At 61.8% G+C, this 112,136-nt stretch carries 110 protein-coding genes, 2 tRNA genes, 2 pseudogenes and 3 riboswitches (2 of these 117 cut by a window edge); of the genes and pseudogenes, 47 read left to right on the top strand and 67 right to left on the bottom strand.

From position 1 onward, the window contains the following. Nucleotides 1-459: the 5' portion of a helix-turn-helix domain-containing protein gene (locus tag MHM97_RS02470; protein WP_239319088.1), read on the bottom strand. The gene continues 156 nt to the left of window position 1, outside the view; 459 of the gene's 615 nt are visible here — the first part of the coding sequence; it begins with the start codon at nt 457-459; its stop codon lies off the left edge, out of view. Nucleotides 460-707: 248 nt separating this feature from the next. Here MHM97_RS02470 and MHM97_RS02465 point away from each other — a divergent pair, with 248 nt between their 5' ends. The 11 genes from MHM97_RS02465 (at nt 708) to nrdF (ending at nt 13,462) form a co-directional block, all read left to right on the top strand. After that, nucleotides 708-1,751 (top strand): ABC transporter permease, encoded by a 1,044-nt coding sequence (locus tag MHM97_RS02465; protein WP_239319087.1) that lies wholly within the window; start codon nt 708-710, stop codon nt 1,749-1,751. Between the two features lie 9 nt (nt 1,752-1,760). After that, a complete protein-coding gene (locus MHM97_RS02460) occupies nt 1,761-2,666 on the top strand; it encodes an ABC transporter permease (protein ID WP_005622798.1) in 906 nt (301 codons plus the stop codon). After that, complete coding sequence (locus MHM97_RS02455) at nt 2,663-3,502, top strand: ABC transporter ATP-binding protein (protein WP_239319086.1); 840 nt, start codon at nt 2,663-2,665, stop codon at nt 3,500-3,502. Before MHM97_RS02460 ends, MHM97_RS02455 begins: the two co-directional genes overlap by 4 nt. Further along, nucleotides 3,499-4,248: an ABC transporter ATP-binding protein gene (locus MHM97_RS02450; RefSeq protein ID WP_239319085.1), complete on the top strand. Its 750-nt coding sequence runs from the start codon at nt 3,499-3,501 to the stop codon at nt 4,246-4,248. The genes MHM97_RS02455 and MHM97_RS02450 overlap by 4 nt, the downstream gene beginning before the upstream one ends. 3 nt (nt 4,249-4,251) lie before the next feature. Further along, nucleotides 4,252-4,740, top strand: a complete 489-nt coding sequence (locus MHM97_RS02445) for a GAF domain-containing protein (RefSeq protein ID WP_239319084.1) — start codon at nt 4,252-4,254, stop codon at nt 4,738-4,740. 186 nt (nt 4,741-4,926) lie between these two features. After that, entirely contained in the window at nt 4,927-7,683 is a 2,757-nt protein-coding gene (locus tag MHM97_RS02440; RefSeq protein ID WP_239319083.1) for a methyl-accepting chemotaxis protein, read from the top strand. Nucleotides 7,684-7,687: 4 nt separating this feature from the next. Beyond that, complete coding sequence (locus MHM97_RS02435) at nt 7,688-9,217, top strand: chemotaxis protein CheW (RefSeq protein ID WP_239319082.1); 1,530 nt, start codon at nt 7,688-7,690, stop codon at nt 9,215-9,217. A gap of 93 nt (nt 9,218-9,310) precedes the next feature. Continuing rightward, nucleotides 9,311-9,503, top strand: a riboswitch (cobalamin riboswitch). A 114-nt stretch (nt 9,504-9,617) separates the two neighbouring features. Further along, a complete protein-coding gene (gene nrdH, locus MHM97_RS02430; protein WP_239319080.1) occupies nt 9,618-9,839 on the top strand; it encodes a glutaredoxin-like protein NrdH in 222 nt (73 codons plus the stop codon). 9 nt (nt 9,840-9,848) lie between these two features. Further along, entirely contained in the window at nt 9,849-10,271 is a 423-nt protein-coding gene (gene nrdI, locus MHM97_RS02425) for a class Ib ribonucleoside-diphosphate reductase assembly flavoprotein NrdI (RefSeq protein ID WP_239319079.1), read from the top strand. After that, the gene (nrdE, locus tag MHM97_RS02420; RefSeq protein ID WP_239319078.1) at nt 10,253-12,385 is read left to right on the top strand and encodes a class 1b ribonucleoside-diphosphate reductase subunit alpha; all 2,133 of its coding nucleotides are present in this window, start codon (nt 10,253-10,255) and stop codon (nt 12,383-12,385) included. Before nrdI ends, nrdE begins: the two co-directional genes overlap by 19 nt. A 99-nt stretch (nt 12,386-12,484) precedes the next feature. Then, nucleotides 12,485-13,462 carry a class 1b ribonucleoside-diphosphate reductase subunit beta gene (gene nrdF, locus MHM97_RS02415; RefSeq protein ID WP_239319077.1) on the top strand — a complete coding sequence of 326 codons (978 nt, stop codon included), beginning with the start codon at nt 12,485-12,487 and terminating at the stop codon, nt 13,460-13,462. A 215-nt stretch (nt 13,463-13,677) separates the two neighbouring features. Here the strand turns inward: nrdF and MHM97_RS02410 are convergent, their stop codons facing one another. Beyond that, complete coding sequence (locus MHM97_RS02410; protein ID WP_239319076.1) at nt 13,678-15,291, bottom strand: ankyrin repeat domain-containing protein; 1,614 nt, start codon at nt 15,289-15,291, stop codon at nt 13,678-13,680. 157 nt (nt 15,292-15,448) lie between these two features. Continuing rightward, nucleotides 15,449-17,074, bottom strand: a complete 1,626-nt coding sequence (locus tag MHM97_RS02405) for a GMC family oxidoreductase (RefSeq protein ID WP_239319075.1) — start codon at nt 17,072-17,074, stop codon at nt 15,449-15,451. 469 nt (nt 17,075-17,543) lie between these two features. Between MHM97_RS02405 and MHM97_RS02400 the strand changes: the two genes are divergently transcribed. Next, entirely contained in the window at nt 17,544-18,665 is a 1,122-nt protein-coding gene (locus tag MHM97_RS02400; protein WP_239319073.1) for a Gfo/Idh/MocA family protein, read from the top strand. A 203-nt stretch (nt 18,666-18,868) separates the two neighbouring features. On the opposite strand, the gene MHM97_RS02395 is transcribed toward MHM97_RS02400, so the two are convergent. From MHM97_RS02395 to MHM97_RS02370, 6 genes are read right to left on the bottom strand one after another with little or no spacing between them, the layout of a single operon-like run. Next, the gene (locus MHM97_RS02395) at nt 18,869-19,642 is read right to left on the bottom strand and encodes a LamB/YcsF family protein (protein WP_239319071.1); all 774 of its coding nucleotides are present in this window, start codon (nt 19,640-19,642) and stop codon (nt 18,869-18,871) included. Between the two features lie 9 nt (nt 19,643-19,651). Continuing rightward, on the bottom strand, nt 19,652-20,668 hold the full coding sequence (locus MHM97_RS02390) for a biotin-dependent carboxyltransferase family protein (RefSeq protein ID WP_239319069.1): 1,017 nt from the start codon (nt 20,666-20,668) through the stop codon (nt 19,652-19,654). Then, the gene (locus MHM97_RS02385) at nt 20,665-21,417 is read right to left on the bottom strand and encodes a 5-oxoprolinase subunit B family protein (RefSeq protein ID WP_239319067.1); all 753 of its coding nucleotides are present in this window, start codon (nt 21,415-21,417) and stop codon (nt 20,665-20,667) included. Before MHM97_RS02385 ends, MHM97_RS02390 begins: the two co-directional genes overlap by 4 nt. A gap of 5 nt (nt 21,418-21,422) precedes the next feature. Next, nucleotides 21,423-22,718, bottom strand: coding sequence for a TRAP transporter large permease (locus MHM97_RS02380; RefSeq protein WP_239319065.1), 1,296 nt, complete (start codon nt 22,716-22,718; stop codon nt 21,423-21,425). 9 nt (nt 22,719-22,727) lie between these two features. Then, entirely contained in the window at nt 22,728-23,276 is a 549-nt protein-coding gene (locus MHM97_RS02375) for a TRAP transporter small permease (RefSeq protein ID WP_239319060.1), read from the bottom strand. Nucleotides 23,277-23,335: 59 nt separating this feature from the next. After that, nucleotides 23,336-24,307 (bottom strand): TRAP transporter substrate-binding protein, encoded by a 972-nt coding sequence (locus MHM97_RS02370; protein ID WP_239319059.1) that lies wholly within the window; start codon nt 24,305-24,307, stop codon nt 23,336-23,338. Nucleotides 24,308-24,508: 201 nt separating this feature from the next. Here MHM97_RS02370 and MHM97_RS02365 point away from each other — a divergent pair, with 201 nt between their 5' ends. Beyond that, on the top strand, nt 24,509-25,030 hold the full coding sequence (locus tag MHM97_RS02365; protein WP_239319058.1) for a winged helix DNA-binding protein: 522 nt from the start codon (nt 24,509-24,511) through the stop codon (nt 25,028-25,030). A gap of 45 nt (nt 25,031-25,075) precedes the next feature. Here the strand turns inward: MHM97_RS02365 and MHM97_RS02360 are convergent, their stop codons facing one another. From MHM97_RS02360 to MHM97_RS02335, 6 genes are all read right to left on the bottom strand, one after another. After that, nucleotides 25,076-25,729 carry an energy-coupling factor ABC transporter ATP-binding protein gene (locus MHM97_RS02360; RefSeq protein ID WP_239319057.1) on the bottom strand — a complete coding sequence of 218 codons (654 nt, stop codon included), beginning with the start codon at nt 25,727-25,729 and terminating at the stop codon, nt 25,076-25,078. Further along, nucleotides 25,716-26,510, bottom strand: a complete 795-nt coding sequence (cbiQ, locus tag MHM97_RS02355; protein WP_239319056.1) for a cobalt ECF transporter T component CbiQ — start codon at nt 26,508-26,510, stop codon at nt 25,716-25,718. Before cbiQ ends, MHM97_RS02360 begins: the two co-directional genes overlap by 14 nt. A gap of 3 nt (nt 26,511-26,513) precedes the next feature. After that, a complete protein-coding gene (locus MHM97_RS02350) occupies nt 26,514-27,122 on the bottom strand; it encodes a cobalt ABC transporter permease (RefSeq protein ID WP_239319055.1) in 609 nt (202 codons plus the stop codon). Continuing rightward, the gene (cbiM, locus tag MHM97_RS02345; RefSeq protein ID WP_239319054.1) at nt 27,122-27,736 is read right to left on the bottom strand and encodes a cobalt transporter CbiM; all 615 of its coding nucleotides are present in this window, start codon (nt 27,734-27,736) and stop codon (nt 27,122-27,124) included. Before cbiM ends, MHM97_RS02350 begins: the two co-directional genes overlap by 1 nt. A 3-nt stretch (nt 27,737-27,739) precedes the next feature. Beyond that, the gene (locus MHM97_RS02340) at nt 27,740-28,528 is read right to left on the bottom strand and encodes a DUF4198 domain-containing protein (RefSeq protein ID WP_239319051.1); all 789 of its coding nucleotides are present in this window, start codon (nt 28,526-28,528) and stop codon (nt 27,740-27,742) included. 129 nt (nt 28,529-28,657) lie between these two features. Beyond that, nucleotides 28,658-28,874: riboswitch (cobalamin riboswitch) on the bottom strand. A gap of 220 nt (nt 28,875-29,094) precedes the next feature. Continuing rightward, a complete protein-coding gene (locus MHM97_RS02335; protein ID WP_239319050.1) occupies nt 29,095-29,520 on the bottom strand; it encodes an RrF2 family transcriptional regulator in 426 nt (141 codons plus the stop codon). Nucleotides 29,521-29,672: 152 nt separating this feature from the next. On the opposite strand from MHM97_RS02335, the gene hmpA reads away from it, so the two are divergent. Further along, nucleotides 29,673-30,854, top strand: coding sequence for an NO-inducible flavohemoprotein (hmpA, locus tag MHM97_RS02330; protein ID WP_239319048.1), 1,182 nt, complete (start codon nt 29,673-29,675; stop codon nt 30,852-30,854). 68 nt (nt 30,855-30,922) lie between these two features. On the opposite strand, the gene MHM97_RS02325 is transcribed toward hmpA, so the two are convergent. Beyond that, nucleotides 30,923-32,122 carry an NnrS family protein gene (locus MHM97_RS02325; RefSeq protein WP_239319046.1) on the bottom strand — a complete coding sequence of 400 codons (1,200 nt, stop codon included), beginning with the start codon at nt 32,120-32,122 and terminating at the stop codon, nt 30,923-30,925. Nucleotides 32,123-32,199: 77 nt separating this feature from the next. After that, nucleotides 32,200-32,628, bottom strand: a complete 429-nt coding sequence (locus MHM97_RS02320; protein WP_239319045.1) for a pseudoazurin — start codon at nt 32,626-32,628, stop codon at nt 32,200-32,202. A 99-nt stretch (nt 32,629-32,727) separates the two neighbouring features. Here MHM97_RS02320 and MHM97_RS02315 point away from each other — a divergent pair, with 99 nt between their 5' ends. Then, nucleotides 32,728-33,423 (top strand): Crp/Fnr family transcriptional regulator, encoded by a 696-nt coding sequence (locus MHM97_RS02315; RefSeq protein WP_239319044.1) that lies wholly within the window; start codon nt 32,728-32,730, stop codon nt 33,421-33,423. On the opposite strand, the gene MHM97_RS02310 is transcribed toward MHM97_RS02315, so the two are convergent. Then, nucleotides 33,414-33,650 carry a DUF1858 domain-containing protein gene (locus MHM97_RS02310; protein WP_239319042.1) on the bottom strand — a complete coding sequence of 79 codons (237 nt, stop codon included), beginning with the start codon at nt 33,648-33,650 and terminating at the stop codon, nt 33,414-33,416. The two genes, MHM97_RS02315 and MHM97_RS02310, sit on opposite strands and share 10 nt — an antisense overlap. Nucleotides 33,651-33,760: 110 nt before the next feature. Between MHM97_RS02310 and MHM97_RS02305 the strand changes: the two genes are divergently transcribed. The 10 genes from MHM97_RS02305 (at nt 33,761) to MHM97_RS02260 (ending at nt 43,087) form a co-directional block, all read left to right on the top strand. Continuing rightward, a complete protein-coding gene (locus MHM97_RS02305; RefSeq protein ID WP_239319040.1) occupies nt 33,761-34,213 on the top strand; it encodes a c-type cytochrome in 453 nt (150 codons plus the stop codon). A gap of 12 nt (nt 34,214-34,225) precedes the next feature. Continuing rightward, complete coding sequence (locus MHM97_RS02300) at nt 34,226-35,569, top strand: cbb3-type cytochrome c oxidase subunit I (RefSeq protein ID WP_239319039.1); 1,344 nt, start codon at nt 34,226-34,228, stop codon at nt 35,567-35,569. A 3-nt stretch (nt 35,570-35,572) separates the two neighbouring features. Continuing rightward, nucleotides 35,573-36,367 (top strand): CbbQ/NirQ/NorQ/GpvN family protein, encoded by a 795-nt coding sequence (locus MHM97_RS02295; RefSeq protein WP_239319038.1) that lies wholly within the window; start codon nt 35,573-35,575, stop codon nt 36,365-36,367. A gap of 5 nt (nt 36,368-36,372) precedes the next feature. Further along, nucleotides 36,373-38,250, top strand: coding sequence for a nitric oxide reductase activation protein NorD (locus MHM97_RS02290; protein WP_239319037.1), 1,878 nt, complete (start codon nt 36,373-36,375; stop codon nt 38,248-38,250). 1 nt (nt 38,251) lies between these two features. Further along, nucleotides 38,252-38,425, top strand: a complete 174-nt coding sequence (locus MHM97_RS02285) for a hypothetical protein (protein ID WP_239319036.1) — start codon at nt 38,252-38,254, stop codon at nt 38,423-38,425. Further along, the gene (locus MHM97_RS02280) at nt 38,422-38,640 is read left to right on the top strand and encodes an NnrT protein (protein ID WP_239319035.1); all 219 of its coding nucleotides are present in this window, start codon (nt 38,422-38,424) and stop codon (nt 38,638-38,640) included. The genes MHM97_RS02285 and MHM97_RS02280 overlap by 4 nt, the downstream gene beginning before the upstream one ends. After that, on the top strand, nt 38,637-39,329 hold the full coding sequence (locus MHM97_RS02275; RefSeq protein ID WP_239319034.1) for an NnrU family protein: 693 nt from the start codon (nt 38,637-38,639) through the stop codon (nt 39,327-39,329). Before MHM97_RS02280 ends, MHM97_RS02275 begins: the two co-directional genes overlap by 4 nt. A gap of 50 nt (nt 39,330-39,379) precedes the next feature. Continuing rightward, nucleotides 39,380-40,735, top strand: a complete 1,356-nt coding sequence (hemN, locus tag MHM97_RS02270) for an oxygen-independent coproporphyrinogen III oxidase (protein ID WP_239319033.1) — start codon at nt 39,380-39,382, stop codon at nt 40,733-40,735. Between the two features lie 304 nt (nt 40,736-41,039). Continuing rightward, entirely contained in the window at nt 41,040-42,188 is a 1,149-nt protein-coding gene (nirK, locus tag MHM97_RS02265; protein WP_239319032.1) for a copper-containing nitrite reductase, read from the top strand. A 92-nt stretch (nt 42,189-42,280) separates the two neighbouring features. Beyond that, a complete protein-coding gene (locus tag MHM97_RS02260; RefSeq protein ID WP_239319030.1) occupies nt 42,281-43,087 on the top strand; it encodes a formylglycine-generating enzyme family protein in 807 nt (268 codons plus the stop codon). A 129-nt stretch (nt 43,088-43,216) separates the two neighbouring features. Here MHM97_RS02260 and yidD read toward each other — a convergent pair whose 3' ends face one another. The 3 genes from yidD to rpmH form a co-directional block, all read right to left on the bottom strand. After that, a complete protein-coding gene (gene yidD, locus MHM97_RS02255; RefSeq protein ID WP_239319028.1) occupies nt 43,217-43,471 on the bottom strand; it encodes a membrane protein insertion efficiency factor YidD in 255 nt (84 codons plus the stop codon). A 166-nt stretch (nt 43,472-43,637) separates the two neighbouring features. Continuing rightward, entirely contained in the window at nt 43,638-44,105 is a 468-nt protein-coding gene (rnpA, locus tag MHM97_RS02250) for a ribonuclease P protein component (protein ID WP_239319026.1), read from the bottom strand. A 32-nt stretch (nt 44,106-44,137) separates the two neighbouring features. After that, complete coding sequence (gene rpmH / locus MHM97_RS02245) at nt 44,138-44,272, bottom strand: 50S ribosomal protein L34 (RefSeq protein ID WP_005980833.1); 135 nt, start codon at nt 44,270-44,272, stop codon at nt 44,138-44,140. 406 nt (nt 44,273-44,678) lie between these two features. Here rpmH and MHM97_RS02240 point away from each other — a divergent pair, with 406 nt between their 5' ends. The 4 genes from MHM97_RS02240 to MHM97_RS02225 all read left to right on the top strand — a co-directional run bounded on the left by MHM97_RS02240 (nt 44,679) and on the right by MHM97_RS02225 (nt 48,623). Further along, on the top strand, nt 44,679-45,416 hold the full coding sequence (locus MHM97_RS02240; RefSeq protein WP_239319017.1) for a TVP38/TMEM64 family protein: 738 nt from the start codon (nt 44,679-44,681) through the stop codon (nt 45,414-45,416). Between the two features lie 3 nt (nt 45,417-45,419). Next, nucleotides 45,420-46,835, top strand: coding sequence for a dihydrolipoyl dehydrogenase family protein (locus MHM97_RS02235; RefSeq protein ID WP_239319016.1), 1,416 nt, complete (start codon nt 45,420-45,422; stop codon nt 46,833-46,835). Between the two features lie 28 nt (nt 46,836-46,863). Beyond that, nucleotides 46,864-48,249 carry a sensor histidine kinase gene (locus MHM97_RS02230; protein ID WP_239319012.1) on the top strand — a complete coding sequence of 462 codons (1,386 nt, stop codon included), beginning with the start codon at nt 46,864-46,866 and terminating at the stop codon, nt 48,247-48,249. Nucleotides 48,250-48,546: 297 nt separating this feature from the next. Further along, nucleotides 48,547-48,623, top strand: a tRNA-Arg gene (locus tag MHM97_RS02225). Nucleotides 48,624-49,641: 1,018 nt separating this feature from the next. Here the strand turns inward: MHM97_RS02225 and MHM97_RS02220 are convergent. The 13 genes from MHM97_RS02220 to MHM97_RS02160 all read right to left on the bottom strand — a co-directional run bounded on the left by MHM97_RS02220 (nt 49,642) and on the right by MHM97_RS02160 (nt 64,361). Further along, nucleotides 49,642-51,048 (bottom strand): sulfatase family protein, encoded by a 1,407-nt coding sequence (locus MHM97_RS02220; protein WP_239319010.1) that lies wholly within the window; start codon nt 51,046-51,048, stop codon nt 49,642-49,644. Nucleotides 51,049-51,058: 10 nt separating this feature from the next. Then, nucleotides 51,059-51,994 carry a carbohydrate kinase family protein gene (locus MHM97_RS02215; protein ID WP_239319009.1) on the bottom strand — a complete coding sequence of 312 codons (936 nt, stop codon included), beginning with the start codon at nt 51,992-51,994 and terminating at the stop codon, nt 51,059-51,061. Next, entirely contained in the window at nt 51,994-53,010 is a 1,017-nt protein-coding gene (locus tag MHM97_RS02210) for an SIS domain-containing protein (RefSeq protein ID WP_239319008.1), read from the bottom strand. Before MHM97_RS02210 ends, MHM97_RS02215 begins: the two co-directional genes overlap by 1 nt. An 8-nt stretch (nt 53,011-53,018) precedes the next feature. Continuing rightward, nucleotides 53,019-54,026 (bottom strand): ABC transporter ATP-binding protein, encoded by a 1,008-nt coding sequence (locus MHM97_RS02205; RefSeq protein ID WP_239319007.1) that lies wholly within the window; start codon nt 54,024-54,026, stop codon nt 53,019-53,021. 3 nt (nt 54,027-54,029) lie between these two features. Continuing rightward, entirely contained in the window at nt 54,030-54,860 is an 831-nt protein-coding gene (locus tag MHM97_RS02200; protein WP_239319006.1) for a carbohydrate ABC transporter permease, read from the bottom strand. Beyond that, nucleotides 54,857-55,804 (bottom strand): carbohydrate ABC transporter permease, encoded by a 948-nt coding sequence (locus tag MHM97_RS02195; protein WP_239319004.1) that lies wholly within the window; start codon nt 55,802-55,804, stop codon nt 54,857-54,859. The genes MHM97_RS02200 and MHM97_RS02195 overlap by 4 nt, the downstream gene beginning before the upstream one ends. A gap of 63 nt (nt 55,805-55,867) precedes the next feature. Further along, on the bottom strand, nt 55,868-57,133 hold the full coding sequence (locus tag MHM97_RS02190) for an ABC transporter substrate-binding protein (protein WP_239319003.1): 1,266 nt from the start codon (nt 57,131-57,133) through the stop codon (nt 55,868-55,870). A gap of 43 nt (nt 57,134-57,176) precedes the next feature. Further along, a complete protein-coding gene (locus MHM97_RS02185) occupies nt 57,177-58,721 on the bottom strand; it encodes a hypothetical protein (RefSeq protein WP_239319002.1) in 1,545 nt (514 codons plus the stop codon). After that, complete coding sequence (locus MHM97_RS02180; RefSeq protein ID WP_239319001.1) at nt 58,718-59,986, bottom strand: Gfo/Idh/MocA family protein; 1,269 nt, start codon at nt 59,984-59,986, stop codon at nt 58,718-58,720. The genes MHM97_RS02185 and MHM97_RS02180 overlap by 4 nt, the downstream gene beginning before the upstream one ends. A gap of 77 nt (nt 59,987-60,063) precedes the next feature. Then, nucleotides 60,064-61,155 carry a GntR family transcriptional regulator gene (locus MHM97_RS02175; protein ID WP_239319000.1) on the bottom strand — a complete coding sequence of 364 codons (1,092 nt, stop codon included), beginning with the start codon at nt 61,153-61,155 and terminating at the stop codon, nt 60,064-60,066. 528 nt (nt 61,156-61,683) lie between these two features. Beyond that, nucleotides 61,684-62,319 (bottom strand): NAD(P)-binding oxidoreductase, encoded by a 636-nt coding sequence (locus MHM97_RS02170; protein WP_239318998.1) that lies wholly within the window; start codon nt 62,317-62,319, stop codon nt 61,684-61,686. 150 nt (nt 62,320-62,469) lie between these two features. Further along, complete coding sequence (locus MHM97_RS02165) at nt 62,470-63,375, bottom strand: DMT family transporter (RefSeq protein ID WP_239318996.1); 906 nt, start codon at nt 63,373-63,375, stop codon at nt 62,470-62,472. Nucleotides 63,376-63,386: 11 nt separating this feature from the next. Further along, nucleotides 63,387-64,361 carry a threonine dehydratase gene (locus MHM97_RS02160; RefSeq protein WP_239318995.1) on the bottom strand — a complete coding sequence of 325 codons (975 nt, stop codon included), beginning with the start codon at nt 64,359-64,361 and terminating at the stop codon, nt 63,387-63,389. A 131-nt stretch (nt 64,362-64,492) separates the two neighbouring features. On the opposite strand from MHM97_RS02160, the gene MHM97_RS02155 reads away from it, so the two are divergent. The 3 genes from MHM97_RS02155 to MHM97_RS02145 all read left to right on the top strand — a co-directional run bounded on the left by MHM97_RS02155 (nt 64,493) and on the right by MHM97_RS02145 (nt 67,499). Then, nucleotides 64,493-65,329 carry a helix-turn-helix domain-containing protein gene (locus MHM97_RS02155; protein WP_239318994.1) on the top strand — a complete coding sequence of 279 codons (837 nt, stop codon included), beginning with the start codon at nt 64,493-64,495 and terminating at the stop codon, nt 65,327-65,329. An 801-nt stretch (nt 65,330-66,130) separates the two neighbouring features. Next, nucleotides 66,131-67,036, top strand: coding sequence for an alpha/beta hydrolase family protein (locus tag MHM97_RS02150; protein WP_239318993.1), 906 nt, complete (start codon nt 66,131-66,133; stop codon nt 67,034-67,036). A 76-nt stretch (nt 67,037-67,112) separates the two neighbouring features. Next, nucleotides 67,113-67,499 carry a RidA family protein gene (locus tag MHM97_RS02145; RefSeq protein ID WP_239318992.1) on the top strand — a complete coding sequence of 129 codons (387 nt, stop codon included), beginning with the start codon at nt 67,113-67,115 and terminating at the stop codon, nt 67,497-67,499. 815 nt (nt 67,500-68,314) lie between these two features. On the opposite strand, the gene MHM97_RS02140 is transcribed toward MHM97_RS02145, so the two are convergent. Continuing rightward, nucleotides 68,315-68,752 (bottom strand): VOC family protein, encoded by a 438-nt coding sequence (locus MHM97_RS02140; protein WP_239318991.1) that lies wholly within the window; start codon nt 68,750-68,752, stop codon nt 68,315-68,317. Nucleotides 68,753-68,856: 104 nt separating this feature from the next. Here MHM97_RS02140 and MHM97_RS02135 point away from each other — a divergent pair, with 104 nt between their 5' ends. Then, on the top strand, nt 68,857-69,561 hold the full coding sequence (locus tag MHM97_RS02135; protein ID WP_239318989.1) for a helix-turn-helix transcriptional regulator: 705 nt from the start codon (nt 68,857-68,859) through the stop codon (nt 69,559-69,561). Between the two features lie 8 nt (nt 69,562-69,569). Further along, a pseudogene (locus MHM97_RS02130) lies at nt 69,570-69,701 on the top strand (IS3 family transposase); the annotation flags it as partial. Between the two features lie 106 nt (nt 69,702-69,807). On the opposite strand, the gene MHM97_RS02125 reads toward MHM97_RS02130, so the two are convergent. The 3 genes from MHM97_RS02125 to MHM97_RS02115 all read right to left on the bottom strand — a co-directional run bounded on the left by MHM97_RS02125 (nt 69,808) and on the right by MHM97_RS02115 (nt 71,670). Beyond that, nucleotides 69,808-70,359: a fasciclin domain-containing protein gene (locus MHM97_RS02125; RefSeq protein WP_239318987.1), complete on the bottom strand. Its 552-nt coding sequence runs from the start codon at nt 70,357-70,359 to the stop codon at nt 69,808-69,810. A 121-nt stretch (nt 70,360-70,480) separates the two neighbouring features. Further along, complete coding sequence (locus MHM97_RS02120) at nt 70,481-71,164, bottom strand: anti-sigma factor (protein WP_239318985.1); 684 nt, start codon at nt 71,162-71,164, stop codon at nt 70,481-70,483. Next, entirely contained in the window at nt 71,161-71,670 is a 510-nt protein-coding gene (locus MHM97_RS02115; protein ID WP_239319217.1) for a sigma-70 family RNA polymerase sigma factor, read from the bottom strand. The genes MHM97_RS02120 and MHM97_RS02115 overlap by 4 nt, the downstream gene beginning before the upstream one ends. A 133-nt stretch (nt 71,671-71,803) precedes the next feature. Between MHM97_RS02115 and MHM97_RS02110 the strand changes: the two are divergent. Further along, a pseudogene (locus MHM97_RS02110) lies at nt 71,804-72,128 on the top strand (IS3 family transposase); the annotation flags it as partial. A gap of 145 nt (nt 72,129-72,273) precedes the next feature. On the opposite strand, the gene MHM97_RS02105 reads toward MHM97_RS02110, so the two are convergent. From MHM97_RS02105 to ychF, 3 genes are all read right to left on the bottom strand, one after another. Beyond that, a tRNA-Ser gene (locus MHM97_RS02105) sits at nt 72,274-72,363 on the bottom strand. A gap of 367 nt (nt 72,364-72,730) precedes the next feature. After that, the gene (locus MHM97_RS02100; RefSeq protein ID WP_239318983.1) at nt 72,731-73,654 is read right to left on the bottom strand and encodes a nucleoside hydrolase; all 924 of its coding nucleotides are present in this window, start codon (nt 73,652-73,654) and stop codon (nt 72,731-72,733) included. Nucleotides 73,655-73,810: 156 nt separating this feature from the next. Further along, nucleotides 73,811-74,908 (bottom strand): redox-regulated ATPase YchF, encoded by a 1,098-nt coding sequence (gene ychF / locus MHM97_RS02095; protein ID WP_239318981.1) that lies wholly within the window; start codon nt 74,906-74,908, stop codon nt 73,811-73,813. A 186-nt stretch (nt 74,909-75,094) separates the two neighbouring features. Between ychF and MHM97_RS02090 the strand changes: the two genes are divergently transcribed. Together MHM97_RS02090 and trpA are read left to right on the top strand one after the other, a co-directional pair. Further along, nucleotides 75,095-75,607: an acyloxyacyl hydrolase gene (locus MHM97_RS02090; protein WP_239318978.1), complete on the top strand. Its 513-nt coding sequence runs from the start codon at nt 75,095-75,097 to the stop codon at nt 75,605-75,607. 99 nt (nt 75,608-75,706) lie between these two features. Further along, entirely contained in the window at nt 75,707-76,510 is an 804-nt protein-coding gene (trpA, locus tag MHM97_RS02085; RefSeq protein WP_110364892.1) for a tryptophan synthase subunit alpha, read from the top strand. Nucleotides 76,511-76,513: 3 nt separating this feature from the next. Here trpA and MHM97_RS02080 read toward each other — a convergent pair whose 3' ends face one another. Further along, a complete protein-coding gene (locus MHM97_RS02080) occupies nt 76,514-77,902 on the bottom strand; it encodes an ATP-binding protein (RefSeq protein WP_239318976.1) in 1,389 nt (462 codons plus the stop codon). 472 nt (nt 77,903-78,374) lie between these two features. Here MHM97_RS02080 and MHM97_RS02075 point away from each other — a divergent pair, with 472 nt between their 5' ends. Next, nucleotides 78,375-79,538: an alpha-hydroxy acid oxidase gene (locus MHM97_RS02075; protein ID WP_239318975.1), complete on the top strand. Its 1,164-nt coding sequence runs from the start codon at nt 78,375-78,377 to the stop codon at nt 79,536-79,538. A gap of 39 nt (nt 79,539-79,577) precedes the next feature. Here MHM97_RS02075 and MHM97_RS02070 read toward each other — a convergent pair whose 3' ends face one another. After that, nucleotides 79,578-80,738, bottom strand: a complete 1,161-nt coding sequence (locus MHM97_RS02070; RefSeq protein ID WP_239318974.1) for an MFS transporter — start codon at nt 80,736-80,738, stop codon at nt 79,578-79,580. Between the two features lie 19 nt (nt 80,739-80,757). Between MHM97_RS02070 and MHM97_RS02065 the strand changes: the two genes are divergently transcribed. Both MHM97_RS02065 and MHM97_RS02060 read left to right on the top strand, forming a co-directional pair. Next, a complete protein-coding gene (locus MHM97_RS02065) occupies nt 80,758-81,459 on the top strand; it encodes a hypothetical protein (protein ID WP_239318973.1) in 702 nt (233 codons plus the stop codon). A gap of 106 nt (nt 81,460-81,565) precedes the next feature. After that, nucleotides 81,566-82,207, top strand: coding sequence for a 50S ribosomal protein L25/general stress protein Ctc (locus tag MHM97_RS02060; protein WP_239318972.1), 642 nt, complete (start codon nt 81,566-81,568; stop codon nt 82,205-82,207). A gap of 130 nt (nt 82,208-82,337) precedes the next feature. Here the strand turns inward: MHM97_RS02060 and MHM97_RS02055 are convergent, their stop codons facing one another. Continuing rightward, nucleotides 82,338-82,823, bottom strand: coding sequence for a hypothetical protein (locus MHM97_RS02055; protein WP_239318971.1), 486 nt, complete (start codon nt 82,821-82,823; stop codon nt 82,338-82,340). Nucleotides 82,824-83,014: 191 nt separating this feature from the next. On the opposite strand from MHM97_RS02055, the gene pth reads away from it, so the two are divergent. From pth to MHM97_RS02040, 3 genes are all read left to right on the top strand, one after another. Then, nucleotides 83,015-83,740, top strand: coding sequence for an aminoacyl-tRNA hydrolase (pth, locus tag MHM97_RS02050; protein ID WP_239318970.1), 726 nt, complete (start codon nt 83,015-83,017; stop codon nt 83,738-83,740). A gap of 222 nt (nt 83,741-83,962) precedes the next feature. Further along, entirely contained in the window at nt 83,963-84,343 is a 381-nt protein-coding gene (locus tag MHM97_RS02045; protein ID WP_239319215.1) for a DUF2237 family protein, read from the top strand. A gap of 185 nt (nt 84,344-84,528) precedes the next feature. Then, nucleotides 84,529-84,852 carry an antibiotic biosynthesis monooxygenase family protein gene (locus MHM97_RS02040; RefSeq protein ID WP_239318969.1) on the top strand — a complete coding sequence of 108 codons (324 nt, stop codon included), beginning with the start codon at nt 84,529-84,531 and terminating at the stop codon, nt 84,850-84,852. Between the two features lie 57 nt (nt 84,853-84,909). Here MHM97_RS02040 and amt read toward each other — a convergent pair whose 3' ends face one another. The 7 genes from amt to MHM97_RS02005 all read right to left on the bottom strand — a co-directional run bounded on the left by amt (nt 84,910) and on the right by MHM97_RS02005 (nt 91,993). Further along, complete coding sequence (amt, locus tag MHM97_RS02035; protein WP_239318968.1) at nt 84,910-87,345, bottom strand: ammonium transporter; 2,436 nt, start codon at nt 87,343-87,345, stop codon at nt 84,910-84,912. Between the two features lie 189 nt (nt 87,346-87,534). Next, nucleotides 87,535-88,794: a tryptophan synthase subunit beta gene (trpB, locus tag MHM97_RS02030; RefSeq protein ID WP_239318967.1), complete on the bottom strand. Its 1,260-nt coding sequence runs from the start codon at nt 88,792-88,794 to the stop codon at nt 87,535-87,537. Nucleotides 88,795-89,041: 247 nt separating this feature from the next. Beyond that, nucleotides 89,042-89,887 carry a LysR family transcriptional regulator gene (locus tag MHM97_RS02025; protein WP_239318966.1) on the bottom strand — a complete coding sequence of 282 codons (846 nt, stop codon included), beginning with the start codon at nt 89,885-89,887 and terminating at the stop codon, nt 89,042-89,044. A gap of 273 nt (nt 89,888-90,160) precedes the next feature. Next, entirely contained in the window at nt 90,161-90,808 is a 648-nt protein-coding gene (locus MHM97_RS02020) for a phosphoribosylanthranilate isomerase (protein ID WP_239318964.1), read from the bottom strand. Between the two features lies 1 nt (nt 90,809). After that, nucleotides 90,810-91,160 carry a lipopolysaccharide assembly protein LapA domain-containing protein gene (locus MHM97_RS02015; protein WP_239318962.1) on the bottom strand — a complete coding sequence of 117 codons (351 nt, stop codon included), beginning with the start codon at nt 91,158-91,160 and terminating at the stop codon, nt 90,810-90,812. After that, entirely contained in the window at nt 91,161-91,448 is a 288-nt protein-coding gene (ihfB, locus tag MHM97_RS02010; protein ID WP_239318961.1) for an integration host factor subunit beta, read from the bottom strand. It lies immediately after the preceding gene. Nucleotides 91,449-91,717: 269 nt separating this feature from the next. After that, nucleotides 91,718-91,993, bottom strand: coding sequence for a hypothetical protein (locus tag MHM97_RS02005; RefSeq protein WP_239318959.1), 276 nt, complete (start codon nt 91,991-91,993; stop codon nt 91,718-91,720). Nucleotides 91,994-92,259: 266 nt separating this feature from the next. Between MHM97_RS02005 and MHM97_RS02000 the strand changes: the two genes are divergently transcribed. Further along, nucleotides 92,260-93,195, top strand: a complete 936-nt coding sequence (locus MHM97_RS02000) for a glutaminase (RefSeq protein ID WP_239318957.1) — start codon at nt 92,260-92,262, stop codon at nt 93,193-93,195. A 114-nt stretch (nt 93,196-93,309) separates the two neighbouring features. Beyond that, nucleotides 93,310-93,969: a metal-binding protein ZinT gene (locus MHM97_RS01995; RefSeq protein ID WP_239318955.1), complete on the top strand. Its 660-nt coding sequence runs from the start codon at nt 93,310-93,312 to the stop codon at nt 93,967-93,969. A gap of 115 nt (nt 93,970-94,084) precedes the next feature. On the opposite strand, the gene rpsA is transcribed toward MHM97_RS01995, so the two are convergent. The 11 genes from rpsA to ybeY form a co-directional block, all read right to left on the bottom strand. Beyond that, nucleotides 94,085-95,761, bottom strand: coding sequence for a 30S ribosomal protein S1 (gene rpsA, locus MHM97_RS01990; protein WP_239318954.1), 1,677 nt, complete (start codon nt 95,759-95,761; stop codon nt 94,085-94,087). Between the two features lie 753 nt (nt 95,762-96,514). Then, nucleotides 96,515-97,144: a nitroreductase family protein gene (locus MHM97_RS01985; protein WP_239318952.1), complete on the bottom strand. Its 630-nt coding sequence runs from the start codon at nt 97,142-97,144 to the stop codon at nt 96,515-96,517. Nucleotides 97,145-97,335: 191 nt separating this feature from the next. Next, nucleotides 97,336-97,947, bottom strand: a complete 612-nt coding sequence (cmk, locus tag MHM97_RS01980) for a (d)CMP kinase (protein ID WP_239318949.1) — start codon at nt 97,945-97,947, stop codon at nt 97,336-97,338. Between the two features lie 93 nt (nt 97,948-98,040). Continuing rightward, nucleotides 98,041-99,393 (bottom strand): 3-phosphoshikimate 1-carboxyvinyltransferase, encoded by a 1,353-nt coding sequence (gene aroA / locus MHM97_RS01975; protein ID WP_239318948.1) that lies wholly within the window; start codon nt 99,391-99,393, stop codon nt 98,041-98,043. 258 nt (nt 99,394-99,651) lie between these two features. After that, complete coding sequence (gene trmB, locus MHM97_RS01970; protein ID WP_239318947.1) at nt 99,652-100,422, bottom strand: tRNA (guanine(46)-N(7))-methyltransferase TrmB; 771 nt, start codon at nt 100,420-100,422, stop codon at nt 99,652-99,654. A 120-nt stretch (nt 100,423-100,542) separates the two neighbouring features. Then, on the bottom strand, nt 100,543-100,926 hold the full coding sequence (locus MHM97_RS01965) for a hypothetical protein (protein ID WP_239318945.1): 384 nt from the start codon (nt 100,924-100,926) through the stop codon (nt 100,543-100,545). Between the two features lie 66 nt (nt 100,927-100,992). Next, nucleotides 100,993-101,655 (bottom strand): hypothetical protein, encoded by a 663-nt coding sequence (locus MHM97_RS01960; protein WP_239318943.1) that lies wholly within the window; start codon nt 101,653-101,655, stop codon nt 100,993-100,995. 185 nt (nt 101,656-101,840) lie between these two features. Beyond that, nucleotides 101,841-103,022, bottom strand: coding sequence for a methionine adenosyltransferase (gene metK, locus MHM97_RS01955; protein ID WP_239318941.1), 1,182 nt, complete (start codon nt 103,020-103,022; stop codon nt 101,841-101,843). A gap of 8 nt (nt 103,023-103,030) precedes the next feature. After that, a riboswitch (SAM-SAH riboswitch) is annotated at nt 103,031-103,080 on the bottom strand. Between the two features lie 53 nt (nt 103,081-103,133). Continuing rightward, nucleotides 103,134-104,666, bottom strand: coding sequence for an apolipoprotein N-acyltransferase (gene lnt / locus MHM97_RS01950; RefSeq protein WP_239318940.1), 1,533 nt, complete (start codon nt 104,664-104,666; stop codon nt 103,134-103,136). Further along, nucleotides 104,663-105,565 carry a hemolysin family protein gene (locus MHM97_RS01945; protein WP_239318939.1) on the bottom strand — a complete coding sequence of 301 codons (903 nt, stop codon included), beginning with the start codon at nt 105,563-105,565 and terminating at the stop codon, nt 104,663-104,665. The genes lnt and MHM97_RS01945 overlap by 4 nt, the downstream gene beginning before the upstream one ends. Before the next feature lie 22 nt (nt 105,566-105,587). Then, nucleotides 105,588-106,100, bottom strand: a complete 513-nt coding sequence (ybeY, locus tag MHM97_RS01940) for an rRNA maturation RNase YbeY (RefSeq protein ID WP_239318938.1) — start codon at nt 106,098-106,100, stop codon at nt 105,588-105,590. Between the two features lie 77 nt (nt 106,101-106,177). Here ybeY and MHM97_RS01935 point away from each other — a divergent pair, with 77 nt between their 5' ends. Then, entirely contained in the window at nt 106,178-106,657 is a 480-nt protein-coding gene (locus MHM97_RS01935; protein WP_239318936.1) for a GNAT family N-acetyltransferase, read from the top strand. Nucleotides 106,658-106,750: 93 nt separating this feature from the next. On the opposite strand, the gene MHM97_RS01930 is transcribed toward MHM97_RS01935, so the two are convergent. The 4 genes from MHM97_RS01930 to miaB form a co-directional block, all read right to left on the bottom strand. Further along, nucleotides 106,751-107,767, bottom strand: coding sequence for a PhoH family protein (locus tag MHM97_RS01930; protein ID WP_239318935.1), 1,017 nt, complete (start codon nt 107,765-107,767; stop codon nt 106,751-106,753). A gap of 220 nt (nt 107,768-107,987) precedes the next feature. After that, nucleotides 107,988-108,293, bottom strand: coding sequence for a hypothetical protein (locus MHM97_RS01925; RefSeq protein ID WP_239318934.1), 306 nt, complete (start codon nt 108,291-108,293; stop codon nt 107,988-107,990). Nucleotides 108,294-108,304: 11 nt separating this feature from the next. After that, on the bottom strand, nt 108,305-108,871 hold the full coding sequence (locus MHM97_RS01920) for an OmpA family protein (RefSeq protein WP_239319213.1): 567 nt from the start codon (nt 108,869-108,871) through the stop codon (nt 108,305-108,307). 354 nt (nt 108,872-109,225) lie between these two features. Beyond that, nucleotides 109,226-110,548: a tRNA (N6-isopentenyl adenosine(37)-C2)-methylthiotransferase MiaB gene (miaB, locus tag MHM97_RS01915; protein WP_239318933.1), complete on the bottom strand. Its 1,323-nt coding sequence runs from the start codon at nt 110,546-110,548 to the stop codon at nt 109,226-109,228. A gap of 162 nt (nt 110,549-110,710) precedes the next feature. On the opposite strand from miaB, the gene MHM97_RS01910 reads away from it, so the two are divergent. Then, complete coding sequence (locus tag MHM97_RS01910) at nt 110,711-111,580, top strand: hypothetical protein (protein ID WP_239318932.1); 870 nt, start codon at nt 110,711-110,713, stop codon at nt 111,578-111,580. An 87-nt stretch (nt 111,581-111,667) separates the two neighbouring features. Here the strand turns inward: MHM97_RS01910 and MHM97_RS01905 are convergent, their stop codons facing one another. Beyond that, nucleotides 111,668-112,136 carry the 3' portion of a phytanoyl-CoA dioxygenase family protein gene (locus MHM97_RS01905; protein ID WP_239318931.1) on the bottom strand. It continues 329 nt past the right edge of the window, so the window shows 469 of its 798 coding nt (coding positions 330-798); its start codon lies beyond the right edge, outside the window; it ends in the stop codon at nt 111,668-111,670.

The raw sequence follows: 112,136 nt of genomic DNA, 5'->3' as shown, positions 1-112,136 counted from the left end.
GGTCATGGCGAAGGACTGGCCGTCCAGCGTTTGCTGGATTTCCCCCTCAAGGACAAAGATGATCTCTTCGCCCTCATGGCTCACGGTTTCCGATACATAGCCAGACGGGATGTGCAGGATATAGGACGACATCTCAGAGCCGGGAAAGTCCGCGCCCAGCGCCTCGTAGCGCAGAGAGGAATCATCCAGTGCAAACAGCGGACGTGTTCCCGCACGGGTCAAACCATCCGAAGGCTTCGATGCCGAAATGAAATAATCCAGCCCAACATCCAGCGCCGCTGAAATCTGCGCCAACGTCCCAAGCGAAGGTGTTGCGTTGTCGCGCTCAACCTGACTGAGGTACCCCACAGACACACCGGATTTGTCGCAGAGCGCCTGCAAGGTCAGTTTCAATTGCTTGCGGCGCTTGCGAATCGCTGGGCCGACATTGGGCTCTTGTGGTGGTTTTTCACGCGGCATTTTTGTTCTTCACACTTTGGGTTGGACCCTGCGTCTGTAGCATCAGACAGGGTCACATTCCTGGATGTTGTCTCGCTCACGCTACAAAAAAAATTTTTGTCAGGCAAAAATTTTTTTGCACATTTCGAAAATTGTTTTATGCCTGCTGCACCAACCACCGCGTCAGGGGCCTCTCTGGCGCAGAGTTTTCACGATGCCAGATCTCCCGGCTGCCGGGGGCTTTGGGAGGAAAAAAGGGGACCAGACCCTTGAGTACAGCCGCGCCTTCACACGCCGGGCTGAGGAAAACCGCCAGCGCATTTGGTGGCTTTGTCATCGTCACGTTCCTGACGTTTGTCGGATTGATGGCGATCACTTTCTTCATCGGCCGCGTGATCCCGATTGACCCGGTTCTGGCCGTGGTCGGAGATCGCGCCACGCAAGAACAATACGACGCCGCCCGCATCGCCATGGGGCTGGATCAGCCATTGGTGGTGCAGTTCATCACCTATGTGGGCGATGTGTTTCAGGGTGATCTCGGCCATTCGGTGTCCACCAACCGCCCCGTCGCAGAGGATCTGGCGCGTGTCTTCCCGGCAACGCTGGAGATGGCAACGCTTGGGATCATCATCGGCGTCGGCTTGGGCGTTCCGCTGGGTGTCTGGGCCGCTGCAAGGCAAGGCACATGGGTAGATCAGTTGATCCGCGTCTTTGCACTGCTGGGTTACTCTGTTCCTGCCTTCTGGCTTGGTCTTGTGGGGCTGGTCGTATTTTACGCGGGCCTTGGCTGGGTCGGTGGTCCGGGACGTGTCGATATCTTCTACGAGGGTCTGGTCGAGCCGCACACCGGCCTGCTGCTGGTCGATGCCCTCATTGCAGGCGACATGGATGTGTTCTGGAGCGCATTGGATCACCTGATCCTGCCCGCAACCATCCTTGGGTTCTTCTCGCTTGCCTATATCGCGCGCATGACCCGCAGCTTCATGCTGGATCAGCTCGGCCAAGAGTACATCACCACCGCCCGCGTCAAAGGCGTGTCGGAATGGCGGGTGATCTGGACCCACGGCTTCCGCCCCATTCGCGTGCCTCTGATCACGGTGATCGGCCTTTCCTATGCCGCCTTGCTCGAAGGTTCGGTGATGATCGAGACGGTCTTTAGCTGGCCGGGCATCGGCAACTATCTGACCGTGGCGCTGCTCAATGCCGATATGAACGCCGTCCTTGGCGCAACTTTGGTGATCGGCTCGGTCTTCATTCTCATCAACAAGCTGTCGGATGTGCTCTACCGCATTCTCGACCCGCGCAGCCGATAGGAGGGTGCCATGACAACGATGACAAACTGGTTGCTCGACGATTCTCCCAGCTCCCGCCTGCAGGCCTCCTTGGGTCACAGCTACCGCGTGACACGGATGCTGATGCGCAATCCGCTCGCTGTGGTCGGGGCGCTGATCCTCTTGGTGTTGATCTTGGCGGCGATCTTTGCGCCGTGGATCGCACCTCACAGCCCGCTGGGGCAAAACCTCGGTCAACGCCTGCTGCCCCCCTCTGCCGCGCATTGGATGGGCACCGATGAGCTGGGCCGCGACATCTTTAGCCGCGTCATTTACGGCGCGCGCATCACTCTGTTGATCGTGGCGCTGGTGGCAGTGATCTCCGCACCGCTTGGACTGCTCATCGGTGCGGTATCCGGCTATTTCGGTGGCTGGACGGACAAGATCATCATGGGTGTGACGGATGTGTTCCTGTCGATGCCAAAGCTGATCCTCGCGCTGGCCTTTGTGGCAGCGCTTGGGCCGGGGATTGAAAACGCGATCATCGCCATTGCCATCACATCCTGGCCTGCCTATGCGCGGATCGCACGGGCCGAAACACTGACCTTCCGCAACTCGGAATTCATCTCGGCCATGCGCCTGCTTGGCGCATCGCACACGCGGATCATCACTGGCCATGTGCTGCCACTGTGTACCTCGTCGATGATCGTGCGGGTGACGCTGGATATGGCCGGTATCATCCTGACCGCAGCCGGTCTGGGCTTTCTCGGCCTTGGCGCACAGCCGCCACTGCCCGAATGGGGCGCGATGATCTCGCGCGGTCGGGCCTTCATCCTCGATCAGTGGTGGGTCGCTACCATGCCGGGCTTTGCCATCATCATCGTCTCGCTCGGCTTCTGTTTCCTCGGTGACGGCCTGCGCGATGTGCTGGACCCCAAACAGGGAGGCAAATCATGAGCGATACGCCACTTTTGGAACTGGAAAACCTGCGCGTGAGCTTCCCCACGCCACAGGGGCGCGTCGAAGTGGTCAAGGGCCTGTCCTTCACCTTGGGTCGCGAACGCCTGGGCATCGTCGGCGAAAGCGGGTCGGGCAAATCCATGACGGGCCGCGCGATCCTGCGCTTGGTGCGTAAACCGGGACGCCAGCAGGCTGATCGCATGATCTTCGATGGCATCGACCTGCAAGGGTTGTCGGAACGCAAGATGCGCGACCTGCGCGGCGCGCGGATCTCGATGATCATGCAAGACCCGAAATTCTCGCTCAATCCGGTGATGACCGTCGGCGCGCAGATCGCCGAGGCGCTCAAGACCCACGAGAACCTTGCCCGCAGCGAGGTCAAATCCCGGGTGCTGGAGATGCTGCATTCCGTGCGCATCAACGATCCCGAACGGGTGGTGAACCTCTATCCGCATGAGGTTTCGGGCGGTATGGGCCAGCGCATCATGATCGCCATGATGCTGATCCCGCGCCCGGATCTGCTGATCGCGGATGAGCCGACCTCAGCGCTGGATGTCTCTGTGCAGGCGCAGGTTCTGGACCTCATCGACGAGCTGGTGCGCGACAAGGGCATGGGGCTGATCCTGATCTCGCATGACCTCAATCTGGTGGCGCGCTACTGCGACCGCATCCTCGTGATGCACGCGGGCGAAGTTGTCGAAAGCTGCGCTGCAGAGGACCTGCACAAAGCGACGCACCCCTATACCCAAGGCCTGCTGGCGGCGGTGCCGCGGATGGAAGAAACACGCGAGGAACTCCCCGTCCTCGACCGCAGCGCATGGAGCGGCACATGAGCGCGATCATTTTGAAAAATCTCGACATTTCCTATGGCCACACCAAGGTGGTTGAGGGCGTCAACATCGAGGTCGCCGAGGGCGAGAGCTTTGCTCTGGTCGGTGAAAGCGGCTCTGGCAAATCCACGATCCTCAAGGCCATCGCTGGCCTTGCGCCCGACTGGAACGGCGAGATCTCGGTGCTGGGACAGCCCCGCGGGCGCACGGTGGATCAGGGCTTTGCCACCCGCTGCCAGATGGTGTTTCAGGACCCTTATGGATCGCTGCATCCGCGCAAATCCGTGGACACGGTGCTGAGCGAGCCGCTCAAGATCCATGGGCTGGGCAATCGCGATGCCCGCGTGATTGAGATGCTCGCTGCCGTGGGCCTCGATCAGCGGTTTCGCTTTCGCTACCCCCACCAGCTTTCGGGCGGGCAGCGCCAACGGGTCGCCATCGCGCGCGCGCTCATGCTCGAACCCAAGGTGATGCTGTTGGATGAGCCCACATCGGCGCTGGATGTCTCGGTACAGGCGGAGATCCTGAACCTTTTGAAGAAACTGCGCCGTGAGCAGGGGCTGACCTATCTGATGGTCACCCACAATCTGCCTGTCGTCAGCTTCATGTGCGATCGCATGGCTGTGATGAACAAGGGCCGTATCGTCGAGATCGCGCCCGCAACAGCGCTCCACGATGGCAGTTTCACCGACCCATACACGCAATCCCTTTACGCCGCATCGGGCGGCAATCCAGACCGCAAGGACTAAGACATGACGGACACAAACACGGCGCGCCAAGATTTTGAAAAAGCGCTGTCAGAGGCCACTACCGAAGAGCAGGCTTATGACGCGCTTTGCGCGCTGACCAAGGCCACGGTGGGGGCAAAGCTGTTCACTGTGATGACCGCTGACATGGACGCCATGCTCGCCCGTCGCGTTTACACGGATGATGCGGAAAATTACCCCACAACAGGCACCAAGGAAATCGAGATGAACCGCTGGTTCGAGCAGGTTCATGGCCGTCACGAGACCTTTGTCTCCAACACTCTGGCCGACATCGACACCGTGTTCCCAGACGCGGAACTGATCGGCAAACTGGGCTGCGGATCGGTCATCAACCTGCCGGTGATCCTTGGCGGCAAGATGGTGGCCACGGTCAACATCCTGCACGAAGAGGGTTTTTACACGCCCGAGCGTGTCGCACAGGCGCATGAGGTCCTTCGCTTGCCCTCCATGGCCGTTGTTGCCGCAACAACCTGAGGCTGTCGCCCACGGGAGCAGCGGCGCGCGCAGCTGCTGCTCCCATACATTGGTCAATCTGCGGAATTTCACGATGTGACCACGCATGGCTTTACGGCTTCTTAAACGCGAACATGCAGTAATCCCGGCACGACAACTTGATGCCTCGGCGCTGAAACGGGCGCTCAGAAACAGGGATGCTGACATATGGTCAAAAAATTCGTCGAAATCGACCTGAAAGGCGCTGGCGAAGCCCTGATGAACCACTCGATCATCCTCAAGGTTCAACCGGAAACGCTTGAGGTTGTCGCCGCGAGCGACACCGCGCACGACGAATTTGCCCGCCTGCGCACTTCGGAACCCAGCACATTGACGGATCTGGTGGTCGATCAGGGATGTCTGCGCCGAGATATTGCGGCGACCGCCTCCGGCGCAGGCAGCGCCTCATTCAGGGTACGCCTGGAGGACACACCAACCTCTCCGCAATTCTTCGGCATCATGCAGAAATCACATGATGACCATGTCTTCCTGACCGGGGGCGTGGTTGAGCCGGACGAGGCGATACAGGGCTATGTCGCGGCGATCGACCGCGCCCAGGCCATCGTGGAATATGACATCGACGGCACCATCATGCGGGCAAACGAGAATTTCTGCGCCCTGACCGGTTTCAAGAAGGGCGACCTGATCGGGGCCCACCACAGCATTCTGTGGCCGAAACTACAGGACAAGCCGGAGCCGTACCTGACCTTCTGGGGCGATCTGTGCAAGGGCCATGGCGTCGAAGGCGAGTACCAGCGCGTTGGTCGCAAGGGCAACCAGATCTGGGTGCGCGCGGCCTTCAATCCGATTTTTGACCGCGAAGGCAACGTGGTCCGGATTATCGAATACGCCATGGACGTGACCGCCAGCAAACGTCAGTCTGCGGAAAGCGCCGGCAAGATCGAGGCCCTGAGCCGCAGCAGCGCGGTGATCGAATTCGATCTTGATGGCACAATACTGGAGGCCAACGCGAATTTTCTCGACCTGACCGGCTATACCCGCGACGAGATCATCGGCCGCCATCATCGCCTGTTCTGCGACCCTGCCACCGTAAAAAGCGCGGGCTACAGCAATTTCTGGAGCAAACTGGCCAGTGGTGAGCACGCCCGCGGCGAATACCGCCGCCTGTGCAAAGATGGCTCTCCGGTCTGGATTCAGGCCACCTACAACCCGGTCTACGGACCTGATGGGGAATTGCTGAAGATCGTCAAATTCGCCACTGACGTAAGCGCCGAACATCAGCAACGCGCCGAGATGGAAGCCCGCCTGAATGCCGCCAACCGCAGTCAGGCGGTGATTGAATTCGACCTCGACGGGACTGTGCTGTGGGCCAATGACATCTTCCTCGACCTGACCGGCTATGCAAGCGACGAGATTGTCGGCCTGCACCATCGCGTCTTCTGCACCGAAGAACATGTGGCCAGCCGGGACTATGCAAGTTTCTGGCGCAAACTGAGCGCCGGGGAATTTGCAAGTGGCGTCTATCAGCGCCGGCGCAAGGACGGTAGCGACCTGTGGATCCAGGCCACCTACAACCCGGTGTTTGACCTCGATGGCAACCCTATCAAAGTGGTCAAATTCGCCAACGATCTGACAGAGTCCAAAAAACAATCCGTCGAATTCGAGGCGAAGCTGAACGCCGTCAGCCGCAGTCAGGCGGTGATCGAATTTGATCTCCAGGGCACGATCCTGAGTGCCAACGAGAACTTTTTGTCCCTGATGGGGTATGATACCGACGAGGTGGTCGGTCAACGCCATGCCATGTTCTGCGAGCCGGACTATGCGGAAAGCGAAGCCTATCGCGACTTCTGGGCGCAACTGCGGCGCGGCAACTTTGCCGCGGGCGAATACCGCCGCATCGGCCGCGATGGCAAAGAGGTCTGGATTCAAGCCACCTATAATCCGATCTTCGACCTGCGCGGCGAACCGGTGAAAGTGGTCAAATACGCCAGCGACGTCACCGAGACCAAAAAACAGGCCGTGGATGCCAACAACAAGATCCAGGCCATGGATCGCAGCCAGGCGGTGGTCCAGTTCGACCTAGATGGCAACGTGATCTCGGCGAACGAAAACTTCCTCAGCGTCATGGGCTATTCTCTGCGCGAAATTCTCGGTCAGCACCATTCGATGTTCTGCACCCCGGATTATCTGAAATCCCAGCAGTACCGGGATTTCTGGCTGGCACTCAACCGCGGGGAATATCAGTCCGGACGGTATCACAGGGTCGGCAAGTTCAGCCGCGACGTTCATATCCAGGCCACCTACGCACCGCTCATGGACCTGCACGGGCAGCCGGTCGGTGTGATCGAATACGCCACCGATGTGACCGAACAGGTGGCGCGCGAACACCGTATCCGCGAAAAGGCGGAGGAAATGACCCGCGTTGTAGACTCGCTGAGCGAAGCAATCTCGGACATTTCCTTTGCCACCAGCGAGGCCCGCACCAAAGCCGGCGAGACCGAGCAGAACGCGAACCAGGGGTTCGAGGCGCTGAACCACACGATCGAAACGATCGAGTTGATGCAGCGCTCTTCGGGCGAGATCTCGGAGATCGTCAAGGTGATCGGCGAAATCGCGAACCAGACCAATCTCCTGGCGTTCAACGCGGCCATCGAGGCGGCCCGGGCCGGGGAGCACGGCGTCGGCTTCTCCGTCGTCGCCGAGGAAGTCCGAAAACTGGCCGAGCGGAGTTCCGAAGCCGCCCATAAGATCTCGCGCCTGATCACCGAGTCCGAAGTCCGTGTCGATCAGGGGACCACCCGCTCGGTCGCGGCGCGGGATGCCTTTTCTCGGATCGTTGAAAGTGTCGCCCTGACGGGCCAGTCGGTCGATCAGATTTCCTCGGCGGCGGAAAACCAGCTTGCGGCGTCGAAACAGGTCGTCGATCTGATCAGCCAATTGTCCGGCGACAACCGGGCGGCCTGAACCGATGTCAGACCGCGCAGCTGAACCGGACACCTGCGCCGACCCCGCGGACCAGCTGGTCGGCGTGGTCGAGATCGGAGGCATGCTGTTCGCAATCCCGATCCACCAAGTGCGCGAGGTCATTCCTGCGCCGGAGCGGTTTCAGCGCCTCCCCGGCCAACACCCGGATCTCCTCGGGGCGGTCCTGTTGCGTGGCAAGGCGATCCCGGTGCAAAGCCTGCACCAAAGGCTGGGCGCCGAAGCCAGCCAGCACGCAGGCATCACGCCGGAAGACACGGCACAGGGGGCCACTCCGGCCGACGGTGTCATCGTCGTCATCCGCGCCGAAGGACGAGTCGCCGGACTGCTTGTGGATTCGGTGCGCTGCCTGCTGCAACTGGGGGACACCTGGCATCAGAACCTCCCCGACAATGAAGACGTTCTGATCAGCGGCGGTTACATCTGCGAAACCAACGGGCATTTCTCGATGCTGTCGGTTCCCGAGTTGCTGAATGTGCCACAAGCACCGTCGGACGAGATCTCCGAAACGGCGCGCCAGCGGGCCCGCATCAAGCGCCTGCCCTATATCCGCTTCCGCGTGGGCGGGCGGAATTTCCTGATCGCCATGTCGGATATCGCCTCCACGGTTCCCACCAGTCCGCTCAGCCCCTGGCCGATAAGCGGCAGTTCCTGCCTGGGTCTGATTCAGCGCCACGGCATGGAAATGCCGATGCTGGACACGCTGGAAAACCTCGGGTTCGCCAGTACGGGAGAGAGACCGGAGGCGGCGGCAGGCATCATTATTGAATTTCCCGACGATCATGCGCTGGCCTTTCATGTCGACCAGGTTGTCAGTGTCATGAACATTGAGGCAGGCGCGGTCTATGATTTTCCGCCCAGTGTCACCTCACGCCGGGAGCTGTTCAGCGGTGTGCATATTGACGAACAGGATGAGCAGTGTCTGGTGATCGACGTGGCCGCTTGCCGTCAGGACCCGGACCTGTTGCAACTGGCCGAAACATCACATCGCCTCAAGACCACGCCTCAGATCGCGGTCAAAGATGCCCAGGGCAAACCCTCGGACCACCCTGTCGGCACGGAACCGGCGTATGATGAAAACCGTCTCGCCGCGCTGCGTTCTGCGTCGGGGCGCTATCTTACGGTGTCCGCAGGTGGGGACTTTGCCGTCCCGATCGAAGCCGTCAGCGAGATCATGCGGCTGCCGAACAGCATCTCAGGGGCAGACTACGACGGCCACCTCGCCAACCTCTCCTATCAAAGCCGCCTGATGCCGGTTTATGACTGCGCGCGCCGCCGCGGGCACGGCGATGGCCAGTTCGGATCGGAGTCCGGCATAATGATCCTGGAAAAGGACGGTCATCACTACGGTCTCGCGGTGGAGGCCATGAAATCGATCGACATCGGACGCCTCAAGGGGTTTCGCCAGGCCGGTGGCGCTGCCAGCACCTGCCCGTCCGAGCAATTGGTCGAACTGGGGTTCGGAACCGCAAAACGTTTGGTTGCCGTTGACGATCCGACCAGCCTGCTGCCGTGACCCCCTCGGAGACTGCGCGCGACACGTGATTCATCCACAGGAAATGCCCCCCTGTGTGAATAACCATATATTGACAGTTCCCTAACAAAAGACGCAATATGCGGGTGCTTTGGTGCCTGCGGGGTGACTCGCGGGTGAAGAGGGAAGTCGGTGGAAATCCGGCGCTGCCCCCGCAACTGTAAGCGGCAAGCCTATCCTGGACCACTGATGCATGACCGGCATTGGGAAGGGGGACCGGGCGTCTGAGCCGCAAAGTCAGGAGACCTGCCAAAGCAACTGAACGACGACCGAGGCGGAGGGCCCGGACGCGTGGTTCGGTGCTTTGGTCAGCGCCGGGTTCTCGTGTCCGTTTTCGCCTGACCAGACATACGAGCAGATACCACCTGAGGGGACCTTGCAGATGAGCATCACTGTCTATTCTAAACCGGCCTGCGTGCAATGCACCGCCACCACCCGCGCGCTGGAGGCCAAGGGGATCTCTTTTGATCTCGTCGACCTGACCGAGGATGCCGCCGCCATGGAGATGGTCCAGGGGTTGGGGTATCGTCAGGCTCCTGTCGTTGTCGCAGGCGACGATCACTGGGCAGGATTCCGTCCCGACCTGATCGGCCAGCTGGCCTAAGGCACCAGAGTGGCCGGGCTTGTCTACTACTCCTCCCGTTCGGGCAATACGGCCCGTTTGATGGAGCAACTGGGGCTGGAGGCTCTGCGGCTGCCGCAGACAGAGCCTTTCCCGGACGTAGATGCGCCCTATGTTTTGGTCACGCCCACCTTTGCCGATGGCGAAGGGCGTGGCGCGGTGCCGAAACCGGTCATCAAATTTCTGAACAACGCGCGCAATCGTGCCCTTCTGCGGGGCGTGATTGCCGGGGGCAACCGCAACTTTGGCACCACCTTCGCCCTCGCCGGGGATGTGATCGCCAAAAAATGCAATGTCCCCGTCCTCTACCGCTTTGAGTTGGCGGGAACCGAAACAGACATCGCCCGCATCCGCGCGGGCCTCGCCCGGTTCTGGGCGGCACAGGAGCAGCAGACATGCTTGACGCAAGCGTAACCGCCGACCTCGACTATCACGCGCTGAATGCGATGTTGAATCTCTACGATGACGAGGGCAACATCCAGTTCGAGGCTGACCGCATGGCGGCCCGGCAATATTTTCTTCAGCATGTGAACCAGAACACCGTCTTCTTCCACTCGCTGGACGAGAAGCTGCGCTACCTGGTTGAGGAAGGTTATTACGAACCCGAAGTGCTGGATCAATACTCGCTCAATTTCCAGCGCAAGATCTGGGATGCGGCCTATGGCAAGAAATTCCGCTTCCCGTCTTTCCTCGGCGCGTTCAAATATTACACGTCTTACACGCTGAAAACCCGTGACGGTCAGCGCTACCTGGAGCGTTACGAGGACCGCGTGGTCATGAATGCGCTGACCCTGGCACGCGGGGATGAAAAACTCGCGATGAAGCTGATGTCGGAGATCATCGAAGGCCGCTTCCAGCCCGCAACACCGACCTTCCTCAATGCGGGAAAAAAGGCGCGCGGCGAGTTTGTGTCCTGCTTCCTGTTGCGTCTTGAGGACAACATGGAGTCGATCGGGCGCGGCATCAACTCCGCCCTGCAACTGTCGAAACGCGGCGGTGGCGTGGCCTTGATGCTGACCAACATTCGCGAGCATGGCGCCCCGATCAAGGGCATCGAGAACCAGTCTTCGGGCGTCATCCCGGTGATGAAGCTTCTTGAGGACAGTTTTTCTTATGCCAACCAGCTGGGCGCGCGTCAGGGTGCTGGCGCGGTTTATCTGAACGCGCATCACCCGGATATTCTGCGTTTCCTGGATACCAAGCGCGAAAACGCAGATGAGAAGATCCGCATCAAGACGCTGTCGCTGGGCGTGGTAATCCCCGATATCACCTTCCAACTCGCCAAGAAAAACGAGGACATGTATCTGTTCTCGCCGCATGACGTGGAAAAGGTCTACGGTCAGGCCTTCTCGGAAATCTCGGTCACCGAGAAATATCACGAGATGGTGGACAATCCGCAGATCCGCAAGAAGAAGATCAACGCGCGGGCGTTCTTCCAGACCATTGCCGAGATCCAGTTTGAATCCGGCTATCCCTACATCATGTTTGAAGACACGGTGAATGCCGCAAACCCGATCGCGGGCCGCATTGCCATGTCAAACCTCTGCTCCGAAATCCTGCAGGTGAACGAGGCCTCCGCGTTCAACGACGATTTGTCTTATGCGCAGATGGGCACGGATATTTCCTGTAACCTCGGCTCCATGAACATCGCGCGTGCGATGGATGGTGGCGATCTGGCCAGCACCGTGGGCACCGCAATCCGCGCGCTCAATGCGGTGTCGGAAATGTCGAGCATCGATTCTGTGCCTTCCATCCGCAAGGGCAACGAGGAAGGCCACGCTATTGGTCTCGGTCAGATGAACCTGCATGGATACCTCGCCCGCGAGCGCATCCATTACGGCAGCGCAGAGGGTGTGGATTTCACCAATATCTACTTCTGCACCGTGCTGTATCATGCGCTCAGCGCCTCTAACGCATTGGCAAAAGAGAAGAAGGCAAAGTTCAAAGGCTTTGAAGACTCCGCCTATGCCGATGGCAGCTTCTTTGAGAAATATGTCGGTCAGGACTGGCTGCCGGAAACCGACCGGGTCAAAGAGCTGTTTGAGGCCGCAGGCATCGAGATCCCGACCCGCAAGGACTGGGAAGCGCTGCGCGACAAGGTGATGAAGCACGGGCTTTATAACCGCAATCTGCAGGCGGTCCCGCCCACTGGCTCGATCAGCTATATCAACTATGCCACCTCTTCGATCCACCCGATCACCGCCAAGATCGAGATCCGCAAGGAAGGCAAGATCGGTCGCGTCTACTATCCCGCGCCCTATATGACCAACGACAACCTCGAGTATTACCGCGATGCCTATGACATCGGTCCCGAGGCGATCATCGACACGTATGCGGCGGCAACGCAGCACGTCGATCAGGGGCTGTCGCTGACCCTGTTCTTCCCGGCGGAGGCCTCGACCCGAGACATCAACCGCGCGCAGATCTACGCGTGGAAGAAAGGGATCAAGACGATTTACTACATCCGCCTGCGCCAACAGGCGCTGGAAGGCACCGAGGTCGAGGGCTGCGTGTCCTGTTCGCTGTAAATCGGGAGGGGGCGCTGCCCCCGGCCACATCCGTGGCCTCCCCCGAGGTATTTTGGAAAAGATGAAGGGGCCCGCCCCCAAGCTGCTGAGATTGAGTGTATGAAAGACATGACCCAAGCCCGCGCCGTCCCGAAAGCGATCAACTGGAACCGGCTGCAGGACGACAAGGATCTGGAGATCTGGAACCGTCTGACGGTGAACTTCTGGTTGCCGGAGAAGGTGCCGCTGTCCAACGACATTCAGTCCTGGTCGCAGCTGACCCCGGATGAGCAGACCCTGACCATTCGGGTGTTCACCGGTCTGACGCTGCTGGACACGATCCAGAATGCCGTGGGTGCGCCGACGCTGATGCAGGATGCGATCACCCCGCATGAGGAGGCGGTGCTTAGCAATATCGCCTTTATGGAGGCAGTGCATGCGCGGTCCTATTCCTCGGTGTTCTCGACCCTGTGTCAAACCACTGAGGTGGATGAGGCCTTCCGCTGGTCGGCGGAGAATGAGCATCTGCAGGCCAAATCCCGGCTGATCCTTGACGAGTACGATGCCACCGCCTCGCCGCTGCGCAAAAAGATCGCCAGCGTGTTCCTCGAGAGTTTCCTGTTCTATTCGGGCTTTTACCTGCCAATGCACTGGTCAAGCCGCGCACGCCTGACCAACACGGCCGACCTGATCCGCCTGATCATCCGCGATGAAGCCATCCACGGCTATTACATCGGCTATAAGTTCCAGCGCGGCATGGAGCGGTTGAGCGAGGCGGAGCGCAAGGAGCTGAAGGATTTTGCCTTTGGTTTGCTGTTTGACCTTTATGACATTGAGGCGCGCTATACAGAGCAGCTCTATGATGGGTTGGGGCTCACCGAGGATGTGAAGAACTTCCTGCACTACAACGCCAACAAGGCTCTGCAGAACCTTGGGTTTGAGGCGCTGTTCCCGGAAGAAACCTGTCGTGTAAACCCGGCGATCATGGCGGCGCTGTCGCCCGGATCGGATGAAAACCACGACTTCTTCTCCGGGTCCGGGTCGAGCTATGTGATCGGCAAGGCGGTTGCGACCGAGGACGAAGACTGGGATTTCTGATAGACTGAGGCCGCCCGCGAACCGTCGCGGGCGGCTTTGTTTCAGCCGCATGTGGCGGTCGGGGCGTTGATCCGGTGCGGCGCTGATCCGTCAGCGGTATCGCCCTCATCCGCGAAGCCGGGGCCGCAACAGCACAGGTAAATGTGGCACGACGGCCGCTGCGCCTTGCAATTGCGACAGTGGCGGGGGCGGCGCGGGTGCTCACTGCCCCGCTGCTACGCTCCCTCCTGCAGCAGAACCAGTGTCACGTCTTCGGAAAACTGCCGCGGTCGGCCTTCCATGATCACGGTGTGAGGGTCGGTCCGATCCCGCCGCACCGCAGGCATGCCGTATGCCAGCAGGACCTCTGCGCAGCCGCACCAGTCCCCGCCCTCAACCGGACGATTGAGGGAAGCCCAGCAGAGCGTACCTGACACGTCATCCCCGAAACCATGCTCGGCACGCCAGGACGCCCCCCGATCCAGCAGAAATCTGGTGAGCTCCCTGTCGCCCCGGAACACAGCTTGGTTGAGCGCACTTGCCGACCAGTCCCCGCCGGTCGCTTCGATCGGCCAGCCGAGGTCAACCATCACCCGCACCGCAGCGGTTGCCCCGGCGGCGGCCAGTTCCGGCAAGAGGCGCAGATCACGCTCCTGCAACCGGGCAAACAGATCCGGGGCGTCGTCCAGCATCGCGCGCGCCGCATCCAGATCAGCTGCCGCACAGGCAGCAAGGAACTGATCCGTCTCTGACAGCTCCGCAGTGCCGCCAAGCAAGGTCGCCACTTCGGCGAGCCCGTGACGCAGGGCAAACGCCGCAAGTGTCATCCCCTCCTCATTCGTGGTGTCGGGGTCGACACCTGCATCAAGCAAAGCCTGAAAATGCGACAGCGAACGGCGGCGGCGAATGGCGTGAAAATACAGACCAGAATGCGACAACTCGGGCGCTCCGGCGGCATGAGACAGCAACATTTCAAAGGTACCGAGGTCATCAAAATCCAGACAGCGAAACAACGCGTTTGTCCCCGACACCTGCGCGCCCGCCGCCAGCAGCAGTGCGGTGCAGTTGGGCCGATCCAGCGAATGATAGAGCGATTCATTGTCATTCGGATCGGCTCCGGCAGCCAGCAGCAGTCGCGTGGCATCCGCGTCAAAACTCACCCCAGCCGCCCCGTAAAGCGCCGTCAGAGGCGCGGTCGCATCCGGAAATTCGACAGACGCCGGTGGCCAGCGGCTTGCGATGGACTGGTTCGGATTTGCGCCTTCGGCAAGCAGCAGCCGGATCACGTCGAGGATCCCGGCGCGCCTGTCTGCATCCGCCAACAGACCGGAGTGACAGGCTGCAACCAGGGGCGGCAGGGACAATGGCCCGCCCGCCGCATGGATCCAGCCCCGGTCGCGGAGGATCGCCGCGCGCACGGCCTCGACGTCGCCAACTGCGCAGGCGGTTGTCGGGCAGCCCGCCTCGATCTCCGGGTATTGCGTCAACAATCGTTCGGCGAGAGCCGGTCGGGACCTGTTCATGCCACCAACAACCTCGCCGGCGTAGACAAAGCCCAGGAAAGCACGCCGCAGCGCTGACACATCACCGGATCTGAGCCGGGCCGCCTCGACAAAGGCTTTCAGGTCTCCCCAGGACGCAAAGCCATATTCACGCGCCAGGCAGGATTGCGCGTCATGCAACCGGTAGCCGGCTGCCGCAACCTCTGCCTGCGACAGGCCCCTGGCCGCGGGCAGGGATTGGCGCAGGCGCTGCAAGGCTGCGATGTCTTGCGCGCGATAACGGGCGTGCAGCTCCTTGGCCTGTCGGCGAAGCTGAAACAGATCGGGTTTTTCGGGAAGCAGGTTCATATTGACCTCCGTGCAACTGGCGCCGACGACCCGCAATCCGGCAGCACAAAGGTTCATGAAACATGGGCGTTTCGCGTCAAGTGGGCTCTGCCCTTCCCGCGGGTCCGGATGCAGCTTGAACCGCACGGCGGGACAGTAGTCAGCCAATCAGAGACTGTCAAACCCGCAGCTTGGCGTCCGCCGCAATCAGATCTGCGGCCTTCTCGGCAATCATGACAACCGGCGACGCGGTATTGCCAGAGACAATACGCGGCATGATCGATGCATCCACCACACGAAGGCCGTGCAGCCCATGGACCCGGAGTTCCGGATCCACCACCGCCCCCGGATCGGTGCCCATCTTGCAGGTGCCAACCGGGTGAAAGATGGTTGTCGCGATGTCGCCGACGGCACTCAGGATATCCGCGGTGCTATGGCAATGCGACCCGGGCAGGATTTCCTGCGGCGCGTAGCCGGAGAGCGCCTGCGCCGTCATGATGTTTCGCACCTGTTTGATCGAAGCCAGCGCAACCGCCCGATCGCTTTCGGCCGACAGGTAGTTCAGGCGGATTTCCGGCTGTTGTGACAGATCGGTGCTCTGGATGTGGGTTGATCCAACGCTTTCCGGCCGCAGATTGCACACCGAAACCGTGATCGCAGGGAACGGGTGCAAAGGATCCCCCAGCTTGTCGGTTGACAGAGGCTGCACATGATACTCCAGATCCGGGGTCTCAATATCCGGGCGGGATTTGGTGAACATGCCGAACTGGCTCGGCGCCATGGACATTGGTCCACTGCGGGTCAGGCCGTATTGCAAGGCGATCCGGGCCTTACCAAAGAAACTGTTCGCCATCGTATTCAGGGTTTGGGCATTCTCCACCTTGTAGACCGTGCGGATCTGCAAGTGATCCTGTAAATTCTTGCCCACCCCGGGCAAGGCATGCGCGACAGAGAGGCCCTGGTTCGCCAGCACGTCCGGACAGCCGATCCCCGACAACTCCAGCAGTTTGGGCGAATTGATTGCGCCTGCGGCCAGCAGCACCTCGGCCCGCGCAGCGGCGTGATGGGTCTGCCCCCGCCGCTGGTAGATCACGCCCGTGACACGACGGCCCTCCAGAACCAGCCGTGCGGCATGTGCTTCGGTCACGACATGCAGGTTCGGACGTTTCATCGCAGGGCGCAGGAACGCCTTGGCCGTGTTCCAGCGCACCCCGTTGTGCTGGTTCACTTCGAAGAACCCCGACCCTTCGTTGTTTCCATCGTTGAAATCCGCGCGCGGCAGGATGCCAAATTCAGCGGCGCCGCGCTGCACCGCGTCGAGGATGTCCCATTTCAGACGCTGGCGCGCGACCTTCCACTCGCCGCCAGCGCGATGCATATCGCTGTCGCCCGCGTGATGATCCTCGGATTTCAGAAAATAGGGCAACACGTCCTCCCAGCCCCAGCCGGGATTGCCAAGCTGTCGCCACAGGTCATAGTCAGCCGCCTGCCCGCGCATGTAGATCATGCCGTTGACCGAACTGCATCCCCCCAGCAATTTGCCCCGCGGATAGGTAAGGCTGCGTCCATTGAGCCCCGGTTCCCGGGCTGTCTTCATCATCCAGTCCGTGCGGGGGTTGCCGATACAGTAGAGATACCCCACCGGAATATGCACCCAGTGATAGGCGTCGTTCTTGCCCGCCTCAAGAAGCAGCACCCGCCTCTTCGGGTCAGCACTCAGCCGGTTTGCCAAGACGCAGCCCGCGGTGCCGCCCCCGACAATGATATAGTCGTAGGTATCATGCGACGAGGAAGACTGCGGCATATTCATCTGACCTTTGCAAAACCAACGTGCCGCGTGGGGCACGACTGCGGGACCGCTTGTGCAGACCGGCACGGGCATGTCCCGCACGCGGCCCAGGATGGGCTCTGTTCAAGTAGTGCGCGAGCACGGCGCTCTCTGCAAGAGGGCGCGCCCTGTTGTCGATGAAGCCCCCAATGTAGCGCCCCGGATGTCGCGTACTGCCGATACGCGGAGCGCGCGGCGTCGCGTCCCTGACGCGAGATGCAAACGTTTACACAGGCGTTATTCTCTGCTTAGGTGCCGACTTAAACATTTCCATCGCCCCCCCATCCAAGATTGGGCAAGTTGGTGCGGGCCTGCCCCCAAGGGCCTTTCCTTTGGCTGCGGCGCAACGGGCGGGTCGACATTTTCACACATCTGGGCGCACTCGGATATACGCAAGTCGAGGGCTTTGCCGGAACGCGACAACACTGAGGAGGACGCTTGGCCGATGACCAAACCTGAAAAACGACTGAAACTTGGCATGGTGGGCGGCGGTCAAGGCGCCTTTATCGGCGGTGTGCACCGTATCGCGGCCCGGATTGATGGCAAATGGGATCTGGTGGCGGGGGCCTTGTCTTCCGACGCCAGCCGCGCGGCCGCGTCCGCGGCAGAGCTCGGGATCGCGGGCGAACGCAGCTATACCTCTTTCGAGGAGATGGCCCGCGCCGAAGCCGCCCGCGCGGATGGGATCGACGCAGTCGCGATCGTCACGCCCAACCACCTGCATACAGCGCCTGCGATCGCCTTTCTTGACGCGGGTATTCACGTGATTTGCGACAAGCCCCTCGCCGCAACACAGGCGCAGGCAGAGGCCCTGAGCCAGGCCGCACGGGCATCGGATGCGCATTTCATCCTGACCCATAATTATACCGGCTACCCGTTGATCCGCCTCGCGCGTCGCATGGTTGCCCGGGGCGACCTCGGGACGCTCAGGGTGGTTCAGGTCGAATATGCCCAGGACTGGCTGGCCGAAGACACGCAGACCAAGCAGGCCGACTGGCGCACCGACCCCACCCGTGCAGGCGCAGGTTCGATCGGCGACATCGGCACCCATGCCTATAACCTCATGTCCTTTGTGACCGGGTTGAAATCACAGGCGCTTCTGGCAGAGTTGCACAGTTTCGTCGCTGACCGGGCCGTGGATGACAACGCCCACATCCTGTTGCGCCTGCAAGGGGGCGCTCGCGGCACTATCTGGGCCAGCCAGGTGGCGATCGGCAACGAGAACGGCTTGCGCTTGCGCCTGTACGGCGACAAGGGCGGGCTGGAATGGGCGCAAGAGGATCCCAACCGGATGTGGTTCACCCGCTTTGGCGACGCGCCGCAGCTGCTCACACGGGGTGCGGGCGAGGCCACCGAAGCCACGCGCGTCCCACCGGGTCATCCGGAGGGCTATCTCGAAGGGTTTGCCACCCTCTACGGCGACGCCGCCGAGCTGATCTCCGGCCGCGATACCGGTGCCCTCTTGCCCGGTCTGCAGGATGGATTGGATGGGATGTGGTTTATCGCCGCCTGCCTTGAAAGCTCCCGCGCTGGGGGCAGATGGGTGGCGCATCCCGAGGCCAGCTGACGCTTGCCCGACCAAAGACAGGGCGGGTGGCCACTACGGGTGATTTCACGCCACCCGGTCGCTCAGAGTCGCACGGCAGGGAGCGCAGTGTACTGAGGGGGCAACTGCCCCCCTCTTGAGGGCATTGCGCCCCGCCTATTAGCAGGAATGCGCGTTTTCCGCAGTGCCCTCAGTTCGATGGTCGGCGAATGCCGCCGCAGCGCCTAGAGCACGGCACCGTCAAATTGGCGCAACTCAACACCATCTTCCTGCAACGCCTGACGCACCGCAGCCGCAATCGAGACAGCGGTGGGCGTGTCACCATGCAGGCAGATCGTGTCAATCCGAGTCTCGATGCGCTTGCCGCTCTCGGTGATGATGGCCCCCTCGCGGACCATATCGACCATGCGCTGACCGGCGCGGGCGGGATCATGGATCACGGCGCCGGGCTGGCTGCGGTCGACCAGGGTTGCATCATCATTGTAGGCCCGATCGGCAAAGATCTCGCAGGCCGCCGCACAGCCAAGATCCTCGACCGCTTTCTGCTGGGCGGTGCCTGCCAGCACCATGATGATGATGTCGGGCGCAACCGACAATGCGGCCTCGTAGCAACAGCGCGCCATCTCGATGTTCTCAGAGGCCATATTGGCCAGCGCACCGTGCAGCTTCAGGTGGCGCACCTCGCCACCGGCGGCGCGCGCCATGCCCTGGGCCGCCCCGAGCTGGTAGCGCACCATATTGGCCAGCGACGGAAATGGCACCTGCATGCGTTGACGCCCAAAACCGTGCAGATCCGCAAAGCCGGGATGCGCGCCGATCCCGGTGCCCTTGGCGGTCGCGCGTTGCATCGTCGCCGCCATCACGTCCCAGTCACCGGCATGGAAACCACAAGCGATATTGGCCGATGTGACAATGTCCAGCAGTGCCGCATCGTCCCCCAGTGTCCAGGCTCCGAAGCTTTCGCCCATATCCGCGTTCAAATCGACGGTTCGTGTCATGTCAGCTCCTTACAGCACGTCTTCGTCACCGGCGATCGCGCCGCTGATCAGTTGGTATGATAGCAGATCCGGCATAGTCCTCGGGTCACGGATCAGAGGAAACCGCTGGCGCGCAAGCCCCGCGCGACGTTCCGCGTCCTCGCGCTCGGCGGTCAGCGCCTCCTCCAGAGACACGAACTGAAACCGCAGCGGCGCTCCGGCGGCGGCCTGGGCCAGCACCGGCAAGTCACAGGGCAGAACCGTTCCGATCCGCGGATAGCCGCCGGTCGTCTGACACTCGGCCATCAGCACAAACGGCGTGCCGTCGCCGGTGATCTGGATGTCTCCGGGCACGATCACCTCGGAGAGCACGGTGCGCCCTCCCTCCAGCTCAATGCCCCGGCCCTCGCACTCCAGCGGCACGCCCATCCGATTGCCCCGGGCACTGCGGCGAAACGCAGTCGCCTCGAAGCGCGCCAACTCCGCCGCCGGGAAAAGTTCGGTTTGCAGGCTAGGCACCACACGGACAGAACCGCCGTCAAAGCGATCCGGGCGCGGCAATCCAAACCCGGTGTGCGTCCCCTCGTCCGGCCCGATGTTCAGGACATCGCCCGCGGCCAGCAGGGCACCGATACCGGCACTCAGATGGGCCGATCCCGCCCCGAGACGGGGCGTCGACGCAATCCCGCCGCCGACATGCAGATATCCGTAGCTGCCCGAGGTGGCCGCCCCGATGCTAAGGCGCGCCCCGGCGGGCAACAGGTGACTGGCGTTCCACGCCACCGCAGTGCCATCGATGGATGCCCGCATCGGGGCTCCGGTCAGGGCGATCCGCAGATCCTCCTGCGCCTCGAACTCGCCCCCCATTGCAGCCATTTCCAGCGCCGCACACTCCGCCGATTGTCCAAGCAGCGCCGCGCCCTCTGCCAACGCCAGACGGTCCATGGCGCCGCCACGGGACAAACCGTATTCGAGCCAACCCGAGCGGCCCGCATCCTGTACCGTCATCCCGGGCCCGGCTTGCAGGATGGTGAGTGTCCGGCTCATTCCAAAGCCTCCGCACTGGCGCCGCCCAAGGGGTCGCGGCGCAGGGCCTCTAGCTGCTCGGCCTCGATCGCCGCGAACTGGACCTCATCGCCGGGGCGCAACAGGAACGGCTCGTCCGCCTCTGGTCGAAACAACCGGACCGCCGTCTGTCCCACATGCATCCAGCCGGTTGGTGTCGACACCGAGAACAGAACCAGCTGCCGGATGGCAACCGCCAGCGCCCCTTCGGGAATGCGCGAGGTCAGCTGGCTTTGGCGCGGGATGTCCCAGGCTTCGGGCAGCTCGCCAAGATAGGGCTGTCCCGGCGCAAAACCGATGGTCTGCACTCGGACCCGCGCCCCGGTGAGGGAGGCAACCGCCTCCTCCTCGCTGAGACCCGCCGCCGCCGCAGCCTGTGGCAATTGCGGCGCAAGCTCGGTGCCAAAAACCGCGGGAATACGCCACAAGCGCCGCTTGCCCGGCAGATCTGCGGCATACCAGTCCCGCGTCCGCAACAGCTGCTCCAGCCGGCGGCGCAATGCGGCGTGATCGAGGTGGACCGTGTCGAAACGCAGATAGGTCGACACCAGCGAGGTCGAGACCTCCTCGATCCCCTCCCAGCTTTCGGTGGCCAGGCCCGCGCGGAATGCCAGCGCCGCGCGATTGGCTGCCTCGTTCAGACGCGCGCCAAAACTGACCAGCATGCCATCGACGCCAACGGTCCTGATCTTGGGAAAGCGCTCCTGCATATCGCTGCCTGTCTCTGCCATCCGGGTCACATCTGCTCCGGCAGGTAGGTGACGATGGATGGGAACACCACGATCAACACCAGTGCGAGGATCATCAGGAAGAAGAACGGCAGCGCCGCCCGCGCCACGGTCAGGATGTCGCGCCCGGTCAGCGATTGCAGGACAAACAGGTTGAAGCCCACCGGCGGCGTGATCTGCGACATCTCCACCACGATCACCAGGAAGATCCCGAACCATAGCGGATCAATACCGGCTTCCAGAACCATCGGCATGATCACGGAGGCGGTGAGCACCACCACCGAAATCCCATCCAGGAAGCAGCCCATGATGATGAAGAATACGGTGAGGGCCGCCAGCAGCGTGAAGGTCGACAGCCCCTGTGCGCCGATCCATTCAGCGAGGCTGCGCGGAATGCCGGTGAACCCCATGGCCACGGTCAGGAACGAGGCGCCCGCCAGGATGAAGGCGATCATGCAGGAGGTCACCGTCGCCCCCATCAACCCGGAAACGAAGCTTTCCCGGTTCAGCGAGCCCGACACCCAGGACAGGCCCAGCGCCAGCACCACGCCTACAGCCGCGGCATCGGTGGGGGATGCGATCCCCGCATAGATCGACCCGATCACGCCACCGATCAGCAAGAGCACAGGCAGCAGGCGGCGGGCGCGCATCAGCCGCTCGGTCAGGCTGGTCCGCATGTCTTCGATCGGCAGCTGGTCGCGGTTCAGCAATGCCCAGATCACCACATAGCCGACAAACAGGCCCACCAGCAGAACCCCCGGCAGGACACCTGCCACAAACAGCCGGGCGATCGACTGTTCAGTGGCAACGCCATAGACGATCAGGATGATCGACGGCGGGATCAGCAGACCCAGCGTGGCGGAGCCTGCAAGCGTGCCAATGACCAGTTTCTCCGGATAGCCCCGACGAGACAGCTCCGGGATCGACAGTTTGCCGATGGTGGCCGCGGTTGCTGCCGAGGATCCGGACACCGCCGCGAAGATCCCGCAGGCAAAGACGTTCACATGCAACAGCTGCCCGGGCAAGCGGTTCATCCACGGTGACAGGCCGGTGAACATGTCCTCGGACAGACGGGATCGGAACAGGATTTCCCCCATCCAGATAAACAGCGGCAACGCGGCCAGGGCCCAGGAATTGCTGTGCCCCCACATTGTCGTGGCCATCACCAGCCCCAGCGGGGCTTCGGTGAACAGGGCCATGGCGGCGATACCGACGCCCAGGAGCGAAAAGGCCACCCAGAGACCGGAGCCGAGAAACAGGAACAGCAGCAATAGCAGAATGATGGAAAGCGCGGTGATCGACATCGGAACCCCCTATTCGCCCAAGAGATTTTCGCCTTTTCCCTCCCAGGAGGGAAAAGCACCGCGCAGGACGCAGACCAATTCGTCGGCCAGCGCCAGCGTGAGGATGGCAAGACCCAGTGCGACCGGGCTCTGCGGCAACCACAACGGGACCGAGACCATGCCAGCGCTGCGATCACCGAATTCCAGCGATTCCAGCAGCAGCAACCCCATGTACCAGGTGGCATAGCCGCTCATTACAAGGGCAAGGCCAATCACCACGATTTCAAACAGCCGACGCAGGCGCGGCGACAAGGTGTTGGTCAGCAAGGTCACCCGGATGTGGCCTCCTGCGCGCAAAGCATAGGCCAGCGCCAGAAAACTCGATGCTGCGAGGAAAAAACCGGTGAAATCCGAATAGGAGGGAATGGTGAGCCCCACTCCGACACCCCAGATCGCCGCAGACACCTTGTCCGCGAGGTTCAGGATCACCTGCGCAAAAACCAGCGCCACGATGGCAACGATGAAGAAAGCTGCCAGCCCCCCCGCCGCACGATAAATCAAATCAAGCACAGGCCGCATGGTGCCCTCCCCCTGTCCTGCCTGCGGGCGCGCCTTGTGCACGCCCGCAGATCGTTGGTTTATTGCCGGTAGGCGTTCAGAAGCGAGGCGCCCGCCTCACCAGCGTCGGCTTTCCAGCTTTCCAGCATTTCCTCACCAATGCCGCGCAGCCCCTCGATCAGAGCGTCGGACGGGGCGGAGACGGTGATGCCGTTTTCCTTCAGGACGGCCACTTTCTCTGCCGTTTCGGCCTGGCTCATCTCCCAGCCGCGGGCCTCGGCCGCCGCTGCCGCGTCCAGGACGGCTGTGCGGGTATCTTCATCGAGACGGCGGAAGGCCCGTTTGTTGACCACCACGATATTCTTCGGAATCCACGCCTGAATGTCGGTGTAATGGGTCAGGAAGTCCCAGGCCTTGGAGTTCACGCCGGTCGAAGGCGACGTGATCATCGCCTCGACACGTCCGGTGCTGAAGGCCTGCGGAATATCGGGCACTTCCACCTGTGTCGGGGCGGCGCCCGCGAGGTTGGCAAATTGTTCAAGCGTCGCATTGTAGGTGCGGAACTTCAGCCCCGCGAGATCCTCGACACTGGTGATTTCCTTGGTGGTGTACAGCCCTTGCGGCGGCCACGGCACCGCGTAAAGCGCCATCAGCCCCTGCTCATCCAGCAGCTCATCGATGACATCCTTCTGCGCCGCCCAGAGGCGCTCTGCCTCTTCATAGCTGGTGGCCAGGAACGGCAGCGAGTCCGCCCCAAAGGCAGGGTTGTCATTGGCCAGCAGGGACAGGAAGAATTCCCCGATCGGGACCTGGCCGCTGCGCACGGCCTTGCTGATTTCGGGATGCTTGAAGAGCGAGCCCGCCGAATGGACCTTGATTTCCAGTTCGCCGTCCGTCGCCTCTGCGACATCGCTGGCGAATTCCGTGATGTTGACGGTGTGGAACGTGGCATCCGGATAGGGTGTCGGCATGTCCCATGTGGCGGCCTGAGCCGAAATTGCAGCGCCAGCAAAAGCCGCAAGAGCGCCGCCAAGAATACGAGTGATCTGCATGTTGTCCTCCCAATGCGATTATTGAATTATTGATGGCATTACGTTTGCATTTTGTCAACGTTTCGCAAGTGTAATCGCATTGAGGCGTCAACCTGGGCTCTGTTTTTGCCTCTCGGGCTGCTTGATCTCATTGGAATGATGTAGTTTTATACAAAGACGCCAGCGAAACGCTGACGTTTTGTGCATTTGGAAGGGGCCACCGTGACCAGCAACACTCAGGACGGGCGCCGAATCGTGTCCTCACGCCACCTCGCCGAAGGAGAAGGATGGGAACTGTCCGAGCTGGAATTCGGCATGATCGTTGCCTACAACGCCTTTTCGCGCTGGATGACCCGCTGCATGGCCGCCGCCGGTCAGGCGGACCTCAGCCCGCTGGACATCCTGATCCTTCACAATGTGAACCACCGCGGCAAGGACAAGCGCCTGTCCGACATCTGTTTCCTCCTCAATATCGAGGACAGCCACACGGTGAATTACGGCCTGCGCAAATTGCTGAAGGCGGGGTTTCTGACGTCCGAGAAGCGCGGCAAGGAAGTGTTCTATCGCACCTCCACCGAAGGCGCGGCCCTGTGCGACACCTACCGCGACGTCCGGCGGCAATGCCTGCTGGACGGGCTGGCGGGGGCAGAACTCTCGGGCAGCGAATTGCGCGACCTTGCCCGAAGCCTGCGCGCCCTGTCGGGCCAGTACGATCAGGCCAGCCGGGCCGCGGCCTCGCTCTAGCCGTTTTGCCTCCGGCGGCCTCCCCTGCGTTGTGGTGCCAGCCGGTCAGCCAACGCGATGCAAGCGGCCACCGGTCAGTTCGAGCCCCGTTGGCGCGATCTCGGCCCGAAATTCGGCATCATGGCTGACCAGCAGGCAGGCTTGCGGCAGGCTTTTGAGGATCTCCACCAACCGCGCCTCGTTTTCGACATCCAGCGCGTTGGTCGGCTCATCCAGCAACAACACCTCCGGCTCCATCGCCAGCACCGTCGCCAGCGTGATCAGACGCTTCTCCCCACCCGACAGCCGGTGGGTGATCCGGTCCCGCAGGTGGCTCAGCCCGATCTGCGCCAGCACCTGATCGACGATCTCCAGCGCTTCGTCACGGCTCTTGCCCAGGTTCAAGGGACCAAAGGCGATGTCTTCGGCCACGGTCGGGCAGAACAGCTGATCGTCGGGATCCTGAAACACATAGCCGACGCGGCGGCGCACATCCTGAAATTCGCTTTCCTGCCTGCGGGCCTGCCCAAAGGCGATGACCTCGCCCTTCCCCGGCGACAGCAAGCCCACAATGAGTTTGAGCAAGGTCGATTTCCCCGCACCATTCGGCCCGATGATCGACAGCCGTTCGCCGGGATCAAGCGACAGGGACACGTCCTTCAGAACCGGGGGCTGCCCGGGGTAGGTGAAAGACACGTCGTTGAGTTCAAGCAAAGGCATGTCGAACCTCGATTCCGATCAGCACCAGCACACCCGCGACCATTGCTGCTACAAAGAGCCAGTCCTGACGGGTTGTGCGAAAGTCTTGCAGCAGGACGAACCGCCCGGTGAAGCCACGGCATTTCATCGCGCCCAGCACACGTTCAGAGCGCTCCAGCGCCCGTACCAGCATCATCCCCACCAGGTATCCGAAGCTGCGGTAGGTGTGCCAGTTCGTGCCCGGGCGAAATCCGCGCATTTTCATCGCGGCGCGCAGGCGATTGTATTCTTCGCGCAGGGTTTCGATGTAGCGGATGGTGAACATCAGCAATTGCACCAGGCGCTCGGGCACCCGCAGCGCCAACAGCCCATGCCCCAGTGTCACCGGCTCCATCGAGCCGGCCAGACACATCAGCGCCAATATGACTGCATTGGCGGTCAGCGCGATCTCCACCGCCTGCCAAAGCCCTTGCCACGATGCCACCATGCCAAACAGGGTGAACATCGGCGTCCCCGGCACCGTGAAGGGCAGCAACACCAGCATGAACAGGATGAACCCGTCCATCCCTGCCATCCGCTTGAGAGTGCGCCGCACCGGCAGTCCCGACAGCGGCAACAACAGCGCCGACATCGCCACCGCGCAGACCAGCGCGGCAAGTTCGGAGAGCGCCACCACCACCACGGCAAACACCACAGCCACCACGATCCGCACCCGTGGGTCCAGGTCCATGAGGCCAGACGCGGCAAAGCTCCCCCCCGTCGTCCGCAGGGTCTTTTCGCCAGAGGTCAGCCGGTGACCCATCGCTCAGGTCGCCAACCGGCGCCGTGCGGCAAGGTAGAACCCCAACCCGAACAGGCCAAAGATATACCCGATACCACCAAGGATCGTTTGAAAGTCATTTTTCTCGCGGTAGGCGGCAATCTCCCGGCGCAGCGGGCGCATTTCATCGCGCACGGCCTTGGCAATGGCGGCGCGCTCGTCCTCTGTCAGGGCCGCGATGGTCACCGCTGCCGGTTCCTCTGCCTGTGGCGCGCTTGCGACCGTAGGTGCCGCCGCCCCCGAAGACGCGCCGCTGTCCTGCGGGGCAACACCGAGAAGCGCGGCCACATCCGAGGCCGCCATCTGAACCTCGCCGACATGCCCGGCGCCCATGTCGGCCTTGAACACATGGGTGACCGGCTCAGTGGGCGCATAGACAAAGAACCCGTCTTCGTCGGTGACCGCGTCGCCCAGCTTGGCCCCGGTCGTGTCAAAGACCTCGATCACCTGCCCCACAGCCATGTCACCGTTCGAAAAACCGAGCTCTCCCTCAATGACATCGCCGGATTTGAAGACCGAAAAGATCACCTTGTGCGCGAGCACCGGAACCGGCGTCAGCGCAAGGATGAAAATGAGTAGAAGTCTGTAACGCATCATGCTTGCCCGGTGACTGTGGTGAACAGGTCAGGGCGTATCTTGCTGACCAGGTAAACGGCGGCCCCGGTGAGCAGCCCCTCGATGACCATGATCGGCAGATGCGCAAAGAAGACCAGCTTTGCCGCCGGCAAGAAGGCGTCGCCGGTCAATGCCAGGGACAGCGCGACAAAAATCGTGGTGGCGGCAACGGCAAAGGCGCCGCCGATCCCCGCCCAAACCGCTCCGCTCTTGGGGGTGCCGCGTTCAACCATACGCCCGAACAACAGCCAGGCCAGGACCGCTGGACCCGCGATATTGAGCGTGTTTATTCCCAGCACCGTGAGACCGCCAAATCCAAAGAACACGGCCTGAAGCAGCAGGCCCACAAACAAGGCCGGGAACGCGGCCCAGCCGAGGATCATCCCGGCCAGACCATTGAGGATCAAATGCACCGATGACGGGCCGATCGGCACATGGATCAGCGAGGCGACAAAGAAGCAGGCAGACAGCATGCCGGTGGCGGGAATGCGCTCCAGCGTCATTTGCTTCAACCCCAGCGCAATGCCGCCTGCCGCGAGAACCGCGCCGCCGATGACAACCGGATTTGACAGGGCTCCGTCAACGATGTGCATCGATCACTCCATATCGTAGGCGCGGATCCAGAACACGGCGTCCTGGCTCAGTTCCTTGCCCTCATGTTCCGTCACCGGGCCCGATCCCAGAGCGGCAAAGCCCCACCAGCCTGCTTTGGGAACACCAAAGGTGAAATAGCCGTTCTCGTCGGAGATCGCGACGATGGCCCCCCCCGGCATGGTGCCGACGGTTGGTTCTGTCGTGGAAAAGCCCTCGATGTCCGGCACGGCGGCGACATATTCAATCTCGATCTCGACACCGGCGGCAGGTTCCCCCTCGCGCAGCACCTGGCCGGTGAAACTCGATCCCGCAACGACGTTGTAGGGTTTGACCAGCGGCACGATCTCGGTCGCGAGGCCAACGGGGGTCATCCAGTCGGTGGGCAGCTCATTGCGGTTGAACACCACCTTGGTCAGCTGCTGGATATAGATATCCTCGCTCTCTTCGTAGTAGGGCACGGGTTCGGTCACCAGCACATAGTCGCCGGAGCGTTTCACCGGCAGCGAGGCCCTGAAGGCCGCGCCTTCGTTCTCTGCGCCTTTGAAAGGGGCTGCCTCAAGGCGATCCGCCAGGTCGGTTTTTTCGCCATTGTGGATCATGTAGAACGCCTCGGGCGTGTCCATGTCCATCACGTGGCCGTTCTCGAACGGATGCCAGAAGACCACCGCGAGCGGCACATCGCCGGGGCGTTCGATCTGGGTCCGATCTGCGTAGGGCAGCACAAAATGGGCCTGTGCGGCAAGCGGCAGGAGCGCGGCCAGCGCCGCGGCGGAAAACAGTTTCTTGGTCATGTCATGCCTCTCAAACAGGTGGGAAACCCACGGGTGAAAGGACAGACGGGATGTGAGACACGGGATTGATCGGGCACGACCAGCCGAGCCTGACGCGCACCCCGGCGTCCGCTTCAAGACGGATCGGTCTCCCGACCCATGTGCGCGGCAGGTCTCCTGGCTCGCGGGGCATGATGCAAACCGGCCTTCCCAGGACAGATCCCAGTGGCATTATCGGTCGCACGTCCCGCTTACAGTTGCGGGGGCAGCCACGGATTTGGTCCCTTTTGGGTACGCCGCACCGTGTTCCCTTTTACTCCCACCGCGAGATGTCGCCCGCCGTGGAACCGTTCACGCCATTCTTATGGAAACCGCAAGAGATCTTGTCAATTGCATATAGCGCCCGCGCGCCTGGCACGTCCGCCTCAAGGTAATGAATGGGAACGGGGCTGTCTGCTCTCCTTGAGAGTGCAAGTCTTTGCAAGTTCCTCCTACAGAGCACTGTCGCCCGTCGCCTCAAGGCCACTGCACATGGCGCCCTTACGCAGACCTGCGCCCGTTGCGCGCCGGCTTTCATCGCGCGAGGATCAGGATCCGGCGATACCAAACTCCGCAGGTGCCAGCGCAATATCACGCACCGTGTACTGGTCCAGCGTCGCGAGGAATGCGGATCGGGCCTCCGCCAATGGGGAGATCAGCTTGCAGCAACCCGAAATGGTACAGCGGTTGGTCGGACGCATGCATTCAACAAGATCAAAATCCGTTTCCATGTGACGCACCAGATCGCCCAACCGGATCGCGTCGGCGTCACGTGCAAGCCGCAGCCCCCCTGCCCGCCCGCGCTGAGCGATCAGAAACTGCCCCTTGGTGAGCGCGTTGACCACCTTCATCACCGTGCTGCGCGGCAGGCCGTAGACCTCGACCACCTGATCGATCGTGAACAGGCGGGGGCCGATGGAGGTTGCATAGATCATGATGCGCATCGCCACGTCAGTGGTGTCATTCAATCGCATATGTGTTCCTTTCCGCGCCCCGCAAGCGCCTCGGGCAATGGGCTGGTATCCGGGACAGAATGTCGCAAACTAAAAACATACCTACGTATGGCATCTTTTCTATCCGCTTTATAGGTTCCGATCATTGGCATCTTTAAGGCAGGAGAATAGAAATGGCCACGCCTCTCACCGAAAACACGCTCAGGATCATCGATGCGACCGCCCCGGTCGTCGCGGCGCATATCGACGAAATCGTGCCCTGCATGTATCGCAGGCTGCTGGCGGAACCCAGTATTCGGGCGTTGTTCAATATGTCCCACCAGCAAGGGGACTCGCCGCAGCACAAGGCACTGGCCGGGGCGCTGGTCGCCTACGCCACACATATCCGCACCCCCGACGTTCTGTGCGACGCCATCGAGCGGATCGCCCAGAAACACGCCGGTCTGCAAATTCTGCCCGAGCATTACCCTCATGTTGCAGACGCGTTGCTCGGTGCCGTCTCCGAAGTGCTCAAGGACGCCGCAACGCCAGAGGTCCTCGCCGCCTGGGGAGAGGCCTACTGGGTGCTTGCCGATACGCTGATTGCGCGCGAGGAACAGCTTTATACCGACGCCGAGACCCAGACCGGGGGCTGGCGCGGCTGGCGGCGCTTTCAGGTTGCCTCCAGGACCCGTGAGGCAGAAGACATCATGTCCTTTGTTCTGCGCCCCGTGGACAATGGCCCCGTCATTCGGCATCGCCCGGGTCAGTATCTCAGCTTTCGCTTTGTGCCTGCCCCCGGCGAAGAGTGCCGGCGGAACTATTCGATTTCTTCGGCTCCCGACGGCAAGAGCTATCGGATCACCGTAAAACGCGAGCCAAACGGGCGCATTTCCAACTGGTTGCACCAGAGTGCCGAGATCGGAACCGAGGTCGACGTAGCCGCACCGTCCGGAGAGTTCTTTCTGGACCCGGCGCACAAGCGTGAGGTTGTGCTGCTCTCCGGCGGGGTCGGCCTTACACCGATGGTCGCGATGCTCGAAAGCTATGGCCGGGAAGATCTCCGGATGATTTCCGTACATGCCACACGGGATGACCGGCACCATGCGATGCGCGAGACGCTCCGGAACCGGGCAACCGAAAGCTACGTGTTCTACGATGTCGCGTCGGAGCAGGACCTGCACAGTGGTATTCGGCGCGGTCGGATCGACCCGAAATGGCTGATCGAGATCAGCGATCCCGCAGCCGCCGACTATTTCATCTGCGGTCCGGCGGGCTTCATGCAGGCGATGGTCGACGGGCTCAAGGCGGCAAATGTTCCAAGTTCCCGTATCCACTACGAGTTCTTTGGCCCCGCCGCGGCGCAGATCGGCTGACCACACGGCAAGGAGATACCCAACCGCGACGGCTGGGTATCCCCCACTCCCTGAAGCGGTGCACCCTGCTACCGCGCCGGTGCTCCGGTTGGGCGTTTTTGCGCGACCCGGGGCGCTGCAAGCCAAGGTCCGATCCGCCATGTCAGCACTGCGAGGGATCCGGTCCACAGAATTGCCGACAGGTCGATGCCGGTCAGCGAGAACACTTCGAAGCCATACCCCAGCCCCCGCATCAGCGTGGCCACAAGGATTCCGAGAAACGCGAGGGTCAGAACCGGGCCAGCCACCAAGGGACGTCCCGTATGGCCCATGGTGGCCCGCATCATGACGGCGACTGTCATCCCCCCGATTGCACCAATTCCAAGCACATGCGCGCCACTGTCCGCCCCGGTGACGCCCAGCGCGGAACCGGCGAACAACGCAAACCCCAGCGGGGCCATGAGGTAGGACAGATGCAGCATCACCAGCAGCGGCGAACGCCAGGATCGGGCGCCACACCAACGCAACAAACGCCACATATGCAGCGCTGCGGCGAGCAGGCTCAGACCCGCGAACAGCGGATCTGCGGGGGCGGCAACCCAACAGGCCAACGCAACAGCCGCAACGACAAGACACAGGCCATCAAATGCCCCAAACGGCGCCGGCAGGCGTGTCTCACCACGCTGAACCAACCAGTTGCGGGTAAAGCTCGGGATGATGCGCCCGCCGATCAGGAGGATCAGAAAGACCAGCAGCGCAATCCCCAGTCGACGCCCGTGGTCCGCACTGCCCTGCGCCCAAGCTTCGAGGTGAAAGCCCACATTGGCGACCCACAGCAGCGTCACCGGAACCAGCACCTTCAGGTTGCGCCAGTTTCGCCCTGCCACGATTTCGCGCGTAATCATCAGCACCACCGCCAGGAGAAAGAGCTGATCGACCAGCATCACGGCCAAGGGGCCAAGGGCCGTCAGCCCCGCCATCGCGCAGCGCCCCGCGATCCAGATCGCCACCAGCAGCACCAGCGGCCAGCCGCGTGTCGGCAGCCGACCGGTCCAGTTTGGCACCGCGGTAAAGAGAAACCCGGCCACCACCGCCGCGCCGTAGCCGAAGACCATTTCGTGGACATGCCAATCCACCGCCCCGAGCGGGCTGCTCAATACAACCGCGCCGCGCCAGATCAACCACCACAAAGGGATCACGACAATTCCAAACAGCGATGCGGACAGGAAGAAGGGCCGAAAGCCGTAGGAAAACAGGGCCGGTCCGGTAAATGGGTCACGCGTGGACATGGGAACCTCTCTTTCACGTCAGGCGGGCGGCGCCAGTGGCACCGCCCGGTAGGGTCGAACAACGCAGGGGCAGCGCGTCATTCAACCTGTGCAATGAGATCGGCCATCCGTGTCTTGGCCTTGCCGCGTTGCTTGACCCCCGTGGCCGTCTCCAGGTTCACCGCCTCGCCGACCTGGATCAGCGCGACCATGCCCATGCCATAGTGCGGCGTGCATTTGATGCCATAGAGACCTTCCTGTTCGACGGGGAGCTCGTATTCGACATTGAACTTCGACTTGAAGGGAGACACCCCCTCGGGCAGCATGCCCTTGATATCCTCGACATTGTGTCCCTTGTCGGTGGGCAGGAATTTCACCACGTCCCCGGGCTGTGCCCTGACAAAGGCCGGTTCAAAGACCATCGCCCCGGCCTCACCCTTGTTGAGCATCTTGACCTCGATCGTCTCTGCAGTGACCGATCCGGCGGCCAGAACAAGCGCTGCTGTCATGGTAAGTTTTGTGAGCATCGGAATGTCCTTCTCGTTTCCGGTTGCATATTCTGCGACGGGTATGCGTTAACGCTGGATACGAAACGTTGCTTTGCATCAAACTTCCGAGCTGAAACCATGTCCAAACTCGACGAAAGCCTTCTGATCGGAATGCCGCCCTTCTCGCGTCTGAGCCGGGCGCAAATCCGCGAGATCCTGGATCATGCAACGTCGCGCCGATACGACGAAGGCGCGACCATTTTCAGCGAAGGTCAGGAGGCGGACCGGTTCTTCCTGTTGCTCGACGGGTTTCTGCGGGTGGTGCGTTCGACACCGGATGGCGATCAGGTCATCGTCCTGCATATTTCTCCGGGGCAGTTGTTCGGCATTGCGCCGGCGCTCCAGCGGGACACCTACCCCGCCAGTGCCGTCACAGCCGCCGAATCCATTGCCCTGTCCTGGCCCGTCAACCTGTGGCCGGAGTTCAGCGCCACCTACGAGGGCTTCGCAACGGAAAGCTACAAGACCCTCGGCCGGCGGCTTGGTCAGATCCAGGAAACCCTGACCGAGATGGCGACGCAGGCGGTCGAGAAACGTGTGGCCAGCGCCCTGCTGCGCATGGTCAATCAGAGCGGGCGCAAGTCCGACGCCGGCATCGAGATCGCCTTTCCGGTTACTCGGCAGAACATTTCGGACATGACGGGGACCACCCTGCACACCGTCAGCCGGCTGCTGTCGGCCTGGGAACGAGACGGCGTGGTCTCCTCGCGGCGCAAGCATATCGTGGTCACGGACCCGTATGCGCTGGTCCTGCTGAGCGGCATTCAGAGCTGACTTGCAGCCCGGGCGAGACCGCTCACCTCCGCCCTGAAGGCGGCCTCATCGAGATCATACGCCTGACAGGCCTCCGTGATGGTGTGAAAGGGTGTGATCGGGCACCCCGGACAGAGCATGCCCCGGCGCAGGAACGCCGCCGCGGTCGCCGGACAGATCCGAAACAGATCTGACAGCGTCACGTCGGGGTCATCCAGGTCTGGCAGGGCCGTTGGTGGTCTTTTCATAGCCACATGTTGCCCGCATCTTTCGCCGTCTTCTTTGCGTTTGCACAAAAAGCGGCCCGCCGCATCGCGATAGGCATGGCCTATCCGAAACCAATCGTCGGGACCGCGACATGTCAGAATTGCTCACCAAATCGCGGGCCAGGAACGTGTTCTACGGGGGATCCATTTTCTTCGTGGTCGTGTTCGTAGCCCTGACGGCGCAAAGCCACCGTCATATTACCCAAACCGCCACAGCCGGCATGCCTCTGACCGATGAGGTGCGCCATGGCAAACACATCTGGGAACGTCATTCCTGCATCAACTGTCACACGCTGCACGGCGAAGGCGCCTATTTCGCGCCGGAGCTGGGCAACGTGATGACCCGCTGGGGCGCTCTGGAGGACCCCGAACTGGCCTATGAAATCCTGGATGGCTGGATGGAGGCGCAACCATCGGGCATCGAGGGGCGCCGTCAGATGCCCCATTTCGACATCACCGAAGAGGAAATGCGCGCCCTGGCGGAATTCCTCCGCTGGGCCGATCAGACCGACACCCAGAACTGGCCGCCAAACGACGCCGGCTGAGGGAGATCAATCATGAAATATCAATCGCAAAAAGTGGCTTACGCCTATTTTCTCGTTGCCATGGGCCTGTTTGCCATTCAGGTGCTGGGCGGGTTGCTGGCCGGCTGGATCTATGTCGCACCCAACACCCTGTCAGAGCTGCTGCCCTTCAACATCATCCGGATGATCCACACCAATGCCTTGATCGTCTGGCTGCTGCTCGGGTTCTTCGGGGCGGCTTATTATCTGGTGCCGGAGGAATCCGAGCGCGAGATCTTTTCGGTAAAGCTGGCCTATATCCAGCTGGCGATCCTCGTGGTCGGGACCCTCGGCGCGGTCGGCTCCTACCTCGTCGGGATCCATGGCGGACGTGAGTTCCTGGAGCAGCCGCTCTGGGTTAAGGTCGGCATCCTCGTGGCCGCCGTGATCTTCCTCGTGAACGTCTCGCTGACCTTTCTCGCCGGCCGCAAGACGGCGATCACAAATATCCTGATGATGGGGCTGTGGCTCTTGTGCCTGTTGTGGGTCTTTGCCTTCATCAACCCCGACAACCTCAGCCTCGACAAGATGTACTGGTGGATGGTTGTGCACCTCTGGGTCGAAGCAACCTGGGAACTGGTCATGGCCGCGATCCTCGGCTTCCTGATGCTGAAGCTCACCGGCGTGGACCGTGAGGTGATCGAGAAATGGCTCTATGTCATCGTCGCCACCGCGCTGTTTTCCGGCATCCTCGGCACCGGGCACCATTTCTACTGGATCGGCACCCCCGGCTATTGGCAGTGGATCGGTTCGATCTTCTCGACCTTCGAGGTGGTCCCCTTCTTCGCCATGATGTCCTTCGCCTTCGTCATGGTCTGGAAAGGCCGCAAGAACCACCCCAACAAGGCTGCGCTCCTGTGGTCTCTGGGCTCTTCTACCGTCGCCTTCTTTGGCGCGGGCGTCTGGGGGTTCCTGCACACGCTTCACGGGGTGAACTTCTACACCCACGGCACCCAGATCACCGCCGCACATGGCCACCTGGCCTTTTACGGTGCCTATGTGGCCCTGAACCTCGCCATGTTCAGCTACGCCATGCCCCACCTCAAGGGGAGCGATCCCTACAACCAGGTGCTCAACATGGCATCGTTCTGGCTGATGACCGGCGGCATGTCCTTCATGACCTTCACGCTGACCTTCGCCGGCACCATCCAGACGCATATGCAGCGCATCGTCGGCGACTACTACATGGATGTGCAGGATCAGCTTGGGCTGTTCTACATGATGCGCTTCGGCTCGGGCGTGGCCGTGGTCCTCGGTGCCATCCTGTTCATCTACTCCATGCTCGTGGTGCGCCGCGAGATCGTGAAACCCGGCCCTGTAGCCGTTGCTGGAGAGTGATCCATGAAAGACCTGTTTCACCCCGACCTGCCCTTCTATCACGCGCAATCCGATGAATGCGCGGTGTTCGAAACCGCCCATGCCAAGGGTCTGCCCCTGCTTCTGAAGGGGCCCACCGGCTGCGGCAAGACCCGGTTCGTGGAACATATGGCAGCACGATTGGGCCTGCCCCTGCACACCGTCGCCTGCCATGACGACCTGAGCGCGGCCGATCTGATCGGGCGCTACCTGCTCAAGGGCGGGGAAACCGTCTGGACCGACGGCCCGTTGACCCGCGCGGTTCGCGACGGCGGCATCTGCTACCTCGACGAGGTGGTGGAAGCCCGCAAGGACGTGACCGTGGTCTTGCACCCGCTGACGGATGACCGGCGCAGACTGGTCATCGACCGGACCGGCGAAGAGCTTGAGGCGCCAAAGCCCTTCATGCTCGTGGCGAGCTACAACCCGGGCTACCAGAACATCCTCAAGAAGCTGAAACCGTCGACCCGCCAGCGCTTTGTGTCCATCGGTTTTGAGTTTCCCGCCCCCGAGGTGGAACAGCCGGTGGTCATGCGTGAAAGCGGGCTGGACGAAGCGCGCGCAGCCACATTGGTGCGCCTGGCGGGAAAAATTCGCAGCCTCTCGGGTATGGATCTCGAAGAAGGCGTGTCCACCCGTCTGTTGATCTACGCGGCCACGATGATTGCCGACGGCATGGCGGTGAACCGTGCGCTGGAGACCGCGATCATCGCGCCGCTCAGCGACGACCCGGACACGCAACAGGCGCTGCGCGACCTCGTCGCGGTGCTCTACGGGTGACGACGATGCTGCATGTTCTCGACCTCATGGAACCCGAAGAGACCGTTGGCAACCTCTGGCATGACATGGCGACCGGCTGGGGGCGGTCCGGGTACGACGGCACCCACGCCGTGCGGCTTGAGGACGTGCAGCGCTCGGCAGCCACGCTGTTTCGTGCACTCGGCGGCGCGGCAGGCACCGAAGTCTGCGCCGCGCCGTTGATCACCTGCGATCACCGGCCGGATCTGATCCGTCGTATCGCCACCCCGCAGGAGCGGGCACATGTCGCCGACTATGACGGCGACCGTCTGCGTCTGCCCCCCGTCATCGACAGCTTCCCCACCCGGGACCTGAACCGGGCCTGCTATCTCTGGCTGGCGGCGCTTGCGGCCCATGTCGAGATCCCGCCTCCGCTGACCGATCCGCTTGCGACGGACCGCGCCGAGCTGACAGAACTCGCCCGCGCCTCCGACGCCGCCTTCGCCGCCTGCCCCGGTCTGCGCCAGCCTTATGCCGCCATGTGCCGGCATGTCGTGGCTCAGCGCACACGTCCGCCCCTCCCGCGCTGCGAGGCGGGGCTGGAACGGCTGATTCTGGACCAACTGTCCGGGATTTCAAAGATCGATCCCTGCCTCGATTGTCCCGCGCCGCGCGGATATCGCAGCTATGCCCCGGTGCCGATCTGGCTCCGGCTGCGGCATGGTACCCCCGCCGGCAAGCCAGACAGCGCGCCGGCGGAGACCGCCGCGCCCGCCATGGCGGTTGCGACCCGCAAGGACGCCTGTCGCGAGGACCGCGAACAGGCCAATCGCAATGACAGCTTCATCATCCATCGCTTCGAGACCATCATGTCCTGGGCCGAAAGCCTGAACATCAACCGGATGGTGGACGATGATGACCCGGACAATGCCGCCAAGGCCGCCGAAGACCAGGATCACCTGACACTGTCACAGACCGTCCGCCGTGCAGCCACGCGGCTTCGCCTGTCGTTGGACCTGTCGCCGCAAGACGCGGAACACGAACAGCTGGCGGGGCGGTTCACCTATCCGGAATGGAACCGCCGGACCGGAGCCTACATGCCCGACCACGTGCGCGTGCTCGAAGCCGATGCGACGGCCTCTACCGCCTATGCGCCGGACCCGCGACTGGTTGCGCGGGTAAAACGCCAGTTCGCGCCCTTGCAGCCACGTCGGGTCATGCTGCCGCGCCAGTTGGACGGTAGCGATCTGGATCTTGATGCCGCCGTCACCTCGCATGTCGACATCGCCTGTGGGCGCGAGGGCAGCGACCGGATCTGGCAGTCCAGTCGCCCGATGGCGCGTGACCTTTCGGTGGCGATCCTGATGGATTGTTCCCGATCCACGGAGGCCGCCCTGGGACCCTCCTCCGTCATCGAGATCGCACGCGAGTCGCTCTCGGCTCTGGCCAGCGGCATCGATACGGCAGGCGACCGGTTGGGGATCTGGGGGTTTTCCTCGCTGCGCCGGGACCGGGTGTTCCTGCATCGCGCCAAAGCCTTTGCGGACCCGATGACCACCGAGGTCACTGCCCGGATCGGCGGGCTGACCCCCGGGCACTACACGCGCCTCGGCGCCGCGATCCGGCATGTCTCCGCCCGCCTGGCCGAAGAAGGCGCCACGCGCCGCCTGCTCCTGGTGCTGACGGATGGAAAACCCAATGACCTGGATCATTACGAGGGCCAGCACGGCATCGAAGACAGTCATATGGCTGTGCGCGAAGCCCGCGCGCTGGGGCAGGCCGTGCACGGCGTGATCGTCGATCAAGACGGGCGGGACTGGTTTGCCCGCATTTTCGGGCGCGCGGGCTTTACCCTTCTGTCCCATCCCGAACGCCTGCCCCGGGTCCTGCCCGATATCTACCAAACCCTGACCATGGAGATCTGATGTGATACGCCTCATCTGCCTGCTGCTCGTGCTGCCGCTCCCGGCCCTGGCCACCGGCTTCGAACGCCCGATCCCGCAGCCCCAAACGGAAACGGCCGAATTCTGGTTCCTGGTGGGCTCGATCGCACTCGTCATCGCGCTGGCCGCCGTACAGTTTCTGGTGCAACGCAAATGAAACCATCCTGGACGCTGCTGCTTGGCCTCTACCCCTTTGCGGCGGGGGCTATGGGGGTGAACCTGTTCTTTGCCTCGCTGATCGGTTCCTGGCTGGGCTGGCCGGTGCTGACACCATGGCACTCCGCCCTCGGTGGCCTGGCGATCGGCCTGCCCGCCACCTACAGTTTCGCCTGCCATATCACCCGGCTGATGGAACAGGCCGACGAGTCATGACGGGCTGGAGCGAATACACGCTGGCGCTGGCTCTGTTCACCGGCAGCCATTTTGTCCCGCGGATCGCGGATCTGCGCGGCCGGATGATTGCCAGCATCGGGCGCAGCACCTATTTCGCCCTCTACGGCGCTCTGTCGCTGGTGCTCGGAATCGGGGTCGTTGGCGCAGCCATCCGGGCCCCCTACCTTGAGGTATGGCCGCAACAGCCCTGGTCCCGCTGGGTCCCGAACCTGGCAATGCCGCTGGCGCTGGTGCTGGGATGCTGCGGGGTTCGACTGCGCCAACCGTTCACCCTTGGCGCACGGCGCGGTGTCCGCTTCGACCCCGCCGATCCCGGCTTTGCAGCGGTCTCGCGCCACCCGCTGCTGCTGGCGCTGACACTCTGGGCCGGGGCCCATCTGGTGCCGAACGGCGAGCTCGCAATGGTGATCCTCTTTGGCAGCTTTGCCGCGATGGCGCTGCTGGCGATCTGGGCCTTTGACGCCCGCGCGCGGCGCGTCTTGGCACATGATGCCGAGCCTTTCTTTGCCCGAACGGCGCTGTTCTCGTTGCGGCCGCTGACCTCGGTTGAATGGCTGCGTGGCAATGCCCGGCGCCTCGGCTGGCGGGCGCTGGCCGGGTTGGCGCTGTGGCTGGCCGCCCTGCATCTGCATGCCGTTTTCACGGGTGTCCCCGCTTTCTCGACCTGAACTTGATCCCGCGCAAAGTCTGCCGGCTGAAAAACCTGCAAACCGGGTGCATGAAACATCTTGATCGCCTCAGACGCCTCGGGCTCTTTGACACCCGGGTGCCCCGCTACACCTCCTATCCGACCGCACCCGTCTTTGCACCGCAGGTCGGTGCGCCGTTTCAGGCGCAGGCGCTTGCCGCGCTTCCGGCGACGGAACCAGTGTCGGTTTATGTCCACATTCCCTTTTGCGAGCGATTGTGCTGGTTCTGCGCGTGCCGCACGCAGGGCACAAAGAGCCTGTCACCCGTCGAAAGCTACATCGGGACATTGGAGCAGGAACTGGCCTTGGTGAAGGCCAGCTTGCCGGCAGGGCTGCGCATGGGACGCATGCATTGGGGCGGCGGTACCCCCACGATTTTGCCGCCAGATCTGATCCGTCGGCTGGCCCGGGCGGTAAAAGCAGTGTTTCCTCCAACGGAGGATTGCGAATTCTCGGTCGAAATCGACCCGACCATGGTGGACCGCCACAAGATCGACGCGCTTGCAACCGAAGGCATGACCCGCGCAAGCATCGGCATTCAGGATTTTGACCCGCTGGTGCAGCACGCGATCGGACGGCAGCAGTCCTTCGAAGAGACGCAGACCTGCGTCACGGATTTGCGTGCCGCAGGTATCACCTCGCTCAATGCCGATCTGGTTTATGGGTTGCCCCATCAGGATACTGCCCGCCTGCAGGACACGGTGAGCAAGGTGCTGGCGCTCTCTCCCGACCGCATTGCACTGTTCGGCTATGCCCATGTCCCCTGGATGTCCAAACGGCAAAAGCTGATCGACGAGGCCGCCTTGCCTCAGGAGATGGCGCGATATCAGCTTGCGGAGCTGGCCGCTGAGCGGTTCCGCAACGCGGGGTTCCAGAGCATCGGTATCGACCATTTCGCCCACCCCGCGGACAGCTTGTCCCGCGCGGCCGACACAGGCCATCTGCGGCGCAATTTTCAGGGCTATGTCGATGACACCTGTGCAACGCTTATCGGGCTCGGGGCGTCGTCGATCTCGCGGCTGCCGTCGGGGTACGTCCAGAACGCACCGGCCACCCCTGCCTATACGCAACGCATCGAGGCCGGGCAGCTTGCGGGTGTGCGCGGCCATATACTGCGCGATGACGATCTGCTGCGCGCGCGGGCCATCGAGATGATCATGTGTGATTTCTGCCTTGACCTGCCCCTGCTCCGACATCGTTTCGGCACGCGCGCCGATCAGCTACGCGCCGAGATGCACGCAATCGCGCAGCGGTTCGGTGATCTTCTGTACATCGAGGACGACCGGCTGATCATCACGCCCGAGGCGCGTGCCTTGACCCGGATCGTTGCAGGCGCGTTCGACAGCTATAATCCGGACGGTGCGCGCTACAGTCAGGCCTCGTGACGGGCGGGAACCTCTGCTGACAGACGTCTGGGGCACACAACGGCCCGCCCTGCGCCCAAAGCCCCCAAGCGGTCGCACAGGGGCGCGGGTCGGATCACCACGGCACCGGGGTGGCGGGTCGCGGGGCATCCTGCGGGCCGGCTTGGCCGACAGCCGACGCGCCGAGGCCCGCGAAATCGCCTACATTTGCCCCACGTCTGCCAGCGTGAAACGAGCGCCAAAGCTTGCTCTGGCGCAACGTTCCGACGGGGCACAGGCTCTAGACTCGTCTCCAGCAGCAATCCTAGCAAAGAGGAACTTGACGATGCTGACGAGAAGAGCCGCGCTGATGGGAGCCGCCGGTCTGGCCTCAATCCCCGTCCTCGCAAAGGCAGCCAAAGCCGAAGAAATCATGGACACCTCGATGGCAGCGCCAGTCGATCTGTCGAGCCTGAAGCGCATTAAACACAAGCTGGTGCGCCCGCCCATGGTGCACGCCCACGAGCAGGTCGCGCCACCCGAACCGCGCATCGTCGAATTCGACATGCAGATCGTCGAAAAGGAAGTCCAGGTCGACAACGGGGCCTATCTTCAGGCCATGACGTTTAACGGGTCCATCCCCGGGCCGCTCATGGTGGTGCACGAAGGCGACTACGTGGAGCTGACGCTCTACAACTCACCAGAGAACATGATGCAGCACAACATCGACTTCCACGCGGCCACCGGTGCGCTGGGTGGCGGGTCTCTTACGCTTGTGAACCCGGGCGAAAAAACAACGCTGCGCTTCAAGGCAACCCGCCCCGGGACCTTCGTTTATCACTGCGCCCCCGGTGGACCAATGATCCCATGGCACGTCGTCAGCGGCATGTCGGGCGCAATCATGGTGCTGCCCAGAGGCGGCTTGACCGACGAAAACGGCGCCGCTGTGCGCTATGATCGTGTGTTCTACATCGGCGAAAACGACTTTTACATCCCGAAGGACGCCGACGGCGACTACAAACGTTTCGAGGACATCGGAGACAGTTACCCCGATACGCTGAACGTCATGAACGGTCTGATCCCCAGCCATGTCGTGTTCAATGGCAAGGTCGGCGCGCTCACCGGGGACAATGCGCTGCACGCCTCGCAGGGAGAAAAGATCCTGTTTGTGCACAGCCAGGCCAACAGAGACAGCCGTCCGCACCTGATCGGCGGGCATGGCGACCTCGTGTGGGAGACCGGGAAATTCAACAACCCACCGGAACGTGACCTTGAAACCTGGTTCATCCGGGGCGGATCGGCGGGGGCCGCGCTCTACGAATTCCTGCAGCCGGGCGTCTACGCCTACGTGAACCACAATCTGATCGAAGCGGTCAATCTCGGGGCGACAGCCCATGTGGTGGTGGATGGAGACTGGGACAATGACTTGATGGAACAGGTACAGGCGCCGGTCGAATACAACGCCGCCTACGAAGGCAAGACCGCGCTGCCGTGACCCGTGCGGCGCTGTCGCACAGTCAACGCGATCACACAGGAGCCGGCGGTCGGAAACCCGACCGTCGCGCTCGCTGAACGGAGGTGCCCCGGATGAAGGCCCGCATTCTGACCTGTGCGGCAGTTGGCGTCGCGGTTGCTCTGACCCTTTGGCCGGCGCGGCAGGAGCCGCCATTTGCGCCGCCCCCATTGATCCAGATCCCGCACGGCACAGTCGCCTGGGCACCGCTGGGGAATTTCTCGCACGCGGGCAAGGCTGGCACCCCACGACCCGTCACGGTGGCAGTGCCCTCGTTCGAGATCATGAAATATCAGGTCAGCCGGAGGCAATATCGCGCCTGCGTGGCGGATCAGGTCTGCGCTGCCGCCCCCGGCACCGGCACCGGCAACAGCACCGACAGCGCGCTGCCGCAAACGCAGGTCAACTGGCAGGACGCCACCACCTTTGCCACATGGTATTCTGAGCGCACCGGCGAAAACTGGCGCTTGCCCACAGAAACCGAATGGCAACTTGCTGCCGCCGAACGCTGGGGCGATGCCGAAGCGGACCGCTCAGAACTCGATCCCGGGGACCGGATGCTCGCGCGCTATGAACGAGGATTGCTGCTGCGCGGCACGGCAACCTCCCGATTGCGCCCCGCCGGTGGCTTTGGCGAGAACAGCTTTGGCCTCGCGGATGTTGCCGGCAATGTCTGGGAATGGACAAACGGCTGCGTCTGGAGCGGGCGCCTGCGGGCGGATGGCTTGGTTTTGGACCCGGAGACCTATTGCGGTGTCCGCATCGCCGGTGGGCTGCACAGGGCTGCGGTGGTGGACTTCATCCGCGATGCCAGCGTGGGCGGCTGTGCGGTGGGTTTGCCGCCCGATCATCTCGGTTTCCGCCTGGTGCGGCAGAACTGATCTGCCCGTGCCGACGACGTCGCATGGCCTGCGATGCACAGGCGTGGTGGTCCCCCATACACGGTGGGTCGCCAAAGGGTCGCCGCCAATGGGTCCCTGACAGCCTGAAATCCGGCGCGGCCCCAAACCTCAGGACCCGCAGCGGTGGTCATGGTCCGGATCAGCGCCGGGCACCGGATCATAGCCGGCGCCACCGAAAGGATGACAGCGGCCGATCCGGCGCAGCATCAGCCATGTGCCTTTGATGGGACCGTGCCGCTCCAGCGCCTCTAGTGCATAGGCCGAACAGGTGGGCTGGTAACGGCAGTTGAAACCGACCCAGGGGCTGAAGAGCAGCCGGTAGCCACGCACGGGCAAGGCAATGAGGCGGGCGAACAATTGCATACGCAACAGATAGGTTGCAGTGACCAGAGGTGCAACAGTGCGGCAAGCGCAGGGCGATCCACCAGAGGCCGCGCCGCGCCAGCGGCGCCGGGCCCAACGGGAGGACTTGCATTTTCAATGCTGGTCCGACGGGCGGGAGCCCCCCCGGCGGGAGCCCCCCGGTCCTTCAGGCCCCGTGGATCTTGCGCAGCGCGTAGACAAAGTCGCGTTGCATCTGATCGAAGGGGCAGGTCGTGGTTTCTCCGGCGCGTCCGATCAGCACGTAATCCCAGCCGGGTTTGCCGTGTTCTTTCAACAGCAGTCGCGCGATTTCGCGCAGGCGGCGCTTGGCGCGGTTGCGGGTGACCGCGTTGCCGACCTTCTTGGAACAGGTAAATCCAACCCTGAACGGCCCATCATCGCCGCGCCTGCGGCCCTGAACCATCATCGACCGCGTGCCTTGTTTGCGCGCACGCGCAGCCGCGAGGAAATCACCGCGTTTGGTCAAGAGTTCCATGCCCGCCCGAATCTTGGCAGGTTTGGATGGGCGCGGGGCACGGCTTGTCTTGACGGTGGCAGATGCACAAACGGACACCGCCGGAGGCTGTGTTCCCTGGTCAGCTTTGCCGTCCATGGGAGCCTCCGGCGGTGTCATATCCGTCAGAACCGGTCGTCTGAGCGCGAAACTTATGCGCTCAGGGACTTACGACCGCGTGCGCGGCGTGCGTTCAGGATTTTGCGGCCTGCTTTGGTGGCCATACGCGCACGGAAGCCGTGGCGGCGTTTGCGAACCAGGTTCGAAGGCTGATAGGTGCGTTTCATCGCTCCGGTCTCCAATTGTCTGTCATCGGGTACGGCGCGGAATCGCCCCCCGGGGTCTATCTCGAAGCCCGGTCTCTAGACCCCGGATGCCCTCCTGTCAAACCCAATGGGCGCATTTTCCGTCCCCGGCGCCACAAAACTGTCAAAAAACAGCAACGAGGGCGCGTGGCGTGATCAAATGACCTCCGCCAGCCGTGCCTGACAGCCTGCTCTTGTCCCACAGGGAATCACCAGAACACAAATGTTTCAATTCCCGTCCCCGAAGGCCCGGATCATCACGAAACCGCGCCATGGCTTCAAGCGGGCGTGAGAGTGGCTGAACCGCCCTCGCCAGATCCGCATCTTCGACGTAGAGCAAGACAGAGACATCGGTGCCCCGGCGCCGTGCGCCCAAAAGGATCTGAGCATGATGAGCAACCCCTCTTCTCCCCCTCCGCAGAAGCGATGGCTTCGGCAGGTGCCCTTTGCCCTCCTGGCGCTGGCTGCGCTTGTGGGGGCGATGACGCTCGGAGATGTGCTGTCCTTCGAGACCCTGAAAGAGAACCGTTCGGACCTGCTGGCGTTCCGGGACCAGAATTATGCCGCACTGGTGCTGGCGTTCCTCGCCGCCTATATCGTGATCGTCGCCTTCTCGCTGCCGGGCGCAGCGGTTGCCTCGGTCACCGGTGGTTTCCTGTTCGGCCTGTTTGCGGGCACGATCTTCAATGTGGCGGCCGCCACCATCGGGGCGATCGGGATCTTTCTGGCGGCGCGCTGGGGACTGGGCGCGACCCTCGCTGCCCGGATCGAGGCCAACGGAGGCCGCATTCAACGGTTGAAAACCGCCCTTCACGACACCGAGATCGAGGTTCTGCTGCTTCTGCGCCTGGTTCCGGCTGTGCCCTTCTTTGTGGCCAACCTGCTGCCCGCGCTGGTGGGGGTGAAGCTCTGGAACTTCTTCTGGACCACCGCTGTCGGCATCATCCCCGGCGCCATTGTCTTCACCTGGATCGGTGTCGGGCTCGGGGATGTGTTTGATCGGGGCGAAACACCCGACCTCACCCTGTTCTGGGAGCCGCATGTGATTGGCCCCATCCTCGGGCTTTGCGCACTGGCGGCCCTGCCCATTCTGGTTAAGGCCATCCGCGGCAAGACGGAGATTTGATCCATGAACACCACGACCTGTGATCTTCTGGTGATCGGCGCGGGATCCGGCGGCCTGTCGCTGGCTGCGGGCGCAAGCCAGATGGGAGCGGATGTGATCCTGCTCGAAGCGCATAAGATGGGCGGCGACTGCCTGAATTACGGCTGCGTGCCTTCCAAGGCGCTGCTGGCCACAAGCCATGTCGCCCATGCGCAGGCGGATGCTGCGGCCTTTGGGGTCGCCAACCACGCCCCCGAGGTGGACTATCCCGCCACCAAGCACCACGTGCAGCAGGTGATCGACACCATCGCCCCCGTGGACAGCCAGGAGCGGTTCGAAAGCCTCGGTGTCCGCGTGATCCGCGCCCAAGGCCGCTTCGTCAGCCCCGCAGAGGTCGAAGCCGGAGGCACCCGGATCCAAGCCCGCCGGATTGTGATTGCAACCGGGTCCCGCCCCTTGGTGCCGCCGATTCCGGGGCTGGAGGATGTCCCCTACCTCACCAATGAAACACTATGGGACCTGAAGGAACGCCCGACACATCTGATTATCATCGGCGGCGGCCCCATCGGCCTGGAGATGGCGCAGGCCCATTGTCGCCTGGGCAGCAAAGTCACCGTCCTAGAGGCGCAGAGGGCACTGGGTCGGGACGACCCCGAAGCGGCAGCCTTGGTGCTTGACCGTCTGCGCGGCGACGGCATCGACATCCGTGAACAGACCGCGGCAGAGGCCGTGCGACAACAGGGGACAGAGATCGTTGTCGACACCGGCGCAGGCCCTGTCACCGGCTCTCACCTCCTGGTGGCGGTCGGGCGTACGGCAAATACGGAAGGGCTCGATCTGGAAGTGTCAGATGTCGAGGTCACCCCTGCCGGCATTCATGTCGACGCGGGCCTGCGCACCACCAACCCAAAGGTCTATGCCATCGGTGATGTGGCCGGCCAGGGGCAGTTCACCCATCTGGCGGGCTATCACGCCAGTGTCGTCATTCGCACGCTGCTGTTTGGCCTGCCCGCCAAGATCAAAACCGATCATATCCCGCGTGCGACCTACACCGATCCGGAACTTGCACAGGTCGGGCTGACCGAGACCGAAGCCCGCGACCGATACGGGGACCGTCTGGAGGTCGCCCGGTTCGACTACACCCACAACGACCGCGCCATCGCCACGCGCCAGACCGCCGGTTTCATCAAGGTGATGGTGGTCAGGGGACGCCCCGTCGGGGCCACCATTGCCGGCCACCAGGCAGGTGAATTGATCGCAACCTGGTCACTGGCCATCGCAAATCGCATGAAGATGAGCCAAATGGCCGCAATGGTTGCGCCTTATCCGACGATCGCGGAGCTTAACAAACGGGTCGCAGGCGCGTATTTCTCCCCGAGACTATTTGAGAATGCTGGCATAAAGCGGGTTGTCCGTCTGGTACAGCGCTGGCTACCCTGAGACACCACCGGGACGAAAACGGGGACGCATGTTAAACACGCTTTCGGGCCGATTCCTGATCCTGACAACGGTCTTCGTCATGTTGGCCGAAGTCCTGATCTTTGTCCCCTCCATCGCCCGTTTCCGTCAGGATTATCTCGAAGATCGCCTGGAACGCGCGCAGATCGCATCGCTGGCCTTGCTTGCAGATGATATGATCGAAAGCGATCTGGAGCGCGAACTGCTGGAAAACGCGGGCGTTTACAACGTGGTGCTCCGCCGCGACGAGATGCGCCAGCTGGTGTTGTCCTCCCCCATTCCGCGCCCCATCGGCGGCACCTTCGACCTGCGCGACGCCGGAGCCTTCACGCTGATCGGTGATGCGATGATGCGCCTCGCCACGCCGCAAAACGACATCATCCGGGTGATTGGCGCGCCGGTGCGTGATGCCGGCCTTCTGATCGAGATCACGATGGAAACCGGCCCGCTGCGCATGACCATGATCGACTACGGGTTGCGAATTCTGGTCTTGTCGGCGGTCATTTCGGTTCTGACAGCCGTGCTGCTGTTCATCGCGGTCCGGATGGTGCTGGTGAAGCCGATCAAGGGCGTCATCGGCTACATGCAGCGATACGCCGCCGCGCCCGAAGATGCCCGCGGCATCATCACGCCAAAGGCAGGCGTGATCGAACTGCGCGAGGCCGAGGAGGCATTGCAAAAACTGCAAACCGAGCTGACCCATGCGCTGAAGCAACGCGAACGGCTGGCGCAACTGGGCGGTGCAGTCGCCAAGATCAGCCATGACCTGCGCAATATCCTCACCTCGGCCCAGCTGTTCACCGACCGCATCGAGATGAGCGAAGACCCCCTTGTGCGGCGGCTGGCCCCCAAACTGGTAAACTCCATCACCCGCGCGGTGTCCCTCTGCGAGGGCACATTGGCGTTTGGCCGTGCGGAGGAACCTGCGCCCACATTCAGCCGGGTGTGCCTCAGTGAGATTGTCGATGATATCGCCGAAAGCGAGAACCTCGTTGCCTCCGACGTGATGGTCGAGATCGTGAACGCGGTTCCTTTGCCGACCATGATCCGCTGTGACAAGGAGCAGATCTTTCGCGTGATCATGAACCTCGTGCGCAATGCCCGTCAGGCAATCATTGCGACAGGTCGTGACGGGCGCATCACCGTATCCCTGCGCGAGCAGGACGATGCCTGGTGGATACTGGTCACCGACAACGGCCCCGGCCTGCCCAAGAAAGCCCAGGACAATCTCTTCACCCCGTTCCAGGGCGGGGCGCGCAAGGGCGGCTCCGGTCTCGGTCTGGCGATTGCCGCCGAACTGGTCAAGGGGCACGGTGGTCAGCTCAGCCTCGGCGCAACCGGCCCTGACGGCACCGTCTTCGAGATCTGCCTGCCCAAGGGCGACGGCGCAGTCTAAGCTCAGCCCCCATCGCCCGCGCCCCTTGACGCCGCCCATGACCACGCTGGTTTTTAACGCACATGCGCTCTGCCGTCGGCTCCACCTGCCCCCCGTTCGCATCAGGTCGGGATCAACAGCCCACCCGCCCACCACGGGCCACAGACCGGCGCGGCAAGGTCAGGGATGCGCCCCCCAGGCGTTGGCAAGCCCCTGCCGGGTCACGGATGCCCTGAAGGCGCCGCGTAGCTCCCCGCGAAAAAAGTTATGATTTGGGGTTGCACCCACCGAAGCGCAGAGATAAACCCCGCCCTCAGTGGACCGATAGCTCAGCTGGATAGAGTACTTGACTACGAATCAAGGGGTCGGGGGTTCGAATCCTCCTCGGTCCGCCACTTCTCGAATGCAAGACGTCAGACGAGATTGACCTAGGCATCATACACTGACCCAATCCACTGTTTTTGCCGTGTGGCTTGTTGCGTTGATCTGACCTTCCTTTTGGAAAATCAGGGCTGATTTGCAGGAACAGACTTTGATGTCGCCTGTTCCTGCTGATCTGCCGCAAGTTTCCAGCGGCGGGCGAACGCGGGAGGGGGCGAGGCAATGCTATTCGACCGGGTTGGTGCGGCCCGCAGGCGTAGCCGAGGACACGGCTCGGTCTGATCGGATTGCCCGAGGGGGAGGGCAGCGCCCTCTCCCGGACGGCCAGGGGCGTTTGGCTTGTCCAAATCCCACTGGCCCACAAAACAGAAGCGGCAGGGCCATCAGCCCCGCCTCCGTGTTGCGATCCTTCAATATTGAAAACTGAGTTCACAGGTTGCGGGACCGAACCGCTAGTGCTGATACCCGCACCAATGGCCGCAGCCTGCCCCAATCACGACGTTCGCACCAGGCTCAGCGAGGAACCTGCTGCGGGCGCGAACGCTTGTGGCCAAACTCCCTGAACCGGATATTCATCTTGGGACAACTGCCGTGAACAATGCTGCGCCCTGGTCGAATGACAGGGAAGCGCAGATATCGACCATTGCAAAGTCTTGGTTTCGATGAACTGGGAGGCGGTCCCACGCTGCACGAGCACCGAAATAAGCCGCCGTTCGCTGCGCCTGTGGCAGCCCAATACCGTCCATCGTCCACTGAGCGGGTCGAAATCCGCTGCGTTCGCGCACGCAGTTGCTTTGTGCGCTTTGCGGTCATTTGCTTTGTTCTGGGCACCAACCACTGACAACTCCAAAGGTCGCAGCCATAATCGAGCCGGACAATCTGGCCTTTCCTCGATGTGTGCATGAGGCAATCTTGCGTGTTTGCAGGCTGCTTACTGAGGTTGTTCTGTGCGATGCCTAAAGATGCCTGCTCGCAAATAGGGAACCCAGCCAGATTTGTGAAGCGAATACAGCGAACGTCGTGAGGCCGGTTTCAGTTCGATTTCGGCTTGTGGTCGTAGGGGCTGTCGGGATCGAAATCGAACCGGTCGGGCAGCCGCAAGCCGTTATTCAGGTGATGTTCTACCGCCATAACCGACACACCGTCGCGATAAAGCCAGGGGTCGCGTGTGTCGCGCTGCCAATCCTCCATTTGTCGGCGGAACTCCGACAGCCGCTCGGCATGTTCGGGCGCTTCGGCGAGGTTGTGGACCTCCTGTGGGTCGACCTCCAGATCGTAAAGCTCTTCTGGCGGCCGGCGAACATAATCGCGCAGGGGTCTTTGCCCGATCATCACCGGATCGACGCGCCGGATGCCTTGCCAGGAAAGTGAGCCATAAAGGTCGCCAGAAAACGGGAAGTCCAGCTGCCATGCCACATTGCGATGATACTTGTAGCGGGGGGTGCGCAGGAACCGCGTTGGCCAATAGTTGGTGATTTCATGGAACGTGTGAGAACCAAAGACGATGTCCCAACCGGGCCGCATGTCCGCTGCCTCGAGGATGGGCAGCAGCGACCGGCCTTGCCGCTTGCCCTGTGATGTCTCGGCCCCTGCAACATCCAGAAAGGTCGGCAGGAGATCGGTGAAGGACACAAGATTGGGGTTGGCCACACCTGCCCTCTGACCAGGCCTGTGAATGATCAGCGGCAGGTGCACGCCCGCATCAAAGAGTGTGGTCTTTGAGTTCAGAAACGGTGCGCCATTGTCCGACAGGAACACCACCAGCGTCTCCTCGGCCAAGCCGGCCGCGTCGAGCGCGTCGAGCACCTGCCCCACCCCTCGGTCAAGCCGATGGACCGAACGGTAATAGGACGCCAGTTCGTTGCGCACCTCGGGCAAATCGGACAGGAAAGGCGGAACATGTACGTCTTCGGGGGCGAAAACTGGGTCTTCGGCCCCGAATGCGTCGTTGCCGAACCCGCCGCGGGTCTCGTCGCGGTGCGGGTCAACATAGCCGATGGTCAGAAAGAACGGTTGCCCGTCGGCCCGGCGATCGCTGAAATAGGCGCCTGCCTTCTGGGCGACCCACCCCACATCACGGGTGTCGCTTTCTGCGCGGTATGTCCAGGGATACACCTCGGACGGGCCCACATGGACCTTGCCGATGATGCCCGTGTGATAGCCGGCTTCGTTCATAAGCGCGGGCGCGGTGGGCACATCCGCGAAGGTCATGAAGTGGTGGTAATCGTGGTGCAGGCCATATTGGCCCGTTTGATGGGTGTGAAGGCCGGTATAGATAACCGAGCGGCTGGCCGAGCAGGACGCGGTTGAGGTGAAGGCCATGTCGAAGCGTGTGCCGCGTGCGGCCAGCGCATCAATATGGGGCGTGCGGATTGCAGGTTCACCATAACAGCCCGTCATGCGGCCCAGATCATCTGCGATGAGGAGAAGTATGTTCAAGCCGCTCTCCTTAGGCCAGAAGCTCGGACAGCTGGAACGTGCCCGTACTGCGTGGAAAAATCCGGATCACAGCGCTGGCCACAGCGCTGCCTGCGCGCAGACAGGTTTGCAGATCCAGCCCGACCTGAAGGGCTGCCAAAAAGCCTGCGTTGAACGCATCCCCCGCGCCGATCGTGTCGAAGATATCGGCACGCGGGCTTGTCGCGGAGAAAGTCTCCCCATCGCGCAGCGCAATCGCGCCGTCCGGCCCGCATTTGACCACCAGCACGCAATCCTCCGGCAGCTGGCCTACCATGGCGTTGAGCCCGCCTTCGACACTGTTTGCCCCGGTCAGGCCCACCAACTCTTTGTCATTGATGAGCACCAAGGCGCTTTCGGCGATCCAGCCCTGCACCAGCGCACGGGTCGTGTCTGTCCAGCCGCCGCCCGGCCAGCCCGGGTCGATGGCGATCTGTGCCCCCCGCGCGCGCAAGTCGCGCATCAGTGACAGACTGTCCCGCGTCAAGGCTGGCAGTGCAAAGGCTCCCGACATCATCGCCAGAGCCCCGTCGAGGGGCCAGTCGGCCAGCCCCGCGCGCACCTGCGCCATGTCGAAACGATCCAGATGGCCGGGTGTCGAAAAGAAGGTGCGCTCTGCGCCCGGATGCAGCAGGCCGAATGTGACAGACGTGGGGGCCTCAACCCGCGCGATCCGGTCCAAAGGGGCTGCGAAGGCTTCTGCTATCATGGTTCCGACCGCATCCGAACCGGCCGAAGCGATCAACCCCGACACAGCACCAAGCCGTTGCAATACGAGCGCCGTGTTGGCCGCGGAGCCGCCAATGCGGCTGTCTGCGCGGTCCAGGAAGATTTCGGTCCCCTGTTCGGGCCAGTCAGCCAAAAGCCCACCCACAAGATCCAGATTGGCATTGCCTATGACAGCGATGGGGAATGGTGCGGCTTTCATCAGGCGACCTCGGCGCTGGCAACCTTGGAAGACCGGCGCGGCAGGCCCGCATCAGGCAGGCGGCGCGCGGCGGCGCTGACAAGGATCTCCTGAATCACCGGCAGCGCTGCAACCGCCAGAGCAAGGCCCTTTTGCGGGGTGAGCGGCACGGTAAGCGCACCGCGCACGGGAGCCCGCCCCGAAGCATCGATAATGATCGGCGCGATCCCGTGCGCCACACATTCCTCGGCCAGAAGCGAGAGGTCGTCGCGGTCCTGGCATTGACCGCGCAGCAGGATCACCGCGCTCTCTTGGTCGATCATCTCGAACGGGCCGTGGCGGAATTGCCCGGCCTCTAGCCCCAAAACCGGCAGGCGGGCGATTTCCATCAGGCACAGCGCGGCGGCGTCCATCACCCCCTGCGCCCCGCCACCCCTTGCGACCATGATCGCAACGGGTGCAGGGACCAACCGGTCAATAGCGGCATCGGCCTCGGCCGGACGCGACGGTGCCCCCGCCGCAAGAGCGACCTCGGCGGCCGAGATATCCTGCCCCAAGGCCTCAAGAATGGCCGCATGCAGCCCCAGTGTGATAAGCTGCGAGCGTGTCGCGGCATAGGCAAGCTCGCGCCCGCCCACGCCCACAAGGGAGGGCAGTTCCGTCGCAAGCGGGCTGTCCGCCTCAAGTGTCAGGCCATAGGCCACGGGGCTCACCATCCCGCGCTCGATCAGGTGCAGCACCTCGCCCGAGCGGCCCGATTGCGAGGTGACCAACATTGCGGGATCACCGGGCAACGGTGCGCGCATGTATTCCGAAACCACATGCTCCGTCGTATCAAGCCCGGCGGCGCGGTAAAAATCCCCCACCGCACGGTTGATCCAGTGCGAGCCGCCCATGCCCAGAAGCACCAATCGCCCCCGCGCGCGCAGCGCCTCGGCGATGGGCCTTGCACTGTCCCGCGCTGCCCGCAAAGAGGCCAGCGCATCACTGTGTTGCCGCGCCATTTCTGTGCGCAGTTGGTCGATACCTTTGCTCATGGTTATTCTCAGCCCGAAACAGGCTGCCCTCTCGCATCAAACAGATGAATGGAAGCCGGATCAGGCGTCAGATGCACAGCCTCTCCGGCCTGAACCTCCGCCCGGCCCTCGATCCGGACATTGACGGTCCCGATGCCCTCGACATTGACATGGACGAAGGTATCAGAGCCCAGCCGTTCGGTCAGTATCACGCGGCCGCGCCAATCGCCGTTTTCATGGTCCAGCGCGATATGCTCGGGTCGAATGCCATAGCATTCTGCGCCGTGGGCTTGCGCAACAGCACCATTCAAGAAATTCATCCGCGGGCTTCCGATGAACCCTGCCACAAACTGGCTGGCGGGCCGTTCGTAGAGTTCCATCGGCGTGCCCACCTGTTCGACAACCCCGCCGTTCAGCACCACGATCCGGTCCGCGAGCGTCATCGCCTCGACCTGATCATGGGTAACGTAGATCATCGTTGTGTCTGGCAAACGCTGGCTCAATCCGGCGATTTCGAGCCTTGTATCCACCCGCAGGGCTGCGTCGAGGTTCGACAGCGGCTCATCAAACAGAAACACACGGGGATCGCGGGTGATCGCACGGCCAATGGCCACACGCTGCCGTTGCCCCCCCGAAAGCTGTTTTGGCTTGCGGTCAAGCAGCCCTTCGATTTGTAGCATCTCCGCAGCTTTCTCGACCCGCGCCTTGATCTCGTCTTTGTCGAGCTTGGCCTGTTCCAGACCGAAAGACATGTTCTCGAACACGGTCATATGCGGATAAAGCGCATAGGATTGGAAAACCATCGCGATCCCCCGCTTGGCGGGCATCTCATCATTCATAGGTTTGCCATCAATCAGCAGATCCCCCCCAGAGATGTCCTCAAGCCCGGCAATCATGCGCAGAAGTGTGGACTTGCCACACCCCGAGGGGCCGACAAAAACAACAAACTCCCCTTTCTGAAGCGACAGATTGATGTCGCGCAGCACCTCGACGTTCCCGTAAGATTTGGACACGTTGATAAGTTCGACAGTCGCCATGGTTTATCCTTTCACAGCACCGGCGGTCAGGCCGGACACGATCTTGCGTTGAAATACGAGGACGAGCGCCACCAAAGGCAGGGTCACGATGACCGAAGCCGCCATGATGTTGCCCCATGGGATCTCGAATTCGCTGCGCCCCGAAATGAGAGCAATTGCGACCGGGACCGTGCGCTGGCTGTCCGTCGACAAAAAGGTGAGCGCAAACAGAAACTCGTTCCACGCGTGGATGAAGGCCAGAAGCCCCGTCGTTACCATCGCAGGCCACATCAGGGGGAGGAACACGCGGCGAATGATGGTGAACGACGAGGCTCCGTCCATGATCGCTGCCTCTTCGATCTCGACCGGGAGGTTGCGCATGAACGTCGTCAGCACCCAAACCGTAAAGGGCAAGGTAAAGATCATGTAGGAGAACACGAGGGACCAGAGGGAGTTGAACAGACCGAAGTAACGTATGACCTCAAAAAGCCCGGACAGCACCGCGATCTGTGGGAACATCGACACGGACAGGACCGTGAGCAACAGCAGCCCCCGCCCCCGGAAATGGATGCGCGACAGGGCAAAGGCGGCGGTGATCGCGAGGAAGAGCGACAGGATGACCACCACACTCGCCACGAAAACAGAATTCAGGATCTGCTTGCCGAACACGCCCCCGGACAGCATGGCCTGATAGTTTGCAAAGTTCAGCGCCTTGGGCAGGTAGTTCACTTCAAACAGCGCCTGCCCATCCTCGAGCGAGGTGAGGATAGCGTAGTAGAAAGGGAAGATCGCCTGCAGAACAATGATTGCGACAAGGGCGTAGAAGCCCGCAGTTTGCCAAAGAGCAGGTTTCATGAGCGTTTACCTTCCAGATCCATGCGAGTGGCCATGATGAACGTGATGGTGATCAAGGCGATCACAACGAACAGCAACGTGGATGCGGCCGAGCCATAGGCGAATTGGTCAAAATCAAAGAGATTCTCACGCGCATAAACAGACATGGTCCGCGTCGCATCGGTATTGGGTGTCAAGACATAGACGATGTCGAAGACACGCAGCGCATCGAGAGCACGGAAGACAACCGCCACAAGGACGGCCGGCATGATCAATGGCAGCGTCAAGCGGCGGAACACGCGCCAGGCCGGCACACCGTCAAGCTTCGCAGCCTCGTAGATGTCACCCGGCACCATCTGAAGCCCGGCCAGAATAAGCAGCGCCATAAAGGGCGTCGTCTTCCAGATATCGACCATCATCACGGCGACCATTGCGGTCTCCGGTGAGGCGGTCCAAGCGATAGGTTCGGAAATCATACCGAGCGCCATGAACATATCATTGATGATCCCGAACTGGTCATGCAGCATCCAGGCCCACATCTTGGCTGAAACGATGGTCGGGATCGCCCACGGGATCAGAACAGCCGCGCGGACAAATGCACGGCCCCGAAATTGCTGGTTCAGCACCAGCGCGATGATGAGGCCAAAGACAGTTTCGAAGGAAACCGAAACGGCGGCAAAAAGGATCGTGTTCCAGACAGAACGCCACCAGCGGGGATCGGCCAGCAAGCCGTAATACTGTCCCTCGCCGTCGCCGAAATCGACATATTCCAGGTAATTGCGGAACCCCACCCAGCGGGCTTCGCTCATCAGGTCGAGCGACGCATCGGTGAAACTGAACCAGATCGTGCGGCCAAGCGGCCAAGCGGCGACGATCAGGAGCATCACGAGCATCGGCGCCAGAAACAACCAGGCCGAGCGGGTGCGGCTTCGAGATAGGCGCGATCTTTGTTCTGTTTTAGCCATGGCTGCCTCCGTTGTGGTTTCCGGGCGGCCATACCGCCCGGAACAGGTTCTTAAAATCAGGCTTTACCAGCGCGGCCCGCGCAGGCGTTTCAGCTCGTTCTCGAGGCGGGACAGGTTCGTCGCCGCATCGCCATCGCCGGACATGGTGTTGTGAACAGCTGTCCAGAACGCCGCCGAGACTTCGTTGTATTTGCGCAGTGTCGCGGCCGATGGGCGCGGCAGGGCATTGTCGACCACAGGCTTCCAGAGGGGGATGAACTCCTGCTGCTCGGCCACTTCAGCGTCTTCGTAGACCGCATTCAGCGTTGGTGGACGCGATGTGACGATCGCGCGTTCCTTCTGGTTTTCATAGTTGGTGAGGAAACGCGCCAATTCGATCGCGGCTTCCTGGTTCTCGGAATAGCGCGAGACCCCCAAATTCCAGCCCCCCAGCGTCGCGGACGAGGACATGCCCTCACCGCCGGATGGAAGCGTCGTCACTGCGAAGCTGTCGCGCACCGGGCTATCTTCGCCTGCGGCGAGTGCGTAGGCGTAGTTCCAGTTGCGCATGAAGACCGCATTGCCAGACTGAAAGACACCGCGTGCGTCTTCTTCCTTGTAGTTCAGAACACCCTCAGGGGCGATGCCGCCGACCCAGCTGGCCGCAAGGTCAATTGCCGCGGCGGCCTGCGGGTTGTTGATGTTGATGGACCCGTCCAATTCGACAATCCGGCCTCCGCCGGAGCTGTTGATCCATTCCTGCGCATTGCAGGTCAGGCCTTCGTAAGCCGCGCCCTGAAAGACGAAGCCCCACATGTCGGTGTTACCCTCTGCCCGTTCGCCATCCATGACGACCTGCGCCGCCTCGGTCAGCTCCTGCCAAGTGGTCGGGACCTCTTGGTCGTATTTCTCCAGAAGGTCTGCCCGATAGTAGAGCGCAGGCGCGCCAAGGAACATCGGCAGTGCGACCAGCTTGCCATCCACTGTCTGGCTTTCGATCGCAGCGGGCACAAAGTCGTCCACGATATCAGCCACATGAGGCTTTAAATCTACGAAATGCGACGCCAGCTGCGGTGCCCAGATCACATCAAGCCGGTAGACGTCGATATCGCTCGATTGTGCCGAAAGCCAGAGCCGATACTGACCGAACTGATCGGTTGTGCTTTCCGGCATCGAGACGATCGTCACAGTATGACCCGTCTCCGCTTCGAAACGATCAAGTTGTCCGCGCAGGACCTCTTGGTCTCGGCCAACGGAGCCGTGGACAATCGTCAGATCCTCTGCGATCGCACCGGTCGCCAAGAGCGTCGTTGTCGCGATCCCGGTCATGAGATTTCTAAAGTGTTTCATGTTTTCCTCCTGTCATGATTTTGGTCTTGGTCTTTTTTTGCCTTCACCTGACGAAAATCGGTGAGGTCCAGGCCATCTGGCCGCTTTGCTGTCGCAACCGCAGATAGATCGTGTCGCCCGCATCCAGCCGCCCCAGCGGGACAGTGCCCTGCCATTGCCAAAGCTCCGCCCGAGCAAGCTGGTGAAACCGCCAGGCAGGGGTATCGATTGCCCCCAAATTGCCCGACTTGGCCCCCTCGAACAGACGCGCGGCAGGGATCGCGATATCCTGCCCGCACAGCCGCGCATGGATCACCGCATCCCCGGACAATGCGGCGCGCAGCATCAGGCCTTGCGTCGCAGGAGTGGTATTGTTGGGGTTGGCTTCAGCGGTGACGGAGAAGGTCACGCGTTGCCCGTCCGATTGGATCGTGGGAATCGCGTGGCCACTGTCCTCGCCTTCGAGTGGCGAGACGATCTCGCGGCCGCGAAAGCGCGGCTCAACCGCGCGGATCTCACCGCCCTCGAGCCTGAGTGTACCATCCCAGTCGTGCCGCATTCCCCGCGCGCCCCAGCCCATTTCCAGATGGATCAAGGTCTCGTCGCTTTCTGCGTCGATGGGTGATGGCGTGATGGCGGGGCTGATGCGATGCGAAAGCTGCCCATTGCGGATCACGTCGATGCAGTCGATGGCTCCGCCTGCCACGGCCTCAATCGCCAACTGTGCGTCAGACCCAGCCGTGACCGTGCCGCCCTGCACCGTTTCGCCGATCTGCGCCAATAGATGGATACGGTCGCCGGTTAGCGCATTGGTCCGGCGCGCGCGCATCGCATCCCAGAACGTGTCACGGGCATGTGCGGGGGCATAAAGCGCCATGCGGCCATGTCCGTAGGAGCCGGGAAAGCCACTGTGGTGGTCGGTGTTACCGATGATGCCGAACTGGTGCCCCTGCTCCAGCCCGTAAGCCATGGTTGAATGTCCATCTACCGGCCCCATGGAATGAAGATAGCCGCGCTCGGTCTCGGACGCTTCAGCGCAGCCGTGCATCGAGAACATTTCGACAAAAGAGGACAGATCGGGGTCGAAGGTGGCCCAATTGATCCCCCGCGCGCCTGTGCGGTAGCCAATATGGTGCGGAAAGGCGAGAGCCCTGTCGCCGTAACGCGCCGAAAGCGCCGCCTTGAGCCCGGCCGGATCGTCAGCCAGCTCCAGTGGCCCGTCCGCCAGATCCGCCAACACGATTGTGTAGTCGCCGTGTGCGCCGGAATGAATCTCGTATCCCGGGAAAACGGTGAAGGCACCGGGCCGGTCCGCCCTGCGCAATTTGTCGTAGTGCCCGGGCCAGGCCGCGCGCAGCTTGGCAAAGCCTTTGACGTGGAAATCGACGATATGTGCGACCGAAGGGTCGCCCACCGGCATGTCCGGCCAATGAGCGTGGCCCGTGATCGACACGAAATCAAGCTGCAGCGCCGCCTTGATCAGCGCATCCGGGAAGGAACCATGGCCATAGGAAAGGTCGGAATGGTTGTGAATGTCACCGTAGAACGGGGCAAGACCGAGCGAGGTGGCACGGGGGCACAAGCGATCTGGCAGGGGGGCATTGATCATTGCGCGACCTCCGCCACGGACAGCTTGCGCGGGTCAACCGGGCGGCCGCCCTCGGCAAGGCTCATCTGCGCTGCCGTCACCAGCCGCAGCGAGTCCACACCTTCGGCCACGCCCACCGGTGGTGTTTCGCCTTTCAGGAACCGCTCAAGCTTGCGCACCAATTCCCGATCAGCCCCGTAATGAGACGAGCTGCGATCAGGATTCGGATGGTGCACCATAGAACGGGCGCGACCATGCTGTTCAACGAGATCGATGTCACCGCTGTGCCGCTCCATCCGCAAACGGCCACTGTCTCCAATGATTTCGAGTGTTTCCTGATCCGTCGCCCACGGACCGAAGATTGCGAAGAACAATGTTGCGACAAGGCCGCTGTCGTATTGCACAGTGACCACGGCGTGGTCGTCGATGTCCGCACCCGGATGATAGACGCAGGTGTCGTTGCGATCATGGACCTCCTCTGCGGTTTGCCAGCTGACATTGGGAACCCGGCCGACGCCTTCGAACTTGTCGATCAGCGTCTCGTGGCGGCGATAGGGGCAATCGCGGTCGCATTCGCTACAGCGCGCGGCCGCGGTCGGATCGGGGGTAAAGATACCCGACACACCACCCGTCGCCGAGACCTGAACAGGCTGGGCCCCATCAGCGATCCAGTTGAGCACGTCGAAATGATGCGATCCCTTGTCATTCAGCGCACCGCCCGACCGCGCGCCGCTGCGATGCCACAGCTGCAAATAGCGCGTGTAAGGAATGACCGACCGAAGCAACACCATGCGCGGGGTGCCGATACGCCCGCCATGGGCAAGACGCACGGACTCGATCCAGGGCTGTTCGTAGCGACGGGTGAACCCCATCATGATCGGCTGGCCCGACCGCTGCTCGGCCACTGCGATTTCCTCGGCATCGCTCAGCGTCACCGATATGGGCTTGTCCAGGTAGACCCGCTTGCCGTGGGCCACCGCCCGTTCGACGGGTTCACGATGGCTGTCAGTGTGGGTTGTCACAATAGCAAGGTCCACCGCCGAATCCGCAGTCGCTTCATCGAGCGTCGCGAAGACCCGAACCTCGTGGTCCAACCCGACGGACCTATACACCGTACTCAGGTGCGCGGCGGCAAGTTCGGCACGGTCGGCCAGACGGTCGAACACGCCGATTACCCGCAGCCCCGTATCGCGCGCGGCCTCGGCGATGCGGCTGCCGATGAAATAGACGCCGCGCTCACCGGCCCCGATGATGGCAATTCCAAAGCTGTCATCCGATTTTGACATCAAAGCCCCCAGTATGTCTTCTTGGGGCGAGCCTAAGTGAGTATAATTAGCCCAACAACGATAGCTATACTCACCCTTCAGGCCAATGTCGCATCGTGCCGTTGGATTGAACCATTCACGACCGTGTAGATCGGCAGATAATGGGTGCGTGGCGGTTCCTTGCTGCCCTTGATCCGCGCAGTGACAACCGTTTCGAACAGATCGAGTTTTTCGCGGTCCGAATTGCCGACGATGTCAAAACGGCTGACATGTTCGGACGGAACATCGACGCTGCCCAGAAGCAAAAGGCTGACATCCTCACCCAGTTTCAGGTTCTTTTCTTGCAATGCAGCATCCAGCAGCCGCCCTTCGACCAGCCCCCAGATGATCAAAGCGGTCGATGCAGCGGCATCCGGTGGGCTTTCGGGCAAGGCACCGACGAGGTCCGAGTGACGATAGGACCCCGGAAGCGCCGCTACGGTGTGCAGACGGGGATGCGGTGCAGGGCCTTCCCACCCGCTGAGCAGCAGAAATTCGCGCCGTGCCATTGCGATCTGGCGTGCGTCATGTGCCGACGTCAAAAAGCCGATCCGGCTATGCCCCCGATCCTGAAGCATCCGGTATCCGACCGACAGCGCTTCGCGCCAGTTGGTTCCGATGACATCGGCATCTATGCCCGTCAGCGACACACCATCGACCACGAGCGCATCGGCACAATCAAGGATACGCGCAAGGAACCTGACCGAGACGACCTCGAAATTGGTCTGCAAAAGACAGCAACGAAAGCGCCCCTGACGTTCCAGAAAGCTTTCGCCCTCCGCCTCATCGACGAAGGCTTTCATTTCCACGCGGTAGCCGTTGCGCCGCAGGCGGTTAACAAGCTCCACCAGTAGCCTGCGGGCAAGACGGCTTTCAGAGGCTCTGTAAAGGATCAGACAATCGGCATTGAAGACGGCTTCGGCTTCATCCGGCTGCTGGGCGATATGCAACCCCGCGCCCGGTCGAGCAGTTATCTGACCGTCCTCGATCAGCGGTGCTAGCACCCGTTCCACGACCCGCTGCGAGGTGCCAAACTCGGACATCAAGTCGCGCACCCGCGGCAGCCGATCACCGGGCTGCCCCTCGGCGATCTTTCTTTTTAGCTTGTTCCTGACTGCGGCGTCCTTGGACATCTTGCTCTTAATTTTCATGCTGGGCCAGTGGCGGGGCCTGTCTTCTGTTTCGCCAGAAAGAATAGTCCGATGACCCCTCGAAATGAAAGCGCGGCCCATGACATTGATGAAATCTTGGCTTCGCACTTTGGCCAGAGTTAATGCGCGAGGAGCCCAAATCTACGCAACCGATCCACGCAATGCTCTGCAATGGATTGAAAGAACTTATAAGTTCCATCTAGACACCATCAGATAGAAGAATCTGCCCCTTTTGAAGGGCGGATCTCGTTCGGGTTTCTCGGACTTTCGTGCAGATCGCAGTAACCCGTAGTCATGGCCTCACACCGGACTTGCGGCGCGGCATCGGGTTGCAGGGATACCGCACCTCGTGCCCGACGCCAGATGACATCAGCCAGCCCTAAGCGGACACGGTCCGCATGGCACTTCGCCCTACCAGCATTCGAAGCTGGGCGGGAAGAGCGTCTTCGCTGCGTGCAGTACTCAGGTCCAGTGTGTAAAAAGAGCAAACCTATCATGACAGAATGTCGAACCAGCCTTAACCGTGGCCTATGCATCCGGCCTCGCGGGCGCTGACACGCCCCACACAATGTGCCCAGACGATGCCCCTTGTACGGCATCCACAAGAAAATGAGCCAAACTACGACGGGAAACCGATGATCCTGCCTCGGGCAATGCCCCATTCACCGTACGATACTCCGTCTCATCGGCGTCGGTTAGAAAACCGCATCGCGCGATGGTCACGTCAAGATCGGCGGCCTGCAGGATCTGCTCCATCAGGCTGGCGCTTGTGACAACACTGCGCACCACGATCTTCAACAAGCGGTCAATCCATCGTCGGGGCGGAAAGAGAAGCGCACTCGACGTGACGACGACCTTTTTGAGACCGGTTTGCCGAGACGCTTCGACAATTGCGCTCGCTGATCGATAATAGATGGATGTCGCAGTCTTGGTCGGACGTCTGCCGCCAAGAGTTGAAATAACCGCGTCCTGACCGCGGAAGACCGCGGTCAGAAACTTCGGGTCGCAAGGGTCGCCGGCCACGACTTTCAACCTGTGATGCCTTAGCTCCGGTCGTTTTGCTTTGGACCGGACTACAGCAGTGATGTGAGCGCCTTCATCAAGTGCGCGACGCAGCACATGTACCCCAGTGCGTCCGTTCGCGCCGAGAATGACAAGTTTCATTATCTGCCTTTCTTTATTTGGCCCGGGTTGCCCCGTGCCGAGACTTTCATTGCGGGAACCGGAAAACCCGGAACCAAGGATGGGGAGCCGGTCACGTTGATGTCCGGCAAGTTTTCCGGTGTATTTAACAATCGCCAGGCGCGTACGAGTTCACGCCCTACGCGCGACCCAAACTCCAAGGATCGTCAGCCCCGCCGAAAGCGCGATTGGAAAAGTCAACGGCTCCGCAAACAGAACAGCCGCCAGCAGCACACCCACGACGGGTTGTCCGAATTGCAGCGGGGCGACCTTGCCTGCTCCGACCTTGCCAAGCGCCCAGAACCACAGAACATAACCCACCACCGTGACCAGAAGGACCAGGAACAAGAGCGCCAGAACACTGCTGTGACTGACCTCCGTCCAGTTCCATGCAATTGCACGTGGGCCGATGAACGGGAGAAGGACAAGCGAGCCCGCAACCAGGCTCCAAAAGGTCGTGGGCCACTGTCCGATCCGCCCTGAGGATCGGCCTCCAAAGACGTAGCCGACGCTTGCAAACAGCACTGACAAAAGAACGGTAAAATCACCAGCGATGCTTGACGATGCAGCCGACGCTGTTGGCGCCCCTCGATAGAGCAGCAAGATCCCAACACCGGTGATCGCCATTGCCGCCCCGATCCACCATATGGATCGAGGCCAGCTTCTGGTGATGATAAAGCTGACAAGACCCGTGAATACCGGCGCTGACGCGAGGATCAGTGATGCGTGCATGACCGAAGTATTCGCCACGCCTATACTTAGCAGCACGGGATAGGCCGCAAAGCCCGCGACCCCTCCGACAAGAAGCTCTATTCGTGCGGACAGGTCACGTGGCAAGGCGGACCAAAAGCGGCCAGCTAAGGGGGTCAGAAAAAGTGCTCCGAGGATGGTCCTTAATCCGCCGATGAGATCGGGCGGCACATCGCGCGCGGCAATCGCCGTTGCTGCTGGGGATGCCCCCCAGATTATGACAGCACCGATGGCCGCCAATGCGGGGAGAAAGGCGCTGGCCGGGGATCTCGTATCGCAGTTTGACATCGTCGTCCCCCTCAGCACGCTGGCGTGCGGCCATCGAGAACCTCGGCGAATGCATGGAGGTCGATATTTGCGCCGGTTTGAATCAGCCCCACCTTCTTTCCGGCGAAGCGGCTTTGGTGCTTCAGCAATGCAGCAAGGGGCGCGGCACCAGCCCCCTCAACGAGATTATGCGTATCGGTGTACAGCGCGCGCATTGCTTCCGCGATTTCGCGATCACTGACTTTTAGGACGTCACTCGCTCCAGATTTGATGATGTTAAACGCCTCAGGTTGCGGCTCCCGGCACGCCACACCATCGGCAAATGTTCTGGCCGTCAGTGTCGGCACCGGCCTCCCGGCCTCGAAGGATTTCGAAATGGCCGCAGCCCCTTCGGCGACCACGCCAATGATCTCGGTTTTTCGTCCGAGCATGTCCCGGACAGAAATCAGTCCACAAATCCCCGACCCCATACCGATGGGGACCAGCACAACATCCAGATCCGGGTGAGTTGTAAACAGCTCCAGAGCATAGGTGGCGACACCCGCAACAAGGTCGCGATGAAACGAGGGAACGAACTGGTAGCCGCGTTCCGCAGCCAGTTCCAATGCGATGGCACGGCTGTCATCAAAGTCGCAGCCTGCGACGATGACCTCGCCACCGAATGCGGCCATTGCATCATTCTTGCCAACCGAATTTCCCTCGGGCACCACAATGGCGGCCGGAATACCAACCCGGCCGGCCCCCATAGCGATGGATTGACCGTGGTTCCCGCGCGTCGCGGTCACAATACCCTGCGGCAAAGCGCCCCGCCGCCGGAGGTTTTCGACGAACACAAGCCCGCCACGCGCTTTGAACGAACCGGTCGGGGTGTGGTTCTCATGCTTGACCACAACATCCGCCCCAGTTCGGCGCGCAAGAAGCGGCCAGGAATACGCCGGCGTCGGCAGGACGGTTTCCTGCACGATCTGTGCAGCCTCATCGAGTTCCGAGCGTGTGAACAATTCCATTTGCGGTTTCCTTCTCAATTTGCCTCTGCGTATCCGGCGACCGCCGGGCTGGCTTTCACAAATCTGACGGAAACATCGTCAAGCGGCTTCTGGATGATGCTTGTTGTCCGGCTTTCCGCTATCAAGGCCCCATGGTTGGTGTAAAAAATCCTAGGCGGAAATACGGCCCAAGGCGCTTGCATGCCGGGCAATGGAGTATCGAACTGCTGCCGCAGGGCGCATACGAAGTGTCCTTTACGCCCGGCTCATGCGTCGTGGGTTTTGCTTTTGACCCACAGAAAGGGACGCATGCATTTGCCTCCGACAAACGCCGAAATTTCGAAACTGGGGCCAACACTCTGGCTCTGATCCCGGCTGGGTGCGATGTTTTTTCTTGCTCAGATTCTGGTGGTGAGTACCTGCGGCTCTCCGGCGCCGGCGCGGAAGGACGACTTGCCAACGCCCAGCGTTTCAGCGACCGCGTGGACCGGCGGGCAGTCTCGGCAGCCTTCAGCCTGCGTCGCCAGATGCTGCGTGCAGGCCAGGCGGACCCTCTGGAGTGCGAAGCTCTGGCAAGCGAGATTGCCACCCGGGCCGCGCAGGACCTGGAGAAGACAGGAGCGCTTCCGAGCGACGCACGCTGCATGACCGGATTTCGCATGCGCCGTATCAATGATCTCATCGAGGACAGGATCGGTAGTGGTCTGACCGTTTCAGAGCTGGCCGATGCGATAGGCCTGTCCCCCGGCTACTTCACCAGATCGTTCACCGCTGCGGTCGGACGGTCCCCGCAGCAATATATCATTGATCGCCGTCTTGCACGCGCCCGCGCCTTGCTCGCAGACTCGACAGAGCCATTGACTGCCATCGCTATTAAATGCGGATTTGCATCACATGCGCATATGACGGCCCAATTTCAAAAGCGGCTAGGCCTGCCGCCAAGCCATTTCGAAAGGCGTCGCTGGAACCAGAATGCTGATTGCCGTTGAAGGTAGGGCATCTTTTTCTACCACCTGCAGGGAAAAGGCGCTCCGTCAGGCCAGGCATTTCACACCTTATACAATCCGCGTTCGGATTTATACTGATTGTTCGCCAACATACGCGGACACTTCGGCCCTCAACACACCCCTTGTCGTTACAATTCTGAGTTTTTGTGCGTCCTACGGGCACTCTTCGCGTCCGGGATGTATTCGCAGCCCTTGGGCCCCGCTGGTAGCTCCGACTTTGCAAAGGGAGCTCTCTACGCTTCCCTTTCATGCGACCAGGACGCAGCATTTGGTAAAGTTGGGTTCTGCGCCCGCCTTCGTTTCGATCCGCATGAAGGGCAGCTGTCGTATTGGGTCAGAAATGCTTGACGTTTGGGTCAGAATTGCATGACGCGGCCGTTCCGTTCCCTCGGGTTTTGGCCGCGGATTGGGTCAAAGGTGTTCGACGTCCCACATCAAATGTTGAGCGTCAGACGAAATTGGCTTTTACGTCATAAACTGACCCAATCACCGAGAACCGGATTATTGTGGGCAAACCGCGAGTATCCGGTTCGCCCCCCCCCTGACGTAATGCTTCGCCAGATCTTTAGAACGCCAATGCACGGAAAGCGCTTATGCTATCCCGGGATGGCGTCAGGACCGATTAAGTAAGTGTTTTGCGTCTGCAGCGAAGGGAACGTGTCCCGTGTTTGTGCCGCACCGGGCGCGTCCTTTTGTCGACGTCGGGAAATGTCCGAAACATGTGTCACACACTGCCGGCCTCTGTCGTCTTCGACTGAAGACACCACAACGGAGCTGGAGAAAATGAGCCTGTTAGGACGACTTTTAAACATATCGCTGACCGCGGTGAGCCTCATCGCCGTCGCGCCGGCCGCATTTGCGGAGACAAAACTGGACGTATTGCGGTCGTATTATGCTGTTGATCCGCATCTACCATTGGACGTTAAAATTACAAGAGAGCACGACACCCCAAACAGCCGCGTTATCGAATACTCCTTTACCGGGTTCGACAATGAGCCGATCCGCGCTGTGCTGGAAATTCCGTCCGTGTCGGGTGACGCAAGTGTGCCGATCGCGGTCCTGCTGCACGGAATTACGCAGTCTGCGGACCAATGGTGGCGAACGGATGATGGTCCGTACTCGTTTCCCGCGTCTCATCGTGCTGCGCTGTTGGAAAGCAACGTTGCGGTTATGGCCTTCGACCTGCGCAATCATGGGGCGCGTGTGCAATCGCACGATTTTCAGAACCCCTATACGTATCTCGAAGAGGGGTATCTTGAAGCCGCAAGAAAGATGATCGCGCAATCCGCAATGGATCTGACGCGTGGTCTTGACACCCTGTCGGAGTTCGAAGGTGTAGATGCGGATCGCGTTTCCATCGTGGGCTTCTCGCTGGGGGCGTGGGTGGGTTACATCGGTGCTGCACTGAACGAAAACGTTGAAAAGACACTGCTGATCGGGATGCCCTTTCTCGACGTGTCGGAGGGGCACACCACAAGTTTCACGGCACAGCATCTTTACGCCGGCGCTTTCAACGACCGATTGGTTCATTTCATCGGCGGCACGATGGACACGTTCTACGACGCCGAACACATCGAGGGCCTGGTCAATGAAATCGGCGCGTCAGCACGTCTCACCTGGGTGGAGAGTGGCCATGATTTCCCGCATTCGACGGCCACCATCACCGCACAATTCCTGACCCCACAATAACCCAAGGTCTGCCCCAATATCTCACGTATCCTCTTCAAGGGAGGATGCGGGTGGACGCACAAACAAAGGAAGCAACATGAAAATCGTCCGACATCCCAAGGGGAGCGAATTTGAGAAGGAAATTGGCTATGCTCGGCTTGTTACGGCTGACAGATGGATCTTCGTCTCCGGTACGACTGGTTACAACTACGCGACCATGGAAATCGAACCTGAAGTCGAAAAACAGGCAGGCCAATGCCTGGAAAACATCGGGTCCGCCTTGGCATCGGTGGGCGCAAGCCTGCAGGACGTCGTGCGGATCAACTATTACCTGAAGCATGCAGAGGACTTCCCGGCGTGTTGGCCGATTTTGTCAAAGACGTTCGGGGCTCACCCACCAGCGGCGACAATGATCGAAGCAAGTCTGGCGGTTCCTGATATGTTGATCGAAATCGAAGTGACCGCTCTGCAACCCGACAGCTGACCGGATCACGCGCCCCTCCGGGCGTGGGCATCTTCGATCCTGCCTGAATTCTGCCCGGAGGGCGTACAGACAATGCCAACCCGAAATCCTCTGCGGTCCCCAACCCCGGTGAAGCGACGCGCGCTCTTGCGTGCGTCGCTGCTGGGTCCGACGGCACTTCTCGCGCTTTGGATCTCTCTGAGCATCGTGACTATTCTCCTCGCCCAACTGGCACGACAGGCTCCTCTCGATCCACGAGTCCTCGAGGCCATCGAATTTCTGGGCTTCGCATCCGCAATGACAACCTTGGTGATCGGGGTTTCCACCCTGCCTGCATGCTTGATTTTTGCTGTCGCTCTCTGGACAGGTTGGGGAGGTTGGCTCACTGCGGTTTTTGGCGGTATGGCTCTTAGTTTTACGATCAGTTGGGCACTTTTTGCGACGCCGATCGCAGGCCTTATTCTGATTGCTGCCGGAGCTATCTGCGGGCTCATCTCTTGGTTAGGCGCGAGGATATGCGCCCCGGACGCCTTCGTTTTCAATCACACCTCGTAGCAGGCGGCCGAGTATCTCCGCCCTCAGCGCCCCGAACCGAACGAGTTTCGCCGTGCTCGAGATCCCGGGTGTATTGGCGCCGCCAACACCGCTGACTTAACCGTTTGGTCTTGCTCAGGTCGATGGTTGGAAGTGCGTTACACTTGGTGCACCCGCCGCGAGACGACTTTCACCGAGGCGCACAGAAGCGCGCCGCGGCTTCCATATCCTTGGTCGCAACGACGAAGTGTTTCTTCGGCTTTGTGCGATGTCCGTTTAGATTGCGGTGCGTGTTGTGTGCGTCACTGACCGGTCAGTCTGAAAAACTCGATCAGCTGACCATTGGGGTCGGTGATCTTGAGCAGCTGGATACCTGGTTCCTTGATGATCTCCGGCACGGCCCCACCGGCGGCCATGGCGCGGACTTGCAGGGCCTCCAAATCGGACGATTGCAGGTAAGGGACTGCGCCCGACCCCGCCTCAGCCCCCGGTGCGTATTTGCTCCGCGACACGATTGCGAACCATCCGCCCGCCACCCCAAAGGCTACAAAATCCGGCAGCCCGATTACAGGATCGCTGTCGAACAGAACGCGATAGAAGGCTTCCGAGCCCTTCATGTCGTCGGTCGGCACATAGGCGCCCATGGCCATGATTGGCGCGGTTCCCGCTTGCTCCGCCGGTTCTGCAACAAGCGCTGTGGGCAGGATTGCGGTGAGGGCGGTGGCAATGAAGCGTCTCATGTTTTGATCTCCGTATGTTGTCTGCCCTGCTCTTACAGTGACTATGCTGACAGCGTGTTGTCAGCATAATGTCAGTATGGTCTGCTTCACCGAAAGGAGATCACATGCGGCGTGGCGACAGGCTATTTGAAGTCATCGAGGTTCTGAGACGTGCCAAGGGCCCGATCTCTGCCCAGTCCATTGGCGACGCGTTGGGCGTGACCAAGCGCACAGTGTATCGCGACGTTGCCGCGCTGATCGGACAGGGCGTGCCTATCAACGGCGAGGCCGGGGTCGGCTATGTGTTGGAGCCCGGCTTTCACATGCCACCGCTGATGCTGACCCCGGACGAAATCGAGGCCGTGACACTTGGAGTTCTTTGGGTTCAGTCTCGGGGCGAGCCCGAGCTTGCGCTGGCTGCTGAGAAGCTCATCACCAAGCTCGAAGCTGTCGCCCCGGCCAAGTACCGGACGTCGTTTCTTCACCCGGCGGTCAGCGTGGCGCCTGTCGCTCAGCCGGATGAGGTGCTTGGCGCCAGCGCCATTCGTCTAGCAATTCGGCACCGCAAAAAGATAGCCCTGACATACTCAGACAACGCATGCCAACGGACCCGTCGTGTGATCTGGCCTATACTGCTGGGGTATCGGGACACCAGTCGTATCATCGCCGCATGGTGCGAATTGCGAGAAGGCTTTCGTTACTTTCGAACAGAACGGATCATTGAGGCGGAGGTTCTTGAAGACAGTATTCCTCGGCGAATGGACCTACTTCGCGTGGAGTGGCGCGAGGCGACGGATGCGGAACGGCAGCGCTTTCAAGAGGGGGCTTGAGACGTCAGTTGCCGAACCAAAGATGGTCGCTGGACTTCGCATCGGGCAGTCGCTCGGAGGGGCGCAAGTACCGTGTACTGCGCGTCATCGATGACTTAGGCCGGGAGTGGGTCGACACCTCACCATCTGTGCAGCGTGTGCGGAAAAAATCCTGAACAGAGCGACCTGATAAACGCGGCCTCTGCGGGCGGCGATTCATCGGCTCCCACCGCCTGTGGCGGTGGGAGATCGTGACTGACGGGGGCCTTACTTCGGCACCAGAACCGAATTCACCACATGGATCACACCGTTGGACTGATCCACATCAGCCACGGTCACCATGCTGGCGTTGCCGCTTTCGTCAAAGATGTAGACATTCTCGCCCATGACTTTGGCCGACAGCGCATCACCGGACACAGCATTGAAGTGGTAGAAACCATCGCTGCTCGATTTTGCGGCCGCAATGATATCTGCCGACGACCAATCTCCGGCCACAACGTGAGCCGTCAGAACCTTTTGCAACATCGCCTTGTTTTCGGGCTTCAGAAGTGTTTCCACCGTGCCTTCGGGAAGTGCGGCAAACGCGTCATTGACGGGCGCGAACACGGTGAACGGGCCTTCGCCTTGCAGGGTTTCCACCAGATCGGCGGCTTTCACCGCGGCAACCAGCGTGGTGTGGATCGGGGAGTTGACGGCGTTCTCAATGATATTGCGCTCTTCGAGCATCGGGGCGCCGCCGACGGATGGGTTCATCGCGAAAGCCGCGGTGGCAAGCGCGAGGGCGGCGGTCGATGTGGCAACGAGTGTCTTGAATGTCATGGTCTTTCTCCTCTGTCAGGCGAGGCCGGGTGGCCTTGCGATGGAGAAGACACGGGGCGTGTGAGAAAGAAGTTTCACCAAAATCCAAGTTTTTCGGAGAAACTTGAAACAGGACGTTGAATCAAAGGCTTGTCACGGGGCCTATCGCCAGAACATCGCCGGTCGGCGCACCTGTTGGTGAGCCCCCCGGGGGCTCATCGCTGATCGCCAGAACACCATTGGTCAGTTGTTGTGCCACGTCGAGTGAGAGTGTGAATCGCGTTTCGGCGTCATCAGGGAGCACCCCAAGAGACATCGGCGCATCGGAGCCCTCGGCAATCAACCAAAGCTCCAACACGCGGCCGGGGCGCGCATCGCCCGTTTCGCGCACAAGCTCAAGCGCTTTCGTTTCAGCGATGAACTGGGCCGCAACCACAAGCGTGCCGTCTTCCGCCGCGACGCTGGCGGTTAAGGTCGGCTCATAGGCCGTCTCCTGCAGCAGCGAAGGCATCAGCACGACAAAACCGACGATTATCGCGGCAGCAATGCTTCCGGCCAGCCAGGTCCAGAGTGAGCGTTTTCGCCTGATCGTTTCCGGGAAAAGTGTTGCCTGGAGCCTGTCCTTCACCATGGGGGGCGGCGGCACGGGCGAGATCCCATCGGTGAGGTCCACGAGAGACTCGTCCCATTCGCGCACGCGGTCCCGCAACGCCGCCTCTGCAACCAGCCGTGCCTCGAACGCCGCACGCTCGTCATCCTCCAGAAGATTCAGGACGTACTCACCGGCCAGGGCCGTGTCGTCGTTATGATCTTCTTCTTGGCTCATCGGCTCAGGCAGTCCTTCAGGGTCAGCAGGCTGCGACGCAGCCAGGTTCGCATCGTGTTCAGCGGCACATCGTAACGCGCCGCCAGGTCTTTGTAGCTGTCGCCGTCCAGATACGCCCGGCGCACCGCGTCCGATCTGTCTGCATCCAGTTCATTCAGGCAGTTGTTCAGCCTTTGTCGCTCTGATGAAGCAATGGCATCTGCCTCCGGTGTCGGCGCCGCATCCGACAGATCATGCACATCCGCGATGTCCACATTCACGGCCTTTTTCGACCGCAACCGATCAATGGCCGTATTCCGCGTCAGCGTGATCAGCCAGGTCATCGGACTGTATCCGTTGGCTTTGTATTGGTCGGCTTTGTGCCAAACCTTCACAAAAACCTCCTGGAGCGTGTCTTCGGCTTCTGCCCTGTCATTCAAGACACGAAGGCACACGCCAAAAAGTTTCGCAGAGGTCGCGTCATAGAGCAAAGAAAACGCCTCGCGGTCGCCAAGGCTCACACGCATGATCGCGTTCTCAATGTCATTCGCGTCTGTCAAAAGGCTGTGCTTCCTGTCCCCTGGCTGACGCGACCATGCCTCAACAGTTCAGATTATGCCAGTTGTAATCCCAACGGAAACCTGGTGGCAGAGGGCGAGGATAGGGCAGCACCGATCCACACAGAGACGGCTGCCCGTTGGGCGTGCCGACGAGGATGGTCTAATGACCGACATGATCGAGCTGACCCGGCAGTATGGTCGATACGAGTATCGTCGGATTGCCGCCCTGCTAAGGGATGCAGGATGGTTTGTGCACGACAAGCGTGTCGAACCTCTGTGGCGGGCTCAAAGTGCCGGTGAAACAACCCAAAAAGTGAAGTCTCTGGCTTAACGATGGCGCATATGTCCGGCTGAGGCCAGAATATCGCAATCACGTATGGTCGTATGATTTTGTGCACCACAGGACGGATGACGGAAAGCCATATACGTTCAGGTGGCTCAAGAAGAGCGTGAGCGCGCTTCAAGCGTCTCGCTGCCAAGAAGGCAGACGCTGAAACGGGGGGAGAAGAGCCGCTTTCGGCAGCAGCAAAGCCCTACCTCACTGATATATATGGGCTTCATTTATGGTTATGGCGGAGACGAAGGGATTCGAACCCTCGAGACGGTTTCCCGCCTACTCCCTTAGCAGGGGAGCGCCTTCGACCACTCGGCCACGTCTCCGCTGACCCGTATATGTGCCACCGTCAGGAGAGACAAGGCGTTTTTTGGAATTTCTGTGACGAACATCAACCCCGGAAATACGGAATGATTTACGAGGGCTTTGCGACCGCTTACACGGTGCGGCCTCGCTTATTGACCATCCCGCGCGCCGCATGCTCGGGGCTGCCTGCTGGCACGAAACCGAAGGCCCGTGGCAACAGGTTGGCCACCCTCGCCCAGCCCCTCAAACCGGGGCCGCGGAAGGAGGCAGAGTGCCCCTATCCGCGTTTTTGTGCCCCGATTTGCAGAGACGATCACGGGCTGGCATCGGATCACGTGATCTTGCCCCCAACAACCCGCGACGTTCCAGGCACCGATCAGGCTGCAATCAGGGCAGCAGTGACAGGCGCTTCAGGAACAAGGCCTTTACCGCATCGGCATCGACCTCCATCGCCACATGGGTTTCGCCCCGGGCGTCATCCGCCAGCTGCGTCTTGCCAGAGGTGTCTTCCTCGACCGAAACCCCAAGCTTGACAGCGCGGGTTTTGAACAGATCCGCATGCGTGCAGGCAATCACTGCTGCGGGATCATGCAGGGAACAGCCGTTGAGGTTTGCAACCTCCTGATAAAACTTGATGTAGAACACGCTCATATCCTTGAGCATGCCACCCAGTTCCGGCGAACGTTCCTTGATGCCGTCGAAATCCTCGGGGGTGCAGAGGATCTTGAGCGTCACATCCAGCCCCACCATCACCACCTTGCCCGCAGCGGCGGCAAAAACCACTTCGGCGGCATGGGGATCGTGGTAGATATTGGCCTCGGCGTGGGGTGTGATATTGCCGCCTGCCTCAAGCGAGCCCCCCATGATGACGATGCGTTTGCAGTTTTTCACAAACTCCGGGTCACGCTGAACGGCAAGGGCGATATTGGTAAGCGGACCCACCGGGCACACCACCAGCTCGCCTTTGTGCTCGCGCGCCATGCGGATCAGGAAATCGGCGGCTTCTTCGGAAACCGCCTGCCCCTTGGGCTGGGCAGCAGGGATATCACCAAACCCCTCGTCGCCATGCACATGGGCTGACGGTTCAAACGGCGGCAACACCATGGGCTTTTCGGCGCCATGCGCGACAGGCAGGTCCAGATCGGCGGCTTCCAGCAGGCGCAGCGCATTGCGGGTGGCCATCTTGGTGGTCACATTGCCAAAGATGGTTGTCAGGCCCAGAAGCTCGACATCCGGGGCGGCGGCAGCGTAGAAGATCGCCATTGCATCGTCGATGCCGGGATCCGTGTCGATGATGAGTTTCGTTGTCATTTTTTATACCTACGACTGATTAATCGAGCGGGTGTAGCATTTCCGTTAGCGGCAACTCAAGCCTGTCAGCGTTTCGAATATCCGACAACTGTATCAGAAAAATGCCCGCCTTCTTGGGAAGGCGGGCATCAGGAATTCAACGTCAACTGAGCGGGATCAGGTGTTGAACAGGAAGTGCATCACATCGCCATCCTTGACGATATAGCTCTTGCCTTCGGCCCGCATCTTGCCGGCGTCCTTTGCACCGCTTTCGCCACCACAGGCAACAAAATCGTCGTAGGCAATGGTCTCGGCGCGGATGAACCCTTTTTCGAAATCACCGTGGATCACACCCGCCGCCTGCGGCGCTGCAGTGCCCGAACGGATCGTCCAGGCGCGCGCCTCCTTGGGGCCGACGGTGAAATAGGTCTCAAGATGCAACAACTCGTAGCCAGCGCGGATCAGACGGTCGAGCCCAGCCTCTGCCAGACCCATCTCATCGAGGAACATCTGCGCCTCTTCTGCCTCCAACTGGCTGATTTCTTCCTCGATCTGCGCCGAAATGATCACATGCGCGTTACCTTGGGCCGCGGCCATCTCGGCCACTTTGGTGGAATGCGCATTGCCTTCAACGCTCTCGCTTTCGCCGACGTTGCAGACGTAAAGCACCGGTTTGGTGGTCAGAAGCTGCAGCATGGCCCAGGCTTTCTGATCCTCGGCATCGACCTCGACCAGCCGGGCGGGTTTGCCGTCTTCGAGCATCGCCTGAGCCTCTGCCAGCAGACGGTCCTGCTGCTGGGCTTCCTTGTCGTTGCCCTTGAGTTTACGCACGAGGTTGGCGCGGCGTTTTTCGATGCTCTCGAGATCCGCCAGCATCAGCTCGGTTTCGATGGTGTCCGCGTCCGCAACCGGGTCCACACGACCGTCCACATGGGTGACGTCACCGTCCTCAAAACACCGCAAAACATGGGCGATCGCGTCTACTTCGCGAATATTGGCGAGGAACTGATTGCCCAGGCCTTCGCCCTTGGATGCACCTTTCACAAGGCCCGCGATATCCACAAACGTCATGCGCGTGGGGATGATCTGCTTGGACTGCGCAATCGCTGCCAGTTTCTCCAGGCGTGCGTCGGGAACCCCCACCTCGCCCACGTTCGGCTCGATCGTGCAGAACGGAAAGTTGGCCGCCTGCGCCGAGGCGGTTTTGGTCAGCGCGTTGAACAGGGTCGACTTGCCCACATTCGGCAGACCCACGATTCCCATTTTAAAGCCCATACCGGCCTCCTGATGCCATTTGGGAGCCAGCACTTAGGCTCTCACGGGCCTTTTCGCAAGCGCACAGCGTGTGTGACAGGCAGAACCAGAGCATTGACACAAACCATACATATTCATTTATCCTGATTTTATGCCTTACAGCGCCGGATGTCCCGGCGCAGGCGGTTCACAAGTAGCGAGGTCCGTATGCGTAACACGATCTCCGTTTTGACATTTGTTTCCATGCTGTTGCTTCCCTCCACACTCCGGGCGCAAGAACTGACGTTTGGATTGGGGTATGCCGACTTTCATGAAGACCAAGCCGACAGCGGTCCCTATTTCTCCGCCGAGTATCTGGGCCCCCGCGATTGGCAGATCCTGGGCTTTGACGCCGGGCTTGGGCTGGCCGGCCAGATCCATGAGACCGGCGACGCCTTTCTGGGCGGGGGGCTCCAGGCGCATCGCCCGATTGGAGAGGGCTGGTTCATAGAGGCCAGCATCATGCCCGGCGTGTTTTTCGAAAGCTCGGCGCGCAACGATCTGGGGTCGACCTTTGAAATCCGCTCCCTGCTGGGCATCGGGCGCGATCTGCGTGGCGGCCGGCGCGTGTCGCTGGCGCTGACGCATATCTCCAACGCCTCGGTGGGCGACGTGAACCCGGGGCTGAATACCATCGCCTTGCGCCTGCACATGCCCCTTGGCCGCACCCCACCCGGCTAAAGCTGCGCCGCTCTGCGATCATGACTGTCGTGCGGGATTGATTTTGCCGACAAGTTTCGGCACATCAGGCAGGCAACAGAGATCTATAAAGGCCAGCCCATGACCCGCCCCACCACACGCATCGATGCCAAGTTTGCTGAACTCTCTGCCGCGGGCAAGAAGGCCTTCGTGACCTATGTGATGGCAGGCGACCCCGATTATGACACCTCGCTCGAGGTGGTCAAAGGCCTGCCAGCAGCAGGCGTTGACGTCATCGAACTCGGCCTGCCCTTCACCGATCCCATGGCGGACGGCCCCACCATTCAGCTCGCCGGCCAGCGCGCCCTGGAAGCCGGCATGACGTTGGAGCGCACACTGCAGCTTGCACGGGATTTCCGCAAGGAAGACACCACCACCCCCATCGTTTTGATGGGCTATTACAACCCGATCTATTCGCGCGGCGTCGACAAATTCCTGAGCGACGCCAAGGAGGCAGGCATCGACGGGCTGATTGTGGTGGATTTGCCGCCGGAAGAAGACAGCGAACTCTGCCTGCCTGCACAGGCTGCGGGTCTGAACTTCATTCGTCTTGCCACCCCCACCACCGATGACGCGCGCCTGCCGCGGGTGCTGCAGAACACATCGGGGTTTGTCTATTATGTCTCGATCACCGGCATCACCGGTGCCGCCGAGGCAGAAGCCGCCGATGTTGGCCCCGAGGTTGCCCGCATTAAGGCCGCCACCGATCTGCCGATCATCGTGGGGTTCGGCATCAAAACCCCGGAACGCGCTCAAACCATCGCCTCGGTGTCAGACGGCGCCGTTGTCGGCAGCGCGATCGTTGCCGAAATCGGCGCGGGCAAATCCCCGGCCGAGGTGCTGGCATTTGTGAAATCTCTGGCGGATGGCGCCCACGCCGGCTGACCGTCAGGACAATGCCTTTGCCATGACCTGCAACAGCCGGCGCTTGCGCAGCGGCTTGGCGACATGATCGGTCATGCCCTGATCCAGATAGCTGTTCACCTGGTGCAGCAGGGCGTTCGCCGACACCGCAATCACGGGAACCGGGTCCAGGTTTTCCCGCTGTTCGCGCGCCCGAATGCGGGCCGTCGCCGTCAGCCCGTCAAGCACCGGCATGTTCACATCCATCAGCACCAGATCGGGCCGGATCTGGAAACAGGCCTCCACCGCCTCCTCGCCGTTCTGCACCCAAACCAGCTCCAGGTCGAAGTCCTTCAACATGTGGTGCAGGACCATACGGTTGGTGCGATTGTCCTCCGCCACCAGGACGCGCCAGCGGCGGGCTGACAGCACCGCATTGTCGATCTTGGTATCGACCTCAAGGTCCTCAGGCAGAGGCTCGGCGCGCGTCACGCGGAAGCTGGCGCGAAATTCACTGCCCTCCCCTTCCACGCTGCGGCAGGTCAGGTCTCCGCCCATGCGCTGGCAGATCTGCCGGGCAATCGCGAGGCCCAGCCCTGTGCCGCCGTGATTTCGGTGCACGCTGGCGTCCGCCTGCATGTAGGGTTCGAACAAGCAGTCAAGCTGTTGCGGGGTCAATCCGATGCCGGTGTCGCGCACGGTGACGGACAGCATCATCGTGCCGCCGCACTCCGGCTCCAGATCCGCGATCACGGCAATCGAGCCGCGATCCGTGAACTTGATCGCATTGGAGAGCAGATTGCTCAGGACCTGCTGAAACCGGGTCGGATCAATGTTGACCCAGACCTCACCGCGCGCCAACCGGCCGCTGCACATCCTGCTGAAGTTCAGCCCCTTGGCGCTGACACGGGCCTCGAACTGGCGGTACACCGCCTTGACCAAAGCCACCGCATCGGTTGGCAAGCGCTCCAGTTCCAGCTTGCCTTCCTCGATCTTCGACAGATCCAGAATATCGTCGACAATGCTCAAGAGCAGCCGACCGCTGTCGTGAAGCACGCCCAGGATCTGGGCCTGCTCCTCCCTCAGCGGCGTATCCGACAGGGCCGACGCCATCCCGAGCACCCCGTTCAGGGGCGTGCGAATTTCATGGCTCATCGTGGCCAGAAACTGGGTTTTTGCCGCATTCTCGGCCTCGGCAGCGGCGCGATCCCGCGCCAGGTCCTCCGTGCGTTCCTTGACCATGCGGTCCACCTGCCGCGCCAGCGACACCAGCGATCTGTTGGCATGTCGCAGCGATTGACCGGTCTTGTCTAGTTTCGACTGCAGATCCTGCCGCAGCAGCCGCTCGCGCTGCAGTTCGACCAGCAGGTCCTGATACGACGGATCATCAGAAGACCGTTCCGGCACAAGGGGATCATCGGGATGCAGCGTCATGACAGCCTCTGGCGCCGGATCCGGACCCAGGCCCCTGGCGCGCGTCCGGTGTCTGGGGCTGTGTCGGCGACTCCGGAGGCAGGGGCGCCAAGGCCCCTGGGAATCTCTTCAGATATGAACACAACACTCATGTTGCTCCACCCTCCAGTGAAAACCGACAGCTGACGCGGCCGGTGCCCGCCCGGGCAAAATCCCGATCTGGCGTGCATCTGGTCCAAAATCAATAAACCACCCCGAACGGTCCCCGTTCGGAATTTAGGAATTCAGGGCTGCGCGATGGTCAGCAGATGAAACTTCGGCTGTTCTCCGGAAGTTTCCCACCCGGACCCGCGCTGTCACATCGCGATTCTGGGAGGTGTTCACCGATAAAGTTGCACAAAACCGTAAATGCAAGATTACGATTACCTCGCTTGCCATGGCCAGATACGATTGGTAAGAAAACATTACCAACTGCGCGGTCGAGGAGATCTTCATGCCCGTCATCACCAATATCGGCGACCTGAAACGGATCTATGCCCGCCGCGTGCCCAAGATGTTCTACGACTACACCGAGAGCGGCTCCTGGACCGAGCAGACCTTCCGCGAGAACACCACGGATTTTGACAAGATACGCCTGCGCCAGCGGGTTGCGGTGGACATGGCAGGCCGGTCCACGGCCAGCCAGATGATCGGGCAGGATGTCAGCATGCCGGTGGCCCTGGCTCCGGTCGGGCTGACCGGCATGCAGTGCGCCGATGGCGAAATAAAAGCCGCGCGCGCCGCCGAAGCCTTTGGCGTGCCCTTTACGCTGTCGACCATGTCGATCAACTCGATCGAAGACGTCGCCGAAGCAACCACCAAACCCTTCTGGTTTCAGCTTTATACCATGCGGGACGAGGACTACGTGCGGCGCCTGATCGAACGCGCCAAGGCCGCCCGCTGTTCGGCGCTGGTGATCACGCTCGACCTGCAGATCCTCGGCCAGCGCCACAAGGACCTGAAAAACGGTCTTTCCGCGCCGCCAAAGCTGACGCCAAAAACGATCGCCAACCTGATGACCAAATGGTCGTGGGGCCTTGAGATGCTGGGGGCAAAACGGCGCCATTTCGGCAATATCGTCGGCCACGTCGAGGGTATCTCCGATGCGTCCTCCCTGGGCGCCTGGACCGCCGAGCAATTCGATCCCTCGCTGGATTGGGGCAAGATCGAAAAGCTCAAGGACATGTGGGGCGGCAAGGTGATCCTGAAGGGCATTCTGGACGAAGAGGATGCCAGGATGGCGGCCAAAGTGGGCGCTGATGCCATTACCGTCTCCAACCATGGCGGCCGCCAGTTGGACGGGGCGCTCTCCTCCATCCGGATGCTGCCGCGGATCATGGACGCGGTCGGCGATCAGGTCGAAGTGCATCTGGATAGCGGCATCCGGTCCGGTCAGGATGTGCTCAAGGCGCTGGCCCTCGGCGCCAGCGGCACCATGATCGGCCGTGCTTTTGTCTATGGTCTCGGTGCCATGGGCCAGCAGGGCGTGACACGGGCGCTTGAGGTGATCCACAAGGAGCTCGACACATCTATGGCGCTCTGCGGCGAGAAGGCCGTGACCAACCTGGGCCGTCACAACCTGCTGGTGCCGGAGGATTTCACCGGCCGCTGGGCGTGACGGCGGGACCTGGCGGGTTGGGCCGCGGTGCGCCGCTGTTCAGGCAGTGACACCACTCCGCCGGGCCGAGGCCCGCAGCGCCGGCACCAGAATGACGGTGATGCACAGGAGCATGCCCCCCATGGTCGCCAGCGCCAGACGCAGCCCAAAGGCTTCTGCCATGAAGCCGATCACCGGTGGACCCACAAAAAAGCCGCAGTAGCCGATCATCACCATTCGCGAAATCGCCGCGCCGCGCAGTTGCGCGGATATGGTCTTGCCGACCCAGGCCAGCGCCGTGGGCCCGATCGTCGAAACACCCAATCCCAGGATTGCAAACCCCGCATAGGCCAGCCCCTGTACCGGAGCAAAGGCCGCCAGGATCAGCCCGGTGGCGGCCAGTGCTGCGGCGATCTGCATCAACGTGCCTTCGGCCACCCGGCGCAACACTTCCTGACCGGACAATCGCCCGATCCCCATCGTCAGCCCGAGCACTGCCGGTCCCAAGGCACCTTCTGCGGCGCTGGCCCCAAAGGCCCGCTCCAGATGCAGGGCGGACCAATTTTCGGTGGCCTGCTCGGCGGTAAAGGAGATCAACACGATCAACCCCGCCAGGGTCACCATGACCCAGGGCAGGACAACCGGCGCAAGGTTCTGATCGGTCGCCTCTGTCAGCTCCGGCTCCACAACGTCCCGCATGCCAAACGCCAGAATGACCGTGACCGCCAACACCCCGGCAAAACACCAGACCGGGGCGACGCCAGCCTCTCGCACCAGCCCCGCGACCAGGGCCGCCAGCGCATAGGCGAGCGAAAACAGCCCGTGGTTGAGGTTCATCAGCGACCGTCCCGTGCGCGCCTCATGGCCGCTCAGCCGCGCATTCATCACCACATCCAGCAGGCCTGCCGCGCTGGAGGCGACAAAGATCGCAGCGGCAAATGCGGCCCAGCTGGTGGCAAGGCCGGGCAGCAGGAAACCTGCCGCCAACATCAGGGCACAGACCGTCATCGCCGAGGCCCCCAGCAGGCGGTCGATCCGCGGCGCGACCCACATGGCCCCCACCGCCCCTGCAGCACCAACCAGCAGCGCCAGGCCAAAGTCTGCATCGCCCAACCCGGCCTGCGCCTTCAGCTGCGGCGCATAGGCCGCGAAGGTACCGACACAGAACCCCATCACCGCAAAGGCCCGCCCATGCACCGCACTGGTGCGCATATCCGTCATGAATTCCATAGCCGCGAGAATGCACAGTGCGCGTTGGGTCACAATCGCCAAATTGTACCGTTACACGCTGGCGCCGCGCAGCGCGGCGCGCTATCCCGTTGCCATGCTGATCTTCACGCCGCAGGCCCTTGCTTTTGTTGCCGTGCCAAAGACCGGGACAACCGCCATCGAACAGGCGTTGCGGCCCCATGCCGATATTGTTTTCCGCAAATCCCGCAAGCATACCTCGGCGCGGCGCCTGCACCGGCGCATCCGCCCCTTCGTCCGCGACACCTTCGGGGCCAAACTGCGGTGCTTTGCCGTGCTGCGCGACCCGGAAGACCAGATCCGCAGCTGGTACAAGTATCGCAGTCGTGACGACATCAAGGACAAACCGGAATACGCTGGCCATCTGAGCTTTGACGCCTTTGTCGAAGCGCTCCTGTCCGACGACCCGCCCCCCTGCGCCCGCATCGGCAGCCAGTATCGCATGCTGTCCGGCCGGGGCGGCCGCATTCTGGTCGATCACCTGTTCGCCTACGAACAGCTGGACCTGCTCGAGACCTTTCTCAGCCAGCGCTTCGAGGAGAGAATCACCTTCGCGCCGCGCAACGTGTCACCCGCGGTTCCCGCCGAGCTGTCGCCGCGAAACCGTGATCGTCTGCGGGCCGCCCGCGCGGCAGAGTTCGATCTGCACGCCAGACTGCGCGATGCAGGTGGAAAACTCGCCCCGCGCGGATGATTGTCACAGTTTAGGTCTTTCCAAACAGCATGTTTCCGTCTACCAAAACGGCTTCACGCGGGGTGACAGCCTTGGAGGCACCCCCGATTGCTTATGGAGATATAAAATGGCGAATGAGATTCCTGATCTCGTATGCCAGGAACGTGCGGGGACGGGCAAGGGCGCCGCTCGCGCAGCCCGCCGCGAAGGCATGGTTCCTGGTGTTGTATTTGGTGGCGACGTTGACCCGCTGTCCATCCAGATCCCCTTCAACGAACTGCTGAAGAAACTGAAGGCCGGCCGCTTCAAGTCGACCCTGTTCAACCTCAAGGTTGAAGGCCACGATGACGTGCGCGTCATCTGCCGCGACGTTCAGCGTGACGTTGTAAAGGACCTGCCGACCCACTTCGACCTGATGCGCCTGCGTCGCACCTCGAAGATCAACCTGTTCATTCCGGTTGAGTTCATCAACGAGGAAGAATGCGTTGGCCTCAAGCGCGGCGGCGTTCTGACCGTGGTGCGCGCCGAAGTCGAACTGGTGGTGACCGCTGGTGACATTCCGGAAAAGCTGACCGTCGACCTCGCCGGCAAAGCCATTGGCGATGTGATCCACATCTCCGAAGTACAGCTGCCCGCAGGCACCAAACCGACGATCGACCGGGATTTCGTGATTGCGAACATCTCCGCGCCCTCCGGCCTCAAGTCCGCGGATGACGAAGCCGAAGGTGAAGGCGAAGAGGCGGAAGCCGCAGCGGCAGCCGAAGAATAATCCCTCTCCCGAACGCGGGAAGGCGACCTTTGAAACGGGCTCCTCAGGAGCCCGTTTTTTTATTGCCTTTTTTATTGCCCGGCCCGCTGCGATGCGCGTCCGGCCTGCCGCACAAGAGCCTGCGCGCCGGTCAGGGCCCTTCATAAGAGGCGAGCGTGCCGCCATTGATCAAGTGATTGAGCAACTGCTCACGCGCATAGCGATCCCGCTGCTTGATGGCGATCGCCTCCTGCGCGGTCAGTTCGCGACGCTCGAACCCTTGCTCCGCCAGGCAGTCATCCACTGCGTTTATCGCCCCCTGACGCCGAGAGTTCTCCGCGCCGCTGACGGCTGCTATCGTCCCCGGCAGAACGCCGAGGAAAATGATGCCCGCGATATAGCTGGACGTGACCGCGGCCTGACCGGCCCTTGGTCCACGCGGCGCACAGAACGCCAGGGATTCGCGTGCCTCAAAAACGGTACTGCCGGATTTGGTCGGCACCGACGGCCCGGGCTCGACCGCGCATCCCGACAGCATCGCGGCAGACGCCAGAATGCCCACCATGCGCGGAACCAACGCGCCCTTGCGAAATCCACCACGTGACGGCGTGTTCTGTGCCTGAACGTTGTTGTTCATGTCCCAAATATCCTTCATCTCAACCCCCGAACCTGATCGTCCGGACCACTCCAATCCAATGCTCTGAACTCGCAACGGAACCGGGCCGATTTATGGCACTGGCATCACAAAACCGCGGCAGAGGTCACGGACTGGATCTTCGGGCCAAAACCGGGCATGACTGCCCACATCAGTCACCAGGAGAGCAGGTTATGAAACTCCTCGTCGGCCTCGGAAACCCGGGCGCAAAATATGCGGGAAATCGGCACAATATCGGCTTCATGGCCCTGGATCAGATTGCGACGGATCATGGGTTCTCTCCCTGGAAGTCAAAGTTTCAGGGGCACATGTGCGACGGCACCCTCGGCACGGAAAAGGTGGTCCTCCTCAAGCCCCAGACCTTCATGAACAATTCCGGACAGTCGGTGGGAGAGGCGCTGCGCTTTTTCAAGCTGACGCCTGCGGATGTGGTGGTGTTCCACGATGAACTGGACCTTGCGCCGGGCAAATGCCGCGTCAAGCACGGCGGCGGTCATGCGGGGCACAATGGGCTCAGGTCGATCCATGCCCACATCGGCGCAGACTACGGGCGCGTCCGCCTCGGCGTCGGACACCCCGGTCACAAGGACGCGGTTGCAGGGTATGTGCTGCGTGATTTCCCCAAGGCGGATCAGACCTGGCTCGACGATCTCCTGCGGGGCCTGTCCGACGGCGCCGCGGATCTGGCCCGTGGCGACAGCGGTCGGTTCATGAATGCCGTGGCCCTCAGAGTGGCTCCCGGTCGCAGCGCCAGCGGGTCCAACACGGGCAAGACAAACCAACAGTCGCGCGCGGGGGCGGAACAAGGCCGTGCCAAGCCCGCAACCGAGGACGCCCCCGCCCCCTCTGCTGCGGATAACCGGACCCCGATGCAGAAGCTTCTCGACAAGTTCAAATAACCTCGCCGTTCGGCACAGCGATCCCCGCCAGTGCTGACCTGTGATCGCGCCGATCAGGCTGCGATGCGTCCACGCGTACGGTCAAACCGCCCCCCGCATATGGCGGAACGTCGCGCGGCGGAACTCGCCATTGCGTGAAAACGCAGAACAGCGCACTAACATAGAGTGTGAGAGAGCGCGGGCGCGCGCCGACGCGAACGGCACGACGGAGAAACGGACATGATGGACAAAGACCCTGCGATAAATGTCTTGGGAGGCCCTTTGCTCCCCTGCGCAGAGGATCCGGTCACGGGGTTCTTCCGCGATGGGCACTGCAACACCTGCGTCGAAGATCACGGCAGCCATACGGTCTGCGCGGTGATGACGTCAGAGTTTCTCGCCTACTCGAAATATGTTGGCAATGATCTGTCGACCGCGCTGCCCGCGTTTCACTTCCCGGGATTGAAACCGGGGGACCGGTGGTGCCTGTGCGCGTCCCGTTTCATGCAAGCGGCAGAAGAAGGCTGCGCCCCCGCCGTGCACCTGGAAGCAACCCACAGGCGCGCATTGGAGATCATCCCACTCCCGGTCCTGCGCGCCCATGCCGTCACCTCCCCGACCTGATCGCGCAGCGGGGCAACGCCGTCTCGGGCGCCCGCCCCCCCCCTGCCGCCCACGAATGTGCCAGCTGCGATGGGGCAGTCGCTTGATTGCGGTGGCGGGTCAGATTACTGAATGTGTCGGCCAGCCGGATCCTTAGCCTCCTTGCCAGCCTCACTCAGCGTACACAGACAGGACTGGAAAATCCCATGGGCTTCATTGCCATGAACCGTTTCAAAATTCGTCCCGGCCGGGAAACCGACTTCGAAACCATCTGGAAGGAACGTGAAAGCCGCCTCTCGGAGATGCAGGGCTTTCGCGAGTTTCGCCTTCTGAAGGGCCCCCAACACGAGGATCACACGCTCTACTCCAGCCATGTGATCTGGGACAGCCGCGCGGATTTCGAGGCCTGGACCAAATCAGACCAGTTTCGCGCCGCTCACCGCAATGCCGGGAAACGCGAGGGCGAGAGCCCGATACTAGGCGCACCTCAATTCGAAGGATTTGAGACCGTGCTCCACGACGCTTCGTAATGCAGCCCCTGTCTCGCCCCATCGGCGAGACAGGCCCCGCCGCTTGCCCGTCAGGGCTCAGGCGCCGCCCTCTGCCTTCAGATCGCCGGGGGGAACACGTCCCTGCCGCGCCTCTTGTGCCAGCCAGTCCGCGTCGCGATCCGCTTCCTCCCCGCGCAGGCCAAAACGTTCAACCGATGTCGTCAATTCGGCCGAGAGCGTGTTGATCGCATTGGCTTCTTTGGCAAGGTCGGTGGATTGCTGCATGCTCTGACGTGCGTCCGCCTGCAGGTCCCCGGCGGTTTTCGCGTTCTCCGACAGTCTTTCTTCGTTGCGCGTCGCGTTGCTGCGCACGGTTTCAGCCCGTTGCTGCACATCCTGAATGGATTGCGTCACCGTTTGCGCACTGTTTGATGCGCTTGTCATGCGCTCGGACACGCGGCCTGCCGCGCGACGTTGGCTCTCGACCTCGGCCGTGATCCCTTCGACGGAGGCATGAATGGACTGCATCAGCTCCGTGATGCCGCCAATCACGCTCGACGCATCATCCGACTGGCTGCGCATATGAGAGATCCGCTGGCGGATCTCCTCCGCCGCCTTGTCGGTTTCCGCAGCCAGGCTGCGCACCTGCCCGGCAACGATCGCAAACCCCTTGCCCGCATCGCCGGCGCGCGCCGCCTCAACCGCGGCATTGATGGCCAGCATATTTGTCTGCATGGTGATCTTCTGGATCAGCCCGACCACGGCCTCGATCTCCTCAGAGGCCTTGGAGAGCGCCTGCATTGTCTCGACCGCCTCTCCCGACAGAACGTTGGCTTCCTTGGTGACACCGCTGGTTGCGCTGGCGTTTCCGGAAATCTGGCTGATCGAGTTCATCATCTCAGCGATCGCTTCGGAGACTGCCGTCACCTCTTCTGACATGCCCTCCGCGCTGCTGGCGATCCGGGTCATCTCTGCCAGGATCTGCTCGGCAATTTCGCGGTTGTTTCGCGCCTGCCCCGCGACCTCGGTCGAGCTGTTGCTGACCAGTCCCGTCAGCGCACCGGTTCTCTCTGCGCCCTCCCGGAAGGCCCCCGAGAGGGTTTCCAGCCCCGACGACGACCGTTTCATCCGCCGCGCGTTTTCATGAATATCACACACCAGATCGTGCACTTGATCGATGAACGGATTGAACAGCGCCGCCAGCTCCGCGGCCTCGTCGCCAGTGCTCGCATCCAAACGCCGCGTAAGATCGACCCCGTTTTCCGTCATCGCCTCGATCTGTTTCTGAAGCCCCCCGGTCCCCAGCGTTGCCCCGTGTTCGGTGCTGTTGAGACCGATCATCTCATCCTCACGCGGCACGCGGATGCCCACCGCCATATCGATTGCCTTGAAGAACACCCAGCTCAGCCCAAACGCCCAGGCAAAGACCAGCACGACCCCCTCCATCTGCACCAGCACCTGCGCGCCGACGCTGCCCGCAGCGAGCTTTCCCGGCAGTGCAAAGAGTGGGAAGACAACAGTGCCGAATGCTCCGCAGACACCATGTACCGAAACAGCCCCGACCACATCGTCCAGCTTCAGCTTGTTTTCCATGACCCATTCGGACACAACCACCAGCAAACCGGCGCTGGCACCGATGACGGCAGCGCCCTGCACCGAAACCGCATCACAGCCGGCTGTGATCGCGACCAGCCCGGCGAGACTACCGTTGATGGGGCGATGCGGAATGTTCACGGGATCGATGACCCGCCCGGTCAAGATCCCCATCACGCCACCGAAACAGGCGGCCAGCAGGGTATTCAGCACGATATGCGCCAGATCGGGGCTCGCCGCCGTGGTTGAGCCGCCGTTGAAGCCGATCCAGCCAACCCAGAGAATGATGGCCCCCGCAGTTGCCAGCACATAGCTGTGCCCGTGCAGAACATTCGGACTTCCGTCCGCATTGAATTTGCCGATACGCGCGCCCAACACCACGATGCCTGCAAGCGCAACCCAAGCACCAACCGAATGCACCACGGTCGAGCCTGCAAAATCGATGAATCCCCGGTCCGCGAGATAAGCCGCGTTGTCCCCGTTGAGCAGGTTTCCCCACGCCCAATGGCCGCTCACCGGATAGATCAGCAACCCGATGAACAGGGCCGCCGCCACATAGACACCGTAGCGCATCCGCTCTGCCACCGCGCCGGACATGATTGTTGCAGCGGTGCCCGCAAAGACCGCCTGGAACACAAAAAACGTGTATTGCCAGTCATCTGCCTGCTCAAAGGCAAATGTATCGGTTCCGAACCAGCCGCCATAAGAAGCGCCAAACATCAACCCGAAGCCGAGCACATAGAAGGCACTGACCGACATCAGGAAATCGGTGATGTTCTTCTGCGCAACGTTGATGCTGTTCTTGGACCGCGCCATGCCCGCTTCGACCAGAAGAAAGCCCAGCTGCATCAGCAAGACCAGAGCCGCGGCGATGAGTGTCCACATGTGGTCCGCCGCAAGCTGAAGCTGCTGCACGGCGTGTAAGGCGTCTTGCTGCATCGCAAACCCGAAAATCGTTACCCGAAACGGTCTCAGGATTACTCAAACTCTCATAAAAAGGTGTTAAGTCCGGATCCGGCCCTGACCTGGATGGCCCGTTGTCTGCTAATCCGCAGCAGAAAAAGAACGAAAAAAGGCGCGGCCCTGCGGCCACGCCTCTCAATCCGGACAGGCACATCAGCTGCCTGATCAGTCCTCCAGGTCGCGCCCCTCTTCGGTGTCCGACATGTCAAAACCGAGGTGACGGGCGACGGTGAAAATGTCCTTGTCGCCCCGCCCGCACATATTCATCACGATGATGTGGTCCTTGGGCAGGGTCGGCGCGATCTTTGTCACATGTGCCAGAGCATGGCTCGGCTCCAGGGCCGGGATGATCCCTTCCATCGCACAAGACAGCTGGAACGCCTCCAGCGCTTCTTTGTCGGTGATCGACACATAGTGCGCGCGGCCTGTTTCATGCAGCCATGCGTGCTCCGGCCCGATGCCCGGATAGTCCAGACCGGCCGAGATCGAGAATCCCTCGAGGATCTGCCCATCATCATCTTGCAGCAGATAGGTGCGGTTGCCGTGCAGCACGCCCGGACGGCCGCCGGTGAGAGAGGCGCAATGCTCCATGTTCTCATCCACGCCTTTGCCACCCGCCTCGACGCCGATGATGTTGACCGACTTGTCATCAAGGAAGGGATGGAACAGTCCCATGGCGTTGGAACCGCCACCGATCGCCGCGATCACGGTGTCGGGCAGACGGCCTTCGCCCTCCTGCTCGGCGAGTTGCCAGCGCACCTCCTTGCCGATCACCGACTGGAAATCGCGCACCATCGCCGGGTAGGGGTGCGGCCCCGCCACGGTGCCGATGCAATAGAACGTGTCGCGCACATTGGTCACCCAGTCGCGCAGCGCATCGTTCATCGCGTCCTTCAACGTCCCGCGCCCCGAAGTCACCGGGATCACTTCGGCACCCAGCAAGCGCATGCGGAACACGTTGGGGGCCTGACGACGCACGTCATGCGCGCCCATATAGACGACGCACTTCAGACCGAATTTGGCGCAGACCGTAGCGGTCGCAACCCCGTGCTGGCCCGCGCCGGTCTCGGCGATGATCCTAGTCTTGCCCATGCGGCGCGCCAGCAGGATCTGCCCCAGCACGTTGTTGACCTTATGCGCGCCGGTGTGGTTCAGCTCGTCACGCTTCATATAGACTTTGGCCCCGCCCAGATGCTCGGTCAGGCGCTCTGCGAAGTAGAGCGGGCTTGGTCGGCCTACATAATTCTTCCACAGATCGTCCATCTCGGCCCAGAAGTCCGGGTCCACCTTGGCCTTTTCATATTCCTCTTCGAGGCTCAGGATCAGCGGCATCAGCGTTTCGCTGACAAAGCGACCGCCGAAGATGCCGAAACGGCCATTTTCGTCCGGCCCGTTCATGAAGCTGTTGATGAGATCATCGGCCATGGGTGGTGTCTCCGTCTTCCGTATGCGCTGGTTCTAAAGCGCATTTAGGACAAGAGAAACAGTTTTCTCGGTAATTTCCTGACCCCTGTGTCAGAAACCGGGGTTTCGTGAACGGTTTCGCTTCGGGCAGAGCCCGAAGCGACCCGCGCCGCGCGCGCCCTTCGGGCGCGCGCGGCGCCAGGCCCAACGGCACGATGGGCTTCCCAAAGGGAAGCACAAGAGCGGGCGGGAGCCACCCCCGGCTGCGTCAGTCCTGTTTGGGGCGCAGGTTCAGATCAGTCAGAACGGCTGCAACCGCCTCAAGCGCGGCCCGAACTGGTGGATCATGCCGCGCGTCATGATGGCTCACCAGCCATTCCTCATGCGAAAGCTCGGCGATCTCAGGTCCGATCTGCCGCAAAGGCGGAAACCAGGCCGCCGCAAACTGTGGCAAGACCACCCGCCCCGCACCGGCGCAGGCCAGATCGACCAGCATGCGCGGGGTGCCAGCGGTGACGGAGACCTCAGCCCCATGATGTGCCCAGATCCAACGTGCGGAAGGTGTCACTGCGGCGTGCTCTGGTACTGCTGCAAAGCCGCGCACGGTCTCATCAACGGCATAGCATGCATAGGAAACCCGCCCCGTGCATCGCCCGGCCAGCCAACTCTGATCCGGGCGATGGTTGCGAACGCCGATATCAGCGCCCCGCCGTGCGATATCCAGCCGCGCATCCGCTTCCAGAAAGACCGGGCGCCAGTGCGCCTCTGCTTGCCACCAGCGCGGCAGGTGCCGGGCGAGATAGGCCGAGGTCCAACTGCCCGCCGTGATGCGCACCTCTGCCGCAAGGGGCGTCGCAACCAGGCGCCGCAAGCGCTGCGCCTCGGCCTGAAGATTACGGGTTTCGCCAAGGAGCGCCCGCCCCTGCGCTGTCAGGCGATAACCATGGGGACCCCGCTCGAACACCTGCGCGCCGACCTGACGCTCGAAGGCGCGCATGCGTCGGCTGAGTGTGGGAACACTCACACCGGTCTGCTGCGCGACGGCGGCCAACCCGCCCGCGTGACCGACACGCGCGAACAGCTCCAGATCATCAAGCGATGGAGTCTCTTTCATTTTTGAAATGCCACTTGCACAGATGCGCTCTCCAACTGCTGAAAAACATCAGCAATCCTGATCACATCTTACCACAAATGAAAGCCTGCCGGCATGTTTCTTTCTTACACGCGGCCGCGCACACCCCAACCGCCCCACCAAAGCGTCTGGCAGATCGAGCGCAACACGGCCCACCGTCGCCTCGCCTCCTATCGCAAACGCAAACGGCGGCTGCGCCGCCTGAGGGCGCTCAGATGGATCAAGCGATGTTGGAAATCGAACCCGTAAACTCCGTCAAACCGCCTGCGTGGCGTCGACAAACGCACGCATCAGATCAGGGTCCTTTTGTGCGGGAGCGCTTTCTACGCCAGAGGCCACATCGACCTGACGCGCGCCGGTCTTGCGGATCGCCTCCGCGACGTTCCCGGGCGTCAGGCCCCCCGCCAGCATCCAAGGCGCCTGCCAGTATTTCTTGTCCGCCAGCAATTGCCAATCAAAGGCGATGCCATTGCCCCCGGGCAGCTTTGCCCCCTTTGGCGCCTTGGCATCGATCATGATCTGGTCCGCAACTTGCGCGTAAAGATCGATGGGCGCCAGATCGGAGGCTTCGGCCACGCCGATCACCTTCATCACCGGCAAACCATAGCGGGTCTTGATCTCGGCCACACGTTCCACGCTTTCCCGACCGTGCAGCTGGATCATATCCAGCGGCACCGAACCGGCGATCGCATCGAGATCGGCATCTGTGGGGTTCACCACCAACCCGACCTTCGCCAGCCCGACCGGCGCATCCACCGCCAGCGCTGCCGCCTGCGCAATCGTGACGGAACGGGCTGATTTTGAAAAGAAATTCAGGCCAACATAGGCTGCACCGGCTGCCGCCGCAGCCTCCATATCGGCGCGGGTTTTCATGCCGCAGATCTTGACCCTGATCCCCGACATATCAGGAGGCGTCGTCCAGTAGCGCGAGAACCTCGTCCTTGCCTTCGTGCTTTTGCCGCTTCAGGCGCTTGACTTCGCGCGAGAGTTTCTTGACTTCGCCATGTTTGACCCGGGCCTCGCGCCGGTGCTTGTGCTCGCGCAGGTATTCCAGCACGTAGCCCAGCGCCACCCCAAGGGCCAGACCACCCAGGACCACGACAAACAGCGGCAGGGTGATGGCGGGATTGAACCCGACCAGCTCCGCCAAGGCCTCCGGCATCAGCTTCAGGTTCACAAACCCACGATTGGCGAGGCTGACAGAGACCAGAACAACAGCCAGAACGCCCCAGACAGCATAGCGGATGTAACGCATTTACTCTTCTTTTCCGTTCAATCGATCACGGAGCAGCTTGCCCGTCTTGAAGAAGGGCACGTGCTTCTCCTCAACATGAACCGTCTCACCGGTGCGAGGGTTGCGTCCAACCCGAGCATCACGCTTCTTTACAGAAAAAGCGCCAAACCCCCTGAGCTCGACCCGGTCCCCCCGCGACATGGCAGTGGTGACCTCCTCAAAGACCGTGTTGACGATCCGCTCCACATCCCGCTGATACAAGTGCGGGTTTTCGTCTGCAATCTTCTGGATCAGTTCCGAACGGATCATGTAGTGGCCCTCCCAAAGCCCGTGTCTGACACATAGGGTACGTGAACTATAGGAAGAAAGTTGTTCAGCGAAAACAGGTTAGGCAGGGGCTTGAGGCCAAAATCATCGACTGTCGGCTGATTTGAGCGGAGAAACACGCAATTTCACAGGCGCCATCGTCTCCCGCCGCACAAGTTTCAGGCAAACCGGCTGGGAATGCTGCATCCGCGAAGTTATTGATTCGCAAGCCTTCACCGGCAGAAGATCGCGGTGCGCAGCTGCGGCCCGGATCAATGGGCCGGGCTGCAGCGCGCCTCATACGCGGTGCCACCGGTTTCGGTGTAGGGCTGCCCCCGGAACCGGCTCAGCCGCATTGCCTTTGCACGACAGGCGGCCTCGACCTCGCCGCGCACGTCCCCCTCGGACCAGCCCGGACCATATCGGCCTGACACCTTATATGTCGCGCCATCGCGTGCCAGATTCATACTCATGGACTCCGGCGCCATCGGGGCGGCACAGCCGCCAAGGGCCAGGACCACCAACAGTCGGATCGGTTTCGTCTTCATCAGTCGCACTCCTCACGGCCTCCGGGCGCGCCCCTGCCCTGTTGTACGGGCGGACAGGCGCTGTTTTCTGCATCTGCGCCATTGATGCGACATCTTCGGTGCAAAATCTACGTTGCCGATGTGGCACGCCCCGGATTGAGGGCGAGCATTCTCCTGCTGCGGGCTGCGCATCCCACATATCCGTGGCCCCCTGGCCTGAGCAACAGCACCACCGTCAGCGCAAACAGGCTTTGCCTCTCCGCGGTGGCTCGCCTATGGCTGGGCACATGGGAGAACGAGACACGCAGATGATGGATTTTGACGGCATATTGCAACAGATCGCAGCCGAGATGCAGGAGCAGGTCGACCGCGGCGCGGCCGCAAGCTATATCCCCGAGCTTGCCAACGTCGACACCGGCCAGTTCGGCATGGTCGTCGCCTTGGCCGATGGCCGCAGCTTTGCCGTGGGCGACGCCGATACGCGGTTCTCGATCCAGTCGGTATCAAAGGTCTTTACCCTGGCCCTTGCGTTGGGGCGTCTGGGCGAAGACCTGTGGCGCCGGGTCGGGCGAGAACCCTCCGGCCTGCCCTTCAACTCGATCCTTCAGCTCGAACATGAACACGGCATTCCCCGGAACCCGTTCATCAATGCCGGCGCCCTGGTGGTGACCGATGCCATTCTGGCCGGCCATGCCCCGCGCGAAGTGCTCGGCGAGATCCTGCGGTTCATCCGCGCCGCTGCCGAGGATGAGAACATCCATATCGATGAGGCTGTTGCGCGATCCGAGACGGAGCATGGCAATCGCAACATGGCGCTCAGCCACTTCATGGCAGCGCATGGCAATTTCGAAAACAGCCCCGAGCTCACCTGTGGCACCTATTTTCACCAATGCGCGATCGAGATGACGCCGCGCCAGCTGGCCATGGCGGGTCGGTTCCTTGTGGGGGCACCGGATTTGCCGACGATGATCGCACGAGATCGCGTGCGCCGGATCAATGCGCTCATGCTGACCTGCGGGCATTACGACGGCTCGGGCGATTTTGCCTATCGGGTCGGGCTCCCGGGCAAGAGCGGCGTGGGGGGCGGCATTCTGGTCATCGCCCCCGGGCGCGCATCGATCGCCGTCTGGTCTCCCGGCCTCAACCGCCATGGCAATTCGCAACTCGGAACCCTAGCGGTAGAGCGCTTCGCGCAAGAGACCGGCTGGTCCGTCTTCGGCTGAGCGGACCCCCTGTCCACGGCGGCAAGGGAATGGCCAACCGGTTGCTATTGCAGGGCCGGGGCACCTCCAATAAGTGTTACGTTATTACATATGAATCACAGAGGATTATTCCGCATGCCCACCCTCTCTCGCACAAGCATCGCCTTGCTGAGCGCGGCCACCCTGGCATTCTCCGCCCCGGCCTTCGCAGGCTCCGGACACGACCACGACCACGACCATGCACATGAGCACGCGCACAACAAAGAGATCTACAAAGGGTATTTCGAAGACGAACAGATCCAGCCGCGCACCCTGTCCGACTGGCAAGGTGACTGGCAATCCGTCTATCCTTACCTCGTCGACGGGACGCTGGATCCGGTGATGGCGCATAAGGCCGAGCATGGCGACAAGACCGCCGCAGAGTATCGCGCCTACTACGAGACCGGCTATGCAACCGATGTGGACGCCATCCGCTTTGATGGTGACACAGTGACCTTCACGGCCGGCGGAGAGAGCTACAGCGGCACCTATGTGTCCGACGGCTACGAGGTGCTGACCTACAAGAAGGGCAATCGCGGCGTTCGCTACATCTTCAAAAAAGACAGCGGCGACGACAAGGCACCGACCTACATCCAATTCAGCGATCACCACATCGCGCCGAAAGCCGTGTCGCACTACCACCTCTATTGGGGGGAGGACCGTGCCGAGGTTCTGGAAGAGCTGACCAACTGGCCGACCTATTACCCGGCAAGCTACAGCGCCGACGACATCGTGCATGAGATGATCGCGCACTGAACCTGACATCCCGGGGTTCCGCCTGACCGGCGGCCCCCGCCCAAGACATCTCTCACACATAAAAAAGCCCCGCAGGATCGCTCCTGCGGGGCTTTCTGATCTCTGTCAGAGCGACTTATTCGCTCTTCAGCGCTGCGCCAAGGATATCGCCGAGGGACGCGCCGGAGTCGGAAGAACCATACTGTTCGACGGCTTCTTTCTCTTCTGCGATCTCGCGTGCCTTGATCGACAGGCCCAGACGACGGGTCTTGGAGTCGATGTTGGTGACGCGCACGTCGACCTTGTCACCGACCGAGAAACGCTCAGGGCGCTGCTCTGCACGGTCACGGGACAGATCGGAGCGGCGGATGAAGGACTTCATGCCTTCGTATTCCACTTCGATGCCACCGTCTTCGATCGCGGTCACTTCCACGGTCACGATGGAGCCACGCTTCACGCCGCCAACGGCGTCTGCGAACTTGTCACCGCCCAGCGCCTTGATGGAGAGCGAGATGCGCTCCTTCTCGACGTCCACTTCGGAGACAACGGCCTGAACCACGTCGCCTTTGCGGTAGTTCTGGATCGCATCTTCGCCACGCTCGTCCCAGGACAGGTCGGAGAGGTGAACCATGCCGTCGATGTCGCCTTCGAGGCCGATGAACAGACCGAATTCGGTGATGTTCTTGACTTCGCCTTCGACCTGAGTGCCCTCGGGGTGTGTTTCTGCAAACACTTCCCACGGGTTGCGCATGGTCTGCTTGAGGCCCAGGGACACGCGACGCTTGGCGCCGTCGATTTCCAGAACCATGACGTCCACTTCCTGCGAGGTGGAGACGATCTTGCCGGGGTGCACGTTCTTCTTGGTCCAGGACATCTCGGAGACGTGGACCAGACCTTCGACACCGGGCTCCAGCTCAACAAATGCACCGTAATCGGTGATGTTGGTGACGCGACCCTTGTGAACGGAGGCCAGCGGGTACTTGGCGCCAACCAGATCCCACGGATCTTCCTGCAGCTGCTTCATGCCGAGGGAGATACGGTGGGTCTCTTTGTTGATCTTGATCACCTGGACCTTGACGGTTTCGCCGATGGACAGGATCTCGGAAGGGTGGTTCACACGGCGCCATGCCATGTCGGTGACGTGCAGCAGCCCGTCAACACCGCCGAGGTCAACAAACGCACCGTATTCGGTGATGTTCTTGACCACACCCTCGACCGCCTGGCCTTCGGACAGGTTGCCGATGACTTCGGCACGCTGCTCGGCGCGGGACTCTTCGAGGATTGCGCGACGGGACACAACGATGTTGCCACGACGACGGTCCATCTTCAGGATCTGGAACGGCTGCTTCAGACCCATCAGCGGGCCAGCGTCGCGCACGGGGCGGACGTCAACTTGCGAGCCGGGCAGGAAGGCCACGGCGCCGCCGAGGTCGACGGTGAAGCCCCCCTTGACGCGGCCGAAGATCGCGCCTTCGACGCGCTGATCGTCTGCGTATGCTTTTTCCAGGCGGTCCCATGCTTCTTCGCGGCGCGCCATCTCGCGGGAGATGACAGCTTCGCCACGGGCGTTTTCAGCCGCGCGCAGGTAGACTTCGACTTCGTCGCCAACGGTGACGTCTGCCGCTTCGCCGGGATTTGCGAATTCTTTGAGCTCGACGCGACCTTCCATCTTGTAGCCGACGTCGATGATGGCCTGACCGGCCTCAATGGCAATGATTTTGCCTTTGACTACGGAACCCTCTTCGGGGGTGTCCATTTCGAAGCTTTCTTGCAGGAGGGCTTCGAATTCCTCCATCGATGTGTTTTGAGCCATGTGGTCTCAGGTTTCCTTTTCAAAGTTTTGCTGGCCGAGTGGTTGTCTCCACCGGTCTGAACGGGGTTGGTCGGTCCGAAAAGCGGTACGCAAACGAATCGGGAGCCACAAACAAACACAAAGGGCCGAGGTATGCCCCGACCCTGCTCCGACTGTCCTGGTGCGTTTTCGCATCTCTGTTGACAAGGCGCTGTATAGGCGGTTTTGGCCTTGCTGGCAAGGGGCATTGGCAGTGGGCACGGCCTTGAGGCGGGACCGGGGCCAATAGCAAGTGTGTCTCTCGTCATCCAGGACAGACAAGGTGCCCCAATCCCGGAGAACGAATTGGCCAGCCTTCCGCCCTGCGCGCCAAAACGGGCGAACAATCAGCCATTGGACAGTACCATTTTGCATGGCACCGTTTGGCCATGGACGAACAAATTCGATTCGCGCACACGCATTCTTCAAACCACCGCTCCGAGATCGAAGCGAGCCGTCAATGTGGCTGCTTTTACTGTTCTTCAGTTTTCGCCCCAGAAGAAATTCTCGATTGGTGTGACGACGGACGTACAGCGCAGTGCCCACGCTGCGGCATCGATTCTGTCATTGGCGATGCTTCCAAATGTCCCGTGCACGATCTGAAATTCCTGGGAAGAATGAAACGGCATTGGTTCTAGGGCTACCCTCCCAATCGGGCTCTAGACACCTAGCTACCTCAAAAACAAGAAGGCGGAGCATAGCGTCCCCGCCCCTTCTGATTTCGTCAAACCTAGATCAGTTGATCTCAGTAACCAGCGCCGCCTTGCTCTTGCGCACCTTAGGCATTGGCAACAACCAGTCGCCCTCTTCCTGGCGATACCCGAGTGGCAACAGCACCTTGGACCGCAGCCCCTTTGATTTCAGGTCGAGGATCTCATCCACCTGATCGGGGTCAAAGCCCTCCATCGGGGTGCTGTCGACGCCCAGCTCAGCTGCTGCCGCCAGCGCGAAACCCAGCGCGATATAGGCCTGATGCGCCGCATGCGCCGCGTTCTGCTCTGCCGGGCGCGGCAGCAGCATGTCCTTGAGGTTGCTGTAGTAGGCCTGAAGCAACTCCGAGTCGCCGCGTTCCTCCACCATCTGCGCCACCACCGCATCAATCCGGTCTTCGGTGTAGTTGTCCCAGGAGGCAAAGACCAAGAGGTGGGACCCGTCGGTGATCTGCGCCTGATCCCAGGCCACGGGGCGGATCGCCTCGCGGATCTCCTTGTTGCGGATCACAAACAGCTCAAACGGCTGTACGCCGCTGGAGGTCGGCGCCATGCGGATTGCTTCGACAATCTGCGCAACCAGGCCTTCCGGGACCGTTTTAGAGGGATCCATCTTCTTGGCTGCATAGCGCCAGTTGAGCTTTTCGAGAAACATCGGTCAGTCCTTTTTGATCGGTATGGCAGGTCACATAACAACTGAACCGTTCGGTTCAAGTCGCTATTATCTCGACGTCGAGATTTAATTATGCGCCATGCGATCCGGTTTCAACCCGCCTGCCTCTAGGTGAAATGAAAAGACGCCCCTGCAGGGGGCGCCACACGCAGCAATGAGGCGTGGTAACCGGCTCAGGCGCCCCGGCGGGCCTCCACCAGAGCAACCGCCTGCCCCACCGCCTCGTCAATGCTGAGGCTGCTGGTATCCAGTGTCACCGCATCATCAGCCGGTTTCAGGGGCGCTTCGGCCCGGTGCATGTCGCGCTCGTCCCGCGCGCGGACATCCGCCAGCACCTCTTCAAGCGTGATGATCCCGCCGTTGCCGGTCAACTCCCGGAACCGGCGCGTGGCGCGCACTTCGGCGCTGGCGGTGACGAAGAGCTTCACCTCCGCCTCCGGGCAGATCACCGTGCCGATGTCACGCCCGTCCATGACAGCCCCGCCGGAGCGGCGGGCGAAGGCGCGTTGAAAATCCACCAAGGCCGCCCGCACTCCGGCAATCACCGCAACCTTTGATGCAGCCTGGGCCACCTCGGCGGTGCGCAGATCCGTGCGATCCAGGTCCGTCACCTCCAGCGCCTCGGCGGCGGCAACCGGCTCGGCCCCGTCCAGCATCCGCGCGCCGACCGCGCGGTACAGCAATCCGGTGTCGAGATGCCCAAAGCCGAAGTGCGCCGCGACCGCCTTCGAAATGGTGCCCTTGCCCGCAGCTGCGGGGCCATCAATTGCAACGGTAAAACTCATCAGACCCTTCTCCTCACAGCAACTTGGGCTGGCGATGCCACCCCCGGCAGGAGGCGCTGACCTCTCCCGGGAATTTGCTCGACAGGTGGTATATCATTGATTGTCGCGGCTGAGGTTCGCCCCGAGATCCCCCATCAGCCGTTCAAAAATCGGAAAGGACGTGGCAATGGGACTGCCGTCATCGACGGACACCGGGTTTTGCGCGCCCATCCCCATCACCATGAAGGACATGGCGATGCGGTGATCCAGGAAGCTTTCGGCGGTTGCGCCGCCCTTGACGCCATCGGGGCCGCACCCCTCGACGCTCCACCAGTCTTCGCCTTCATCAACGGAAACACCATTTGCACGCAAGCCGCGGGCCATGGCGTCGATGCGGTCGCTCTCCTTGACGCGCAACTCCTTGACGCCGGCCATCATGGTGGTGCCTGTGGCAAAGGCCGCAACCACCGACAGCACCGGATATTCGTCGATCATGGAGGCGGCGCGTTCGGGTGGCACCTCGATCCCCTTCATGTCGGGAGAGTATCGCGCGCGCAGATCGGCGACTGGCTCGCCGCCTTCTTCGCGCGGGTTCTCGAAGCTGAGGTCGGCGCCCATGTCCTGGAGCGTGTAGAATAGGCCGGCCCGGGTCGGGTTCAAACCGATGCCGGGAACCAGCACATCCGATCCGGGCGTGATCAGCGCCGCGCACACCGGGAAGGCGGCAGAGGATGGATCGCGCGGGACGGCGATCACCTGCGGCTTCAGTTCCGGCTGACCGGTGAGGGTGATGACGCGCCCCTCATCCGTGGTTTCGGTGGCAATCGTTGCGCCAAAGCCCGCCAGCATCCGCTCCGAATGGTCCCGGGTGGCTTCGCGTTCGATCACAACGGTCTGGCCGGGGGCGTTGAGCCCGGCGAGCAAAACGGCAGATTTCACCTGCGCCGACGGCACCGGCACCTCGTAGCGGACCGGAACCGGATCCGCCGCGCCGACAATGGTCATCGGCAGGCGACCGCCTTCGCGGCCCACCGATTGCGCCCCAAACAGGGCCAGCGGATCAGTAACCCGTGCCATCGGCCGCTTGTTCAACGAGGCATCCCCGGTGAAGGTTGCGGTGATCGGGGACGTCGCCATCGCGCCCATAATCAAGCGCACGCCGGTTCCGGAGTTGCCGCAATCGATCACGTTCTCCGGCTCGGCAAAACCGCCGACACCGACCCCAAAGACGGACCATTCGCCGCCGCCATGATTGATGACCTCTGCGCCAAACGCCTGCATCGCCTTGGCCGTATCCAGAACGTCCTCGCCCTCCAGAAGACCGGAAATGCGGGTTTCCCCCACCGCCATCGCGCCCAGGATCAAGGCCCGATGCGAGATCGACTTGTCCCCCGGAACATGGGCCTCGCCCTTGAGCGCAGTGGCGCGGCGGGAGGTCATCGGGATGGGCGTACCGTGGCCGGACATGGCGGTTCCTCTCTGAGCAGTCGTTTGCAAGGCTGTTAGCGCAAGACGCAACGGTCGTCCATCGTCAAGCACCTGACCACATGGCGCAAGGTCCAAGGTGTTGCGCTTTGCTCCGCAAGTCGCGGTGGGGCAGGCCGCGCCTCCGGCGCGGCCTGCCGGGCCCAACGGGAGGCCGTGCATTTCATATGCAGGGGCGACGGGCGGGAGCGCCCCCGTCTCCGGAACAGCGATCGGGCTCGGTCGCCACGGTTGGACCCGCTACCCCTTGCGGCGGAAGGTAAGGTAATGCGGCGTGCGCCCCTCGCGCAGAGCCTTTTGTTCGTAGCGGGTCGAAATCCAGTCCACCCAGGGCTGGCGCCAGTCGGACGGCCCGTCCGCAAGCCACTCAAATCCGGCCTTGGGCACTTCCTCCAGGGTCTGACGCACATAATCCGGAATGTCCGTTGCCACGCGAAACAGCGCGCCGGGCTTCAGCGCACGAGCAAGCGGTTCGAGGTGCTCGGGCGTTACAAAACGGCGACGGTGATGGCGCGCCTTGGGCCAAGGGTCCGGATACAGAAGAAACGCCCGCGACAGGCTCTGCTCCGGCAGCACATCCATCAGATCCCGGGCGTCGCCGGGGTGCACGCGCACATTGCCCAAACCCGCTTTGCGCAGCTTCCCCAGCAGCATCGCAACCCCATTCACATATGGCTCTGCGCCAATGATGCCGACATCCGGGTTGGACTGGGCCTGGTGCACCAGATGTTCGCCGCCGCCAAACCCCACTTCGAGCCAGACCTCGCGCCCGTCAAACAGGCGCGCCAGATCCAGCGGCACCCGATCCGGGTTTTCGTCCCAGCCGACAGCTCCCGGGCTGAGCCCGGGCAACATCTCGTCGAGGTCCCGCACCTGGTTTGGCTTCAACTGCTTGCCTTTGAAGCGCCCGTAGAAGTTACGCCAGGGCGCACCGGAGGCATGCTTGTCCGCCGCATCCATATCTTCGCTACGCGCAGCAGCCGCGCCGGCCGGGGCATCCTTGTCTGACATCGGGGCTGGTGTCCTCTGATGATGGCGGGTATCGCGGATGCAATAGAGCCACCTGAAAAATCGCGCTTCCCTGTGCCGCAGAGCAAGCCCGCCGTCAAGTCGCCCGCCATCGTGCCGCCCTCAGTCGTCAGTGGTGGCGTCGGGGCCGCTCCTGTCTTGCTCGGCCGCGTCCTCCCAATGGAACCAATGCAACAACCGGTGTGCGACCGGTGCCACGATGAGCCCAGACACCGCCAGCGCGACAAATCCGCTATAGAGCGCAAACAGGCTGACAAACACCTGCGCCTGCATGGTACCCGGCATCTGCACAAGCCCCAGGCCGCTCACCAGGGTTGCGGCGTGCAGCAACGCCTCCGAGAGCGCGATCTGCTCCAGGTGCATCAGGAACAATGCCCCCGCCGTGATCGACCCCACGACCAGGGCCGCCGCCGCCCCGACATGACAGCCCATCCGGCGCAGGAACCGACCTCGCGAGATCGGCGGGGTGCGGCGCGTTTCATACATGAACCCTGCCCCCCAGCACCGCAGGCATGCGCTGGCTCTGCCGCGCAGTCAGCGCAACGCAGTTCCTCACGGAGCTTCCTCGCGCAAGACACCTGCCGCGATCAACCGCAGACGCGAGGGATACCACTCATCTCCCGAATCCACCTGCAAGGTCTCGATGGCAAACTCGGCCTCGACCCCGCGCCTCAGCATGTAGCGGAGATACTCATACATCTCACGCTGGGTATCTTCGTAGATCCAGGACCCAAAAACAAAGGGGGTATCCCAGCCCCGGCTCTGACGCAGGTCGTTATAATAGCTCTCGACGGCCCCGGGTGACCAGGAGCGGCGGTGAAACCCGATCTTGGACCCCAGCGTCATCTGACGTCGCGCCCCGGCGAGAAAGATGTCGACGCAGGCGCTCACGCATTCTCCGTCCACCTGCGTATCAAGGCCGTAGTCGGCGATGATCCAGGCGATCTCGGAACTGGCGTAGATGCTGCCACCGCTGGAATTCAGGCGCAAGATGCTGACATCGGGATGCGCCTGCAACAGGGCGCGGACCCGGTCGATGTCCTCGACCACGATCTCTCCCGGCTGGTCCTCGCCACCCCCCTCGGTGTCAAAAATCAGCGTCTCACCTGCCACACGCAGGCGCTCCCCGCCAGGATCAAGCGCCACTGCCGGGAGCGCCATCCCCACAAGACACAGAAAGCTGAGGACAGATGCCGGTCGGAAACGGGTGGTCATTTTGGAAATACCCCTGATGAAACCTATCGCCCCCTGCATAACGCCGTCGCCCCCGGGCATGCCAGTTCCTTTTCTCCCCTCAGCCGCACGCACCGAGCAACCGCAGGCAGGGGACCAAACGCCGCGCGCAAAAAAAGGGCGGGATAGCCCGCCCTCCTTCACTTGGATTGCATTGCCCAACCGTTTCAGACGGCCGCCTTCAGCGCCTCGGTCAAGTCGGTGCGTTCCCAGGAGAACCCACCATCCGCTTCGGGCGCGCGACCAAAGTGGCCATAGGCGGCGGTACGCTGGTAGATCGGCCGGTTCAGCTCCAGATGGGTCCGGATGCCGCGCGGCGTCAGGTCCATGCACTGACGCACAGCTGCCTCGATCCGTTCATCGGGGACGGCGCCGGTGTCATGCGTGTTCACATAGATCGACAGCGGCGCGGCGACGCCGATCGCATAGGACAGCTGCAAGGTGCACTTATGCGCCAGCCCGGCGGCAACGATGTTCTTGGCCAGATAACGCGCGGCATAGGCGGCGGACCGGTCCACCTTGGTCGGATCCTTGCCGGAGAAGGCACCGCCGCCATGGGGAGCTGCGCCGCCATAGGTGTCGACGATGATCTTGCGCCCGGTCAGCCCGGCATCCCCATCCGGACCGCCGATCACGAATTTTCCGGTCGGGTTCACGTGCCAGACGGTGTTGTCGGTCAGCCACCCGTCGGGCAGGGTTTCGCGAATATAGGGCTCGACGATGGCGCGAATGTCGTTCGACGTCAGGGTCTCGTCCAGATGCTGGGTCGACAGCACCAAGGAGGAGACTTCGACAGGCTTGCCATTCTCATAGCGCACCGAGATCTGAGACTTCGCATCCGGGCCCAGCACGGGCTCGCTGCCATTCTTGCGCACCTCGGCGAGGCGGCGCAGGATCGCATGGGAGAACTGGATCGGCGCCGGCATCAGCGCATCGGTCTCATCGGTTGCAAACCCGAACATGATCCCCTGATCACCCGCACCTTCGTCCTTGTCGCCAGAGGCATCGACACCCTGGGCGATATGGGCGGACTGCTCATGCAGGAGGTTCGTGATCTCGACAGTCTCGTGATGGAACTTGTCCTGCTCGTAGCCGATATCCTTGATACAGGCGCGCGCGATCTCGTCGATCTTGCCCATATAGTCCTTCAGCTTGGCCTGATCGGCCAGCCCGACCTCGCCGCCGATCACCACGCGATTGGTGGTGGCGAACGTCTCGGCAGCGACACGCGCCTCGGGTTCTTCGGCGATCAGCGCATCCAGAACGGCATCGGAAATCCGGTCACAGACTTTGTCCGGGTGACCCTCGGAAACGGATTCCGAGGTGAAGGTATAGGTAGTGCGGCTCATAAGAGATGTGCTCCATTGAATGTAAGACCGCCACGCCAGGAAGCCGTTGTGGCGGCAATCGGAACGCAGTACGCGCGTTCATGATCTTGGTCAATCTATAGCTTGAAGAGATTAAGCAAGTGTTTGCCGGCGTTTCATGCCCAGACGTGGCAGCGCTGCGACACCTGTCAGCAGCAGGGCCAGGACCAATGCCGGCCAATCGCCGCTGCGGCTGTAGACCGTTGCCGGCAAGGCAGCAGGCAACCGGGCGTCGAGATATCCCGCAGTATCAAGCGCCAGGCTGTCGCGGATCTGGCCATAAGGTCCGATGATGGCCGAAATCCCGGTGTTGGCCGCCCGCACCATCGGCAATCCCTGCTCTGCCGCCCGCAGCTGCGCCTGCACGAGATGCTGATAGGGGCCGGAATAGCTCCCGAACCAGGCATCATTGGTGATCAGAACAAGATAGTCGGGGCGGTCCGGCGCGGCGTTCACGTCCTGCGCAAAAACCGCCTCATAGCAGATCAACGGCAGCGCCCGGCCGGCGGTCGTATCAAGAAGCCTGCGTTGCGTGCCGGGCGCATAGCCACCGCGGACGCGGGAGGCGAGGCCGAAGACGCCGAACCGTTCCCAAAGCGCCGGGAGCGGCATGTATTCCCCAAAGGGCACCAGATGCATCTTGTCATAGATGTCGAGCGCCTCTCCCTCTGCACTCATCACCACGGCAGAGTTCATGTAGCGACCGTTTTCCTGCCGCTGAATGCCATAGATCAGCTCCGCCCCTCCCGCGGCCTCGACCAGTGCCGGGCGCAGGTCGGCGATGTAATTCTGCAAGGTGGGGATCGCCGTCTCCGGCCAGATCACCAGATCCGGCCGCCCCCCTGCCGCCAGCCCGGTGGACACCGGGGCGGCCGTGAACTCCAGCATGCGCTGCACAAAGGTCCAGCGCTTCTCCGGCATCCATTTTTCGGACTGCGGTGCATTGGGCTGCACAAGCCGTATCGTTTGCTCGGTCAGGGGCAAGCGGCCACCAAATTGTCGGCCATCCGGCATCCAGGCCACCGCGCAGATCACGACCAGCGGCGGCGCAAGCGCGACCACTGGCCGGCGCAAGACCAGCACCAGGGGCAGCACGCACAGCAGCAACAGGATCGCAAACCCGTGCGACCCGACCCACGGCACCGCTCGCAAAGCCAACTCCCCCGGCATGGCAAGCTGCGCCATCCCGGCCCACGGGAACCCCGTCAACACATAGGCGCGCGCCAACTCCGCCAGGCTCCAGCAGCCGATCAGCGTGAACATCCGCCAGTCTCCGCGCCCCAGCCGTGCAGCCCCCCAAAAGGCCACAGCCCAGAACAGCGACAACCCGGATGCCAGCAGCGCCAGCGCAAACGGGGCCATCCACCCGTAGGTGGCCGCATCAACCTGAAACGGCTCCATGATCCAGGACAGGCCAAAGCCAAAGTAGCCGCAGCCAAGCAGCCAGCCGATCCAGCCGGACCGACGCGCGGACCCGGCATGAAGATAGAGCAACGCCACGCCCAACAACGCCAAGGGAGCCGCCCAAACCGCCGCCACAGGCGCTAACCCCTGCGCGAGGATCGCGCCCGCAACAAAGGCCGGCATCAGCGCTGCCACAGGCCGCACCGCACGCGCCAGCTTCATTCGGCGGCGATGCCCGGCAAGCGCACCCGCAAACGTTTGATCCGGCGCGGATCGGCGTCGATCACTTCGAACTCGGGACCTTCGGGATGCTGGATAACTTCGCCACGCGCCGGAACCCGGCCAGAAAGCATGAACACCAGCCCCCCAAGCGTATCGATCTCCTCGCCGTCCACATCCTCGTGCTGCGTCAGCGGAATGCCGATCTCGCCCTCGAACTCACCGAGCGGCGTTCGGGCCTGTGCCACATAGCAGCCGGGCTTTTCCTGCACCCAGGTCTGATCCTCGCCACTGTCGTGTTCATCCTCGATCTCGCCAACAACCTGTTCGATCAGGTCCTCGATCGTCAGCAGCCCGTCAACACCGCCGTATTCGTCGATCACCAACGCCATATGCCGGCGCTCTGCCTGCATCTTGGTCAGCAACACGCCAATCGGCATCGACGGGGGCACAAACAGCAAGGGGCGCACCATACGCGCCAGCTGGAAATCGTCGTTCTCGCAATCAAACCCGTAGGTCAGTGCCAGATCCTTAAGGTGAACAAACCCCAGGGGCGTATCAAGCGTGCCCTCATAGACGGGGATGCGGGTGAACCCGGTGTCGCGGAACACCTGCACCAGCTCATCGCGCGAGATGGTCACCGGCACGGCATCGATCTCCGCCGTGGGAATGGCGACGTCCTCGACCCGCAAACGGCGCAGGTTCATCATGCCGGGTGGCGGGTCCGCCAAAACTTCTTCGGTCCCGTTTTTGGGAGCCTCGTCTTCAGCGGTCTGGGAGAAACTCCCCAAAATCTTGCTCAGGAACCCGGGCGTCTCCGCCCCATTCAGCTTCGGCTCCGTCGCTTCAATATCCTGCAGCGCGCCATGCGCTGCGTTAGAACTGCCTTCTATATCGCCCATTGATCCATTCCAAAAAGGCCGCCTACGGCCCGTCCTCTATGATATATGGGTCAGGGATACCCAGTTTGCCAAGTATCCCGACTTCCAATCTTTCCATAACCGTGGCGTCGCCGTCACGAATGTGATCATACCCCAAAAGATGCAAGGTTCCGTGAACAAGCAGATGGCGGATATGATCCTCGGGCGGTTTTTGCGCCAGATCGGCTTCTTTCATGCAGGTTTCATAGGAAATCGCGATGTCGCCCAAGGCCGCGTCGCCCATGAAATCCACCTCCGGCGGCGCAGGCTGACCGCCCTCCTCCGCGGCGGCAAGCTCCTGCGCAGGCCAGCTCAGCACGTTGGTCGGCTTTGGCTTGTCGCGAAATTCGGCATTGAGATCCGCAATCCGCGCATCATCACAGCCCAGCACAGTGACTTCCCAGTCCTCAGCCGGCAGCTCCAGATACGCAAGCGTAGCCGCCACGGCGACTTCTGCCTGTTTATTCAGCGCCGCCGCATCCCAGCGGGCATCTTCGATCACAACATCCAATATCATACTGCCGCCATAGCTTGACGCGGCTGGGAAAAAAAGAACCTTTCCCCCTGCACCCCGTCACAAGAAAGCCCCCGCCGATGACCGCCCGCTTCGACATCCGCCCCGCAGATCCCGCCAGCCCCGCGATCCGGCCGCTGCTGGAGGCGCATCTGACACATACATCACATACTAGCACGCCGGAGGCCTGCCACGCGCTGGATCTTGCGGGCCTGCAAGCGGCGGACATCCGGTTCTATGCCGCCTATGACGGTGACGTCGCCGTAGGATGCGGCGCGCTGAAGGATCTCGGGGCGGGGCGAATGGAAGTCAAATCCGTGCATGTTGCCTCCGCCGCCCGCGGACGCGGCATCGCCCGCGCCCTGATGCAGAGGCTTCATGAGGTTGCCGCGCACTCGGGCGCCCAAGTGCTGCTGCTGGAAACCGGCTCCGACCAATTGCCGCCCTTCGACGCGGCCCGCGCCCTCTACGAGCGCCTCGGTTACCAATACTGCGCCCCGTTCGGCAACTACAAAGCCCACCCCGAGAGCGCTTTTATGCGATACGACCTTGCAGACTGAGCCCTTCAACTTCTCTTAAATATCCTCGCCGAAGGCATCTGCCTTGCCCGCAACCACCACCGGCCGCGGCAGGGGCGAAGCGCACAGGCGCCCTCAGCCGGAGATTTCGTCCTTGTCGTAGGCCTCGATGATCGCCGCCACCAGCGGGTGGCGCACCACATCCTTGGCGGTGAAATAATTGAACGAGATCTTGGGGATGGGCGTCAGCAGGCGTTCGGCATCCTGCAAGCCCGATTGCACCCCGCGCGGCAAATCGACCTGAGAGCGGTCACCGGTGATCACCATACGCGATCCTTCGCCCAGACGGGTCAGGAACATCTTCATCTGCATGGTGGTGGCGTTCTGCGCCTCATCCAGCACCACAAAGGCATTGGAGAGCGTGCGCCCACGCATGAAGGCCAGCGGCGCGATCTCAATGGTCTTTTCTTCCTTGAGCTTGGCCAGCTGCTTGCCCGGCAGGAAGTCATTCAGTGCATCATAGAGCGGCTGCATGTAGGGGTCGACTTTCTCCTCCTGGGTACCGGGCAAAAATCCGAGACGTTCGCCCGCCTCAACCGCCGGACGACACAGGATAATCTTGTCCACATGCCCCTGAATGAACATCGAGACCCCAACGGCCACGGCGAGATAGGTCTTGCCCGTCCCTGCCGGCCCGATGCCAAAGGCCATCTCGTGTTCAAAGAGGTTCTTTACATAGACCTTCTGCGCGTCGGTGCGCGGCTCCACCAGCTTCTTGCGGGTCTTGATCTCGACCTTGCCGCCCGAGAACATCTCCAGCTGGCTGTCGGGGCCTGCGTCGCTGTCTTCGTCCGAGCGATCCAGACGGATTTCCCGGTCGATGTCTTCGCGCTCCACCGGGCGACCGCTTTCCAAGCGCTCATAAAGCGCCTGCAACAACTCACCGGCCTGCACGCGAAGTTCGGCATCACCGTGCACAATCAGCTGATTGCCGCGCCGGATGATCTGCACGCCCATGCGTTGCTCGATCTCGGCGAGGTTGCGGTCAAATTCGCCGCACAGCTCGATCAGTAGTCGGTTGTCAGGAAATTCCAGCAGCACTTCGGCTGGCTGGGCGTGCTCGGAGGACGGGGGCAGAACACTGGTGGCCAAACGGCTCTCCTGTTTTGGTATTGCCCTCCCAGTCTGCCCCCGAATGCCCTGCGCGCGCAAGGGCTCGCCCGGATCGGTGGCCTCAATTTCACGCAACTGAAACAATTTCCCGGCAAAGCTCCGCCGAAGTCCTGCAGACGCAGGAACGCCAGCCCCGCTCGGCTGGCGTCAACGACCATCGATGGTCGGGCAGGCGACGGGTCGATCCGTCAGCGCTGCGTCAAATCGCGTCGGAGAACTGCGATCCCGCCTTGAACGGCCCGCTCGCGGTGTTGCGCGGCAGCTCGCTGTTGCACACCGGCTTGCCATCCGGCGTCAGGCGCGGATCCATGTACCCCTCGACACCATCGTCGATAATCCAGTGCTCACAGCCCTGCGGATCGACCCAGATGCCGGCGCTCAGGCCGGCCAGATCGCCATTGCCACCGTCAAAGATGTTCTGGTCGCGGGTCTTGTCGGACACATCACCACAGGCCGCGACAGCAAGAGCAAGCGCCAGGGCGGAAAATCCCTTGAGAATTGTCATATTTTGCCCCCTCAGCGGCTGATGCAGTAGATTTCGACACGGCGATTCTGTGCCATGTTTGCAGCGCCCCGGTTGGGTACGCGCGGGCTGCGCTCGCCATAGGCGCGCACGTCGTCGATGCGTGCCCCGACAGAGCGCGCAACCCGCGCCACCGCATCGGCCCGGCGTTGGGAAAGGGCCATGTTGTATTCATCCGACGCCCGGCTGTCCGTATGCCCCGCAATCACAAACGCGCGTGTGCCTGGCATGGTCTTCTGAAACCACTCCTGAAGCCGCTTGCGCCCGGCCGCGTTGATTCCATGCTGATTGGTCGGAAAGAACTGGTCCGTGGGCATCATGCCGCAGAGGCGACCGCGTCGACAGACGGGTTTGCCATCCGGCGTCATATGGGTGGTCATATACCCTTCGGCGCCATCATCCATGACCCAGTGCTCGCATCCATCGGGATCGACCCAGATCGTGGGGACATAGCGCTCTACCCGGATCGGATTTTCATCCTGCGCAACCGCGGATGAAACACCCGCGAGCGAGACGGCGATCACAGCGCAAGCGAGGGCCGCGCTGGCTTTGCCTAAAATTCGTTTCAACACAACAGGCTTCCTTCAGTTGGCCCACTTCAGAGAGCGTCCTTCTGGCCTCTCCGGTCCTAATTACTTCACCAGTTTATGCTAATTTTCCCTGAATATCCGGGACTTAAAGGGGAAAAATTCCGCCCAAAGGGCGATTCTGAGAAACAGTCCCAAACCCGGCCAGCGATTACCCACGCCGCGCGGCCAATCGATCATAAATTCGAAAATATGAATGACACCCCGGCAGACCCTGAGTCGCGCGGGCCCGCCTCGCGTCCCAAGCACAGCTGCCAGACACACAGAGGGGCGCTGCCACTGCCGGGCCGCGCCCCCATACACGGCACCCCGAGACCGGCCGCGCGCTTAGTCGATCAGCTCGCCGGCCAGCGAGTTGGCGCCCGAGGACACAATCCGGACCCGGCGCAGATCGCCGACCGCGGCGTCGCAATCGGCCACATGCACCGCGTGGAGGTAGTCGGACTTGCCGACCATCTGCCCCGGAAAGCGGCCCTGCTTTTCGAACAACACGCCGAGTTCACGCCCGACCATGCTGTCCTGCACCTCGCGTTGCTGACGGGTCAGCAGCGCCTGGAGCCGCTGCAACCGGTCGTCGGCTTCCTTGGGGTCCACCTGCGCGCGTTCTGCCGCTGGCGTGCCGGGACGTGTGGAGTATTTGAAGGAATAGGCGGTGCCGTATTTTACTTCTTCCACCAAGTCGAGCGTCGCCTGAAAATCCTCTTCGGTTTCTTCGGGGAAGCCCACGATGAAATCGCCGGAAATCAGGATGTCGGGGCGCGCGGCGCGGATACGCTCGATCAGGCGGACGTAGCTCTCGGCGGTGTGGCTGCGGTTCATCCGCTTCAGGATCTTGTCCGATCCCGCCTGCACCGGCAGATGCAGATAGGGCATCAGCTTGGCGCAAGTGCCATGGGCCTCAATGAGGTCATCCATCATGTCATTGGGGTGCGAGGTGGTAAACCGGATGCGCTCCAGCCCCTCCACCTTGTCGAGTTCCCAGATCAACTGCGCCAGCGTCATATCCCCGTTGGGGCCCGCGCCGTGATAGGCGTTGACGTTCTGGCCCAGCAGGGTGATTTCGCGCACGCCGCGCTCAACCAGATCCTCGGCTTCGCGCAGGATACGATCGGCAGGGCGAGACACTTCGGCCCCGCGCGTATAGGGCACCACACAGAAGGCGCAGAACTTGTCGCAGCCCTCTTGCACGGTCAAAAACGCGGTGGGGCCGCGCTTGGCCTTGGGGCGGCGTTTCAACTGCTCGAACTTGTCTTCCTCGGGGAAATCGGTGTCGAGCACCTTTTCACCCGCGCCTGCCTTGGCTTCCATCTCGGGCAGACGGTGATAGCTCTGCGGGCCAACCACCAGATCCACCAGCGGCTGACGACGCATGATTTCCTCGCCCTCGGCCTGCGCGACACAGCCCGCCACGCCGATCTTCAGGTCAGGTTTCTCGGCCTTCAGCCCCTTGAACCGCCCCAGTTCGGAATAGACCTTCTCGGCGGCCTTTTCGCGAATATGGCAGGTGTTCAGCAGGATCATATCCGCGTCATCTGGCGACTTGGTCTCGACATAGCCCTGCCCGCCCAGCGCTTCCGACATGCGTTCGCTGTCATAGACGTTCATCTGACAGCCGTAGGTCTTGATATAGAGCTTCTTGGGCGCGGACATGGCGGGGCTACCTTCTAGGGACGGAGGGCGGGCGTGGAAACAGCGGCTGCGCATAGCGCGAATTCCGACCGCTTGCAATGGCGAGGCGTTTACCCGATTTTACCGGCAAAGACCAGACAACGCGCCGGGTGTGAACCGGGACAGAACACAAGGATCGCGCCGATGATGTATGCCTCCCTGGAGGATTTCCTGCAGACCGGCAAACCGCTGCTGCGCAAGGGGCCGGTGGCGTTGATCTTCATCGAGGACGAGGTGGAAATCGCCACCACGCTGCGCCATCACCTCAACTGTGGCTTCAAGCAGGTGGTCGCCCTGATGCCCGATGCCTTTGCCCTGCCGCCGGATGTGGAGGCACTTGTCCACCGCGTTCCCTATGATTGCACGCCGCCGGAGGCGGTGACCAACGCGGTGAACAAGGTGATCGCAGCGGCGACCCCGGGCTGCTGGCTCTATTACTGCTACAACGCCGAATATCTGTTCTACCCGTTCTGCGAAACGCGTTCCGTGACCGAGATGCTGAGCTTTCACATGGAAGAGCGGCGCGCCGCGATGCTGACCTATGTGATCGATCTCTACGCCGGCGACCTGACCGCGCATCCGACTGCGGTTTCGATCGAGGATGCCTGCCTCGACCGCTCCGGCTATTATGCGCAGGGGCGCAAGGATCCGACCACCGGAGAGCCGCGTGATCGGCAACTGGATTTCTTTGGCGGTATCCGCTGGCGGCACGAAGAACATATCCCCGAGGCCAGCCGCAAGATCGACCGCATCGCCCTGTTCCGCACTGACAAGGGGCTGGTGCTGCAACCCGACCACACGTTCAATGCGCAGGAATACAATACCTATGCCTGCCCGTGGCACCACAATCTGACCGCGGCGATCTGCTCCTTTCGGGCCGCCAAGGCGCTGAAGCGCAACCCGGGCTCCACCTTCGACATCAAGAGCTTCAAATGGCACAATTCCGCACCGTTTGAATGGCACTCCCGGCAGCTGCTCGACCTAGGGCTGATGGAGCCGGGACAGTGGTTCTAAACCGCTGAACACCATTGCCGCTCCACCCAATCCCTGCGGACCTGAGCGACGTTGCGCACCGACGCAAGGGGCGCTCCCCCCCTGCTCCTAGCGTTGCAACAGCACCGGGAACCAGTCTTCGCGCAGGCGCTGCCCCGGAACCATATCATGCCCCGGAAAGGGCGGTGAGGTCGGGCCCGGACGCTCCACATAGCGTGCATCCGCCCCCACCAGCCGCAGGGAGAACGCCCGCCGCCGCTGCGCGGAGGTGTTGCCGCGGGCGCCGTGCAGGGTGCGATAGTTGAAGGCAACCGCATCCCCCGGCTCCATCTGCCACTCCAGCACCCGCATGCCCTCGGCGTCCGGATCGGGCACGGGCATGTATTGCCCCTCATCGGGAAAGAACCCCTGTTCGGATACCCAGCGGGTCGGCAGCACCTCCTTTTCCCAGCGATGCGATCCGGCGACACAGCGCAGCGACGCCTCCCGCACCGGGTCAAGCGGGGACCAGAAGCTCACGGTCTGCTGTCCCTCGACAAAATAGTAGGGACCATCCTGATGCCAGGGGGTCGCCATC

It is taken from the genome of Epibacterium sp. Ofav1-8 (assembly GCF_022348185.1).
Taxonomy (GTDB): Bacteria; Pseudomonadota; Alphaproteobacteria; order Rhodobacterales; family Rhodobacteraceae; genus Epibacterium.
This window is presented reverse-complemented; position numbering and strand designations above follow the sequence as displayed.

What these genes read in the sequence shown, in the direction of transcription:
- MHM97_RS02460 (WP_005622798.1), top strand. Translation starts at nt 1,761, where the DNA reads ATGACAACGATGACAAACTGGTTGCTCGACGATTCTCCCAGCTCCCGC.
- MHM97_RS02455 (WP_239319086.1), top strand. Translation starts at nt 2,663, where the DNA reads ATGAGCGATACGCCACTTTTGGAACTGGAAAACCTGCGCGTGAGCTTC.
- MHM97_RS02450 (WP_239319085.1), top strand. Translation starts at nt 3,499, where the DNA reads ATGAGCGCGATCATTTTGAAAAATCTCGACATTTCCTATGGCCACACC.
- MHM97_RS02445 (WP_239319084.1), top strand. Translation starts at nt 4,252, where the DNA reads ATGACGGACACAAACACGGCGCGCCAAGATTTTGAAAAAGCGCTGTCA.
- MHM97_RS02440 (WP_239319083.1), top strand. Translation starts at nt 4,927, where the DNA reads ATGGTCAAAAAATTCGTCGAAATCGACCTGAAAGGCGCTGGCGAAGCC.
- MHM97_RS02435 (WP_239319082.1), top strand. Translation starts at nt 7,688, where the DNA reads ATGTCAGACCGCGCAGCTGAACCGGACACCTGCGCCGACCCCGCGGAC.
- nrdH (WP_239319080.1), top strand. Translation starts at nt 9,618, where the DNA reads ATGAGCATCACTGTCTATTCTAAACCGGCCTGCGTGCAATGCACCGCC.
- nrdE (WP_239319078.1), top strand. Translation starts at nt 10,253, where the DNA reads ATGCTTGACGCAAGCGTAACCGCCGACCTCGACTATCACGCGCTGAAT.
- nrdF (WP_239319077.1), top strand. Translation starts at nt 12,485, where the DNA reads ATGAAAGACATGACCCAAGCCCGCGCCGTCCCGAAAGCGATCAACTGG.
- MHM97_RS02410 (WP_239319076.1), bottom strand. Translation starts at nt 15,291, where the DNA reads ATGAACCTGCTTCCCGAAAAACCCGATCTGTTTCAGCTTCGCCGACAG.
- MHM97_RS02405 (WP_239319075.1), bottom strand. Translation starts at nt 17,074, where the DNA reads ATGCCGCAGTCTTCCTCGTCGCATGATACCTACGACTATATCATTGTC.
- MHM97_RS02400 (WP_239319073.1), top strand. Translation starts at nt 17,544, where the DNA reads ATGACCAAACCTGAAAAACGACTGAAACTTGGCATGGTGGGCGGCGGT.
- MHM97_RS02395 (WP_239319071.1), bottom strand. Translation starts at nt 19,642, where the DNA reads ATGACACGAACCGTCGATTTGAACGCGGATATGGGCGAAAGCTTCGGA.
- MHM97_RS02390 (WP_239319069.1), bottom strand. Translation starts at nt 20,668, where the DNA reads ATGAGCCGGACACTCACCATCCTGCAAGCCGGGCCCGGGATGACGGTA.
- MHM97_RS02385 (WP_239319067.1), bottom strand. Translation starts at nt 21,417, where the DNA reads ATGGCAGAGACAGGCAGCGATATGCAGGAGCGCTTTCCCAAGATCAGG.
- MHM97_RS02380 (WP_239319065.1), bottom strand. Translation starts at nt 22,718, where the DNA reads ATGTCGATCACCGCGCTTTCCATCATTCTGCTATTGCTGCTGTTCCTG.
- MHM97_RS02375 (WP_239319060.1), bottom strand. Translation starts at nt 23,276, where the DNA reads ATGCGGCCTGTGCTTGATTTGATTTATCGTGCGGCGGGGGGGCTGGCA.
- MHM97_RS02370 (WP_239319059.1), bottom strand. Translation starts at nt 24,307, where the DNA reads ATGCAGATCACTCGTATTCTTGGCGGCGCTCTTGCGGCTTTTGCTGGC.
- MHM97_RS02360 (WP_239319057.1), bottom strand. Translation starts at nt 25,729, where the DNA reads ATGCCTTTGCTTGAACTCAACGACGTGTCTTTCACCTACCCCGGGCAG.
- cbiQ (WP_239319056.1), bottom strand. Translation starts at nt 26,510, where the DNA reads ATGGGTCACCGGCTGACCTCTGGCGAAAAGACCCTGCGGACGACGGGG.
- MHM97_RS02350 (WP_239319055.1), bottom strand. Translation starts at nt 27,122, where the DNA reads ATGCGTTACAGACTTCTACTCATTTTCATCCTTGCGCTGACGCCGGTT.
- cbiM (WP_239319054.1), bottom strand. Translation starts at nt 27,736, where the DNA reads ATGCACATCGTTGACGGAGCCCTGTCAAATCCGGTTGTCATCGGCGGC.
- MHM97_RS02340 (WP_239319051.1), bottom strand. Translation starts at nt 28,528, where the DNA reads ATGACCAAGAAACTGTTTTCCGCCGCGGCGCTGGCCGCGCTCCTGCCG.
- MHM97_RS02335 (WP_239319050.1), bottom strand. Translation starts at nt 29,520, where the DNA reads ATGCGATTGAATGACACCACTGACGTGGCGATGCGCATCATGATCTAT.
- hmpA (WP_239319048.1), top strand. Translation starts at nt 29,673, where the DNA reads ATGGCCACGCCTCTCACCGAAAACACGCTCAGGATCATCGATGCGACC.
- MHM97_RS02325 (WP_239319046.1), bottom strand. Translation starts at nt 32,122, where the DNA reads ATGTCCACGCGTGACCCATTTACCGGACCGGCCCTGTTTTCCTACGGC.
- MHM97_RS02320 (WP_239319045.1), bottom strand. Translation starts at nt 32,628, where the DNA reads ATGCTCACAAAACTTACCATGACAGCAGCGCTTGTTCTGGCCGCCGGA.
- MHM97_RS02315 (WP_239319044.1), top strand. Translation starts at nt 32,728, where the DNA reads ATGTCCAAACTCGACGAAAGCCTTCTGATCGGAATGCCGCCCTTCTCG.
- MHM97_RS02310 (WP_239319042.1), bottom strand. Translation starts at nt 33,650, where the DNA reads ATGAAAAGACCACCAACGGCCCTGCCAGACCTGGATGACCCCGACGTG.
- MHM97_RS02305 (WP_239319040.1), top strand. Translation starts at nt 33,761, where the DNA reads ATGTCAGAATTGCTCACCAAATCGCGGGCCAGGAACGTGTTCTACGGG.
- MHM97_RS02300 (WP_239319039.1), top strand. Translation starts at nt 34,226, where the DNA reads ATGAAATATCAATCGCAAAAAGTGGCTTACGCCTATTTTCTCGTTGCC.
- MHM97_RS02295 (WP_239319038.1), top strand. Translation starts at nt 35,573, where the DNA reads ATGAAAGACCTGTTTCACCCCGACCTGCCCTTCTATCACGCGCAATCC.
- MHM97_RS02290 (WP_239319037.1), top strand. Translation starts at nt 36,373, where the DNA reads ATGCTGCATGTTCTCGACCTCATGGAACCCGAAGAGACCGTTGGCAAC.
- MHM97_RS02280 (WP_239319035.1), top strand. Translation starts at nt 38,422, where the DNA reads ATGAAACCATCCTGGACGCTGCTGCTTGGCCTCTACCCCTTTGCGGCG.
- MHM97_RS02275 (WP_239319034.1), top strand. Translation starts at nt 38,637, where the DNA reads ATGACGGGCTGGAGCGAATACACGCTGGCGCTGGCTCTGTTCACCGGC.
- hemN (WP_239319033.1), top strand. Translation starts at nt 39,380, where the DNA reads ATGAAACATCTTGATCGCCTCAGACGCCTCGGGCTCTTTGACACCCGG.
- nirK (WP_239319032.1), top strand. Translation starts at nt 41,040, where the DNA reads ATGCTGACGAGAAGAGCCGCGCTGATGGGAGCCGCCGGTCTGGCCTCA.
- MHM97_RS02260 (WP_239319030.1), top strand. Translation starts at nt 42,281, where the DNA reads ATGAAGGCCCGCATTCTGACCTGTGCGGCAGTTGGCGTCGCGGTTGCT.
- yidD (WP_239319028.1), bottom strand. Translation starts at nt 43,471, where the DNA reads ATGCAATTGTTCGCCCGCCTCATTGCCTTGCCCGTGCGTGGCTACCGG.
- rnpA (WP_239319026.1), bottom strand. Translation starts at nt 44,105, where the DNA reads ATGACACCGCCGGAGGCTCCCATGGACGGCAAAGCTGACCAGGGAACA.
- rpmH (WP_005980833.1), bottom strand. Translation starts at nt 44,272, where the DNA reads ATGAAACGCACCTATCAGCCTTCGAACCTGGTTCGCAAACGCCGCCAC.
- MHM97_RS02240 (WP_239319017.1), top strand. Translation starts at nt 44,679, where the DNA reads ATGATGAGCAACCCCTCTTCTCCCCCTCCGCAGAAGCGATGGCTTCGG.
- MHM97_RS02235 (WP_239319016.1), top strand. Translation starts at nt 45,420, where the DNA reads ATGAACACCACGACCTGTGATCTTCTGGTGATCGGCGCGGGATCCGGC.
- MHM97_RS02230 (WP_239319012.1), top strand. Translation starts at nt 46,864, where the DNA reads ATGTTAAACACGCTTTCGGGCCGATTCCTGATCCTGACAACGGTCTTC.
- MHM97_RS02215 (WP_239319009.1), bottom strand. Translation starts at nt 51,994, where the DNA reads ATGAAAGCCGCACCATTCCCCATCGCTGTCATAGGCAATGCCAATCTG.
- MHM97_RS02210 (WP_239319008.1), bottom strand. Translation starts at nt 53,010, where the DNA reads ATGAGCAAAGGTATCGACCAACTGCGCACAGAAATGGCGCGGCAACAC.
- MHM97_RS02205 (WP_239319007.1), bottom strand. Translation starts at nt 54,026, where the DNA reads ATGGCGACTGTCGAACTTATCAACGTGTCCAAATCTTACGGGAACGTC.
- MHM97_RS02200 (WP_239319006.1), bottom strand. Translation starts at nt 54,860, where the DNA reads ATGAAACCTGCTCTTTGGCAAACTGCGGGCTTCTACGCCCTTGTCGCA.
- MHM97_RS02195 (WP_239319004.1), bottom strand. Translation starts at nt 55,804, where the DNA reads ATGGCTAAAACAGAACAAAGATCGCGCCTATCTCGAAGCCGCACCCGC.
- MHM97_RS02190 (WP_239319003.1), bottom strand. Translation starts at nt 57,133, where the DNA reads ATGAAACACTTTAGAAATCTCATGACCGGGATCGCGACAACGACGCTC.
- MHM97_RS02185 (WP_239319002.1), bottom strand. Translation starts at nt 58,721, where the DNA reads ATGATCAATGCCCCCCTGCCAGATCGCTTGTGCCCCCGTGCCACCTCG.
- MHM97_RS02180 (WP_239319001.1), bottom strand. Translation starts at nt 59,986, where the DNA reads ATGTCAAAATCGGATGACAGCTTTGGAATTGCCATCATCGGGGCCGGT.
- MHM97_RS02175 (WP_239319000.1), bottom strand. Translation starts at nt 61,155, where the DNA reads ATGAAAATTAAGAGCAAGATGTCCAAGGACGCCGCAGTCAGGAACAAG.
- MHM97_RS02170 (WP_239318998.1), bottom strand. Translation starts at nt 62,319, where the DNA reads ATGAAACTTGTCATTCTCGGCGCGAACGGACGCACTGGGGTACATGTG.
- MHM97_RS02165 (WP_239318996.1), bottom strand. Translation starts at nt 63,375, where the DNA reads ATGTCAAACTGCGATACGAGATCCCCGGCCAGCGCCTTTCTCCCCGCA.
- MHM97_RS02160 (WP_239318995.1), bottom strand. Translation starts at nt 64,361, where the DNA reads ATGGAATTGTTCACACGCTCGGAACTCGATGAGGCTGCACAGATCGTG.
- MHM97_RS02155 (WP_239318994.1), top strand. Translation starts at nt 64,493, where the DNA reads ATGGTTGGTGTAAAAAATCCTAGGCGGAAATACGGCCCAAGGCGCTTG.
- MHM97_RS02150 (WP_239318993.1), top strand. Translation starts at nt 66,131, where the DNA reads ATGAGCCTGTTAGGACGACTTTTAAACATATCGCTGACCGCGGTGAGC.
- MHM97_RS02145 (WP_239318992.1), top strand. Translation starts at nt 67,113, where the DNA reads ATGAAAATCGTCCGACATCCCAAGGGGAGCGAATTTGAGAAGGAAATT.
- MHM97_RS02140 (WP_239318991.1), bottom strand. Translation starts at nt 68,752, where the DNA reads ATGAGACGCTTCATTGCCACCGCCCTCACCGCAATCCTGCCCACAGCG.
- MHM97_RS02135 (WP_239318989.1), top strand. Translation starts at nt 68,857, where the DNA reads ATGCGGCGTGGCGACAGGCTATTTGAAGTCATCGAGGTTCTGAGACGT.
- MHM97_RS02125 (WP_239318987.1), bottom strand. Translation starts at nt 70,359, where the DNA reads ATGACATTCAAGACACTCGTTGCCACATCGACCGCCGCCCTCGCGCTT.
- MHM97_RS02120 (WP_239318985.1), bottom strand. Translation starts at nt 71,164, where the DNA reads ATGAGCCAAGAAGAAGATCATAACGACGACACGGCCCTGGCCGGTGAG.
- MHM97_RS02115 (WP_239319217.1), bottom strand. Translation starts at nt 71,670, where the DNA reads ATGCGTGTGAGCCTTGGCGACCGCGAGGCGTTTTCTTTGCTCTATGAC.
- MHM97_RS02100 (WP_239318983.1), bottom strand. Translation starts at nt 73,654, where the DNA reads ATGACAACGAAACTCATCATCGACACGGATCCCGGCATCGACGATGCA.
- ychF (WP_239318981.1), bottom strand. Translation starts at nt 74,908, where the DNA reads ATGGGCTTTAAAATGGGAATCGTGGGTCTGCCGAATGTGGGCAAGTCG.
- MHM97_RS02090 (WP_239318978.1), top strand. Translation starts at nt 75,095, where the DNA reads ATGCGTAACACGATCTCCGTTTTGACATTTGTTTCCATGCTGTTGCTT.
- trpA (WP_110364892.1), top strand. Translation starts at nt 75,707, where the DNA reads ATGACCCGCCCCACCACACGCATCGATGCCAAGTTTGCTGAACTCTCT.
- MHM97_RS02080 (WP_239318976.1), bottom strand. Translation starts at nt 77,902, where the DNA reads ATGACGCTGCATCCCGATGATCCCCTTGTGCCGGAACGGTCTTCTGAT.
- MHM97_RS02075 (WP_239318975.1), top strand. Translation starts at nt 78,375, where the DNA reads ATGCCCGTCATCACCAATATCGGCGACCTGAAACGGATCTATGCCCGC.
- MHM97_RS02070 (WP_239318974.1), bottom strand. Translation starts at nt 80,738, where the DNA reads ATGACGGATATGCGCACCAGTGCGGTGCATGGGCGGGCCTTTGCGGTG.
- MHM97_RS02065 (WP_239318973.1), top strand. Translation starts at nt 80,758, where the DNA reads ATGCACAGTGCGCGTTGGGTCACAATCGCCAAATTGTACCGTTACACG.
- MHM97_RS02060 (WP_239318972.1), top strand. Translation starts at nt 81,566, where the DNA reads ATGGCGAATGAGATTCCTGATCTCGTATGCCAGGAACGTGCGGGGACG.
- MHM97_RS02055 (WP_239318971.1), bottom strand. Translation starts at nt 82,823, where the DNA reads ATGAACAACAACGTTCAGGCACAGAACACGCCGTCACGTGGTGGATTT.
- pth (WP_239318970.1), top strand. Translation starts at nt 83,015, where the DNA reads ATGAAACTCCTCGTCGGCCTCGGAAACCCGGGCGCAAAATATGCGGGA.
- MHM97_RS02045 (WP_239319215.1), top strand. Translation starts at nt 83,963, where the DNA reads ATGGACAAAGACCCTGCGATAAATGTCTTGGGAGGCCCTTTGCTCCCC.
- MHM97_RS02040 (WP_239318969.1), top strand. Translation starts at nt 84,529, where the DNA reads ATGGGCTTCATTGCCATGAACCGTTTCAAAATTCGTCCCGGCCGGGAA.
- amt (WP_239318968.1), bottom strand. Translation starts at nt 87,345, where the DNA reads ATGCAGCAAGACGCCTTACACGCCGTGCAGCAGCTTCAGCTTGCGGCG.
- trpB (WP_239318967.1), bottom strand. Translation starts at nt 88,794, where the DNA reads ATGGCCGATGATCTCATCAACAGCTTCATGAACGGGCCGGACGAAAAT.
- MHM97_RS02025 (WP_239318966.1), bottom strand. Translation starts at nt 89,887, where the DNA reads ATGAAAGAGACTCCATCGCTTGATGATCTGGAGCTGTTCGCGCGTGTC.
- MHM97_RS02020 (WP_239318964.1), bottom strand. Translation starts at nt 90,808, where the DNA reads ATGTCGGGGATCAGGGTCAAGATCTGCGGCATGAAAACCCGCGCCGAT.
- MHM97_RS02015 (WP_239318962.1), bottom strand. Translation starts at nt 91,160, where the DNA reads ATGCGTTACATCCGCTATGCTGTCTGGGGCGTTCTGGCTGTTGTTCTG.
- ihfB (WP_239318961.1), bottom strand. Translation starts at nt 91,448, where the DNA reads ATGATCCGTTCGGAACTGATCCAGAAGATTGCAGACGAAAACCCGCAC.
- MHM97_RS02005 (WP_239318959.1), bottom strand. Translation starts at nt 91,993, where the DNA reads ATGAAGACGAAACCGATCCGACTGTTGGTGGTCCTGGCCCTTGGCGGC.
- MHM97_RS02000 (WP_239318957.1), top strand. Translation starts at nt 92,260, where the DNA reads ATGGGAGAACGAGACACGCAGATGATGGATTTTGACGGCATATTGCAA.
- MHM97_RS01995 (WP_239318955.1), top strand. Translation starts at nt 93,310, where the DNA reads ATGCCCACCCTCTCTCGCACAAGCATCGCCTTGCTGAGCGCGGCCACC.
- rpsA (WP_239318954.1), bottom strand. Translation starts at nt 95,761, where the DNA reads ATGGCTCAAAACACATCGATGGAGGAATTCGAAGCCCTCCTGCAAGAA.
- MHM97_RS01985 (WP_239318952.1), bottom strand. Translation starts at nt 97,144, where the DNA reads ATGTTTCTCGAAAAGCTCAACTGGCGCTATGCAGCCAAGAAGATGGAT.
- cmk (WP_239318949.1), bottom strand. Translation starts at nt 97,947, where the DNA reads ATGAGTTTTACCGTTGCAATTGATGGCCCCGCAGCTGCGGGCAAGGGC.
- aroA (WP_239318948.1), bottom strand. Translation starts at nt 99,393, where the DNA reads ATGTCCGGCCACGGTACGCCCATCCCGATGACCTCCCGCCGCGCCACT.
- trmB (WP_239318947.1), bottom strand. Translation starts at nt 100,422, where the DNA reads ATGTCAGACAAGGATGCCCCGGCCGGCGCGGCTGCTGCGCGTAGCGAA.
- MHM97_RS01965 (WP_239318945.1), bottom strand. Translation starts at nt 100,926, where the DNA reads ATGTATGAAACGCGCCGCACCCCGCCGATCTCGCGAGGTCGGTTCCTG.
- MHM97_RS01960 (WP_239318943.1), bottom strand. Translation starts at nt 101,655, where the DNA reads ATGACCACCCGTTTCCGACCGGCATCTGTCCTCAGCTTTCTGTGTCTT.
- metK (WP_239318941.1), bottom strand. Translation starts at nt 103,022, where the DNA reads ATGAGCCGCACTACCTATACCTTCACCTCGGAATCCGTTTCCGAGGGT.
- lnt (WP_239318940.1), bottom strand. Translation starts at nt 104,666, where the DNA reads ATGAAGCTGGCGCGTGCGGTGCGGCCTGTGGCAGCGCTGATGCCGGCC.
- MHM97_RS01945 (WP_239318939.1), bottom strand. Translation starts at nt 105,565, where the DNA reads ATGGGCGATATAGAAGGCAGTTCTAACGCAGCGCATGGCGCGCTGCAG.
- ybeY (WP_239318938.1), bottom strand. Translation starts at nt 106,100, where the DNA reads ATGATATTGGATGTTGTGATCGAAGATGCCCGCTGGGATGCGGCGGCG.
- MHM97_RS01935 (WP_239318936.1), top strand. Translation starts at nt 106,178, where the DNA reads ATGACCGCCCGCTTCGACATCCGCCCCGCAGATCCCGCCAGCCCCGCG.
- MHM97_RS01925 (WP_239318934.1), bottom strand. Translation starts at nt 108,293, where the DNA reads ATGACAATTCTCAAGGGATTTTCCGCCCTGGCGCTTGCTCTTGCTGTC.
- miaB (WP_239318933.1), bottom strand. Translation starts at nt 110,548, where the DNA reads ATGTCCGCGCCCAAGAAGCTCTATATCAAGACCTACGGCTGTCAGATG.
- MHM97_RS01910 (WP_239318932.1), top strand. Translation starts at nt 110,711, where the DNA reads ATGATGTATGCCTCCCTGGAGGATTTCCTGCAGACCGGCAAACCGCTG.